Origin of the sequence: Streptomyces canarius, assembly GCF_014650735.1 — a bacterium.
GTDB classification, from domain to species: Bacteria; Actinomycetota; Actinomycetes; order Streptomycetales; family Streptomycetaceae; genus Streptomyces; species Streptomyces olivaceoviridis.
Map to the genome: position 1 here is coordinate 171749 of NZ_BMVN01000005.1, position 113283 is coordinate 285031.

Consider the following 113283-nt stretch of genomic DNA (forward strand, 5'->3'; position numbering starts at 1 on the left):
CGGCGGCGATCATGTCGAGGTCATAGGTGGTGCCGAGGACCTGGACCGCGTCCTTTCCGAGCAGGGAGGCGGCCCAGGCCTGCGGAAAGGTGAGCAGGTGGTCGCGCTGGACGTCGTCGAGCAGGGCGGCGACCACGGGGGAGCCGATGACCTGCGGCAGGGCGACGACGTCGGGAGAGATGTCGGCGTAGGCGGTGACGGCCTTCTGGACGTCGTAACCGTGGTCCTTGACGATGATCTCGACCTTGCGGCCGCAGATGCCGCCGGCCTCGTTGGTCTCGTCGGCCCACATCTGCTGGGCCTGGACGATGCTCTTGCCGAGGGTGGCGTAGGGGCCGGTCAGGTCGGTGAGGGCGCCCAGCCGGATGGTTCCGGCGGAGACTCCGGGGCCGGTGCGGACGCCGTCGGCGCCTTCGGTGCCGCTCTTGCCGCCCGCCTTGGCGCTGCATCCGGTGGCGGCGACCAGCAGGGCCAGGGCTCCGGCGAGGACGGCCGTGCTGACACGGTGTGCGGGGTGCGGGGTGTTCACGGGGTCTGCTCCTCGGGTCGTACAGGTGCGACGGGGTGCGCGGACGGATGGGCGGGCGGATGCCCGGACGGGCGGGTGCGCGGGCCGGTACGCCGGCCCGGCCGGACGCGGGCGCGCAGGCGGCGGGTGAGGCCGTGCAGGCCGTCGGGGGCGTGGAGCAGGACGACGACGATGGCGGCCCCGTAGAGGTAACGGGCCGCTTCCGTCGGGCCGACCGCGCCGTCGGCGGAGCCCGGGGCGGCCACCAGGGGCAACTGGTCGGCGTACCGGGTCAGCAGCAGGGGCAGCGCGGTGACGAAGACCGCGCCCACCGTGGCCCCGGCGACCGAACCGAGGCCACCGAGCACGATCATGGCGAGGTAGTCGATCGAGAGGGCGAGGGAGAAGTAGTCGGGGACCACGCGCCGGAAGGCCAGGGCCAGCAGGACGCCGGCCGTCCCGGCGTACATCGACGACACGACGAAGGCAGCCGCACGGTGGCGGGCCACGTCCACGCCCATCACGGAGGCCGCGATCTCGCTGTCCCGCAGCGCCGCGAGGGCCCGGCCAGGGCGGGAGCGCACCAGGCCCCGGCCGGTGAACCAGGTCAGCCCCAGCAGGGCCACGGCCAGGAACCACAGGCGTTCCTCCGCGCCGAACGGCACCCCCAGCACCGTCAGTTCGGGCTCGCCCGCCGTGAAGCCGAAACCGCCGAGGCGGAGCGGCGGAACGGAGCGGCCGTTGAAGCCGCCGGTGACGGAGTCCGCGGTGAGCAGCAGATGGTGACCGAGGAAGACCAGGGCGAGCGTGGCCACGCCCAGATAGATGCCGCGCACCCGGCCAGCGACGGGACTGAACAGACCGCCCGCGGCCCCGGCCAGCAGCACCGCGAGGACGGCGGCGACGGCCGTCGGCAGCCCCGGCCCCGGCTCGCCGGCCAGCCAGGTGTAGCCGTAGGCGCCGACCGCGAGGAAGAAGGCGTGGCCGAGGGAGAGCTGGCCGGCCGTGCCGCTGAGCAGTGACAGCCCGACGGCGCCGATGGCGGCGGCCACCGAGAACAGGCCGATGCGCAGCCAGAAGGCGTCCAGGTAGAAGGGAGGAACGCACAGGACGAGGGCGACCAGGAGCGTCCGGGCCGGCTTCGGCAGACGGCGGTCAGACACGGGCCGCTCCCTTCGTGCCGAACAGTCCGGTGGGCCTGACCAGCAGGACCAGGACCATCACGGCGTAGGGGGCGACATCGCCGAACCCCTCGCCCAGCAGGCGCAGTTCCGACTGGTGACCGGCGACCAGCGCCTCCGTCAGCCCGATCAGCAGGCTGCCGGCGAGCGCGCCGGCCGGCGAGGCCATGCCGCCGAGGATGGCGGCCGGGAACGCCTTCAGCGCGATCTGACCAGTGGTCCGCTCCAGTCCCGGGGCGGGGAACGCGGCGAGGAACACCGCCGCAAGCGCGGCCAGCGCGCCCGCCAGGCACCAGGCGAGCGTGCGCACCCGGGACAGGCGTACGCCCATGAGCGCGGCTGCCTCCAGGTCCTCCCCGGCGGCCCGCAGGGACAACCCCCAGCGGGTGTACCGGAACAGGCCGAAGACGACGGCGATGGCCCCCGCGGACACCGCGATCGCGGCGAGCCGGCTGTCGGCGACCGTCACCGGCCCGACCCGGGTCACCGCGTCGCCCCAGGGATCGCCCAGCACCAGCAGGTCGCCCCCGATGCGCCGGGACAGGTCGGTGAGCAGCACGATGTCGACACCGATCGTGACGATGGTCTGGACGTGCGCGGTGTGCTGCGGGTCCGGGTCTCCGCGTCGCAGCAGCAGCCGGTCGATGACGCCGGCGAGGAGGGCGGTGGCGAGGACGCCCACCGCGAGGGCCCCGGCGAAGCCGATGTCGTCGTGCAGGACGGCGGTGAGGTAGCCGCCGAGCAGGAGCAGGGAGCCGTGGGCGAAGTTCAGGACGCCCGACGCCTTGAAGATGACGACGAAGCCCAGTGCGACCAGGGCGTAGACCGCGCCGAGGGCGAGCCCGCCCAGCAGGTCGTCGAGAAGACCGGTCACGCGGCTCCCTCCTGTGGCGTGCCGAGGTAGGCGCGCAGCACCTCGGGATCGCGGCGGACCTCGTCCGGTGTGCCGTGGGCGATTCGACGGCCGAAGTCGAGGACCGTCACCTCGTCGGCGAGGCGCATCACCAGGCCCATGTCGTGCTCCACCAGCAGGACGGAGACGTCGAGTTCGGCGCGGATCCGCCCGATCACCTCGGCCGTGCGGGCGCGTTCCGCGGCGTTCATGCCGGCCACCGGCTCGTCCAGGAGCAGCACGCGCGGCTCCAGGCACAGGGCGCGGGCCAGCTCCACACGCTTGCGGTCGCCGTACGACAGCAGGCCCACCGGGCTGTCGAAGTACGCGCCCAGGCCGGTCAGTTCGGCGATCCGCCGGGCGTGGGAGAGGTGTGCGCGCTCCTCGCGCACCGCCCGCGGCAGCCGCAGGGCGCTCGCGAGGTAGCCGGCCCGCGCGTGGAGGTGCCGGCCGAGCATCAGGTTGTCGGCGACCGTGCCCGCGGTGGTGACGATGTTCTGGAACGTGCGGGCCACGCCGAGTGCGGCGATGCGGTGCGGGGCGAGCCGGGTCAGGTCCGTGCCGCCGAGCCGGACCATGCCGCTCGCTGGGCGGGCGAGACCGGACAGCACGTTGAAGCAGGTGGACTTGCCGGCGCCGTTGGGCCCGATGAGGGCGTGCACCGTGTGGGGCGCGACGGTGAAGGAGACGTCGTCCAGGGCGGTGAGACCGGCGAACCGGACGGTGACGTCCCGCACGCTCAGAACGGGAACGGTCATGCGGCCCCCTCCTCGCCCAGGTAGAGACGGCGCACCGCGTCCGTGCCGGCGAGAGCGGCGGCGGGGCCGGACAGCCGCAGTTCCCCGGTCTCCAGTACATGGGCGTGGTCGGCGAGGGACAGGGCCATCCCGGCGTTCTGCTCCACCAGCAGCACGGCGGTGCCCTGGGCGTGGATCTCGCGGACCACCTCGGCGATCCGGTCCACCATGAGCGGGGCGAGGCCGAGCGACGGCTCGTCCAGCAGCAGCAGACGCGGGGCGGCCATGAGGGCGCGGCCGATGGCCAGCATCTGCTGCTCACCGCCGGACAGCAGCCCAGCGGCCTGCCGGCGGCGTTCGGCCAGCCGCGGGAACAGCGTGAAGACGCGGTCGTGGGCCTCGGCGACCTGCGCGGAGCCGCGGCGACTGAGACCGAGGCCGCCGCTGCGCAGGTTCTCGTCGACGGTGAGGCCGGTGAAGACCCGCCGCCCCTCAGGCACCTGCACCACCCCGGCCCGTACGGCGGCGACGGGGTCGCGGCCGTCGAGGACGGTGCCGCCGTAGCGGACACGGCCGGCGCTGATCGCGCCCCGGTACAGGCGGAGCGTGCCCGACAGGGCGCGCAGCAGCGTGGTCTTCCCCGCGCCGTTGGCGCCGAGCAACGCGACCACACTGTCGTGCGGCACGGTCAGGGACACGTCGCGCAGAGCGGAGACGGCACGGCCGTACGTCACGTCCACGTGCTCGACGCGCAGGGCGGGCAGGTCGTCCGGTGGTGCTTCGGGCATCGCGGCTCCTTGGGGCCGGACCGGCGCACGGCCCGGTCCTGGTCCTTGGTGCTCGGGGCTGGGGAGGAAGCTCACGAGACCACGGGTGGCCGAAGCGGGGACAGGCACATGGGCACGGTCGGTGCGGCGGCCCAACGAGCACGCCGGGGGGCTGTGCGGGTGCCCAGCGGCCGGGGCGGTGGCGAACCGGTGCGGGGGCCTGCGGGCGGTGCTGAGCCGGCGGTGGCTGGGGGGCCGGTCCGGGCGGACTCGGCGGGCGGGGCAGGGGGTGGCTCGCCGGGCAGGGCGGCGGGCGCGGGGGTGGTGGTAGGGGCGTGCCAGTCGCGTGGGGGGCGGTGGACGGAGCCACGGCTGCACCGCGGCCGGCAGGGCCCGGCGGGCGGCCGGGGGGCGGCCGGGAGGCGACTGGTCCGAGCGGAGCACGCGGGGCGGGGGCGGCCCCTCCGGGCAGAGCTTCACATGAGCCGTGGGTCGGCTGCCGACGGCGGAGTCGCTGGGCGGTCAGGATGGTGGCCGCTGAGAGCCCAGTCGGCGGGCGGTCAGGAGGCTGGCCGCTGAGAGCCCAGTCCGCGGGCGGTCAGGGCCAGGGCGATCTCGACCAGGTCGGCGGGGCGGGACAGGGAACGGCCGGTCAGCTGCTCGTAGCGGCGCAGGCGGTTCAGAACCGTGTTGCGGTGGCAGTACAGCCCTCTGCTCGCCCGCTGGGCGGAACCGTCGCAGGCCAGCCAGGCCGCGAGCGTGTCGAGCAGCACGTCCGCGTCGGCCGGTTCCAGCCGTGCGAGCGGGCCGAACGCGCGCTCGGCGAGCAGGCCGGCGAGTTCCGGGCAGGACACGACGAGTGCCTCGGGAAGATGGTCGTCGAGCCGTACCGTGCCGCCCGCGTCGCCGCACAGCCGCAGGGCGGTGTCCGCCAGCCGGCGCGCCTCGCCGACGCCGGCCAGTCCGTCGAAGGGCAGCCCGATTCCGACACGCAGCCCGGGCGGCGGCTGGTCCGGCGCCGGCACGACGCCGTCCTCGACCAGGACGATGCCATGGTCCGTCTCCGGACCGGTGTGCCAGTGGGCCCGCATGCTCGGGGGCAGCAGGGCCCGTACGGCTTCGGCGGAGCGCCCGCCCGCGACCGCGACGACGACGTACCGCCCCTGCTCGGGCAGACCGAGGGCCTGCGCGGTCTCCGGCAGGTCGGCGATGCGGCCGGTGCCGTCCAGCAGCGCGGCGGCCAGCAGTCGCACCCGGTTCTCGCGCCGCCAGGCGAGGCGTCGTTCGGTCTGCCGGTAGGCATCCGCGACGAGCGTGCAGTGTTCGTCGACGAAGTCCCAGACGTCGCCGGCCACATGCACCAGCAGCCGTACGTCCTCCGGAGCGCTGCGGGAGGTGACGTCGACGAGTTCCTGCCACACCAGCGAGCCGCCCAGCCGGAAGGCGTGCAACAGGGCGTCCAGGGGCAGCCCTTGTTCGGCACGGCCGACCCCGATGCGCCAGGAGCAGCGGTGTGCGGAGTCACGGGTGCCGCGCGGGTCGAGCAGCGAGGAGACGCTGTGCCGCAACGAGCGGTGCGCCTCCTGCCAGACGCCCGGGTGGTCGTCGTCCAGCGCGGTCCGGTAGGCCGGTTCCCGTTCCCGCAGGGCGGAGACCAGCCGGTCGGTGAGAGCGGGCAGGTCGTCCAGCAGCGCCCGGGCGGCGCGGTGCAGCACCCGCAGGGCCTCGGCGTCGATCAGCGACCGGGGGTGTGGTGCGCGCGGCCGGGGTGCGGGCTGGGGTCCCGGGCGGAAGGCGGGTCGTGGCCGTACGGCAGGGCGCATGGAAGTCTCCCCCAGGGTCGGCTGACGCGTCGTGCTCCGAAGAATGACATACCGTCCGGTCGGTCCCTAGAGGTGTGCACCGGTCTTTTCCGCCTGCTCCACCAGGCGCGCCAGCTCCACCCGGGAGCGGACGCCGAGGGCGGCGAAGACATTGCGCAGGTGGTAGTCGACGGTGCGGGTGCTCACCGACAGGCTCAGGGCCACCTCCCGGTTGGTGAGGCCCTGGGCGACGCGGCGGGCGATGCGCAACTGCTGCGGGGTGAGCCGGTCCAGCCCGTCCGGCAAGGTCTCGCCCGAGGCCGAGGCGCCGCCCCCTCGCACCGCCGCGCCCGCTCCGGCCATCGCCGCCGCCCCGGCCGTCCTCGCCGTCCCGGCCACGCCGTTCGCCCGCAGTTCGGCCGCCGCCTGCTGGGCCCACGGGCGAGCGCCGCAGCGTTCGAAGCCGAGCAGGGCGGCCCGCAGCTGGCCGCGTGCCTCGCGCAGCCGACGGCGTCTGCGCAGCCACTTGCCGTACAGCAGCTCGGTGCGGGCGCGCTCGAAGTCACCGGCGGCCTCCCCGTGCCGCCGCAGGGCCTCCCGGTACAGCGCGTCGGCCGGTTCCGCAGGAGCCAGCAGGGCGCGACAGCGCAGCAGTTGGGCCGGGGCCTGGCGGTCGGCGTTACACGCCGCCCAGCGCGCGAAGTCCTCGACCGCCTCCCCGGCCTCGTCCGGCTGCCCGGCCAGCGCGCACGCCTCGACGTAACACGGCACGGCGAGCATCCAGACGGCGAAGTGCCCGCGCCCCGTGCCGGGCCGCACCAGCGGGCCGAGCCGCTCGGCGGCCTCACGTGGACGGCCGTGGCCCAGATCGGCGCGGGCGGCGGCCCACTGGGCCAGCGCGGCGGCCTGCGCCAGCCCGTGGCGTCGGGCGGTGGCCAGCGCGGCGGTCACATGTTCGGCGACGGCGTGCGCCTCGCCCTCGATCGACGCCGCCAGGGCCAGCACGGCGTGGTGATGGGCGGCCGTGTTGCGCTGCCCGGCGCGGTACGCGCTGCGCAGGCCCTCCTCGGCATGGGCCCGGGCCGACGCATGCCGTCCCGCCCGGAGTTCGCCGTAGGCCAGGAACTCCAGAGCCCGTGCCTCGTGCACGGCGGACCCGTCCGCACGAGCCACCGCGAGCGCCCGCGCACCGGCCCGCCGGGCGGCGGTGGTGTCACCGAGCAGCAGGGCCGCGGAGGCCGCCCGCAGGAGCGTGTCGGGGGCGTCCGGTGGGGGCGGGGGCTGTCGAAGGGCGCCTGTTGTGTGGGGGAACTGATCGGGGGCGCGTGTGGTGTGTGCTTGGCGAGGGTGGTCGGCCGTCGAGGGGGGAAGCTGTTCGGTTCCGGTTCCGGTTCCGGCTCCGGCATGCGTCTGCGTGGGGCCGTCGTCGGCCGTGTGCGGCTCTTCGCGGTGGTCGTCGGCTGTGTGCGCGAGCCGCTTGTCATGGTCGCCGACAGTGCGCGTAAGCCCGCCGTCATGGTCGCCGACAGTCCGCGCAAGCCCGCCGTCATGGTCGTCGGCTGTGTGCGCGAGCCGTTCACGTTCGGTCGTCGTCCACGCGCGGTCCATCACCCGCCGCAGGGGCGCGGCGGCCACGTCGAAGCGGCCTTGGAGGACGGCCCGCATGCCCGCCCGGTGGTCGCGCAGGGCCAGGGACGGTACGACGGTGCCGGCCGGCTCGCCCGCGAAGCGGGGACCGGCGAACGGGAAGGGGCCCCGGCCCCCGGGCGACTGCGCCCCGCCATCCGGGCCGCTCGCGTCTCCCGCGCTGTGCGTGCCGGACCACGAGCGGTCCCGAACCGTGCCCTCCGCCGCCAACGCGTGCAGGCACGCCGTCAGGTCGCCCGCCGACCAGGCGGCGTCCGCAGCGGCCAAGGCTGCCTCGGCGGACCGCTCAGGGTCATGCGGAGCGAACAACTCCGCGGCGAGCAGCAAGGTCTCCCGGGCGTCGTCGACCGGGCCGTCCCACCGCAGCACCGTTCCGCGCAGCAGCTCGGCACGCGCGCGTACCGTCGACGGCGCCGGGCGATCGCGGGCCGTGTCGAGCAGCCGCAGGGCCCGGTCGGACTGCCCGGCCAGCAGCGCCTGTTCGGCGGCGGCCGTGTACCACCGGACCTGCCGAGCGCCGTCCGCGGTGAGGTCGGCGGCGCGGGTGAGGGCCGTGCAGCGCAGTGCGGGCGGCACCGCCGGATCCGCCTGGGCCGTGGCGGCGGCGAGGTCGGACGCCAGCGACGGAGCCGGGCCCGCGACGGCCCACGAGCGGTGCAGCAGCGCCGAGAGGCCGCGCCCGTCGGGCAGTGCACGGGCCAGCGCGTCGTGGGCGGCACGGCGCCGCTCGGCCGACGCGTCGGCGTACACGGTGCGGCACAGCAACCTGCTGCGGAAACCGATCCGGCCGTCGCGAGCATGGAGCAACTCGGGCAGCGTGGCGACGTACGGTGAGAGCCGGCCGTCACCGCTGTCACCGCTGTCGTACGGAACTGGGTCGCGGTACGACTCCGGTCGGCCGCTGTCGGCGGCACGCGGCCCGCACAGTGGGACGTGCCGCGGATCACGCCGTCCCTCGGAGGCGTCGGACCGCCAGGACGGCGGGCCGGAGTTCGGCGCGGAACGGTTCTTGTCGGCAAGCGGCCGCGGCGGTGGCCCGAGGCAGGGGGCGCCCGCGGAGATCCACGCGGTCGCGCGCCGCGCGAGGTCGGCGTCGACGGTGGCCTCTTCCGCCACCTGTGCGGCAGCGGCGGTCACGAGCAGAAGGTCGCGTTGTCCGGGGAGCGCCCCGGTGAGGTGGCCGCCGACCAGCGCGGTCAGCGTCTCGGCATCGGCAACGGGCCGCGGCAGGGGCGCGAGCCCGCGCAGCTGGGCCGGGGTCAGGCGGTGGAGCACGCGCAGCAGGAGGGCCGGATTGCCCTCCGCCGCGGCTGTGATCTCGTCGCGCACCCCAGGGTCGAGCCCGTCCTGTGCGATGTCGTCCAGCAGGGCGGCGGCGTCCGGCGGGGACAGGGGAGCCAGGCGCAGCAGCGGCAGGCCGGCGAACTCCGGGTCCACGGGGCGGTGTCCGGCGACGGTGAGCAGGAGGGCGACACGGCCCCCGTCGGACAGGTGAGCGGCGAGTCGGCCGAGTGCGGATCGGGAGGCGGCGTCCCACAGGTGGGCGTCGTCGACGCACAGGAGAACGGTCCGGTGCGCGGCCGTGGACCGCAGGCCACCGACGAGTTCCCGCACCGGGTCGGCGGCGCCGACGGCGGTTGTCCCCGCCGCGTGGCACAACGAGCGGATCCCGGTCAGCGGCTCCCGGCACTCCCCGGCGCGGGCGCGCACGGTCACGACGGGCCCGGCGGTGAAGGAGCGGGCGACGTGGGCGAGGAGAGCCGAGCGGCCGCCCCCCGGCTCGCCGGTCACGGCACAGGCACCGCCGCCACGCAGCCGGTCCGACAACGCTGCGATCACGTGCCGTTGGGGACCCGGCCGGTACCGCGGTGAGGCGAGTCCCATGGGCGTCTGTCCGGTCATTCCCACGACCTTACTGACGCGTAAGTAAGCGTGGAAGCCCGGCGTCCGGGCCGCCTGCACAAAGTCTCAGGGACATCACCTGCGCGTTCCCGGCGAGTTGGCGGGGAGCGGTCTGTGCCGCGGCACACCGCGCGCGGCTCCGGACGGTGCTCCGGCACACCGCACGGGGATTCGAGCGGTGCTCCGGCACACCGCCGGCGGCGGTCGCCGTCACGGGCGACCGCCGCCGGGTCACGGACGGACGGTCATTCCACGGGTACGCGCACGCGTTCAGCCGGTGTGCGGGCAGTTGCCCCGGTACTCCTCGATGGTCAGGCTCGGCTTGGGCAGCGGGCACAGGAACTGCTCGTAGCGGGTGTCGTTGTCGATGAACCGCTTCAGCCACGACACGCTGTACTTCGCGATCGTGGTGTTCGAGGTGTTGGGCGTGAAGTGGGTGGCGCCGTTCAGCTCCAGGTACGCGCGGTCGAGGGAGCTGGAGAGAGTGCTGTAGAAGGGTTCGGCGTGGGTCGCGACGGGAGCGATCGTGTCACCGTCGGCACCGAAGATCAGAGTGGGTGTCTTGATCTCGGGCCAGGTCTTGTCGAGGTTCCACGGGGTCAGCGGGATCGCCGCCTGCAACGAGGGACGCGACTTCGCGGCCTCCAGACTGCCGCCACCGCCCATAGAGTGGCCCATCACGCCGAGGCGGGTGGAGTCGATACGACCGCGGACCGAGCTGCTCCCGGTCAGATAGTCGAGCGCGGCGAGCAGTTGGTTCCCCCGGGAGTCCGGTTGGTCCAGCGTGGTGAGCGTGTCGATGGTGAAGACCACGAACCCCTGTGACGCCAGGCGCGGGCCCAGCCAGGAGATGGAGGACTGGGTGCCGGTGTAGCCGGGTGAGACGGCCACGGCCCCGAAGGTGCCGTCGGCGGTGCTGGTCGGGTAGTAGATGGTGCCCCCACCGAATCCGCTGACGGCGAGCCGGGAGACGGTCGTCTCCGACACCGCGTACGGCCCGCGGAGCGCCTCGATGCTCGATTCGGTCGGCGCGGGACCACGCTCGAAGGGGTTGTCCGCGCCGTGGGCCGCCGGCCCGCCGAGTGCGGTCAGGCCGAAGACGGCGCTGACGGCGGCGGCGAGGGCCGCGAGCCGTCCGGTACGACGGCCGCGACGGCTGGTACGCGGGTCGGGGAGGGCCGGGTGCGGACGGTGGGCCGGTGACGTGGTGCCGGTGTGCGGGTGCTGCACGACGAGTCGTCCTCTCTGTCGCGGCGAGCTGCCCTTTCGGCATCGACGGCACGCGCGTGCGTCCGAGGGCCGAAGGGCACCGCCATTGGGCTGGCGGTGCCACTGTCGACGCCGGGCGGGCATGAGGGGACCGGCAATGTCACCGGTCTCGTCACTCACGCGCCCGGCGGGCCGCGCCCACTCCACCGGCTCCGCTGCCGATGGGCCCTCCCACTCCCCCGCCGCCATCCGCCGTTGATCACCTAACCGCGATCACCCCATGACCAGGCGAATCGCCGGCCGATGCTCCCGGGCGATGCAGGATCGAGAACAGGTACGTGAACAATGTCCTACGTGGTGAGGCGGAGGAAAGGCCGGCCGTCGTGGGACCGCATGCGGTGGAACGAACCGTCGGGGATCGGCGCCTGGCCGTCACCCCCATGCACGCTCGACCTACTGGACCAGCGCTGCCGCTTGAGGCGGAGAGGACGAAGAACGTGGTCGAGGTTGGTGAGGCCGTACGCGCCGGCCTCACCAACCTCGACCACGAGATCCTCCCTCAGTCAGCTCCGGGCGGTGGGCTTGTGGGCTTGTCGATCGCCTCTGCGGGCGTCTGGGGTGCCGGTGGTGGGGGCGGGAACGCCCCTCCGCGGCGCAGAACGGCGTAGCCGATGCCGATTCCGGCGGCGACGGGCCACTCAAGGGCGCCAGCCAGCGCGAGGGCGCCGAGCCCGGCGTAGAGGGGAAGTCCTCCCTTGGCCGGCAGGATGCGCTGGGCGGCGGTAACGGGAAGGGTGACCGCCTTTTGCGCGGCATGGGCGACGCTGTCGAGCGGGATGGTGATCGTATGCCGGTCGTGGTCGTGCCGCGTGTGACCGACGGTCGCGTCCGTGGGGGCCACTGTGGGGGGCTGAGCTGTCGTCTGGGTCATGTGATCACCCCATCACTCTTGCCGACTCTTCTACATTATGTCCGGTATATGCATATTTCAGGGTCTGTCCGTTTACGGATCACCGGCCAACCGTGCAGGAATCAGCGATCAGCGCCCGAGCGGCTCGCCACTCCCGTTCACCCTTTGTTGGCACAGTTGAGAGATTGAGGCCACTTACGCGCCCGGGAAGCGAATTTTCCTGAGGAAAACCGGCAAAACCAGCCGCCTTCGATGCGGCTTGATCGGCTCAAGGACACCGCAGTGCCCCTCACGCTCGTCATCACGCTCCCCCGCACCTCACTCGTTCCCCCGGTGCAGTCACTTGTCCGCACCCTCACTCCCCTTGCCGCGCCTCTCCTCGGCATGGCCATCGACGCCAGCGGCCTGGGACTGCCCGCACGTCTCCTGCTCCACGCCGCGCTGCACGCCAGCCAGCAGCTACGACACACAAACGGTGAGGAGAGCACGCCTGCGTCGCTCACGATCGCGGCGACTCCTCTCGCCGGCTCGGCCACGCGTACCGCCGCATAGTTCTCAGCGGCGGCGGGCGCGTCGCGGGAGAGTGCGGCGCAGGAGTCTGCGCATGCGGCGCAGTGCGGGCCGGTCCACACCGGGCCGCGTGGTACGCGCTCGGGCCAGGGGCACCTCGGGCATCGGCTGTCTGCACCCGGCGATCTCCAGCACACAGACGGCGGTGTGCCCGGTGGCATCGTCGGCATGGAGAGTGACGCCGAAGGGCTGGGGCGGGTCACCGGGAAGTTCGGCAGCGAGCGCGATGGGCCTGCGGTGTCCCGCCCGCGTGCACTGGTAGCCGACCACCTTGCCGTCCACCAGAAGCTCGGTCTCATGCGCGGCCATGCGTGTCTGCACCGTGACGGAGTGGCCTGCCACGTCGAGATGGAAGCGGTGACAGCGGGACACGGGCACACCTCCCAGGCTGCCGTGAGCGGCCCGTCCTCCCAGCGTAAACGGCGTCCACGGCAGCGGCCCGCCCACGGGGAAACCAAGTTTCTCCGTGGCACCTGGCCCCCGGAAAGTGTCCTGCGAGGGAGGTTCCGGTGCGGGGGCATGCCATGGCAGGGAAGGTCGAACGAGCACGGCGGATGCGACCACGGGACGAGGTCGTCACGCCCTGGATCAACCTGCGCGCCACCCGCGTTCCGAACCCGAGCGGCGGCACACTGCCTGGCTGTGGGCTGACCAGTTCGAGCCGGCCAATCCAAAAGGGCGCCACTGACGTATGAGAAGTGGGACCGCAGCCCGGGGGTGCTCTCGTGGCCGACTGGTTCCGGTGCCACTGAATCTCTGATGCGAGACGTGCATGCGTGGGCGACGCCTACGACGTGCCTCCGTCCCCGAGGCGAAAGCCATCCATCTCGTGCCGCTGGAAGGAGCGCGAGGTGAGGAAGGAAAGGACGTGTCCATCATGCGTGCACCATGCGCGAGACGTCTCGCCGCGGCGTCCGCCGCCGGCATTCTGATGGCAGGCGGCGCCGCGATCGGCACAGCAGGCACGGCCGCAGCAGCAGTCCCTGCCGTGCCCGCCCATCTGAACACCAACCGTTGCTTCCACCACGACGACTGGCGTTGTTTCGACCACGGCGGGTTCCGCTTCGACCATCGTGGTTTCTGCTTCAACCACCCACGAGCCTGCTTCGACCACCACTTCGGCAACCGAGTCGTGGTGATCGTCGTGACCCGGTAGCGGTGCGGCATCGGGGGCCGGGCCGTGGGCATGGTGCGCCACCACGGGCACGGGCGAACCGGCAGACGGGTGTGCCGTTCGTCCGGGCAAGGGCGCCCAGCAGCCGGCCCTCGACGCTCCGGGCGCTGAGCATACATCCGGACAGGCCACCGAACGCGGCTGCCAGGAGGACACCGCGTTCGGCGCGCTCCGGTTCGAACTTGGTGTGTCCTCGTCCAGCGCGCCGTCCCGCCCCCATACACGCGCAAGCACAGCCCCTGCGCGCGGCTGTCCGGGCCACGGTCGGTGGTGGCGCGCCACAAGCGGTGTCGCCACGGACAGCAGGCAGTGGGGTGCGGTCCTCGACGACGGGCTGTCCGTCGTCGTCGACGCACCTGGTGTACGCGAGCTACTGCGCGGGGGCCACGTGTCGGCGGGCGGAATCTCTGTGGCCGGCAGCATCTCCGACCTGTCCGCCGCTGACGGACCGGACGCATTCGTGCGGGACCTGGTCGATCAGCGCGGCGCGGTTCGCCGGCCTGGAGGAACGCACCACGGGCACGGCGCCGAGGGACCGGACCGACTGTGCCGGACCGGCAGCTGCGGTCGCCGGGCTTGGGGAATCGCCGTCGTCCCCCTCACCGGCCGGTCTTCTGGAGCAGCGCGAGCTGGTCCTTGACCCAGGGGTCGAACACCGCGAGCCGGTGCTTGGACGACGGGCAGAAGGTCGCCAGCTGGTCCTCGATCCACCGGTCCGTGGGCTGCCGGGCGGCGTGGGGGCGGTCGGAGGAGCGCTGAGCGCCACCCGGTACGCCGACGGCCGGGTGGTGTTCGGGCGCCTGGGTTGTGGCCGCCGTCGCGGGACCGCTGCCGATCGCCATGGCGCCTGCGGCGAGCACCGTGGAAGCGCCGACGATCGCGATCCGTCGAGTCATCTGCATGGTCTTCTCCTTCTTGCCGGGCCGCGTCGCCCTGTCAGTCTCGGCGGGACAACGCCTGACGCGTGTTCCGGCAGTGGTGCGGTCGCGGCCAGACAGCGCGCATACCCGTTCCTGATGCCTCGCACACACACGGGGATATTTCAGGTATCGGAGTTATTTCGTATTCCCTCACCAGGGGTACAGACTGCTCACGCTGTGCAAGGGTTCCGATTGTCGGCCAGCCTGGACACCGTACGCACACCAGGTCGACCACCGAGCGGATGACCTGGCTCTGCCCCTCGAACACCTCGACCCCGGCAAGCAGTCGGGTCATGTGCTCGGCGCCGGTGACGGCCCTGGCCGACTACGGCCCAGCCGCTTACCGTCCCCCGACCACGGACACGGCGGCGGGCGGGCAAACCCGCAGGCCGACGACGTCACCCCCCTCGCACGGGGCGTCCAGGAACAGGTCCCCTAACCATGGGCACCTCACCCCAGCGGCATACCGAAAGGATCAAGGCTACGGCGAGCTTGTGTACCGGCGGGGCGCCGAGGCCGCGCGGAGGATCGGTGTCAGGCGGCCAGAGTCTGCGGCACCTTGGTCGCCGCGGAGCGTTCCGCTCGTAGCCGTTCCAGGAGGGCGTCGGCGGCGATGAGGGCTTGGTCCACCGACTGGGTGCCGGTCATGACGCACAGCGTGTGGGAGGCGTCCTCCAGCTCTCGGCTGGAGTGACCGGTGGGGTGCAGGTCATGGCGAAAGCGGGCGTCGGCGAAGCGGGCCAGTACCCCGCGTAGTTCCTTCTCCGCAGGCAGCAACACAGCGACAACCTTCTCGAAAGGCGGGCCGTTCCACGGGGCCCGCGACGTCCGTGAGCGCGCACCCGCCGGGTGGCTGCACGGCTGGGAACGGTGGATGCGTGCTCAGGGAGTCGTCTGCCCCGACTTGATCACCGTATGCACTTTGCTGCCGCACTCCGCTGGGGACATCCCGGCACGGCGGAGACTCGGGTCCCGGCTCTGTCTGCGCCGCGCCGTCACTCGTCCGGGTTGAGCTCGTCGTACACCATCTCCACCAGTCTCTCGGCCTCGGGCGTACGAGGGTCGGCGGAGACCTCGTAGTAGCCGCCCAGGGTCGTGATCACATCCTTGTGGGAGTCGTCGTGCTCGTGCTGACCGTCTTCCTGTTCCTTGGAAGTCCGGGGGTCGGCGCTCTGCCACCACCAGATCCTGTTCCGGATCTCGTCCTTCGTCAGGGGGCCGTCCAAGGTGATGTCCCTGCCGTGGACCTTCGCGGTGATCCTCGCCGAGTCCGCGCCGGTAGCCATGCGCTCTCTCTCCTTCCCGTGAAACGGACGCCGTCAGTGCCTTGTGCCGATCACAGCAGCGGTTACCCCGCCGAACGCCATGTCTCACGGGGTGCTGGAGGAGTGCCCGCACCTTGCCGGCTGCCCAAGGGCCGACAATCTGCTCGTGCCGCCGACGGTCCGGCTGAACTCCTTCACCAGGCCGGCCCAGCCGTGGCGGCCCAATCCGGCCATCCGTCAGCGGGTGGTCGGACAGCTCGGCTTCGTCCCTTCGAGGGACTGGGCCCGCCTCGTAGGCACGGTGGCTGCGGCTGTCCGACACCGGCAGTCCGCCGCCCGGGTCGGCCCGGCTCGCCGTCTCCGCCCCATTCGAGTACAGGAGGACGCATCCGCCCTCCGACGGGCGGGCCGTCTGCCGGCTGAGCAACTTCGTGCGGTGTTCAACCTGTGGTCGGGGGAACACGTCAGGAGGCCCGGCTGATGCCGGGCCTCCTGTCTCTCGTAGCGGGTACAGGATGTGAACCTGCAACCTCTGGGTCATGAGCCCAGCGAGCTACCGAGCTGCTCCACGCCTCGTCGGTGGCGCCGCTCTATACATGCTCCGCAGGCCAGCGGGGATGTCAGCCGCGGACGATGTTCTCGGCCTGGGGCCCCTTCTGGCCCTGGGTGACGTCGAACGTGACCGTCTCGCCCTCGACCAGCTCGCGGTAGCCGTTGCCGGAGATGTTGGAGTAGTGGGCGAAGACGTCCGGTCCGCCGCCGTCCTGGGCGATGAAACCGAAGCCCTTCTCAGAGTTGAACCACTTCACGGTGCCGCTGGCCATACTGCGTCCTTCGATCTTGCCGGGGGTGCCGGCCGGGGTGAGTAGCGGCATCTCCCCCTACGGGAAGACGCCATCGTCCGTTCTACCCCGACCAGGGCTCTGTCATTCGATCATTCGTCCATGAGTCGGATGCGGTGTCGTCCGGTGGCCGACGCCTGCCCGCGCAGCGGCCGACCCGGACGACCGCTTCCGGACACGTCCCGCCATCTCCACGCGCGGGCGAACAGTGCTGAGTAGGCTGGTCCTGCCGTCCCGGTGGTCTCCCCCGTACCACCGGGACGCTGCATGCAACGGTCCCGGATCAGGTGAATGCCGGCGACCAGGTCGGAGTCGGTGCGGATTTGCTCGCGCTACTGCAATCGGGTTGTACAAGCCAGTGGCTGCCCACCCTTCCGACTCATCGAACACACTGTGTGATCGCTCGCGAAGCCTCACTGGGTAAGTGCCGCGCTTGGCTCAGCCCCAGGTCTTGCCGGCCGGTTCCTTGATGGTGCGGTTGATCCGGTTGAAGAAGTTCGTCAGCGCGATCTCCAGGTTGATCGCGCCGATCTGTTCCTCGGTGAAATGGGCGTCGACCTCTTCCCAGATCTCGTCGGTGACGTCCGGCGCACCGTCCTGTAGCCGGGTTACGGCCTCGGCCGGCGCGAGTGCCGCGCGTTCCGCATCGGTGCAGAACGGCGCCTCGCGCCACGCCGCCACGTTGTGCAGCCGCTCGCCGGTGTCACCGGCCCTCTTCTCGCCGACGACACTGGCGTAGACGCACGCCGAGCAGCTGTTGATCTGGCCGGCGCGCAGGCTTCCAGGGAGGTCACACCATGGCCGGCACCCAGCCCGCGGACACCCGATCGCCGATGCCTTCGCGTCCCACCGTGACCGGCGCCGCGCCGTCGCCTACCGCATGCTCGGATCACATGCCGATGCGGAAGACGTGGTGCAAGAGGCGTGGCTGCGTCTGTCCCGCCAGGACACCGACACCATCGACAACCTCGGCGGCCGGCTGACCACCGTGGTCGGCCGCATCAGCCTCGACGTCCTGCGGTCGGGCCGCACCCACCCGGACGTTTCCCTCGACGACCGGCTGCCAGACTTCACCGTGACGCTCGACGCCGCTCCTGCTCCGGAAGACCTCGTGGCACTCGGGGACTCCGTCGGCCTCGCGCTCCTCACGGTCCTCGACTCGCTGCGCCCTCACGAACGACTGGCGTTCGTACGGCACGACGTGTTCGCCGTGCCCCACGGGAGATCGGCACCATCGTCGGCAAATCCGCCGACGCGACCAGAATGCTCACCAACCGCGCCCGCAGGAAAGTACGGGCCGCCCGGCAGCCGGCAAGCGGCGGACGACAGCAACGCGAGGTGGTACAGGCCTTCCTGACCGCGGCCCGCGACGGCCGTTCGAGCAACTGCTGTTCTCCCACGAGGGCATGCGGCAACCGTCGACGGCCGCCCCGGCGTCATCTCCTGGAACGAGGACGGCACCCCACGCTCCCTCCTTGCCTTCACCGTCACCGAAGGCCTCATCACCGAGATCACCGCCGTGGTCGACCCGGCCGAACTCGCGCTCATGGACCTGCCGGACCCGGTCTGACTCCCTGCCGGCGACGGCCTGCGTACTCGAAGCGGTCCACGCTTGATACTGCATAGGTCTGGCGCAGTGCAGCGGCAAATGCCTCTGCGGTGACCGGGGTTACGGGCCGGCGAGGCCGGGCCGTCTGGTGGGTGGCGAGTTCGTGGACGGGGTTCGACGTCGACCGTTGAGCGCTGTATCAACCATCGCCGGGCGTCTCCGACAGCCGGGCAGTGCCGGCGCACGTCACGTCCGCCGGTGCCAAGATGGTCCTGTCGCGGCGGAAGGGGTGCATCGGTGGTCCGGCCGGCCGGCTCGACCCGCACCACCGGCACCGCACTCGCCGTATCGCTGCCCGCGCACCTTGAAACGGCCCGGCTCGCTGCCCACCCACCCAACCGGCCGACAGCACCGCTTCCCCTTGTCCAGTTGTCCAGTTGTCCAGTAAGGAATCACGGCATGACCATCCCGCGCGCCTTCCCCCTGGAGCCCACCTCGATCCGTGTGTCCGACGAGGCCCTCGATGACCTGCGCGCCCGTCTCACGCTGACCCGTGCGCCGCTGGACGAGGGGAATGAGGACTGGTCCTACGGCGTCCCGGACAGTTACCTCCGCGAGCTGGTGGCCTACTGGCGCGACGGCTACGACTGGCGCAAGGCGGAGGCCGCCATCAACGTCCACGAGCACTACGAGGTGAGCGTCGCCGGTGTCCCGGTGCACTTCATGCGCAAGCCCGGCCGCGGCCCCCGCCCCATCCCGTTGGTCCTCACCCACGGCTGGCCGTGGACGTTCTGGCACTGGTCGAAGGTGATCGACCCGCTCGCCGACCCGGCCGCGTTCGGCGGTGACCCCGCCGACGCGTTCGACGTCATCGTGCCGTCCCTGCCCGGCTTCGGTTTCCCCGGCCCGCTCACCGGCTTTCCGGACGTCAACTTCTGGAAGGTCTCCGACCTCTGGCACACCCTGATGACCGAGACCCTGGGTTACGAGAAGTACGCCGCCGGAGGCTGCGACATCGGCGGAATCGTCACCAGTCAGCTCGGCCACAAGTACGCCGACGAGCTCTACGGCATCCACATCGGCTCCGGGCTGCCGCTCGACTTCTTCACCGGTCCCCGAGCCTGGGACTTCGCCCGGAACCGTCCCCTCACCGACGACCAGCCCGCCGACGTCCGCGCCCGCGTCATCGAGCTGGACCACCACTTCGCGTCCCACCTCACCGTGCACATGCTCGACGGCGCCACCCTGGCCCACGGGTTGAGCGACTCACCCGCCGGACTGCTCGCCTGGCTGCTGGAGCGCTGGAACGCCTGGAGCGACAACGGCGGCGACCTCGAATCCGTCTTCACCAAGGACGACCTGCTCACCCACGCCACGATCTACTGGGTGAACAACTCCATCGCCACGTCGATGCGTTACTACGCCAACGCCAACCGCTATCCCTGGTCCCCCGCCCACGACCGCACCCCGGTCGTGCAGGCCCCGGTCGGCCTCACCTTCGTCACGTACGAGAACCCGCCCGGCATCCACACCGCCGACGAGCGCGTCCGGGCGTTCAAGAACGGCCCGCAGGCCGACTGGTTCAAACACGTCAACGTCAACGCCCACGACCACGGCGGCCACTTCATCCCCTGGGAGAACCCCGACGCTTGGGTGAACGACCTGCGCCGCACCTTCCACGGCCGCAGGCCCTGAACGACCCTGGGGCCCGTCCGGCAACCGGAGCCCGGAGCCCGTTCTCGTCTGCTTGCCGGGCCTGGCCGTTGCGGCTGGACGGGGTACGTGGCTCGTCGGGCGGGGTGTGGTGGAGTTGCACTACGCCGCGGTTCCCTGGCCGGCCTCGCCCGGATCCCCCAGCGGCCGGGTCAGTGCGTCATCCGCACTCGCCCGGCGCCCGGGCTCCGTCTCATCCAGTTCCCAGTAGGAGCGGCAGTCATCGCACCGGTACACCGGGATCCCCGCATCGATCGTCCGTACGGCCCCGTGCGGGCAGCCACTGTCGTCACCCCGGCCCACACACTCCAGCTCCCTGGTATCCCCCATGGGGTCGACCGTGCGCCGTGCCAGCGGGATTCGGGCAGAGTGCAGGCGGGGCGCACAGGCGCTCACGTCCGGCAACACACCTCAACACCCGTCGGCAGCCCCAAAAGGCTTCGTCCGCCCGAAGACTGGCCGGGCTGAACAAAGCGAAGAGGCCGGGACACGCCCCGGGCGGGTTGGCTCTCCTTGGCTGGTGTCATGGAGGGGGAGGCAGGGAGATCTGGGTTGAGGCGTGGTCCCGGTAGTCCCTCGGCGGTATGCCGTAGGCGTTGCGGAACACACGGCTGAAGTCGGCGGCTCGGGGGAAACCCCAGCGAGAGGCGATCACGTGGATGGGTGTGTCGCGCAATGTGGGGTCGGCCAAATCTCGGCGGGCGTTCGCCAGACGTTGCTCACGGATCCAGGACGAGACGGTGGTGCCCTCTCCCTGGAAGATGCGGTGCAGATAGCTGACGGATATGTGGTGCGCGGCGGCGATGGCCGGCGGGGTCAGTTGGGGATCTCGCAGATGCTGGCGGATGAACGCCTGGATTCGTAGGACCAGAGCGCGCCGGGCGCTGTCGGGTGCGCTGCTGTCGTCCGCGTCGAGGTGGTGGGCGAACAGCGCGGTCAGCAGTTCGAGGAGGGCCGCCTCCAGCCGCGGACCGTCTGACGAGCGGTAGGAGTGGGTGTCGTCGGTCAGTTGCATGAGGAATCCCGACAGCAACGCCCCGACGCCTTCCCGGCCTGGTAATCGTCGGGTGAGGAGCTGGTCCATCCATGGAGGGGGCAGCGGGAATCCGGCCTTGGGTACGTCGGCGCCGATCAGGTACACCGATGGGCCGCCGCGGAGACGAAGGTGAACGGGCTGGGACGAGTCCAGGACGTGCATGTCGAAGGGGCCGTGGACGGCTTCCCGGTCACCCTGGGCCACTTCGCTTTCGCCTCTGAGCGGCAGGATCAACGTGTAGACCCCGGGATCGGACTGCCGGACGAGTTCCGGTGTACGCCGGATGGTCGCGGGGTCCACGCTGGTGGACCACACGCGTGAGCCACCGAGCCTGAGCAGACGTGTCTCCGCCCGGAAACCGTTCCCCTCGTCACCGCCGGAGTCGAGAGGGGAGACGTGCCTGCCCAGCCGTTTCCGCCAGGCATCGAAGCGATCGGTCGAGGGAACGTCGTGACTCCGGAACGTCTTCTCGATCATCAAGAACCCCGTTTGGATGTGGCCGAGCAGGGACGAGGGACGCAGGTCAGACGTTCCACGTCACTGAATTTCTGGCAATAGTCGCAGGTCAAGCCCTGGGGTGGAGGCTAAATTCACTCAAACAACCGTGTCAACGGCCCCTGGCCCGCAGGCGTTGAATACGACCGGCCGTGGGGCGCCCGACGCCCGACGGCCGGCTGCCGGCGTCCGAAGAGGGCACCGCCATCGACCAGCGGCTGCGCTCCTCCGCCGTGGATCCGCGCGGCCACCCGCAACCAGCGCTGACTCTTCGACACGAGTAGACGCATCTCCAAGCCGACCGAAGACTCAGCGCTAACGACACCCCCGCGATTCGTCCGGCAGTCTGTAGGTGACTCCGACACGGATTGTTGAGAGCACCAGCGAGACTTTCGCCAGAAGGCGTGCATTCACGTCGGAACTACATCGACGCTGAAGCCACCTGCTGCGAGTGCCCTCCGTCCGCGCTCCAGGAAAGGGTGACCATGACACGCGCGAAGCAGCTCATTTACTCCATCGGTATCGCCATCGCCATCGCCATCGCCGGTGGCGGTATCGCACCATCTGCGGCAGCCGAAGGCCACGCTCCCGTCGCGGCACCACTGGACGAAGCCATGCCTGTAGCGGCCCCACTGGACGAGAGCCACATGCCGGTGGTGGCACCGCAGGATGCAGCCCGACAGTCCCTCCCTGCCGACGCTGTCTGCCGTTCCAGGATCAAAACCGCCATCGCTCTCAATGAGAAGGCCCTGGCAGCCGACGGTCATCGGCCTGACACGGACGCAGCCGCAAGGTACAACCGAAGGACGCTGGTCGACATCAGTTCGGCGCAAACGGACTGTCGTGGAACGAGCCACCGCCGGGAGATCAAGCGAGAGTTGGACTCGGCGAAGGATTCGGCGAAGGCAGCTGAACGCCACAACAAGGCCGGGGATGAAGTGCCTGCCGGGCACGCGGAGCGGGAGGTGAAGGCTCACCTCAGCAGGGCCAAAGGCATGGCGTGATCGCGAGGTGTCCGGCATGCCATTCGTCGGCGGTGTGAGCCGATGCAGGGTCGAGGATGCGCGCCACCCCGCCTGAGCCCCCTGTGCGGCCTCGGCGGATATGACGTGGTCGGCGACGGGCGCCAGGCGCTGCAAGAGATCGCGGACGCGGCCTTCTTCTCACGGGCCGCCACCAACGGCCGGCCACGCCGAGGCCGCCGACGCCGTGCCGAGAAGGACTCGCGACGAGGTGAGGAGGGGAATGCTGATCGAGAAGGCTTTCAGTACACAGCAGGTGCACGCGTCGGACCGGTTTGCCTGTTGGCGCTAGCACGTCCAGGCACTCGGGTCGGCCGGCAGGAGACGGCCCTGGGAGCAGGTGTTCTTCTGCCGCGGAAACTGCTGCCGCTGCCGGAAAACGCCATCGATGGACTGCTCATGCGCCGACTGTCGGGGCGGGAGGGTGCCGGGGCGCTACTCGCGCAGTTCCTCACTCAGGTGACCCGGGACTCCGGCTCCTACCGACCCGACGACGGACCCCTACTGGGAACCGTGGCGATCGGCCTCCTCTCCGCACTGTTCGCCCATGCCCTCGACACCGACGGCTCCCTCCGTGCGGAAACCCACCGGCAGGCCCTCGTTCTGCGCGTTCGAGCCTTCGTCCAACGGCATCTGCACGACCCGCACTTGACCCCGCGCACCATCGCAGTCGCGCACCACATCTCCACCGGCTACCTGCACCGCCTCTTCCAGCAGGAAGACCACACGCTTGCAGCCTGGATTCGCCACCAGCGCCTCGAACGGGCCCGCCGCGCGCTCGCCGACCCCACGATGCGGGCCACCCCCGTCCACGCCATCGGTGCCTACTGCGGCTTCCCACGCGCATCCGACTTCACCCGCGCGTTCCGCACGGCCTACGGCATCCCGCCCAAGGGCCAGCGATCGGGCCACTCGGGTTCTCGCTGCCGCGTGTCTGGGCATCACAGGCTTGGCGATGCCGGCAGCCCACGCCGACGTGCGCGCCACACTTCGTATTGATCCCGATGGAAAGAGGTGCCGATGGCGACCTGGGGGCTGATCCGCGAGGCAAGCGTCAAGCACTGGGACAGCTACATCACGGAGACACATGTGTTCGCATATGTGGAAGGTACGTACGAAGAAGCTCTGGCGGAGCTGGAACGGCATGCTCGGCACGCGATGGCTCATCACCCCAAGAAACGAAAGCGCCGTCGGCTCTTCCGTAACGGCGACGACTTCCTGATGGTCGTCGATGACGCTGCCTGGCGGTCCTCGGGCATCCGGTACACGGTCGCGGAGTTGCTGGAGGACACCGCCGCACCGGCGAAGCCAACGAATGCACGCGAGGCCACGATGGAGTCGACGGATACGCACGAGGCGGAGGCCACCAAACCTGAGCCTGAGCCAGAGCCTGTGGACACCATGCCGCCCGCCCCGCCGTCCGATGAGCGATACCCCGACGGCGTGCCAGTGCGGCCGAAGTGGCTGGGCCGCCCTGATCTGCCGTAAGGAGCCGGGAGAGAGGCGGTTGAAGTCGGTGGGGCAGCTGAGTGAGCCAAGAGCCGCTGGGTGGTTCGTTTGTGGGGTTTGCTCCGGCTGCGATGAGGAGTTCGGCGCTCCCAGGGTGCGGACCGTTGTTCGCCCGGTCCAGGGGTGACCAACCCGTTCCGTAGTCTTCACGTGGGTTCGGGTCGGCGCCGTGAGTCAACGGTTCGGCGTCCCTCGATGTCCAAGGGGGCGTTCACCTGTGTCACGGGGCGCCTCGGTGCTCCGGCCGGCCGTAATGACGGTGAGGAGGGGGAACGCGATGAGCAACGCCACCGCGACGAGGAGTCCGCTCGCCCAGAGCGGCCCGAGGGTCCCGGCTTCGGTGGTGAGGGCGGCGGCAGCGATGACCGGGCCGACTGCGGCGCCCACGTTGAGCGCCGCGGTCGCATACGAGCCGGCCATGGTGGGGGCTCCCGCGGCCTCGTAGAGGACCCGCGTCATCAGCGTGCTGCCGAGCGCGAACGACAGTGCGCCCTGCACGAACACGAGGACGAGCAGGGCGACCGGCTCGTTGGCCAGCACGGCGAGGGCCGGCCAGCCGATGAGCAGCAACGGACCGCCGAGTGCGATGACCAGATCGGGACGCCGGTCGGACAGTCGGCCGGCGACGGTGACGCCCACGAAGGAACCGGCGCCGAAGAGCACCAGCGCGACAGAGATCCACAACTGGCCCAGCCCGGCGCTGTCGGTCACCACGGGGGCGAGGAAGGTGAGACTTCCGAACGTTGCCGCGTTCACCAGCGCACCGAGCAGCATCACCAGGATCAACCGCGGCCTGGTGAGCTGGGCGAGTTCCGCTCGCAAGGCCGGCCTGTCAGTCGCCTCGTCCTCATCCCGTCCTGCCGGGATTCCCCTCAGGATGCCGAGAGTTGCAGGCAGACAGAGAGCGGCGACAGCCCAGAATGTGGCTCGCCAGCCGAGCAACGTGCCGAGCACCGACCCACCAGGGACACCGGCGATTGTGGCCACCGTCGTGCCCGACAGCAGCACGGCCAGCGCGCGTCCCTTCCTGTCGGGCGGGGCCAGCGTGGCGGCAGCCGTCAGAGCGACGGCAAGGAACCCCGCGTTCGCCAGCGCGGCGACGACTCGGGTAGCGAACAGGACGGGGAAGCTCGTGGTGAGGGCGCCCACGGCGTGAGCTGCCGCGAAAACGAGTACGAACCCGACAAGGCCGGCGCGCCTGGGCCAGTCACGGGCAAGCGCGGCCACGAGAGGGGCACCGACGATCATGCCGATCGCGAAGGCCGAGGTGAGGACGCCCGCTGTCCCGACTGTGACGTCAAGACCTGAGGCGATGTCCGGCAAGAGGCCGGCGAGCATGAACTCCGAGGTCCCCATGGCGAAGACCGCCATGGCAAGCAGATACAGCGGCAGAGGCATCGAGTGGCTCCGAGGTGAGAGAGGCACGAGAAGGTCATCTCGTCACCGCGGCCAGCCCCGACCCCGAGCGCACACTCGTCCCACCGCGGAAGCGGCGCGACGACAGGGCTACGAGCTCAGTGGTCAAGGGGGCTGACGGCGTGACCGAAAGCCCCCACCTTGTCTGACTCAGGACTCGACATGGTCCGCACGCTACCTGACCGATGCCGGTCGAAGCATCTCCAAGAGCCCCTCGACCTCCGACAAGCTTGCTCTCGCCTCGCTGCTACCCTTTGCGGGTTCGAAATGACTCAGGGGGAAGTCCGTGTTCACGTCGGTCACCACGGATTGGCCGTGGCTGTTGGCTGTCACTGCACTGGTGATCCACTGCTCCGCGATGGCGAAATGGATACCGATCCAGAGGTTCTGGACGGTTTATCCCTTCATCTGGGTGGTGTGCGGCACCGGAGCGGTGGTCCTCGGATCATGGCGCGGCTTCGCTCTGGCAGACATGCTCGTCCTGTGCTCGTTCGCGCTGATCGGGCTGACGATCGGCATGTATCCGACCCGCAAGCTGTTCACGGTGTGGGCGCACGAGATCAACCAGGGAGTGACCCGCGAGCGGTACGACTATCCCCGCTCACACCTCGCATTCTGTGGCGCCTCCGTGCTCGTCATGCTGGGCGCCGCGGTCCTGTTGGCCCACTGATACGCCGTTGACCGGCGGGACCGGCCGTCTCCGGCATGAGCTGAATTGCCGGCCGTCAGCGCCGACCTGATGGATCTTCAGGAGAAGAAGCGCGCCTCCGGGTAGCGGTCCGACGGCCCGTCGAACAGACCGTGGTCGTCCCGGCCGCGCAGCCAGCGGTCGAAGAAGGCCGCGAGGTAGGCCCGTTGGGCGCTGATCGCGCGCCTCGGTGCGATGGTTCCGATGTTCTCGACGACGGTCCTTCGGGGAAGCCCGAGCCGATGGGCGATGTGCGGGATGACCGCCTCCGCGTCGGTGTAGGTCGCGTGCTGCGCGCCACGCAGGGTCAGGCCCCGGTGCCAGCCGTGACTGTGCCGCCACAGGGAGTCCCAGGACGGCACGGTGCCGAGGTCGTTGCCCTCCTTGCCGATCAGCAGGAAAGGGCGGTCGAGGCCGTTGGCCGCGACGGTGGAAAGGTTGCCGGGGGTGCTGTCCTCCTGGACATATGCGAGAACGCCGTCGAGGCCGGCTGCTGCTGCGATGCGTGGGTCGTCGTACATCGCCTGCAAGGCGGTGAAACCTCCTGCCGACTGGCCGAACATGCCGACGCGGTCCAGGTCCAGCGTGCCGCGCAGCTCCCGGGGCAGCGCACCGGGCAGTGCGTCGAGGACGAAGCGGGTGTCGGCCACCCGTACGGCCAGCGCCTTCCGCAACAGCGCGGTGATGCGGTCCAGGTCCGGGTACGCCTTGGCGAACTCCGCGGGAAGAACCGTGCTTTCGACGCGACCGCCGGGGAACTGAACAGCCGTGGCGTCATAGGTGTGATCGAGTGTCACCACGACGTAGCCCCGGGAGGCAAGGTCGTCGCAGAGCGTGGTGCCCAGGGAACGCGGGTCCCCGGCACCGGGTGAGTAGCAGACGACCGGGTACGGGCCTGCGTTCCGGGCGACCGGGGCGCCTTCATGAGCGTGGGTGCGAGTGGCCGACCAGTCGACCTCATCGCTGGGCACATCGGAGAAGTTGTTCAAAGCGGCGAATCCGGCTGCCTCTCCGGGGAGCATCTGCGGTGCGGTCGGGTACGCGCCGGCGGCGCGGGCCGGATAGCGGATGCCGATCATGAGCTCCCTGTACGGTTGCGACGTCATCCAAGGATCGGGACGTGAGGCGTCGACGAGGCGCAGTGAGATCGTGCCCACGGGGTACGGCCCACTGGGTGCGGGCAACGTCAGCCGTACACGCCCGGCCTCGCGCGGCGCAGCGGAAGCGGTTCGTGCGGAGATGACGGACAGGGTGACGGCGGCAACAGCCGACAGCATGGCGGCGCGGCGAGTCTGCATGGCAAGCCTCCTCATCTCTACGTGTTCACAGCCCTTTCAACTTCGCGGACCGACTCGGTCACCACCATCCGGCAAGCCGGTCGACGCACACGGGGGCTACCTGTAGCCCGCCCGTGTCGAAGGGGCTGAGAGCTCGTCTCCATGGAGTCGCGGCGTCTGCGTTCCGGGCGCGGCACCGGGCCGGCGACGTGGGTTCCGAAGGAGCGTGGTCGGGGTCGTACAGCTGCCGGACGCGACCGGGATGCGGTCCCGTGGCGTCTCCTGTTCGCGGGACTCCGACGCGACTGTCGTCAGCCGGGAGGGAGGGGGTTCAGTGTTCCGTGCTCGTCTCCGGGGGCGTGCGGTCCACCTTGGCCCGGCGTTCTCGCGTTGTGGAGCTACCGTGTCTTTCCCGAGCAGCCGTCGACCGGGTTCAGCGCCGCCGTGCCGGCGCTCGGGCTGGGGACACTGACGGGGCCCGCCACGCTCGGAGCGGTGGCGGACCACTACGGCCTGCGAGCCGGTTTCCTCGTGGCGGGGCGGCCGTGGCACTGATCACCCTGGCCTTCCGGCCCCCCGCGCGGCGGTCGGGGGACGACGTGACGCGTGGGCAGGAGGCGGGAGTCGCTGCCCGCGAACGGTGAGGTCACCCCGGTCAGCCGAACGGGCAGGAAGACCCGGGAAGGGCATGTACGGCGTCACGCGGGGTTCGCCCACTCCTCACGAAGCATTCCGAAGAGCACGCGGTCATAGCGTTCCCCCTCCACCAGGACAGCCGACCGGCGGCGGCCTTCCTCGCGGAAGCCCAGCTTGGTGAAGGCGCGCACGGCGCGTTCGTTGCCGCTCCAGGTGTCCAGCTCCAGCCGGCTCAGACGGTACGCGCCGAACAGGTGGTCCACGAGCAGCCGCAACGCGTCCCTGCCGTGGCCGCGGCCCCAGAACTCCCGTTCGCCGATGGTGACTCCGAGCGTGGCCACTCCGACGTAGGGGTCCAGGTCCCGGTAGTCGGCCATGCCTATCACCTTGCCGTCTGCCAGGTCCTCGACCGTGAACACGGCCGACTCCCTGGGGTTCAGTCGCAGCATGGTGTCGAAGCCGAGCCGGATCGCCTCCGCGGTGACCGGGCCGAACAACGGGTCACCGCCCGCGGCCCAGCGCACCACCTCTGGGTCATTGCGCCACCGCACATGGTGCTCGGCGTCCTCGGAGCGCAGCGCGCGCAGTCTTACCAGCATTCCTTCGAACATGGTGCAAACCTACTCGGAGACACGTCACGGTCCGGACGGGCACCGACCTCCTGCCGAAGAAGGAATCGGGCCGCGTTGCCGTCGGTGCGGCACGGATAACCTGCGCGAATGAAGCGGATGCAGCGGGCCGCCGGCACGGTCGTCGGGTCAGCGGTGGGTGACGCCCTGGGCGGCCCCTTCGAGTTCGGTCCCCAGGGAGCGTTCTCCGCGCGGTTTCCCGCACCTGGTGCCGGTGGCGAGATGTGCGGAGGCGGTGGCTGGGACCCCGGCGAGGCAACTGACGACACACACATGGCCGTTCTGGTCGCGGAGTCCCTGCTGGAGCGGGGCGGGCTGGATCTGCCGGACATCTTCGCCCGCTTCCAGCGGTGGGCGGCATCAGAGCCGAAGGACATCGGCTTGCAGACCGAAGACGTCCTGACCAACGGCATGCCCTGGGACGTCGCCGCCGCGATCCATTTCCAGGTCAACCAGCGAGCAGCGGGAAACGGCTCCTTGATGCGGGCATCGACCTCCGCGCTCCGCTTCGCTGCCGCCGGCCAGAGGGCCACCATGGACGCGGCCCGCCGCATCGCTGCCCTCACCCACGGTGACCGCGCGGCCTGGGAAGGCACCGCGATCTTCCACGAACTCATCCGCGTCACGTTGGAGGACACCGACCCCCTCACCGCTCTCCCGGGCATCCTGCCCCTCGTCCGCCCCGACCACCGCGGTCGTTACGCCGCAGTCCTCGCGCCCGACTGGCACCCCGATCAGGCAACCGAGTTCAACGGCGCGGTCTGGCCGTGCCTCGGCTCCGCCGTCTGGGCCCTGCGTTCCACCACCGGTTTCGAAGACGCGATACGCGCGGCGATCGATCTTGGCGGTGACACGGACACCGTCGCCGCGGTGACCGGAGGCCTCGCGGGGGCGTACTACGGGCTGGACGCGATTCCCGCACGCTGGACCGAGCCGCTCCATGTCCCCCTCCCGGGATTCGACGGACGGGTGCTCCAGCTGGCAGATCTGCTCCACCTCGCACACCGCCTCGCAGGCTGAACCGGATCCTGCTGCCTTCTGGGAACCGGCGTACGGCCACGGCGGCAGCGGTCCGCCGTCACCTGCGGGCGGATTGCTTGCTCCTGGTACCGGCGTACGAGGAGGTGAACGGGCAGGGCGCCCTGGATCCCGAGCCGTGGATGCAGCGCGGGTCCGGACCCACCTCGTACCGGAGGAGCCGCCCCGTGCTCCTTACTGACGGAGGGCTTCTCGCATGGCCACCTCTCGGTGAAGCGCAGCCCGGCTGTCTCGGCCGCGAGTCGCTGACGGACGAGGACGGCCGGGACCTCGTCGTCATAGCGCGATGGATGTCGACCGTTGCGTGCCTGGGGTCGCTGTCACAGGGGCCGGGCTCCATGGATGCCGTCTTATGTGCTGGTCTTGTACAGCTCGCTGATGTTCGGGCGGGCTGCCGGGCGGTGATGGGCGGCGGGGCCCTGTGCGAAGGCTCGCAGGGCGTTCTCCGTGGTGCGGGTCACGAAGGTGCGGGTCCGGGCGTCCATCCCGTGGTCGCGCCCGCCGTCGGGGGTGCCGGCCATGAGGGCCTCCACCCAGCGCATGGTGCCGGTGGCGAAGACGCCCGCGCCGCCGGCAGCCGTGTAGTAGACCGAGTCGCTGTGGCTGCGGCGGCCACCGCACACCAGCGGAGAGTGCGCCGTGATCTCCAGCGGCTCGGGGACGGGGGCCGCGGGCGTGACCCGGTCGTATTCGACGCCGACCAGGTGGGCGAAGCCGTCGCCGGGCCGTACGCCCGTTCCTTCGTACAGCCAGTGGTCCGCCGCGTGGACGACGTATGGCGCGTCCGTCGGGTAGCCCTCGTAGAGCACCCCTGTGAGCGAGGACTCGGGGTCCGGCGCCGGGGCCTGGCGGAAGTCGGTGGTCACCAGGGCGGGCTTGGTGGTGTAGAAGGGGTCGGCCCCGGCGGAGGACTTGTAGCAGACCACCGTACGGTCCGGCTGTGTCTGCCCCTGCTCGATGCGGACCCGGCGGAAGCAGGTGTTGGCGCCGAGGAAGACCACGTTGGTGCCGGCGTCGCGAGCCTGGGTGACATGCCGGCGCTGCTCCGGGGTCCAGTACTCGTCGTGCCCCAGACAGACCACCGCGCTCGCCCCGCGCAGGACCTCCGGGTCGCGGTGCACGTCCATGCCGGTGGTGTAGGCGAGGGGTGTGCCGAGCCGTTCCGCCAGCACCACCGCCGCCCGTTCGTACACCATGAACTTCTCCGCGCCGTCGGCGTCGTAGGGGCGGTCGAAGCTGACGGCCAGGGAACGGGTGGCGTACGCGCCGGAGGCACCGGCGTAGAGGCTGTAGCCGCCCCACCGGTTGTAGGCCTGCCAGGTGGCCGGGGCGTGGATCAGGACCGTTCGGCCCGTGCCCTGCGCGGAGCGCACGATGAGCGGGATGTAGCGCTGGTGGCCGCTGTCCGCCTCCAGCCGCAGCAGATACGCGCCCTCCGGCCAGCCGGTCGTGCCGAAGGTGAGCGTGCGCGGCCAGTCCGCGCGCACGGTGCGGGTGTCCGGCAGGAAGCGGGGTTCCGGCTGGGCGCGGCCACGTACGGGCTTGGACGACCATACGAGCCGGGCCTGGGTGCCGCCGTACCAGCCGACGCGGAAGGCCGAGACCCGGAAGGACGACGCGGTCGTCGAGACGTACAGGCCGCACTCCTCGCCCGGTGTCATGCTCACCCGGTCGGCGTAGCCGGCGACGGCCGGGGCAGGACCCCGGGACGTGATACGCCAATCGGGTGTCCCGGACCGGTCCCGTTCCGCTTCGGGCCGGTGGGAGGACGCAGCCGCGGAGTGTTCGGGTGTGGGAGTGGACGCGTCGCAGGCCGCGGCCGTCACCGAGGCGAGCCCGAGGCCGGTGCACGCTCCGAGAAAACGCCTGCGTCCGGGCTGCCCCGCGTGTGCTGTCCCGTGGTCCGGACCCCCTCGCGTGGCAGGACCCATCTCCATGACGCCTCCCGTGGTCGCGGCTCGCGTGTCAGTCGTCTCTCCGGGCCAAGGTGGCACAGCCATACGGGCGGCGCGCCCCGCACACGGCCGCCGGACGTCACGGGGGGCGCGGACGGGACACGTCAGCCGGCGTCGCTGCCCACAACCGCACACCACCGCGCACCACCGTCAGCGGACGACCGGACCGACGGTCCACCGGCCAGCAGCGGTGTGCGGAGGTTCACCGGGACTTCCGGGACTTCCGGGACTTTGCCGCCGCACGTGCGGACCTCTGCCCGGCTGGCTTAGCGCAGGCCTGCCGCGCGAGCGACAGGGGCGCCTGACCGCCGGAGGTGGCTTGCGTGCCGCGGAGCGTCATGCGCCGGTGATGGCGGTCACGCAGGCGCTCCACTCCTGCTGGTGCCGTCCGCCTGCCGGGTCGGGGACGACGAGTGTGGCCCGGAAGGTCAGCCGCGTGCCGGGGTGGAGGGCGGTGCACGAGGCGAGCGGGGACGCCCTGGGGCCGCTCACCTTGTCGAGGGTGGCGTTGCAGGCTGCGGCCGGCTGCTCGCCGGGGACGTACGTGACGAACACGTTGTTCCAGGGCAGGAACTGGGAGTCGGTGGTGAGGCAGCCGCCGCGCTGCGGGCGGGCGTAGTCGTTCGTGATCAGCCGGGCCTCGTGCGGCCGGCCGCGCAGACGGTCCAGATCCTGGCGGTACAGCGGCGAGCCGAGCGCGCAGAGCTCCTCACCGCGCACGCAGTGCGGGGAGCGTGGCCCGTCGGGGAGCTTGAAGCGGGCGTCGAAGCACCCGGAAGGCGGGGGTGGTTCCGGTAGGGCCTGCGGCGGCGCCGAGTGGACCACTCCGGTGATCGAGGGGGCCGGGCCCGCGGCGGACGCGCCCGTGTGTGAGGGCTTGCGGGACGAGGGCCTGCGGCGGTCGGGCTGTCCGGTGGGCGGTGCAGGCCGAGGAAGCCCGCGGTCGCCGGCGCGGCGGCCGTCGTGCCGGCCGCCGCGGCCCACCACCACCGGCGCTGGTGCGAGCCGCCCTCGGCGGGCCAGGCGTCGCTGACCTTCCACCTCGGCCGCGTCCAGGCGCCAGCCACGGTGTTCTCCACGTACGCGCCCAGCACGTGTGCGGTCGCGCCCACTGAGGACGGCATCAGGGCGCAGCCCTCCTCGGCCAGGCCGCGCGCGGACGGACGGGTGGCTGGATCGGGATCGGCCGCCGCACGGACGAGAGCGGCGAGGCGGGGCGGCAGGACGGCGTCGTCCCGTCGTCCTGGAGTGGGTCTGCCAAGGCCGCGAAGGCACAACCCGGGTGGACGGCCGAGGCCGTGGCTTCCGTTCGATGAACCTCACGACGACCCGCGAGCGCTGGGTGTGCTGTCCGGCGGATCTTGCCTGATGGTCGCCCGCAGGTGTGTGACCAGGGGGTTGTGGTCGCTCTCACGCCAGGCGACGGCCACTCGTGTACGGGCGGTGTCGGGTTCGATCCTGCGGAAGGCGACGCCTTTGAGGCGGATGCGTCGGATGCTCGCCGGGGCCAGGGAGACGCCCAGGCCGGTTTCCACGAGGGCGCACACGGTTTGCCACTCCACCGCGTGCTGGGCGATCCGCGGTGTGAAGCCCGCCGCGGTGCACAGGCCGATGATCTGGTCGTGCAGTGTCGGGCCTACCGCGCGGGGCAGCAGCACGAAGGGCGAGTCCGCGAGCTGTGCGAGCTGTACGGTCCGGTGGGGGGCCAGAGGATGGGTGGACGGCAGCACGGCCACGAAGGGCTCGCTGAGTACGGTACTGAAGCCGAGCCCTGTCTCGTCGGTGGGGGGTTCGCGCAGTAGACCGATGTCGATGGTCCTGTCGTGCAGGGCGGCGATCTGCGGAGCGGTGGTCATCTCGTGGATGTCCAGGTGCACGGCGGGGAACCGCTGCCGGAAGGTGCGCAGCAGGCCGGGCAGGACGGTCAGGGCCAGGGAGGCGGCGAAGCCGATCCGTAGGCGGCCGGCCCGGCCGCTGCCGACGGCCCTGGCCGTGGCCAGGCCGTCCGCGAGGTCGGTGAGTGCCCGCCGGGCGGCGGGCAGCAGTTCGCGGCCGGCCGGGGTGAGCGTGACACGTCCCGGTTCGCGGGTGAACAGCGCGTGACCGACCTTGTCCTCCAGGCGGCGGATCTGCTGGCTCAGCGGCGGCTGGGCGATGCCCAGGCGGTCGGCCGCGCGGCCGAAGTGCAGTTCCTCGGCGAGCACGACGAAGGCGTGCAACTGCGGGAGGGGAAGTTCGGGGCGCTCCATACGCCTAGAGATATCAGGCCATGCCTTCAGCTGTATTAGACGTATTTGTACGAGGCACTTAGCGTTCGGCGCATGACAGAGCGACACGCGATCCTCAGCGGCTCGACCTTTGAGGAGCAGATCGGCTATGCCCGTGCCGTGGTCGACGGTGACTGGGTGCATGTGTCCGGGACGACCGGCTTCGACTACACCACCATGACGATCTCCGACGACGTGGTGGTGCAGGCCGAGCAGTGTCTGCGCACCATCGAGGCCGCGCTGGCCGAGGCGAAGTGCACCTTCGCCGACGTCGTGCGGGTGCGCTACTTGCTGCCCGACCGCGAGGACTTCGAGCCCTGCTGGCCGGTCCTGCGCCGCTGCTTCGGCGACGTCCAGCCGGCCGCCACGATGCTCGTGTGCGGTCTCGCCGACCCGCGGATGAAGATCGAAATAGAGGTGGACGCGCGGCGGCGCGTCCCGCCTCACGGTGGTGCCGTGAGCGATCACTCGGTAGCTCGTGTCGCGCCCGTCGAGGCCTACGAACCCCCTTACTACGTGGCTGTCTTCACTACGGTGCGGACCCCGGACCAGAGCGGCTACAGCGAGACCAACGCACGTATGGAAGACCTGGTGAAGGACGTCCCCGGGTTCCTGGGGATGGACCACGCGCAGACTCCTGGCGGGCTGGGCATCACTGTCGGGTACTTCCGTGACGCCGACGCCCTCACCCGGTGGCGGACCGACGTCGAGCACCGCGCGGCGCAACAGCGCGGGCGAGCCGAGTGGTACGAGAGCTACACCCTGCATGTGGCGAGAGTGGAGCGGAGCCACGGGTTCACGCGCGCCGAGACTCCGTAGTGCCCGACAGCAGGCTGGAGAGGCCCTCTTGTCGCAGTGGGTTGCCACGGCTCGAAAGCGAAGGCGAGTGGGCGACGCCCCCCTCACAGCGAGGCGGATCTTGCAGGTGAGCCCACTCCGTGAACGGCCCGGAGCCTCATCCGATCGGTGCCGAGCCGGTCTGCTGATGTGGAGTCCACGCCGACCGCGCTCCAGTCGATCCGGCCTTCGGCATCGGCGTCGGCCTGGATCACCCGCGTCGTCCGCGGTCCGCGGCCGGCCGGGCGGTCCCGGGGATCCAGTACACCGTCTCCAGCGTGTCCCTCCGCGCACCGTGGCGGGGCGGGGCGGGACATCGGCTGGCTGTTCCTCGCCGTCTGAGGGTAGTTGTGCCGTCGGCCGCGCTCGGCACACTGCCTGCCCTGATGGGGCCGGAGCTTGAGCAGCCCCGACTCGCCGAGGCAGAACGCCATCCCCGAACGGAGCGAGGTTCAGGCAAGGTGCTGCTCGAAGAAGGAGGCAGCCTCCCCACCCACCCGTACACGGACGGCGGGGTTGGCAGGTTCCGGCAGGAAGAAGTCTTCGTGGCGAACGTCGGGGCCGGCTGAGCAGCCCATTGCCGTGGGGATGTGATCCAGGTACGGCCGGGTGTCGACCTCGTAGGGGTTGACCGTGTCCGCTCCACCCCAGCGAATGCCTACCGGCACCCGCACCGTCGACAGGCTCTCTCGGGTCACGAGACCGCCAACTCCGGGAGCCACTTGGAAGACCGCCCGGACCCGGGGATCCGAGAGGTCGGCCCCGGCGCTGTTGAGCGCGTGCCGCAACGACTCGTCCAGCGGGTACTTCTTCCGCAGCGCCTCCAGTGCGCCGGGGAACTCGGGAATCTCCGGCAGGGGAACCGCCCCCGTCATCACCGCCCACAGAATCCGCGGATCGACACGAACACCGGCGAGTGCCACCGCCGTGTAGCCGCCCAGGGAGAAACCCGCCACACCAACCGGCCCGAGGGGCTGCTCGCGCGCGAGTACGTCGAGGACGAAGGAGACGTCGCGAGGCCGTTCCCACACATACAGGAAGCCTTCCGGCTCGTAGCCGTCGATGAAGTTGTTGCCGTGGTGGTCCAGGGCCACGACGCGGAAACCTGCCGCGTGCAACGGTCCTACCAGCCACTCCATACTGCTGCCGGAGCCTCCGGTGCCGTGCGAGACGACGACCAGTGAGGCGAGGGGGGCCAGCGGATGACTCGGCTCCCACAGGTAGATACGGACGGGTCGCGGACGAGCCGGATCCCGCAGGTCACTGCGGGACTCGTCGTACAGAACGCGTATCAGCGGCTGCTGCCCAGAGATCGTCATGGCGACATCGTAGGTTCGGCGCGAACGATGAGGATCAGGTCACTGCCAGGGGGACGAGGCACGGGGCGCGCTCACGCCGGACCGGGCACGGGCCTGGCGTGAGCGCCCAGGGGCCTACGAGCTGCCCCGACCGGCGGACGGTCGTACATTCGGATACGTGGAGGAGATGCCTCGGCGCATCGACCCTTCGACGGACCGGGCCGCAGCCGCCGTGCTGCTCGGATGCACTCCGAACCAGGTCGGCTACTGCGCGCGCTGCCAGGGGCTGACGCGCCGCTACGGGCCCACCGCGCAGGTCGTGTGTGCGGCCTGCCGCGCGGCCGAGGCCGCCCCGTCCGCCGACGGTTCCGCCGGCTGACGTCCGCCCACCCCCTGGGCCCTGGGCGCGGTCCACGTCGGCCCCCTGCGGCCAGGAGCGGGCTCACTGGAGCCGTCAAGGGCCGGTAGGACAGTGGTCCCGTGGTCCTCGGTCCCAGTGCTTTCTTCTCAGACACGTAGCGCCCAGAGACCGATCCGCTCCCGTCCGGGCCTCTCTAGGGTGGTCGGCATGGGGGACACAGCGCGCAAGACGCCCCACGACCGCGCGATGGACGTGGTCCGGGGCTCGTGGACCACGACGGCAGCGCGGTCCGAGAGGCGCTGGAGAGTCTGGACGCGGGCGGCGCGTTGCAGGTGTACGCCATCCTGAACGGCCTGGTGCGTTCCACCATCAGCATCATGGAGCTCACCGGCAGGCCGTAGAGGTTGGACGACCTGGTGCGGCAGGCCGACGAGGTCGCCGTAGTCGCCCCGCCCCACTACGAGTTCGCCGTGGCCGAGGCGGCGCGGGCGTGGGCCCGCGGGGACCGGGCGGCGATGCGCGCGGTGTCGTGCCGAGACCTCACCGGGGCCGTCCACATCACTGCTGTAGGTGTCACCGTTCTGGGGCTGACGCTGTGGGGCCGGACCGGATTCCTCGACGTTCTCGCGGAGTTCCAGGAGGCAGCCACCGCGCTCGCGGAAGCCTGACCGCTCGGAACCCGGTGCCCAGAGCCCCCGTACTCTCGTCGGCTTCGTCGTCGGTGCCCACCTGCCCGCGAAGCCGGCGAGAACCCCGCCCAGGCCTCCTCATGAACTTCGGGACCCCGTTGTCCGCCCTTGTCAGCGCTGCCTTCGATGAGGTGTACAGCGGCGCGATGACGTGCGACTCGGGCCGGTCGGGGTCGTGCGTGAGGGCAACGGCGGGCCGTGGGTGGGCCAGGCGGTTGAGCACCTAGGGTACGGGGAGGTTCCGGCGATCGGCTGCCCGTCGCTGCTCCCTGCCGGTGGTCGAATCCGGACGCGCGTGATCTGGTGAGCGCGGGATACCAGCAGGTCATGAGGTTGCTTGCCGCAGTGCGCGAAATGGACCGTCGTCTGACCAAGCGGATGGCTTCCTGGCGGGAACCCGGGCTCCACCGGACGCTGTCGGTGGTGGAGGAATCGGCGAAAGCCACCAAGTTGTGGTGCGGTGCTGCCGCGGTGATGGTCTGGGCCGGCGGGTGGAAGGGTCGTAAGGCGGCGGTGGCGGGTCTGGCGGCTCTCACCTTGGCGCAGTTGGTGTGCAACGGTGTGTGCAAGCAGGTGATCGACCGTCCGCGCCCACCCGAGGAGTGGATCCCTCACGATGAGGTGGAGGACCGGCCTGATTCCTCGTCGTTCGCCTCCGGGCACACCGCGGCGGCGCTGGCTTTCACCGCTGCGGTTGCCCCCTCGTGGCCGTCGGCCGGGGCGGTCTGCGCGGTGCCGGCCGCGCTGGTGGCCGTGGAACGGGTGCAGTCAGGTGCCCACTACCCCAGTGACGTCGTCGCCGGTGCCGCCATCGGGCTCGTCAGCGCCTGGCTGGTCAGGCACCTTCCCCGGCTGGGGCTGCGCGTGTGGCGGTGACAGGGCCCTCCGCTCGGGCAGCTACGTCGCCGACCACGTGCTCACCGAGGAGGACCCGGCGCTTGAACAGGGGTGTCGGCCACGTGGTGCTCGGGGTCTCGTCACCGTGGCAGTGACCTGTCGTCTGTCCGACCGTTCTACGGCGGGGCGGGTACGGTGCTCGCCGCCAGGCGCCGGCCCAGTGCGACCGGGTTCTCCGTCGGGCCGGCCCTGTTCATGATGCCGATCGCCGTCACCGAACCGCGGGCCTCGCCAGGACGGCCGGCCTGCTGGCCTCCCCGCTCAACACGGTGCGGTCTCTCCTTGAGTTGGCGGGCTCGGCGGCCGTAGTGGCCCCGATCGTGGCGGTCGTACGCCGTGACCGTCCGGCGCCGTCGGCCGCCCTCGAACTCGCCCCGCCGTCCACCGGGGCCGCCCCGGAGGCACAGCGGCCGACGCCGCCACGGCGACACCTGACCGCGGAGTCGGACGGCGGTGGCGGCCCGGCCACCTGCCCCGCCGCACGTGCGTCCGGTCCCCGGGGTGGGGCGTACGACGTGTGGCAGCACAGCCGCACCGAGGGCATGGCGGCGAGCGTCTTCCGGAACCTCCGAGGAGTCGACGTCCGGGTGGCCGGGCGGTCGGCCGTGTGTCGTCGCCCCGGTTGCCGTCGCTGCCCGGGCAGCCGTTCGCCGCCCCCTCGGGCGTCTCACCGGCCCCCGCGGGTCGGTACCGACGGTGACCGCCGTGTCATGCGGCTTCTCATGGCGGACGCGACCGGGGAATCGACCGGGGAATCAGGGTGCGCCGTCTTCCACTCCCCCTGCCGCGGTTTATAGTTCAACCACATTCGGTGCCACGAGGAGGTCGCACCATGGCGGAGCTCGGTCTGGCCGACACGGTCGGCATCCTGCGGCAACCCGGTGTGCGGACGCGGCACAGCAGCGCCGGGCTCGGGTGGGAGCGGCTGTTCCTCTCCACCCAGGAGGAGCAGCCCTACCGTGCCGCCTTCGACCCGGCACCCACGCATCTGCTGATCCTGCACCTGAGCGGCCCCGTCACCGTGCGGCGGGGGCGCGGGGCGGGCACCCGGTCGCGGACGATCCCGGCCGGTGGGCTCTTCCTGCAACCGGCCGGCCGTACTCTCGCCGTCGAACTCGGCGGCACGCTCGACACGGTCCACGCCTACCTCACCGACGACGCGCTCTGCGAGGCGAACGACGGACGGCCCGTGGAACTGTCCGAGCAACTCGGCACCACCGATCCCCTGGCCGAGCAGCTTGTGCTCGCGCTGGCCGGCGCGGTGCGCTCGTGGGAGCCGTCGGCCCGTACCTACACCGACCACCTGACCGGGATGCTCGCCGCACAGCTCGCCCGCCGGCACGGCGTCCGGGAGCCGGCGCCGGCGGAGAGCCGGTCCGGGCTGTCCGTGCGCCGGCTCGCCGCCGTCCGCGCGCTCATGGAGGAGCGGCTGGCCGAACCGCTGCCGATCGCGGACCTCGCCGACGCGGCCTCGCTGAGCCCCAGCCAGTTCACCCGGCAGTTCCGGAAGAGCACGGGACAGTCGCCGCACCAGTTCCTGCTCTCGCTGCGTCTGGAGCGGGCCTGCCGGCTGCTGCGCACCGGTACCGACCCGATCGCCGAGGTGGCCGTCGCCTGCGGGTTCTCCCACCAGGAGCACCTCACCCGGGTGATGCGCGCCCGGCTCGGCACCACCCCCGCCGCGCTGCGCCGCTCCGGCTGACCGGGGCGCCGAGGCTCTCAGCGCTCCAGCACCGGCACCAGCGCCTGGGGCGCGTGGGCCTCGTTGAGTTCGACGGTGTGCAGGTCGACGGGTCGAGGTCCGCCCTGGCGAGCACCTTGCGGATCGCGTCGACCGGCTTGATGCCCGTGATCGCCGCCGCCCGCACTCGCGTCGGCGGCTCGCCTCCGGTCACCGCGCTCCCTTCCTCGTCGACGAGCAGCAGCGCGCGACCCCGTCGTTGAGCGGCGAGGCGTTGCCGGCGGTGGTGGGTACCGTCCGCACGGAGCATCGGTTGACGGAGGAGCCCGTGACCCGGCCGATGCCTCCGCCGTCGGCGGGGCGCGGAGGTCCCGCCCGACGGCCCCGCGGTTGTGCGACACCACCGCGAGGCCCATCGCCCCTGTCGCGTTCAGGGCATCGCCGAGGACCTCCCCTCGCAACCTCCCCTAACGCGCCAGGACATGGCGGAGCGCGCCGAGGAGGTCTTCCTCTGCCGCCTCGGTGGTCTCGGTGGCGGTGGTCCGGCGCCAGGCGACGTGTCCGTCCGGGCGTACCAGCAGTACGCCGTCCTCGGCGATCTCGCTGAGGCGGCTCCATTCGCCGTAGGCGTCACGGTAGTTGTCGTCACCGACGCGGACCACGCGCAGCGGTACGCCGAGGGCGTCGCCGCAGGCGTGCGCGGCGGTCTCCCAGACACCGCCGGACAGACCGGTCAGCACGGTGAAGACACCGCGGCCGACGACGTCCAGCGTGGAGACGCGCTCGCCCTGGGCGTCGACCAGCCAGGCGTGCGGGAGTTTGGCGCCGGGCCGGGTCGTCGGCTGGTGCACCAACTCGCGGTCGCCCGCCCACACTTCGTCCGGGCTGTCGTCGGGGAGCACCGCGGTGGAGACGTACCGCTGGTTCATCTCCACGCCGTGCGCGTTGAACTCGTAGTTCTTCAGCTGGATCGCCTCTTCGAGCTGCCGCCTCTTCTTGGCGCCCTCGGGTGTGCGCTCCCGCATCGCCGCGATCCCTTCGGCGATGCCCTGCGCGTCGCTGCCGCCGCCGACGCCGAGCACGTCGAAGATCGGTCCGAACTGGTCGCGGCTGAGGTTGGCCCGCTCGACGATCTGCCGCCCCACGGGGGCGCGTTCGGCCGTGTAGCTGTCGAGCAGCGCGGGTCCCGCCTCGCCGCGGATCACCATCGCGAGCTTCCACGCGAGGTTGTACGCGTCCTGGACTGAGGTGTTGGAGCCCAGTCCGTTGGACGGCGGATGGCGGTGCACGGCGTCTCCTGCGCAGAAGACCCTGCCGCTCGCGTACTCCTCGGCGTAGGCGTGGTTGACGGTCCACAGCGAGGTCGACGTGATCTCCACCGGCAGGTCGGGATCGCCGACGAGGTCGCGGACGATCGTGCGCGCGGCCTCCTCGTCGACCCGCGGCGGCGGCTGCTCTATGTCGTAACCCCACACCAGCAGCCACTCGTTCCACGGGCGGACCATCCGGACCAGGCCCATGCCGATGCCCCCCGTGTCCGCGCCGGGCTGGAGGACCCAGTACAGGACGCTCGGACGGTGGGCGCAGTACTGGGCGAGGTCGGCCTTGAAGACGATGTTCATGCTGCCGGCCTTGGCCATGCGACCGGCGAAGGGCAGGCCGAGTTGCTCGGCGACCGCGCTGCGCCCGCCGTCGGCGCCGATCAGGTAGCGGGCGCGGACCGTGAACTCGTCGCCTCGGACCCGGTCGCGCAGCAGCGCGGTGACTCCGTCCTCGTCCTGTTCGAAGCTGATGAACTCGGTGTCGAAGCGGACCTTGGCGCCGCGGGCCGCCGCGTTGTCGACGAGGATCGGCTCCAGATAGGTCTGCGGCAGGTCGATCATCTCGCAGGGGCTCTTGGCGGAGTACTCGGTGGCCGTCGCGGGGCCGGTGCCCCAGCTGCGGATGCGGCCGATCTCGTCGCCCGTCAGGGCCGTGCACAGCACGGTGTCCCCCATCAGGTGCGAGGGGCTGCCGAGGGCCAGCGCCTCCGACTCGACGCCTAGGTCGCGCAGGACCTCCATGGTGCGCTGGTTGGTGATGTGCGCCCGCGGGGTGTTGGCGAGCCACCCGTACTTCGTCACCAGCAGGGTGCGGATGCCGTAGGTGGCCAGCAGCAGGGCGGCCGAGCCCCCTGCGGGGCCGCTGCCGACGACGAGGACGTCGGTGTCGTAGGCGTCGAGCGGGTCGGTGGTCGTCATGTGTGTGTGCGCTCCTCGGTCATCCGGCCTGGGGGGCGAGACGGAAGGTGTAGTCGAGCCGGCACCACTGGCCGTCGACCGGACGGCCGTCGGGGGTGGGGCCGGACCCCGGTGTGAAGTCGACGACGAGTTCGTCCTTGACTCCGAAGACGGTGTCGCTGTCCAGGTACGCTCCGCCGGCCACGAACAGCTGCGTGACGAGCCGGCGGTGGCCGGGCGCGTCGAACATGAAGTGGAGGTGGGGCGCCCGGTAGGGGTGGCGGCCGACCGCGTCGAGCATCTGCCCGACCGGTCCGTCGGCGGGAATCGGGTAGTGCGCGGGCAGGATGGACCAGAACGTGACCCGCCCCTCGCTGTCGCTGCGCAGCCGGGCCCGCAGCACCGGTCCGTCCAGATCGGGGAGCTGTACGTCGTAGAAGCCGTCCTCGTTGGACTGCCACACGTCCACCACCGCGTCCTTGACCGGCCGGCCCTCGCTGTCCGTGACGCGTACGTCCACCCACAGCGGGGTGCCGTGCAGGCCGCCGGAGATGTCGCTGCCGAGCGCGGTCTCGGGCGGGCCCTCCACGTAGAAGGGGCCGAGCACCGCGGACGGGGTGGTGTCGGGCGTGCGGGAGTTGGTGAGCAGGTCCACGGCGCTGGAGACGCCGAGCGTGTCGGACAGCAGCACGAACTCCTGGCGGGTCGGGCCGCAGAGCTGTCCGGTGCGGGTGAGGAAGTCGATGGCGTACTGCCATTCGGCGTCGGTGACGTCGTTGGCCGCGACGAAGGCGTGCAGGTGCCGGACGAGGTCGCTCATCAGCGTACGGACCCGGGGGTCGGGGGCGTGCGCGAAGCTGGCGACCACCTCCTCGGTGAGCCGGGCCAGCTTCGCCTCCGTCGAGGGCGGGCCCTGCGGGCGGCGTCCCTGCCAGGCGCCGGCCAGCAGCTCGCCGATGCCCTCGGCGGTCAGTTCACGCGGGTTGGGGTACGGCGTCGAGGTGGCCAGCTCGGCCGCACGTGCCAGGTCGGATTCCGCCATGCCGAGCTCGCGCAGCGAGGTGGGGCCGCCCAGGGAGACGATCAGGTCGTACACGCCGCTCGGTGCGTCGGGTACGCCCAGGGCGTCGGCGATGCGGCGCATGACCTCGGGGACGGCGGGTGCGTTGTAGGCCATGGCGTGCGCCAGCACGACGGTGTGGGTCTCGGCGTGCGGCAGGCCGAAGCTGCCGCCGAGGGTGTGGCACAGCTTGTGGTGCAGGCCCATGCCGACCGTGGCGAGGCAGGTCCCGGCGAGCCAGGCGGCGTGCAGCAGGTCGGCCCGGGCCTCCGGGTCGGCCGGGTCGGCGGCCAGCCGGGGCAGCGCCCTCGCGATGCCCGAGATGGCGTCGAGGGCCTGCCGGTCCGTCACCGGGTTGGCGTCGGCCGAGTAGAGGGCCTCGACGGCGTGCGCGAGGGCGTTGACGCCGCTGGTCACCGTCATGGGCAGCGGCAGCGTGAGGGTGAAGTCGACGTCGTAGACGACGGTCTCGGGCAGGATCGCCGGGGAGGACTGGGTGACCTTGCGCCCGTCCCGGGTCTCGCCGAGCACCGGGGTCACCTCGGAGCCGGCGTAGGTGGTCGGCAGGATCACCTGCGGGAGGTCCGTGCGCAGGGCCAGCGCCTTGGACAGGCCGGTCGTCGAGCCGCCGCCGACGGCCACGATCACGTCGGCCGAGGCGTGGGTGAGCACGTCGAGCGCCTGCTCGGTCACCTCGACCGGGGTGTGCATGGCGGCGCCGTCGAACTCCGCCACGACGAGGTCTCCGAGCGCCTCGCGGACCCGGGTGGCGGTCCGGGCCAGGGGCCGGCCGGACAGCAGCAGGACACGGGAGCGGCCGAGCCGCTCGACCTCCTCGCGGAGCCGGCTCACCGTGCCGGATCCGAAGACGACCCGCGAGGGACGGGATGTGTGGACGAACGTCCGCATTGAGTTCTGCCTCCGCCTGTCATCCGGTGTGCGTCGATGGCTTGGATCACCGAGTGTGCGGAGGAGGACGGCACGTCGTCCTGCACAATGCGCGCGCCGCGCTGCACGAAACGCGCGTGTGTTCCGGGGCCGGCGCACCGGGGGCTTGCCGCGCCGGTGCACCGCGTCAGTGCGATCTGGTGGAGCCGGTTCGGTCAGCAAGGAGCCGCGGGGGCATCGTGTCGGCGGTCCAGTCGACGCCGTCGCCGGCAAGTGGGCGGTCCTGAGCGTCGAGGCCCCGGGTGAGGGCACCCCGCGCTTCAGCGAGCTGCGCAACCGGGTCGAGGGCATCAGCCCCAAGCGGCCGACGTGCTCCCAGGTGGCCCGTCGCTCGGTGACAGGTCCCGGACATCGGCCCGGCACCGCTGGTCGTGCCTGCCGACAGGAGCCTCGACGGCTACGTCAGTCGTCGGAGACGACGGTTCACCCGCCCCCCGGCACACCCCGCTGCCCACGGTCCCGGGTCCCGCGCCAGGTCGGCGCGGGGCCGGGTCGGCGCGGGGCCGGGTCGGCGCGCCATCGGGCGGTGCCCCTCCGGTGTCCTCCGGCCCCGGCGCGTCACTGCGAGCAGCCGGGGCCTGGGTGGTCAGGACGCGGCGGGGACCACCGCGTCGAGGCCGTGCGAGGCGACGAGCTGTGCACTGCCGTCGGCCAGGCGGTAGCACAGGCCCACCACGGCGGCCTGACCGGCGGCGACCTTCTCGGCGAGCACCCGGGAGCGGTCCAGCAGCAGGTCGACGGTGTGCCTTATGTGCTCGGCGAGAATCTGGTCCGGCTCCACCCGCCCGGCGGCCCGCGCCGCCAGCACGCTGGGGGTCACCCGTTCGACGACGTCCCGGACGTACCCGGCCGGTGTCATGCCGTCCTCCAGCGCGGCGCACGCCGCGCCGACCGCGCCGCACGAGTCGTGCCCGAGGACCACGACCAGCGGGCAGCCCAGCACGTCCACGCCGTACTCGATGCTGCCCAGCACCTCCGAGCCCACCACGTGGCCCGCGGTGCGCACCACGAACAGGTCGCCCAGGCCGCGGTCGAAGATGATCTCGGCGGCCAGCCGGGAGTCCGAGCACCCGAACAGCACGGCGAAGGGCTGCTGGGACGGTGCGATCTCGGCGCGGCGGGTGGCGTCCTGATTCGGGTGCTCGGGGGTGCCGGCGACGAAGCGCTGGTTGCCGCTCAGCAGCAGCTCGAAGGCGTCGCGGGGCGTCGAGGTCTGGATCTCGGTCATGACCGCAGCTTAGAACCCGGCCCCGGTCGTCGCACCGCCTGGCCCCCTCGGTCATCGCCGGGTCGGGTGATGCCCACGGCTCGGGCGTCGTTCCCAGGCGCCGGCCCGGGGTGGCCGCCCCGCTGCGGAACCTCGGCGCGCGGCGCTGCCGCCCGGTCCCGTACGGCCGGCCCGCTGCCCGCGCCGGAAGCGCCTACCGGCCGTCACGGCTCGGAGCGGTCCTGTCATCCGCCGCGCCCGTACGCCGGGCGAGGCGCTGCCGGTGCTGTCGGCCGAACGGGGGGGGAGCCGCCACGCGGTTCTCCCTGGTGTGTGGCCGGGCGGGGGGGGTGAGGGGGAGGAGACGGCGGGCGCGGGCGGAGGACGGACCGTAAGTCGAGGGTGAGGGCTGTGGGGGCCGGAAGGGAGTGCCGCCGGTGGCATCGCGGGTTGATCACGCGGCACTGTTTCGCCGCCACACCGAGCCCGTACCCGGTACTCGGCCCGAACCTGATCATCGTCGATGGGAACCAGGCCCATCTGGAGGCCACCGAACGCACCCGCGAGGACCTGCTCGGCCTGCACACCTTCACCGCGTTCCCCGACAACCCCGCCGACCCGGAGGCCGACGGGGTCCGCAACCTCGACGCTTCCCTGCACCGGGTCCTGGCCACCAGCCGGCCCGGCACGATGGGCTTGCAGAAGTACGACATCCCCGTCATGGACCGGCCCGGTGTCTTCGAGGAACGGTGGTGGTCCCCGGTGAACACTCCCGTCCTGGGCCCGGACGGGCAGGTCGCCTACATCATCCACCGGGTCGAGGACGTCACCGCCTTCGTCAAGGCCCACCAGGCCGCGCAGCCCGCCGCCGTCCGGGTGGGCCAGTACCTGGAGGACACCCAGGCGCTGGAGGCCGAGCTGTACGCACGGGCGCGGGAACTGCAACGGCTGAACGAGGAACTGCGCCAGGCCCACACGCGGGAACGCGAGGTCGCCCTCGCCTTGCAGGAAGCCGTGCTCCATGCCCCTGACCTGGCCCAGCACCCCCCGATGTGACCGTGCGCTACCCGCCGCCACCGGCTCCCTCAACGTGTGCGGTGACCGGTACGACGTCGTCGACATCCCGCCCGACCGGCTCGCCTGGCCGTCGGCGACGTCATCGGCCACGGCCTTCAGGCCGCGGCCGTCATGGGCATGCTCCGCAGCGCCCTGTCCGCCGCCACCCGCGCCCTGGAACGCCCCGCCCAGACGCTGGAAGTCCCCGGCCCGTACGCCCGGTCCGTCGAGGACGCCCTGGGCACCACCGCCGTCCAGGTGCTCGCCGACACCCGAAGCCGCCTGATCACCTACAGCAACGCCGGCCACCCGCCGTGGATACTCCTCCACCCCGACGGCGACCGGGAGCTGCTCGACCAGGCCACCGACCCACCGCTCGGCGCCCGCCCCCAGCACGTCCCCCGCCCACAGGCGAGCCTGCCCTACAGACCCGGCGACACCCTCGTGCCGTACACCGACGGGCTGATCGAGCGCCGCGGCGAGGACATCGACGCCGGCCTGGGACGCCTGACCGACGCGCTCAGTGAATGCGGCCGGCTCGGCACCGAACGACTCGCCGACACCGTCCTGGCCCGCCCCGGCGTCTCAAGCGGCGGTCGCGACGACATCGCGCTGGTCGTCGCCCGGCTCTGACCAGCGACCAGCCTGCCCGCCGGCCCCTGTCGGCGGACGCCCGGCGACGAGGACCTGGCGCTCACCGTCGCCACGGCCACGCGGACCGAGGAACTCCCAGGGCCGGCTGGTCGCGGCTCCCCGTCCGGAGGCACGCGGATGGCGAGCGGGCCGATCACCACGGAGGATGAGTACGCGTCGCCGGTGGCAGATCTCCCGGTCCGCTGCGGGTCTGTGAAGGAGGCACACCGTGGACAGCGTGGACACGGGCCGGTTCGGAGCCGTGGGACTCTTACCGGCGGTGGTCTGGTGAAGATCTACGGCAACTCACCCGCCAGCTCGCACCAGAGGGCGCAACGGACGCTGGCGAAGGCAAAAGGCAGACCGTCGCGGATCTCCTTGGCGTTGATCGTGCTGGTTCTCCTCGCGACGACCGGGCTGCTGGGCTGGTTCGGTATCGACGACTTCGTCGGGGCGCTGACCTTCGCCGGGCGCATCACCGGTGCCGTACTCATCGCCGTCGCGTTCACCACGCTGCTGGGCACCGTCGCAGCCGCTGACCACTGGCTGTGGAAGAGCTTTCGCTACTCCGGACTGGTGACGCTGATCGGCTCGTTCGCGGCCTTGCTGACCAACTTCCTCGTGCTGGCGGAAATTCTCAAGGATGGCGATTCCGCGTTCTTCAAGGCGCTGTTCGGCGCGCTCACGGCGGGCTCGGCATACGCTGTCTGCGCGGTGTGCCGTACATCGGTCGACATCCCCGCTCCGAAGCGGGTGGCCGCGACACTGATCGTCACCACGGTCATCGCGGTGGCGAACTTCGGCTACCAGAACCTCTACCTGCCGTCCCAGCGCGAAGTACGTCCTGTCCTCAGGTTGTCCGTGGGAAAGCCGATCACGAATCCGGATCGCAAGGCGTTCTCCGTGCCGGTGGACATCACGATCGAGAACCGCAGCGATGCGGCCTTCTACGTCCTGGGCACCGAATTCCACGCCATGGCGGAGCGGGTGCCGCTGAGCTCGCAGGACCGGCTCCGTCAGCAGTGGCGAACCGATTCCGAGCAGTGGGCGAAGTTCGAGGAGGTCAATCCGGTCTCCCGCAGGGAGATGCACCAGCCCGGCGAGTTGGTGTCAGCGCAGCCATGGATGCCGTACGGAGGTTGGATCTACGCCAGCGACACGTTCTCCTCCCGAGTGGTCGTGCAACTTCCCATGAACACCCCGTACGACCAGCTGGCGTTCTATGCCAGCGCGCACCTCACACGCAAGGACCGATCCCGCCTGGAGAACCTCAGGTTCATCGGGTACAGCTGGCGTGGTGCCCAGATCCCCCAGTGGCTCAGGACGCGCAAGGATTTCGACTCCATCGTCTACGGAAGCCGTGTGCACGAGAACAACGCGATCGACGACAAGACGAGAAAGCCTCGGTACATGACCGTGTACTGGCGGTTCGGCACCCATGGCGTCAACTTGCTCGAAACCATCAGCACGGCGGACGGCAAGGACGAGTCCCAGGAAGCGGTGGAAGGCCGGTACGGCGTCCGTCAGGTCGAAACGGGCCCGGTCGAACGACCCCTGTCGGACATCAAGAACCCACCATGACCGGCACGGTCGCGCCGGGTGCCGCGGCACGCTCGTCCAGCAGTCCCTCAAGCCACACCACCAGAGCGAGCGAGCCGTTCATACGGTCCCAGGAGGCGGAGTCGCCCATGCCGAGCTGAGCCTCCCGCACCGCCTGGCAGAGTGTGTCGATGTCGAACATCTCCGCGATGAGCGGGTGCCGTGCGGAGCGGCAGAGGTCGACGAGGTCGTCGCCGTGTGCCCGCAGACCATGGACGTACGGCTCGTTGAAGGGGATCTTGTCCGTTCGGCCGCGTATCCGGGGCGGGAGCATGTCCGCCATGGCCTCGCGCAGAACCGCCTTCGGACAGCCGGGGCGGAACGTGGCTTCGGTGGGCAGGCGGCGCATCGTGGCGACGACCTCCGGGTCGAGGAAGGGGTGGGAGAGGAAGAAGCCGTTCCGCGGGGCGCAGCGCCAGGACAGCGGGTCGGGCGCGGCGAGGTAGTTGGCCGCCTCGTAGAGCGACTGCTCCGGCTCGCGCCCGAACAGGAACCGGCTCTCCGCGGCGCCGGCCGCGCGGTAGCCGTGCGCCCGCGCGAATCCGCGCCGCAGCCACGGCGGGCGGGTGAAGTGGCCGAGGCCCCCGAGGACCGTGCCGCGGTGGACCAGCCTGTTGATCCGTTCGCAGGTCAGCGGAAGCGCCGGCTGTACGACGTGGGTGCGGACGATGTCGCGCACTCCCTGTTCGCCCGCCGCGGCGCGGGCCCGCGCCTGACTCGTCATCTCCCGGAGCCGTCCGGAGCGGGCCAGCCGGTGCAGATGGAACGGGTTGGCGTCCACGATCGGATCGGCTCCGCATCCGGTCAGGAGGGTGTCACAGCCCAACTCGGCCGCGGCGGCGTGCAGCCTGCTCCAGAAGGGGGCGCGGAAGGCGTGGGCATGGGGCTCGTCGGCGTCCCCGGCATGGTGCGGGAAGTCGTCGAAGTCGGCGACGTCGTCGGCGTCGACGATCACCGGGCGGGCGCCGGGTGCCAGTGCGCGGACCGCCTCCACCGCCTCGTCCAGGTACGGCCGCTCCCCGGCCAGCTCTCCCCCGCCGAACCGCCCGGCGAGCAGGACCAGGTCCCCGGTACCGCCCTCTTGGCCCGCGGCGAGCAGACGGGCCGTGAGCAACGCGACGCTGGTGGAGTCGGTGCCGCCGGAGACATGGCAGGCGACCGTCCGGCCGAGGCGGCGCCCGACAGCGCGCTCCAGCGCGCGGCGCAGCTGCTGCCCGGGAGTGCATCCGTCCGTCACCGCCACCGGCGGGCCGACGGTGCTCCCGGCGGTGCGGCTCAGCCGCCGGCCGCGCATCCGCCCGGTGACGGAGAGCTCCACCACCTCGCCGCCGAGGATCCGGCGCACCCCGGTGAACGGGCTCAGCTCCGTGTGCGGTTGCGCCATGTTCCCGGTCAGGTACCGGCAGAAGTAGCGGCGTTCCAGCTCCGCTGCGCTGCCCAGGCCGCGCGCCGAGGTGCTCACCGCGCTCACCCGGCCACCGGACTGCCTGGCGAACAAGGGGATGCGCGCCTGCTCGTCCCGTATCAGCAGGACGCGGTCCCGGCACACCAGGACTGCCGCGAAGTCGCCGATGGGCAGTGCCGGTTCGGGCCCCGGCCGGGCGAAGGCGCCGAGGAGGGCGCGGGCGCCCGCCAGGCGGTCGTGGACCGAGCCGGCCCAGCCGACGACCGCGGCGGTGCCGGCCGGTGAGGACACCGTCGTCACCAGTCCCCGCCGCACCATGGCCTGGTCCGTCCGGAGCCGGGGTGCGTCCCCGGTGAACTCGACTCGGAGCGCTTCCACGCCGGCGCCCTCAGCAGCCGACCGAGAGGACCGGTGTGAAGGCGTGCCCTCGCGGATCGGCGTCCGGGATGCTCAGGCCGGCCGCGGACGTCCAGGCGTGCAGGGCGAACGGGTGCTCGCGCACGCCCACGTGCAGTACGGCCTGGAAGCCGCGCCGCCGCAACAGGACGAAGGCCGTGACGGCCTCGGTCTTGCAGTCGCCGTTGACCAACCAGCTTCTCCGACCGGCTGTTTGCACCGCTCGTTTCAAGCGCGCGACGTCCGCCGTGGACGGGGTGTCCGTTCGGGCGTACTGAGGGGCGACCAAGGGCAGGAGCCGCAGGACGCGTCCGAAGCCGAGCGTCCGGATCAGCAGGTGTCCGCTGCGCAGCCAGAGCCCCACCTCGGCGTCCGTATCCGCCTGCCGACGGGCCTTCGCGCATCCGGCTCGGACGAGACCGGTGACGAGTTCCGCGCGCTCCTCGGAGCTTTCGGCGGCGAACTTCTCGACGTCCGCCGCCGTCATGCCGAGAAATCGCGTGCGCTTCCAGTCGGCGATGAGCGCCCCTGAGGGCAGCCTGGTGACGCGGCAGTGCGGTGACAGGATCCGTGTCATGGCGTCCAGGGCGTCAGGGTCCTGTGTCACCGCACGACCTCCCTCGCCCCGGCGCACGGTGTCAGGACTGATATCCGTGACCGTCGTAGTCGCCGCCGCTGAAACCCCGGATCAGACGGCCGCCGCCGAGAAGGACAAGGCCACGCGGCATACGGCGCCGCAGGAATCGGATCAACATCGCCTACCTCCAGAACCGGGTGGCGTCGATCAACTCCAGGCTACTCCGGCCCGAATGCCTCGCAACCCAGGTGATGGCGCTCCGCCCCGATCCCCTCGCGGGAGCATCACCGCGACCGGCGCCAAGGCTGGAGCCGGTCGCGGTGATGGCTTGTCTCACACGCGCAGACAAACTCGCGTCGGACTGTCGCCCTCCGTGGTGACGGTGGCCTCGCCGGTCCTGTCGTCCGGTGTGCGGCACTGGAGGATGCAGGCGCCACCCCCGCACGGAGAGGGTGAAGCTGCCGTCCGCCCCGAGAGCGCGGCGATGCCGTAACGGCTGCCGTTGACGAGAGGGATGATGATCGCACCGCAGTCGTGGTTCTCGTCGCCCGACTCGGTCCATCACCGCACCGAACGGAAAGGGAGTGGACCGGCTTGACGGCACCGCAACTTGACATCCTCTTCGTCGCGATACGTCTGCCCGGGTGGTGCCGCACCAGCGGGCTTCAGGCGATGGCGTCCACGGTCGTCACCACCGTGTGAAGGGCGCAATCCGCTGGTCGGCATCAGGGGCGACGGGGTGGGCGGGGCCGGTCGCCGCGCCGGTGGAGTTCCACGGCCACGGGAGCGGCGGTGAAGACGGAGGAGTACGTGCCGACCGCGAGGCCGATGAGCAGGGCCAGGGCGAAGTCGGTGAGCGAGGACCCGCCGAGCACGGCGAGGGCGGTGAGGATGAAGGCGGCGCCCATGCCGGTGTTCACGGTGCGGGGCAGGGTCTGGAGGATCGCCTGGTTCGCGATGCCGGACAGCGGTCTTCCGGTGGCTTCGCGGGCGAGTTCCCTGACGCGGTCGAAGAGGACCACGGAGTCGTTCACCGAGTAGCCGATGACGGTGAGCAGGGCTGCCAGGAACACCCCGTCGACGGGCTTGCCGAGCCAGGCGAAGACACCGACGAGGATCACCACGTCGTGGGCGAGGGCCGCGACCGCGGCGGTGCCGAAGAGCAGGCGGAATCGCGCCGTCAGGTAGACGAGCTGTGCGCCGAGGGCGACGGCGAGCGCGATCAGGGCACCACGGCGCAGCTCCTCCCCGAGGCTGGGGCCGATCAGTTCGTCGCGGACCTTGTCCGCCCCGCCGGCGAGGTCGCGTACGGTGCCGGTCACCTCGGCCTCCTCGGCGTTGGTCAGCGGGTCGGTGCGCACGGTCAGGCCGCTGTCGCCGGAGGACTGCACGACGGCCCGGGGGAATCCGGCCTCCGCGAGCGCGGTGCGGGCCCGGTCGGCATCGACGGGGGCGCCGGTGGCGTACTCGATGAGGCGGCCACCGGTGAACTCCACTCCGAGGTCGAGGCCCCGCACCGCGATGCCCGACGCGGCCAGGACGAGCACGGCGGCGGACACGGCCAGCCAGCGGCGTGGGTGGCGCATGGGGTGGGGAGCGCGTCGGCTGAGCCGGTCGCGGACGGCGCCCGTGGTCGCGATGCCGGTGAGGTGGGGGCGGCGGCGCAGGCCGGGACGGCCGGCGGCGTACTCGGCGAGCACCCGGGTGATCACCAGGGCACTGAACATGGAGGCGAGCACGCCGATGCCGAGGGTGACACCGAAGCCCCGCACGGGCCCGGACGCGAGGAAGAACAGCAGAGCGGCGGCGATCAGGGTGGTGATGTTGGAGTCGGCGATCGCGCTGAGGGCGTTGCGGAACCCGGCTGCCAGCGCCGAGCGGGCACTGGGGCGGCGGGCCGCGTACTCCTCGCGGGCCCGTTCGAAGACCAGCACATTGGCGTCCACGGCCATGCCGATCGCCAGGACGAAGCCGGCCAGGCCCGGCAGGGTCAGGGTGGCGCCGAGCACGGCCAGAGCGGCGTAGGAGACCAGGCCGTAGCAGACCAGGGCGACGGCGGCCAGCGCCCCCATCAGCCGGTAGACGACGATGATGAACAGCGAGGTCAGCGCCGTACCGATGGCCGCCGCCCAGGCACTTGCCGTGATGGCCCGCGCGCCCAGGGTCGGGCCGACGGTGCGCTGTTCGACGGTCTCGACCGGCACGGGCAGAGCTCCGCCGTTGATGAGGAGGGACAGCTCGCGGGCTTCCTCGGCGCCGAAGGAGCCCGTGATCTGTGTGGCGCCGTCGCGGATGCCGGTCCCGCACGCCACGGACGGGTCGACCTGCGGTGAGGAGATGACCTTGCCGTCGAGGACGATGGCCACCCGCCGTTCCGGGGCACCAGGCGGGTGGCAGGCGGCCTCGCCGGTCAGCCGGGCCCAGCCGTCCCGGCCGGCGCCCGCGAACCCGACGGTGACGTGCCATCCGGCGCCGCCCTGCTGGTCGAAGCGGGCGGCGGCTTCCTTGACGTGCGCGCCGGTCAGGGCCGAGGCACCGAGGCGCAGCGGCGTGCCGGACTCATCGGGCAGGACGGATTCCCGGGGCCGCTCGGGCAGGGGCCGGGAGCCGTCGTCCACGCCGGCGGCGGTGCCGAGCACCGGGTGGAAGGTGAGCTGCGCGGTGCGGCCCAGGACGTCGGCGGCCTTCTTCGGGTCCTGCACGCCGGGCAGTTCGACGAGGATGCGGTCGTCGCCGGAGCGGACGAGGGTGGGTTCGGCGACGCCGAGCGCGTCGATGCGACCGCGCAGCACCTCCAGGGTGCGGTCGGTGACCGCGCGGTCGGCGTCGGTGGTGGCGGTGGACCGGGTCTGAAGCACGATCTGGGTGCCGCCGCGCAGGTCGAGTCCGAGGCGGACCGGCACGGTGACGGCGATGTACAGCGATACGGCGATCACGGCGAGGGCGAGCGACGCTCTCACCCGGGGAGAACGGGTCAACGGGGGCCTCCGGCGGGCACACCACGGCCACGGCGGCGGCCGGAGACAGGCCGCGGCCCGGGGGCGAGGTGCGCGGTGAACGAAAGAGGGGAAGGGTCAGGTGCCGGATGCCTGGGGCGGTGCCCGTCCACGGTCACGGGGTGCGTGAGGGTCCGAGGAGAGGATGCGCCCGGCCGATTCCATGAGCCGTGCCGGGCGGGGCGGGGTGACGGCCGTGCCCTGGGGACAGGCGCCGAGGTGGCAGCGCGGAGCCGGATGCTCGCGGTGCTGCTCGTGGCGCGGTGCCGCCCGGACGATGCAGAGGGCGTCACACCCGTCGTCGGCGCGTGGCGCGGCGTCCCAGTGGTGGCCCGCTACTGCCGCCGGGACGGCCACGGGGGCGCTCGGGGGCGCGGGGTCGCTCATGACCGCAGGTCCGCTCGTGCCCGCAGGTCCGCTCGTGCCCGCGGGGCCGCTCATGACCGCGGAGCCACTCACGGCCACAGGACCGCTCATAGCCGCAGGGCCGGTGAGGCCGACCGCGGTCAGCAACATCGCGGCGACGGTCGCCAGTACCGCGACGACGGAGAGCCGGGCACTTCGTCGGCAGGGGGCGGTGCGCGCGGGGTGCTGCATGCCCCTCCCCTCTCGTCGTGGTGTGCGGGTGCCGGCCGGGCGCAGGTGTCGGGTCCGGGAGCGGGCGACTGCCGGCGGGGACCGGACGGGGGATCAGGGTTCGATCAGGCCGACGCGGATGGCGTAGCGGGTGAGGTCCAGGCGGTCGCGCAGACCGAGCTTCTGGAGCAGATTGGCGCGGTGCCGCTGGACCGTCTTGACGCTGATGAACAGCAGCTCCGCGATCTCCTTCGACGAGTGCCCCTCGGCCACCAGCTTCAGGACCTCCTCCTCGCGGGGGGTGAGGACCTGATCGGGGGCTTCCTCACCGCGTCGGGCCCGGTCCAGGTAGTTGCGGATCAGGGCGGTGACCGCGCCGGGATACAGGAACGGTTCGTCCCGCATCGCGGCCCGGCACGCGGCGACCAGGTCCCGGTCGGCGACCGACTTCAGCACGTACCCGCTCGCGCCGGCCTTCAGAGCCTGGAAGAAGTACTGCTCGTTGTCGTGCATGGTGAGCATCAGGATCCGCAGACCCGGCTTGAGGACGGCCAGTTCCCGGGCGGCCTGCAAGCCGGTCATGCGCGGCATGGCGATGTCCAGGACGGCCAGGTCGACGTCACGGGTGCGGGCCAGTTCGACGGCCTCGGCGCCGTCACCGGCCTCGGCGACCACCTCCAGGTCCGGTTCCTGGTCGAGGATGAGCCGCACACCCCGGCGAACCAGCGCGTGGTCGTCGGCGAGCAGGATGCGGATCGTGCTCCGGGACGCCCTCCAGGGCGGTGTCCCGGTCGGGGAGGTCGTGGCGTCGGGCATGGTCAGGGCTGCTTCCTGGGAACGGACGCGGTGAGCTGGACGCGGGTGCCGGTACCGGCTGCCGGGGTGATCTCAAGGCTGCCCCCGATGAGCAGGGCCCGCTCGCGCATGCCGCGGATGCCGGCGCCTTCGCGGGGGGCCTTGATGCCGGAGCCGTCGTCGGTGACCGTCAGCACCACGCTGTCGTCGGCGTGGCGCAGGGCGACCGTGACCCGCTGGGCGTCCGCGTGCCGGGCGACGTTGGTCAGCGACTCCTGGGCGACGCGGTAGAGGACCAGTTCGGTCTCCGGCGCGAGGGCGGGCAGGTCGGCGTCGAAACGGCGGCTGACGCGCAGCCCGGTGTGCGTGGCGAAGTCCTCGGTGAGCGAGGTCAGCGCGCTGACCAGACCCAGGTCGTCCAGCACGCCGGGCCGCAGCCGGCGTACCAGGCGACGGACCTCGTCGAGGCTCTCCCGGGTGATCTCCTGCGCCTCGTGCAGCTCTTCCCGCAGTGCCGCCGGTGCGTCGTCCGCGGCCCGCTTGAGCCCCAGCAGGATCGCGGTCATGCTCTGGCCGACCTCGTCGTGCAACTCCTGGGCGATGCGGCGGCGTTCGGCCTCCTGGGCGAGCAGGGCCCGGGCGCTGCTGGTGGCCCTTTCGTGTTCCAGCCGCTCCAGCATGGCGTTGAACGTGCGGATCACCTCGGCGACCTCGCCGCCTCCGGAAGCGGGCAGACGCTGGCCGGGGCGCAGCAGGTCCACGGTGGTCATCAGCTTCGTGAGCCGGTCGAGCGGGGCCAGGCCGAACCGCAGCAGCGCGGCGTTGGCGACCAGCATCACGACCAGGCCGCCGACCAGGATGACGGCCTCGGTGAGCAGGACCGGCACGGAGACGGTCACCGGGGCCCACAGGAGCAGCGCGGTCGCCGTGCCCAGCACGACGGCGTTCAGGGCGAAGATCCGCCAGAACAAGGACACCGGCCCGACGCCTCCCCTTCTACAAGCTCGCTCCACCTCCACTGTCGCCATCGCGCAGCCCCACCGCGTCCACGGTACCGGGGCGCTCGGGTGCGCCTGCGGCCAGCGTCCCCCGTCGCGCGCGCCGCGTCGATGGGGCCTGGACCCCATTTCCCGGGGCGCGCACCACCCATGGCCCGTCCGTATGGGTCGCGTGACCCGGCGTAGATGGGGCCCGCGCCCGATAGGTGTCCGCCGCCGGCCCGGCCAGGGTGGGAGGCACACGATCACCGACCACGACAAGCGCCGGCTCGGCAACGCCGCCGCGCTGTGCGCCGCCGCGAAAGGGACCGACCATGTCACTCGACGTCACCCGGGCCGAACCCCATCCGGACGAGGCCCGACGGCACCTGGAACACGCCCGCGCCTCCCGGCTGGCCCAGCTCCAAGCCCTCGACGAGACCGGGCAGACCACGGACGCGTACCTGCTGTCCGAGCAGAAGAGCGCCATGAAGCGGGTCCTGAAGGAGATCGAGGAAGCCTTCGCCCGCATCGACGACGGCACCTACGGCACCTGCCAGGACTGCGCCAAGCCCATCCCCGCGGAACGGCTGGAGATCCTCCCCTACACCCGCTGCTGCGTCGCCTGCCGGCGCCGCGCCACCTGACCACCGCCCGCGCCGACCCCCAGCCCCCCTGCCCCCGAAGGGGTGAAGTGGTGAACCACCAGACCATCGGCCAGAGCACGACCCACCTGTCGGCCGAGGACCTCGCCGCACTGCGCCGGCACCTCCAGGACCAGCGCCTGTTCCGCCAGGAGCAACTGCTGCAACTCGCCGGACCGGTCACCTCACGCGCCGAGGACCGGCTGCAACGGCAGGCCGCCGCGCAGACAGAGGTCCGCGTCAAGCTCTCCGCGTCCGCCCGCATGGTTCTCGCCGACGTCGAGGCAGCCCTGGAACGCCTGGACGACGGCTCGTACGGCACCTGCCACCTGTGCCGGCGCCCCATCGACCGGGAACGGCTGATGATCGTGCCGCAGTGCCGCTACTGCGCCCGCTGCCAGCAGGTCAGGGAGGCCATCCCATGACCGGCATCGACCTTCCTCTCAGCACCGCTGCCGGGCACCGGCCGTGGCCGCTGTGCCGGCGCTGCTGTGGCATCGCCCTGGACATGGGGAGTGCCCGCACCCGGGCCTGGATCGCCGGAAAGGGCGTGGTCGTCGACGTACCCACCGTGACCTTCCCGGGCTCCGGCGCGGTCCACCCCATCCAGCGCGGCGCCATCATCGACACCCCGGGGTGCGCCCGCATGCTGCGACGCCTGCTCGCCCACCGCCTGCCGCGCTTCGTCCGCCCCCTGGTCATCGTCACCTCTCCCGTCCTGGACGGCGTCGCCTACCGCACCCAGGCCCGCACCGCGGTCGACGTGCTCCGGCCGCGCGGCGTGCTGACCGTGCCCAGCGCCCGGGCCATCGCCGTGGCGGCCGGCGCGGACATGTCCCGTCCGCTGATGGTGGTGGACATCGGCGCCCACCTCACCGAGGTGGTGCTGCTGGGCGACGGTGACATCACCGACGCGCGCCGCACCGCCCTGGGCACCAGCGATCTGGACGACACGACCACACCGGAGGAGATCGCCGGGGCGGTGGCCTCGATGCTGAGCGCGATGCTGCGGCAGGACCGCACCTCGCTCACCGCCGACGCGGTGCGCCGCGGCATCTTGCTGGCCGGTGGGGGTGCCTTGCGTGCCGAGATCACCCGCCACCTCACCGAGCAGCCGCACCTGCCGATGCGCGTGGTCCCGGCCCCGCACACCGCATCGGTCCGCGGCGCCGCCAGACTCCTGCAAGCCGCCCACACCCACCCCTCCGCCTCCGGCCCGCTGCCGTCGGCTGTCCGTCCCCACCAGGCCCCTGGATGATCCGCGAGACACAGCCTCGGGCCGCGCCCGCACCCCCGGGTTCCCCGGCTCGGCATCCGCCGCGTCCACCGCCGGGAGGAGGACACGTGCCCGGCCGCATACCGCCACCTCACGAGGAGTCGTCCGTGGTCATGCCCCGGCGCCTGAGACGCAATCCCTTGTGCCGCCGCACCGACCTGGTCCAGGCATGGATCGGTCTCGGCCTGCTGCTGGCCGCGCTGGCAGCCACCCCCGCCGCCATGGTCCTCGTCGGCGACGCCGCCCACCGCCACTACGCCCGCACCGCCCGGCACCAGGCCGCCACCCGCCACCACACCACCGCCATCCTCCTCCAGGACGCCCGGCGCCACCCCGAACCCGGTTCCGCCGAAGCCAGGAAGACCCGCTACCCGGCCGAGGTCCGCTTCACCGACGCCCATGGGCACACCCGCACCGCCACCGCCGAGGTCCGGCCCGCGCTGGCCAAGGGCAGCGCCGTCCGCGTCTGGGTCGGCACCGACGGAACGCTCACGGACCCACCGCTGAGCCCCAGTGAGATCCGCAGCCGCGCCATGGGATCGGCCCTCATCGCCACCCTTGGCGTCCACGTCACCGCGGCCGCCGCCTACGGCGCCGCCTGCCGCGTCATCCAGCGCCGCAACCTCGCCGCGTGGGACACCGCCTGGGCCCGGACGGCACCCCGTTGGACCACGTCGCCGTAGCTCCCGGCCGGCCAAGGGGGCTCGTTGGTCTCCCGTGCCGGCCACTGTCAGTGGGAGGCCGTCGGCCGCTCGCCGCCGAGGCACTCGACCGAGTGGTCGCCGAGACGCCCGAACTCACCGAACTCGCCGAACTCCGTGACGAGACACCGAGTCGTGGGAAGCGGCGGCGGAGCGTCGGTCGCCTTCGCGCCGTCCCGGCGGCCGAGTTCGGGACAACCCGGTGTCACTCATCACGGAACCCGGCTGCGTCGCACGGCGGCCTGGCGTACGTTCGAGGCCATGACACGCACCCGGGAATTCCGGCCGGTGAGCCGGTGAGCGGCTGGTGGGCCTGTCTGGAGGAACGGACTCGCCGGGAGGTCGACGCCGACGTGCTGCGGGACCGCCGCCTGCCGGCGGTCAGGTCCGTGTGGAACGCCCTGCGCCCGTCGGGGTTGGGCTTGGCCGACGCGGAGCGGGTGGTCCACGCGCGCTACGAGGTTCTCGCCGACCAGGTGCGGCGCACACCGCCCGATCCGCTCGACGTCCCCTCACTCGCCGCCCGTGCCGCGGCTCTCCCGGGCCGTGTGGCCGCGATCGAGGCTCTGTGGGACGGCGACACGGTGCACGACTGGTTCGTGCTGCTGATCGCGGTCCTGGAGGATCCGGACGGGGAAGGCCACTTGGCGACCGTCCACCACCGTCGTGACGCCCCGCCTCCGCGAACCGCCGCCGCCGGGGCCGGCCGGGCGCCGGCCGGCCACCTCGGCGTGCCGTTCCGCTTCCCCTCCCCGGACGTCTCCGACGACCAGGCCCCGCGTCGGCGGGCAGTGGCGCGGCCGGCGGAGTGAGCAACGGACTGCTCCCCTTCCTCGCGCTCCTGGACGCGGCGGCCGGCGAACCGGGACTTCGGCGGCTCTTCCCGTTCTTCACCGGGGCAGGAGAGTTCGGTGGGCTGATCTCGTACTCGCCCCGCATGAGTCGCGTCGACGCGGGAAGCCGGTGATCAAGTTTCGGTGACGCTGGAGGAGATTCTCCGTGGACAAGGGCAAGTGGATAACGGGCAGCGCGCGCAAGGAGTTGGCGGAAGCCTTCACCAGGGAGTACCGGGAGGGGCGGTCGATCCGCGCCATAGCCGAGGCTCATGGCCGGTCGTACGGCTTCGTGCATCGCGTGCTCACCGAAGCCGGCGCGCCCCTCAGGGCACGGGGAGGCGATGTCCGCTCCGGCAGCGCCCACTCGGCGCGATAGCGGCCACGTCGGGCATCGGCGTGGCGCGCGGCTGCTTCGCCTCGGCCCGGCAGCGGCTGGACCATCGGTTTCCGGGTAGCCGAACCTCGTGGGGCCCCCAACGAGAGCAGGGCACCCCTGGCGGAAGGAGTGTCATGTCTGGAGTTCTGCAACGACTCAAGCAGTTCGCGAACAGTCCGCAGGGTCGGCGCACGATCGAACAAGTACGCCGTACCGCGGCCGATCCGCGCCGTCGGGCCCAGGCCCAGCGACTCTTCGGCAAGCTGCGCGCCCGCCGGTCGGGGCCGGGGGTGTGACCCAACCCCGATGAGCGGCAGGCCGGTTCGGCGCCGGTACCCGCCATGAGCGAGTCGCGGCCCGGGTCCGTCACGGCCGGCAGGACGGCGGCCCGGACGTCGGTCAGAGACCGGCGCACTCGGACCGGGCGGTCTTCAGTTCCTTCCGCGCCTCGGGCTCGGAGAAGTCGGCGAAGCGGACCAGCCGGTTCTGCACCCGGCCCATGGCCTCGGCCAACGGCTTGAACTCGGGATCACCGGCCGCCGCCGCGGTGGACAGCACGCCGGCGGCGCCGAGGCGGTTGAAGGCGATGTCTCTCTTGGCCCCGTCGGCCGCGAGGTCCGACTCGTGAAAGCCCTGTAGAGCCTCGCACGATCGGCGGGCGTCTCCGGCCGCGCCGCTGTCGGCGGAGCCGTCCCCGCCGCTGAGCGCCCAGGCGGTGCCGACTCCGCCCGCGCCGAGCACGAGCCCCGCGACCAGGGCGACGGCCAAGGAGCGGTGCGACCGGCGGGCCGGGGCGGTGGGGACGGGGGTGCCGGAGGGGACGCCGTATGCGGGCGGTGTTGGCGATGACATGCCAGAAGCGTACCGAGCGCGGCCCGGCGCACGGACCTACCCGGTCCACCGGCGTGGAAGACGCGCAGGCTGTGCGTCCTGCGACGCCCCGGTCAGGCGGTCGTCCCCTCCCGGTCGGAGGAGGGCCACACGTAGGGCAGGTCGTCCGGGACGCCGGGGAACACGGGTGCGTAGGTGTCCCGGTCCTTGCGGACGAGCGCGGACTGGTGGCTGCGGTGGAAGGTCTCGTCACCGAGCCACGGCGGGAGTTCGCCCGCGGCGGCGAGAGCGGGCTGGTCGCGCACGTGTGCGCCCGGACGGCCTGCGGCGTATCCGGCGACCAGTGACGCGGCACAGCTGTCCTGGTGCCCCTGCTCGCGCCAGACCCGGCACACTTCGAGCCCGTAGCGGACGAGGGCCTCCTCGTAGCCGCTCCACATGCGTACGGCCGGGTGCCTGCGCCAGCCGTACCCGGGAACGGTCAGGCCGCGCAGCACCTGGAGTGCCTCGACCCGCTGCTTGCCCAGGCGGCGACGGTCCAGGATCAGGGCGGAGCGCCGGAAGTCGGCGTCGGGCAGGAACGTCTGCATGGTCCCCGTCCTGGAGCGAGTGCGGAGGGTTCGGATGGTGCGGGGTCGCTCGGCGGGTCGCGCCGCCTCGCCCGTGGCGGTCAGCCGTCCGCGGTTGGGGGACCCGCCGTGCGGCCGGGCCGCCCGAGGATGCGACGCCCCTCCCTCATCTCCGCCTCGTACAGGTGGTCCCGGCCCTGCGCGAGTGCGTTCACCACGCTGCGTTCCAGTTCCTGGAACGGCCGGTAGTAGGTGTCGTTGTATGCCTCGATGATCTGGAACGTCCAGTGACCGGGGATGACGTCGCGGCCCAGGATCTCGGCCTCCGCCTTCGCCGCCCACTCGGCGTGCCCGGCCGCGCGCAGCAGCCGTACCGCCCGTTCCAGTTCGAGGTCGGCCCCGCCGGTCAGCTGGTGGAAGCTGTACAGATGGCCGCGGGCGCGCTCGGTGGTCTCCAGTGCCTTCGACAGCGATCCGAGGGCTTCGACGGTCAGGTCGTCGACACCTTCCGGGCGGCGGTACCGGTGGTCGGGCCCGCCCTGGTACTCGTTCATGGCACTCCCTGGGTGCTGTGGCGCCTTCGGTCCCCGCATCCCTTCCCGTCGCGCCGGGTGACCGTGTGCGGCGTGGGCCGGACGGGTGACGGGGCGTCGCGTGGGGGTGGCCGTGCGCTCCCCCGGGCTCACCGCCCGCCGACGGGCGTTCACCGAGTGCCGGGGCCCCGGGCGGCGGCGCCGGCCAGGCGCCGCGGTACGGCGTTCCGGCCGTGCCGTGGGACCGTCCACAGGGTCACTCCCCGCACGCCCCACCGCTCCAGCAGGGCGCTGGCCGCGAGGAAGCCGGCCGTCGCGGCCCGTTCCATCAGGGCCACGGGCAGGCCGGTGCGGACCATGTCACCGGCCACCACGAGAGGGGGTCCGGGGTTGCGGACGGTGGGCCGGTCGCCGTAGCCGCCCACCGGGAACGGGGGGCAGTCGTCGCGCCATTCGTGGCGGGCGTCGACGATCGTGGCGTCGCGCGTCTCGGGGTAGACGCGGTGCATCTGTTCGATCAGACGCTTCTCCTCGACGTCCCGGGCGGCGTCGGCCGGTACCGCGCAGGCGTGCGGTTCCACCACGGACCCCCGGTGCGCGCGGCCCAGTAGGCGGCCTCGTCCTCCCAGCGCTCCAGGACACTGACGCTGTCCAGGGTTTCGAATCCGCCGGTACCCAGGAATCCCGGTCGTTCGGGGGCCACGGGGCGGTCCAGCCACAGCCTGGTCACCAGGAACGGCGGGGCGTTGCGCAACCGTGCGATCCGCTCGCGCCACCGGGCGTCGCCCAGCAGGTCCGAGCGGGCGACGAGGTGGCGCAGGCCCACGGTGTCCAGGGCGAGGACCACGCTGTCGTGGTGCCGCTCGTCCCGGTCCGAGGCGACCTGGTAACCGCCGGTGTGCCCCGGCGCGATGTGTTCGGCGGCCGTGGCGGTGCGCACCTCGGCGCCGTGCCGCCGCAGGTAGCCGGCCAGGGGCTCCCACAGGGCGGGCCGGGAAGGGCGCGCGGGGCACATCGAACAGCAGGCCCTCCGCCGAGCCGAGGAAGTGGATGTGGAACATGAGCGCCATCTCGGCCGCCGAGAGCTGCCGGGGTCGGCGAAGAGGCTGCGCGAGAACACCTCGGAGGCGAGGTGCCGGGCCTTCTCGGGGCAGCGGACGGCGTCGGGGAACGCATGGGCGCTGACGTGGTCGAGCCGGTCGTGGATGCCGGGGACGCGGACGTCGAGCAACGGCAGGGCCGCGACCGGGTCCATGCGGCACAGGTCCCGCACGGTGAAGGCGGGGCTGAGCGCGGCGAAGCCGAGCGCGCTCCACGGCGGCGTGCGCGGGACGTGGCGGAAGCTGTCGCGGATTGCGCCGGCGTGCAGCAGCGGGTGGTCGGGCAGACCGGTCTCTCGCCGCAGGCCGGGGTCGGTACGGCGGAGCAGCCCGCGCAGGTTGGAGTACTGGCGGAAGAAGGCGTGGAAGCCTCGGCTCATGGTCACCGGGGTGCCGCCCCGCAGGGTGGTCGGCCGGCCCCGGCGCGCCTGCCGAGGTACGGCTGCCGCTCGTACACCGTCACGGCCACCCCGCGTTCGGCGAGTGCCGTGGCGGCGGCGAGGCCGGCGAGGCCGCCGCCGACGACGGCGGCGGTGGGGCGGGCCCCGTCGACGCACCGCCCGCCGGGGGCGCCGGCAGTATCCGGGCCCGCCGGTCCCCGGCCCGGTCGGGTGCCGTCCAGCGGCTCGGCCGCGGTCATCAGCCGCTCTCCGCGCGCCGTGCGACAAAGGTGTGGGTGATGCCGGTCTGCCAGCCCGGCAGGGGCAGGGCCCGGACGCGTTCGAAGCCGGCCGCGCGGACGCGGGCGGCGAAGCGGTCGACGGTGTCGAACTCGACGACGCTGCGCCACAGATGGCGGTACAGCCCGCCGTCCCCGAGGGCGGACGCCGCGGGCTGCACGAGGCCCCGGCACACCACGGTCCACACCGCCCGGTCGACGCGTCGCCCGCTGAGGGTGTACTCGTGCACGCCGAGCCGGCCGCCGGGCACGAGCAGGTCCCGTACGGCGGTGAGGACGGCGTCGGGATCGGACACGTTGCGCAGCAGGTAGGCGGCGAAGACGGCGTCGAACGGTCCGGTCACGCCCGCATCGGCCAGGCGTTCCGCCGGTGCCCGGACGAAGGTCACCTCCCCCGCCCAGGGCTTGGTGGCGGCCCGCCGCAGCATGCCGTCGGAGGCGTCGACGGCGGTGATGCGCGCGGCCGGCAGGACGGCGCGGAGCGCGGCCGTCGAGGCGCCTGTGCCGCAGCCGAGGTCCAGCAGGCGCAGGCCCGCTCCGGCCCCGGGCAGGCCGAGACGGCGTACCGAGCGCCGGAGGTGGGCGTGGTAACCGGGGTTGGCGGCCACCAGCGCGTCGTAGCCGCGGGCGGCGTGGTCGAACGCGGCGGTGAGGTCCTCGTCGCGCAGCAGCGTCATGCGGTCTCCAGGTCGGTGCGATCGGGGTGATCGGTCGAAGGGGCGGCGAAGTGGGACGGGTGCGTCAGTCGAAGGGACGGCGGGGCAGGAGGGGCAGTTCGAGCGCCGAGCGGAGCATCGGGCCGACCGGGGTGCGCAGGCCGACGGCGAGGTCCTCGCGCAGGCGGGTGCGTCCGTCGAGGAAGCGCAGCAGCCGGGGGGCGGGTACGCGGGCGAACAGGCGGCAGAACAGCGCGGGACCGTCGACCCGGCCGGTGGCCAGGGCGCGCAGGAGTACGGCGTCCATGGCGCGGGACCGGGCGGAGTGGGCGGGAGGCGGCACCGGCCGCTGTCCCCGGCGCAGGGCGGCGGCGACGGACCGCGTCTGGCGTTGCAGACCGGCGAAGGTGTAGCCGGTGGACGGGCGGGTGGCGCCGCCGGCGGCGCCGATGCGGAAGACGGAGGCTCCGACCTGCCGGGGCATCGGCGCGTCCGTCATCGGGATGACGCCCGTCTCGGTGGAGAGGACCTGTGTGTCGCCGAGGCGCAGCACGTCGTCGACGTAGTGCCGCACCGCCGCCTCGTAACCGCCGGCGGTGAGGGCCCGGGGTGAGAACTCCGTGTACTCGACGAGGGCTTCGTGCGGTCCGACGGGCAGGACGTAGCCGAAGGAGAGGCCGTCGGCGGGCTGGGGGGTGCGGAAGTCCATGAGGTCGACGGTGCCGGGGTCGAAGACCGGTCGTGCGGTGCGGACGAACCACCCGTGGAAGTGCTGGAGCAGTGTGGTGCGGGCGGCGGGCAGGCTGCCGGGCGGCCGGGAGTCGAACACCCAGCGGGCGGTGAGCACACGGGTCGCGCCGTCGGCGCTCCGCACCCGGACGCGGGCTCCGCCCTCGACGTCCTCCACCGTCTCGACGGCGGCCTCCAGCCGCCGCACGTTCGGGCTGCGCGCCAGGTCCCGCCCGACCAGGCCCTCGAAGTCGTCGGACCGGATCATCTTGTACCGCAGCGGCGCGAGGTCCCCTTCGATCGGGCCGCCCGTGGGGGGCCGTACGCGCAGGTGCTCCCAGGAGGCCGTCAACGCGGCGTCGAAACGCCCGTGGCCCGGCTCCCAGAAGCACCAGGTGCGGCGCGGTGCGCGCAGGGGGCCCGGCGGCGCGTCGACCAGGACGACGGTCGGCGTCCGCAGCCCCCGCACGTGCCCGGCCAGACGGTGGGCCAGGGACAGGCCGGCGGCTCCGCCGCCCAGAACGGCCACCTCCGCCTCGAACACGACGGCTCCTTCCGTGCTGTACGTGCACGTGCCCTGCGACTCTTCCCGCCACCGTGCCCGAGCGGACGCGGGTCACCCGGATGCGGCACGCGGGGTCACGGCGGGCGGGCGACGTGGAAGGCATCGCCGCAGCGGGCCGGCCGCGTCGCGGCCGGTGCCGCGGGCCCGCCCGGCGAAGACGTGGTGACGGAGCCGCTTGTGACCACGACGAGAGGAACAGGATGCGCCCCACACAGGCGAAGGAACACCATGCGGTCGCGCCGCCCCCCGCCCCGCGCCCGGCGTTCTCGCCGGGATCCCCCGTCCGGGTGCGCCGGGACGGCGGAACCGGCGCGGGAGGGCGGCGGCGCCGGCTGCCCGCTCGCGCGGCCGGTGCGGCGGCGGCCGGTGACGGCAGGCACCCTCGCCCCGGGCCGGATCGGGGCCGAGGACAGGACCCGGCGTCTCCAGGGCCCCTGTCCCCGGCACGCTCCCGGGCGCAGGAGACCGGCCGGTGACGCGCACGCTACCCGGACGCACCGACCACGTCGTCGTCGTGGGGGCCGGCCTCGCCGGGCTGTCGGCCGCGCTGCACCTGCTGGGCGCCGGTCGACGCGTCACCGTCGTCGAGCGGGACGCCCTGCCCGGCGGCCGGGCCGGGCGCCTCGGTCTCGGGGGCTACCAGGTCGACACCGGTCCCACCGTGCTGACCATGCCCGAACTCGCCGACGAAGCCTTCGCGGCCGTCGGCGACAGCCTGCACCGCAGGGTGGAACTGCTTCCCCTGCACCCGGCCTACCGGGCCCGCTTCGCGGACGGCAGCACGCTCGACGTGCACACCGACGCCGACGCGATGGCGGCGGAGGTGGAGCGCTTCGCCGGTCCCGGTGAGGCGGCGGGGTACCGGCGGCTGCGCGACTGGCTGGGCGAGCTGCACCGGGTGCAGATGCGCCGATTCATCGACGTCAACTTCGACTCCCCGTGGAACCTGCTGAACGCCGACCTGGCCCGGCTGGCCGCGCTCGGCGGCTTCGGCCGGCTGGACGCCCGGATCGGGCGTTTCCTCACGGACGAACGGCTGCGCCGGGTCTTCTCCTTCCAGGCGCTGTACGCGGGTGTGCCGCCGGCCCGCGCGCTGGCCGCCTACGCGGTCATCGCCTACATGGACACCGTCGCGGGCGTGTACTTCCCCCGGGGCGGCATGCACGCCCTGCCGCGGGCCATGGCGGACGCCGCCGCCGAGGCCGGCGCCGACCTGCGGTACGGGCAGGAGGTGACCCGTCTGGAACGCTCGGGCGAGCGCGTCACCGCCGTCGTCACGGACCAGGACCGCATCCCCTGCGACGCCGTCGTGCTCACCCCGGACCTCCCGGTCGCCTACCGGCTCCTCGGCCGTTCCCCCCGGCGTCCGCTGCGCCTGCGGCACTCACCGTCCGCCGTGGTGCTGCACGCCGGAACGGACCGTACCTGGCCGCAGCTCGCGCACCACACGCTGTTCTTCGGCGCGGCCTGGCACACCACGTTCACCGAACTCACGCGCACCGGCCGGCTGATGAGCGACCCTTCCCTGCTCGTCACCCGGCCCACCGCCACCGATCCGCGGCTCGCACCGCCGGGCCGCCATCTGCACTACATCCTCGCGCCCTGCCCCAACACCGACATCGGGCCGGATGCCGCCGCGTGGCGCCAACTCGGCCCCCGCTACCGGCAGACGCTGCTGCGGGAGCTGGAGCGGCGTGGTCTGGACGGCATCGAGGCCGGCGTCGAGGAGGAGCGTCTCGTCACCCCGGCCGACTGGCGGGCCGCCGGCCATGCCGCGGGGACGCCCTTCTCGGCTGCCCACACCTTCGCCCAGACGGGGCCGTTCCGGCCGCGGAACCTGGTGCGGAGCACCGAGAACGCCGTCCTCGCCGGCTGCGGCACCACGCCGGGCGTCGGCGTGCCGACCGTGCTGCTGTCCGGGAAACTCGCCGCCGCGCGGATCACCGGTCTTCCGCGTCCCGCACTCTCCCGGCCCTCCGCCCCTCCCCCGCGCGTGAAGGAGACCACCACATGACGGACCGTGAACTGTGCGCGGCGGGGATCGGCGATCCGGCGCTGCGTGCGGCGTACCGGCACTGCCGCGCCCTGAACGCGCGGCACGGCAGGACGTACTTCCTCGCCACCCGGCTGCTGCCCGTCGACCGCAGGCCGGCCGTGCACGCCCTGTACGGCTTCGCCCGCTGGGCCGACGACATCGTCGACTCCCTCGGCACCGGCGCGGACACCGGGCGGCGCGCGGCGGCCCTGACGGAACTGCGGCGGAGCCTGGGGCACGGACTGCGCCATGGGCACAGTGGCGAGCCGGTGGTCCTGGCGCTCGCCGACACCGCGCACCGGTACGGCATCGAGCACGCGTTGTTCCATGACTTCATGTCCGCGATGAGCGCCGACCTCACGGTGACCGACTACGCCACCTATGCCGACCTGCGGGGCTACATGCACGGCTCGGCCGCGGTGATCGGGCTACAGATGCTGCCGGTGCTGGGCACCGTGGTGCCGCGCGAGGAGGCCGCGCCGTACGCGGCGGCGCTGGGCGTCGCCTTCCAGCTCAGCAACTTCCTCCGGGACGTGGGCGAGGATCTGGACCGCGGGCGGGTCTACCTGCCCGCCGATCTGCTCGCGGGCCACGGAGTGGACCGGGAACTGCTGCGGTGGAGCCGGGACACCGGCCGGCCCGAGCCTCGCATCACGGCCGCGCTACGCGAGTTCGAGGCGCTGACGCGCGGCGTCTACCGGGAGGCGCTCCCCGGCCTCGGCATGCTGGACCCGGTCTCCCGTCCCTGCATCCGCACCGCGTTCGTCCTGTACGGCGGCATCCTGGACGCGGTCGCCGGGGACGGTTACCCGGTGCTGCACCGCCGCGCGGTGGTCCCGCACCGGCGGCGCGTGGCGGTCGCCGCCGACGGCCTGGTGCGGGCGGTCGGCGCGCGGCTGCGTGCCGGGCGTCCGTTCCGGCGACCCGCGGCACCGCGCCCGATGCCCACCCCGGAGCTCGGCGGATCATGCCCTCCGGCGGCGGCGGAGGTCGTGTGAACCCCGTCCCGCCCGGCCGCCGCGGTCGTCTTCCGCTGTCGCTGCGCCGGCGGCCGGTGCCGTGGGAGCGTCAGCGGCCGACCTGGCGCGATGCCAGGCCGGGGGTGATCGCGGGGGCGTTGAAACGGGCGCGGGCCCGGCCGTCCGGCAACTGGTACGTCGTCGGTGCGTCGGGCGGCCTCCGCGGCGACCGTCCGCTCGCGGGGACCGTGGCGGGCCGGGAGGTGGTCGTGTGGCGCGGTCCCGACGGCCGTCCGGTGGGCGGCCCCGGTGCCTGCCCGCACCTCGGGGCGCCGTTGCGGGACAGTCCCGTGCGCTGCGGCACCCTGAGGTGCCACTGGCACGGGCTGGCCCTGGACGGCAGCCCGCACGCGGGCTGGGCTCCGCTGCCGGTGCACGACGACGGCCTGCTGCTGTGGGTCCGGCTGGACGAGGTGGGCGGTGAGGCCCCGTCGGACGCACCGGTCGTCGTGCGGCGGCCCGAGCGGGCCCGCGCGCTGACAGCCGTCTACACCGGCACGGGGGTCTGCGAGGCCGAGGACGTCGTGGCCAACCGCTTGGACCCGTGGCACGGCGCGTGGCTGCACCCGTACTCGTTCGTCGATCTCGCGGTGGCCGGATCACCCGACGGCTCCGGGAACGGCACCGAGGACGCCTTCACCGTCGACGTCTCCTTCAAGGTGGCGGGGCGCCTGGTCGTACCCGTCCGCGCCGTGTTCACCGCCCCGGAACCGCGCACGGTCGTCATGCGCATCACCGAGGGTGAGGGCACGGGTTCCGTCGTCGAGACCCATGCCACACCGCTCGGTCCCGACCAGCGGGGCCGGCCGCGGACCGCGGTGACCGAGGCGGTGGTGGCCACCTCCGACCGGCCGGGCTTCGCCGTCGTCCGCCGTGCGGCGCCACTGCTGCGACCGCTTGTGCGCGCGGCCTCGGGGCGCCTGTGGCGCGACGACCTCGCCTACGCCGAACGACGCTGGCAACTCCGCTCCGCGGGACGCCTCCCCGGCTGACCGCCGCCACCGGCGCGACGTGCGCTCACGGGGCGCCGGGCCGGGCGCACCGGCGGTGCCGTTCCCGGCGCGGCGGAGAACGACTGCGCTCCGCCGCGCTTCGTCACCCCGGCGGAGACGCCCCCGCACCGACGTCCCGCACCGACCGGGCCGGCTACGGCGGGCACGTCACCGCCTGGGCGCCCCGGCCGTACTCGACTCCCGTCGGCGGACGTCTGCCACGGGCCCCCAGTGCAGCCACCAGACCGCGCGCCCCACGCCCTTGAGTTGCCGTCGCAGTGCCCGTTCGGCAGCGATCGACGGCGTGCCGGAGCCGAGCCGTTCGGGATGGCCGGGGGCCGGCCCTTCGTCCGCCGTGCCCACAGGCACGGACACCCAGATGGATCCTGTGGCGGCAAGGCCGCGCATCACCAGGCCGGCCCAGCCCCGGATCCTGGTGCTCGTGCCCCACCGACCACATCGGCCTTCGGCACGCACCGCCGTCAGCCCCCTCGCTGGTCCGTTGTGAACGTCAGCACCGAGGCGCCCGTGGGGGTCGGTACGGCGGTGCGCAGGGTGATGCCGGCCGTGGCCGCGAGGGCGCGGAAATCGTCGAGGGAGCGTTCCCGGCCGCCCGCGGTCAGCAGCATGCGCAGATCCATCGCGGTCGCCCACGGCTGCTTCACGCCGTCCTCCTTCAGCCGTTCGATCACCACGACGTGGCCGTGCGGCGCGGCGGCCGTGGCACAGCGGTCGAGGATCTGCGCGGCCCGGCGGTCGTTCCAGTCGTGCAGGACGAAGGAGAGGACGTAGGCGTCGGCACCGGAGGGCAGGGGGTCGAAGAACGTGCCGGGGACCACCGCGCAGCGGTCGGTGAGGCCGGCCTCGGCCAGCCGGCGGCGGGCGTTCTCGGCGGTGCCGGGGAGTTCGACCAGGGTGCCGCGCAGGTCGCGGTGCGCGTCGAGGATGCGGGTGAGCAGCTTCCCCGTTCCCCCGCCCACGTCGACCACGTGGCCGACGCCGCTCCAGTCGTAGGCGTCCGCTGCCGCCTCCACGTTCGCCAGGTGCGTCTCCATGAGGGCGTCGAAGGACGCGGCTCGTGCGGGATCGGCGGCGAGGTCTTCCCAGAAGGACGCGCCGAACCGCTCCGGGTAGGCCGGTTCGCCGGTGCGGACCGTCGTGAGCAGGCCGCTGAGCGCCAGGTCGGAGCGGCCCATGCCGCCGTCGAGGTCCAGCCATGCACGGGTGCGCGCGGGATGGTCGTCCCTCAGGACGGACCCGAGGTCGGTGAGGGCGTAGTGGCCCGGCTCCGGCTCTTCGAGGAGACCGCTGGCCGCCAGGTGGTCCAGGAGCCTGCGCAGGGCGTCGGCGTCGCTCCGGGTGCGTTCGGCCAGGGCGTCGGCCGTGGTGACGCCCTCCGCGATGAGGTCGGCCACCCCGAGGGTGGCCGCGGCACGGATCGCGTACGGCGTGACCAGGTCGGTGAGTGCCGCGAGGCGTGCCACCGCGGGGTCGCCCGGGGTGGCGGAAGGAACCGGTGTCCGCGTCGTGCGCGCCGAGGTCGTCGTGCTCATGCGTTCGCTCCGTCGCTGGTGGTGGTCCGGGTCAGTACGCAGGCGTACGCGGGCAGGCTCATCGCGTCCGTCTGGAGGTGGAACGGCAGCAGGGGGCCGACCACGAAGCCGAAGCGGACGAACTCGTCGGCCAGACCCTGCGCGGTGAGCGGCTTGAACGGGAAGCTGTCCACACGGCTGCCCCTGAGGTAGAGGCAGCCGCCCGGACGCAGGACACGGGCGGTCTCGCCGGCGTACATCGCGCGGTCCTCCCCGCCGAGGTGGTGGAAGCAGCCGCGGTCCACGACGACGTCGAAGGTTCCGTCGGGGAACGGCAGGTCGCGCACGTCGGCCTGCCGGAAGGCGGGCGAGGCGCCCTCGGGGGCTTCCTCCGCGGCGCGGGCCCTGGCCAGGGTGAGGGCCTCCTCGCTGAGGTCGATGCCGGTGGCCCGGTATCCGGCGCCGGCCAGGGCGATGGCGTCCCAGCCGGTGCCACAGCCGATGTCGAGGGCGGTGCGTCCGGCGCCCGGCCCGCGGGCCGCCAGGAATCCGACGAGTTCGGCGGAGGGGTGGCTGAGTTCCCAGTAGGTGTGGTGGTCGCCGTTGCGGTAGCTGCGGTTCCAGTCGAGCGCGGTGGTGGGCGTCGTCATGGTGGCGCTCCGTCCGGGGTCGGGTACGGGAACAGTTCGTCGGCCCCGTCCCACCGCACCCGGAACCCGTGCGCGTCAGGGCCGGGCGGGTGCGGACGCGGTCAGGGTGATGTAGGTGTCGGTGATCACGGGTGTTTCCCCGGCCAGGGCCGGGCTGCACGCGTAGACGTGGTAGCGGGGCCAGGCGGGGACGAGCGAGGTCGGGTGCGGGCCGGCGGCCGGGGGCAGGGGTGCGGCCGGTGCGGGCCGCCCGTCCTGCCCGGCGGTGGGCCTGTGGTGGAGGAACGGTCCGTGGCCCATGACGGTTTCCATCCTGGCCCCGGGCACCTGCGCGAGGTCGTCGGCGGTCACCTCTGCCGCGAGCCTGGAGGACGGGATGGACAGGCAGGCGTCGAAGCGGCGCGACGTGCCCGCGTCGTAGTGGACCTCGATCGCCTTGGTCTCCCTGGTCGCGAGGCCGCAGGAGAAGACCAGAGCGGTCAGCCGGCGCCACGTGTCCCTCCACGTGTCCGCTCCCCCCGGGTTCCTGAGGCTGAGAACGAGCAGGGGCTGGGCCCGTACCACCGTCCAGTGAGGGACGTTGGAGGCACCTGGCTCCATGGGCCGGTCGTGGGAACGAAGGAGTGTCGCGTTCTGCACTGGAGGTCCCGTCGGTGTCGCTGCCGGCAGTTGTGGGCACGACCCTATGCGTCGGCCGTGAACTCCAGCAGGCAGTATCCGGACGGCGTGGGGTGGACGGTCCGCAGGGTGAGCCCGGCCGTGCGGCCCAGCGTGCGGAACTCGTCCTCCGTGCGCTCCTTCCCGCCCAGCAGGGCCATGTACAGGTCGAGGGAAGGCACCAGTCGCGGGGCTCCGCGCAGGAATTCGGCGACGACGACGCGGCCGGCCGGGCGGGCGGCATCGGCGCAGCGGCGCAGGATGTCCGCGGCACCTTCGTCTCCCCAGCCCATCACGGTCGACTTGACGAGGTAGAGGTCGGCACCGCGCGGCAGCGGTTCGAACATGGATCCGGCGACGGCCGTGGCCCGGTCGGTGACGCCCGCCTTGGTGAACCGCTCGGTGGCCGTGCTCACGGCGCGGGCGTCGTCGACGAGGGTTCCCCGCAGGCGCGGGTGCGCTTGCAGGAGGCCGGTCAGGAGCGCGCCGCTGCCGCCGGCGATGTCGGCGACGTGGCCGACCGTCGTCCAGTCGTAGGCCTGGAGGATCTCCGGCAGGGTCCAGGCGGTGAGTGTCGCCATCAGTTCGTCGTAGGCGGCGCCGCGGCGGGCGTCACTGTTGAGGTGTTCGAAGAAGGACCGGCCGAAGGTGGGTGTGTAGGCGTCCTGTCCGGTGCGGACCGCGGTCAGGAGCGCACTGAGACCGATGTCGTACTGGCCCATGCCGCCCTCGATGTCGAGCCAGGGGTGGACGGTCATGGGGTGGTCGCGGCGCAGCCGTTGGGAGAGTTCGGTGTTGCGGTACCGGCCGGGGCCGTCCTGTTCGAACACGCCGCGGGCCGCGAGGTGTTCGAGGAGGCGGCCCACGGTGTCGGGGTCGGCGTCGGTGTGCCGGGCGAGGTCCTCGACGGGCACGGTGGCGTCGCCGATGTGGTCGGCGAGCCGGAGGGTGGCCGCCACCCGCATGGCCCAGGGCGTCACCAGGTCCGTGAGGACGCCGAGTTGTTGTGCGACGTCTGTCGTCGTGGTGGTGGAACTCGCACTCACGTGTGCTCCTTTGCTCACGGTGATGTCGTCGTGCGTGGTCCGCGCGCCGCGGTTCACTGCCCGCCGCCCGCGGGTGTCAGCAGGTGCAGCAGCCGTGTCTCGTGGCCGATGATGTCGTGCACGGCGTCGTGCAGGGCGGTCGCCAGGTCCTGGCGCAGCTCCGGGACGGCGGCGACGGCCTCCTCGCGCAGGGCGGGCAGGCGCGCGGCGACGGCTGACGCCTCCACGTGGCGCTCGGGGGTGCCGGAGAGGATGTGTTCCTCGCGTGCGCGGTGCGCGTCGGCGAGATCGCCGAGTGCCGTGCCCGCGGGCAGCAGGGTCGCGATCAGGTGCTGCCAGGCGGCGGCGTCGGCCGCGGCGAGGGGGATCGCGTCGGTGAGCCGCGGATCGTCGAGGAGCGTGGCGGCCTCGTCGAGGAACGCGTGGAACATGCTCCGGAACCCGTCGCCTCCGGTTCCGGCGAGGTGGAGGTCGACGAAGGCCTGGACGAGTGTGTCGGTGACGGCCTCGGGCGTGGCCGAGTCGCGGACGGTGGCGACAAGGCGTTCGGCGAGCATGTGCAGGCCCTGGAGGCCGAGGGCGGCGTTGGCCGGCTCCAGGCCGGCGCGGGCGGCGGCGGCCAGGGCGGAGCGGATCCGGTCCTCGGTGGGCGGGACAGCCTGGTCCCACGGGGCGCGCAGCAGGGCGTGCCGGGGCGGGAAGGGCTGGTGCCGGGAGGCGCGGGCGGCGGCCAGTTCCTCCGGAGCGAGTGTGCACGGCCGGGCGGGGCGGTCGGAGATCCTGAGCCAGCCGCTCTCCTCGTCGGCGCCGAGGACCACGAGGCAGTGGCCGCCGAAGTGGTGTTCGGCGCTGAGGTACGACAGGTAGTGCATGTCGGCGTAGACGACCGCGAGGCCGTGTGCGTCCAGTTCCGCCGCGAGTTGGTCACTGGCCGCGTGCGGGTCGGTGGTGGTGGCGATGTCGAGTTCCAGGCCGACGCCGGTGGCCATGCGGCGGGTGAAGAGCGGGAAGGGGTCGTTGCGGGTGGCGAGGAACGGTGGCATGCCGGGGGCCTTGGGGACGTACATGAATCCGATGCCGCCGCCGAGGCCGAGCAGCATCTCCTCGCTGATGTCGAGGCCGTGGGCGTGCAGGGCCTTGCGGAACGCGGAGGTTTCGCAGTGGGCGCCGCCGAAGAGCGGCGGCCTGAGCTTCCTGCCCGGCGGGGCCTGTCGTTCCTTGCCGCCGGTGGCCGGGGCCGTCGCCATGCCGGCTCCTCTCCCCTGATCGGTGCGGGCGCTGGTGGGCTGCGTCACGGATCCGAGAGTTTTCCAGCGGTGGTGGCGGTCGCCCAGGGACGGCGGTCCGGTTCTGCGTGAGGGTCACCTGGAACCGCCCGGCGGTGTCCGGGAGTTGACCCGCTTGCTCATACGGCCGGGTGCGGGTGCCGCCGCGGGCGAGGTGGTTGCCGGTCCTGTCAGGCGACGGGGAGATGGATGTCGATGCGGGCGTCGTCGTCCGGGGCGGCGCCGAGGCCGGATCGGTAGATCTCGTAGAACGGCGGGTTCAGGCAGGGGGCGACGACGCCCTGCTGCTGGAAGGCGGTGGTGTCCAGGGCACGCCGATAGGTCTCGGACAGGGTGCCGAAGCGACCGCGGTGGGTGGTGCGCCAGCACCATACGGGGCCGAGGGTCTCGTAACGGACGGGCAGTTCGCTGTCGGCCGGCAGCGGGAGCCGGCGCAGTGCGGCTTCGGGAACGGCGACGCAGGCGTCGTAACGGAGGGATTCGGCCGGGACGTACGCGGGATCGTCGTAGACGACTCCGACGAGTTGTATGCCCTGGGTCAGGCCGCAGGAGTCCGTGTAGTCGATGAGATTGCGCCAAGTCCGCGCGAGTGTACGGAAGGTGCCCGAGTGACGGAGGGAAATGACCGGCAGCGGGCCGAACTCGACAAACGTGAAGATGCGCTGTCCGGACGTCAGCACGGTGTCGCGTGCGGGCGTCGCTCCTGTCTCGGTGACGTGTCTTCCGGCCATGTCCCCTGCCTTCGCGAGGTCGTCCGGGATACCGGAGCGGTATCCGTGCACTGCCTGACTGTATTCCCGCACTTGGCCTTGGAACGACTTTGACGCTATTCCGTCATGTGGCAGGATCCGCCCTCAAGTGACTGCGCGGGCCGCCCTCTCTTCGGGGTGGCGCCGCTCATTCCGGATACGGGGGCTCCGAGTGCCGGAATATCTCTCTGGCGTGGGCACGGGTCGTGGCGGCATGCGTGTGACGACGGTGGCGCTTCATGACAGCAGAGTGCTGTCCGCCATTCCGCACATCGTCGCCAGGCTGCGCGACGCCTCGTCCAACGTGGACATTGATGTCATCGCGAAACAGGTGCACACGGCTCCGCACTACTTCCGGAAGATCTTCCGGGACACCACCGGCGAGTCGGTGCAGCGGTACGTGCGCCGGTACCGTCTCGAACTGGCGGCCTACCGGCTGGTGTTCACGAGCTGGCCGGTGCACGAGGTGGCCGCCCGGTGCGGCTATTCGGCGCACGCGCCGTTCACGCGGGCGGTCCGTGAGGCCTTCGGGAGCACGCCGGCCGAACTGCGGCGCCGGGAGCCGAGCGCGCCCTGGCCGACGTCCGGGCCGGGCTGCTCCGGCCTGGTCGAGGTGGACAGCGGCAGTCGCGTGGTGGCCTTCCTGCGGCACTTCGGCAGTCATGCGTCACTGGCCGGCCGCTGGCGGCAGATGCGGGACTGGCTGGAGGTCCACGGGTACGAGCCGGATGCCCAGCAACCGGTGGAGATCACCCACGACGACCCGGAGCTCTACCAGGACGCGTCGATCCGCTTCGACGTGGGCACGGTGGTGCCGCTGGCCTTCGTGCCGTCGGACGGCATCGGGCTCCAGGTGGTTCCCGCGCAACGGCGGTTGCAGATCACGCATACGGGTCCCGTGCAGCTGATCCCCTACACGTTCATGCATCTGGCGGTCAGCGCGGTGATGCTGGGGCTGTACGACGGCGACCGGCCGCCGATGCCGTATCTGGTGGAGTACGAGCGGATTCCGTGGTGCCGGCCGGAGGTCAGGACGCTGGCGTGGGTGAGCCTGCCGCTGGGGCCCGCGCCGGCGGCGCCGGCGCGGGCCTGAGGGTGGCGCACGGCCCGAGTCAGCCGCCCGCTTCGGCGGCCATACGGCGCTTCACGGGGGGCATGCGGTCGATCATGCGGAAGGTGGCGCGGGTCAGCGCCCGGCTGACGGCGTTCTCGGCGAGGGAACGCTCCAGGTTCTTCTTCGACTTCAGGACCGCGTCCGAGGCGTAGGCGCGCATCGCCGACTCGTACTGCCCCACGGCCTGTTCGAGCCGCTCGTCGTCGTGGGCGGCGGCGGCCAGGTGCCGGGTGAGCAGTTCGGCGTCGCGCAGGGCCATGTTGCCGCCCATCCCGCCCAGCGGGGTCGCGCAGTGCGCGGCGTCGCCGAGGAGGGTGATCCGGGACGGCTGCCAGGCGGGCACGGACTCGGCGGTCCGCACCGACAGCGCGGTGAGGGTGTCCGGGTCGGCGTCGGCGACCACGCGGCGCAGCAACGGGTGCCAGTCGTCGACCAGGCTCCGCACTGCCGGGGCCAGTCGCTCGGGACCGGGCGAGGTCCGCGCGGGCAGGCCCAGGCGCTCGGGTGTGGCCGTGATCGCCCACATCAGGTAGTCGGTGTCGGTGTCGAAGAGCAGGTCGCCCCCGGCGGCGGGCAGGCCGAGTGCCTTGCTCGGCCTGGTGCGGTACTCGTGCGTGGCGGCGAACATCCGGGAGCCGTGGGGGCCCATCACGATGTGTGCGGACGCCAGCAGCGGCGGGTGGATCCAGCCGCGGAGCCGGTCGTCGAGGGGCAGCTTCCCGGCCACGCCCATCGCTCCGGTGTCCGACACGCGCACCTGGGGCAGCCGCTGGCTGCGCACCCGTGACCGGCAGCCGTCGGCGCCGACCAGGATGTCGCCTTCGGCCGTGGACCCGTCCGCGAAGTGGGCGGTGACGCGGCCGTCGCCGCGCTCCTCGTACCGCTCGTACCGGCGGCCGAAGCTGACCGCGTCCTCCAGGCCACGCAGCAGGAGGTGACGGAGCGTCACCCGGCACACGGACCGGTGGTTGCGCAGCGGGTGCTGGTCGCTGGGCCCCTCCAGGCTGAGCAAGGGGCTCAGGCGGTGGTCGGTGAAGCACAGGCCCCGGCCGCCGCTGCCGCTCGTCTCCAGGAACAACTCGAACAACTCGTCGCTCAGGCAGGCGCGTAGCGCGCGGGTCCCGAACGGGTTGACGTGGATGCGGAATCCCTGCGAGCGGTCGACGGGGGTGACGTCACGTTCGAACACCTCCACGTCGACGCCCTGTCCGCGCAGCCCCTGCGCGAGGGTCAGTCCGGCGAGACCCGCGCCGATCACCAGTACCTTGAACGCCTTCCGCGGCATCGGGTTCTCCTTCGGCTCGTGGGCTCCCGGCGTGGCCGGTCCGATCTGCGAAATGGTTCGTACGGTCTTGCACAAGATGTGGCCGTGCGGCACGTGGGCGGAAGCCGGGGCGGCGAGGATCTGCGCGACGGTCAACTACGGGTGGGCCCGCGGCGGCGAAGTTGACCAACCGCTCCTTCGCGGGGGTCCCGGCGGCACGTGCGGGCGTCCTGCGCTAGCGTCCGCCGTCATGACGATCGTTTCGCTCAAGGAATTACGGGCCGAGTTGCGGGATCTCGCGGAGCCGGCCGTGCGGGCGCAGCAGGAGCGGGTGCTCAGCCGTGCGGAGGACGACGAACTGCTCGGCGTGCGCGTGCCGGTGCTGCGCAAGCTGGCGCGCGCCTACCGCGGCCTCTCCCTCGACGACGTGGACGTACTGCTGCGCAGCCGTGTCCACGAGGAGCGCTTCGCCGGGCTGCTGGTCCTGGCCGAGCAGGTGCGCACGGCGCGCGGTGCGGACCGCAAGGCGCTGGTCGACTTCTATCTGGCGCGTACCGAGTGCGTGGACAACTGGGACCTGGTCGACGGTTCCGCGCACGTCGTGCTCGGGCCGTGGCTGCTGGAGGGGGACCTGCGGGTCCTGGACGAACTCGCCGCGTCCGCCTGGCTGTGGGACCGGCGGATCGCGGTGCTGGCCACGCTGGCGCTGATCCGCGAGGGACGGTTCGAACCGACGTTCCACCTGGTGCTGACGTTGCGCGAGGACCCGGAACCTCTGATCCACAAGGCGCTCGGCTGGATGCTGCGGGAGATCGGCCGCCGGGACGAACCGCTCATGGTGGCCTTCCTCGACCGGCACCTCGACGAACTGCCGCGCATCACCGTGCGCTATGCGACGGAGCGGCTGGCGCCGGCCGAGCGGGCCCGGTTCGTGAAGGCGCGATAGGGCGGGAACGGGCGATGGGCCGGAACGGGCGACGGGGCCCGGACAGCCCCCCGGCAGCGGCCCGGATCGTGCCCCCCGCGCCGGCCCTCGGGTGGGCCGACGCGGGGAGCGCCGCAGCGGGCCGGCGCCGGGTCAGTCGACGTCCGCCGTCCGTGGCTCGCCGGAGGACGGCTGTTCCGCCGGCGCCGCCGCGGGCGGGGCCGGTTTGATGGCGAGCGCACACAGGGCGCCCGCCGCGAGGACGGCCATCTGGATGAACATGCTGACGCGGATGGCTCCGGCCAGGGTCTCGTGGAAGGCGTCCAGGGCCGCCTGTGTCGGCCGGCCCGCGGCTTCCACGGGACGGCCGGTGGCGATGTTCTGGCCCTCGCCGAGGCGGACTTGCAGCACCACGCCGATGGCGGCGCTGGCGAGCAGGCCCCCGAGCTCCTGGACGGTGTTGACGGTTCCGGAGGCGACGCCGCTGAGCTGGGGCGGCACCTCGCGCATGCCGACGCTGAACATCGGCGCGAACGTGAAGCCGGTGCCGACGCCGGCGAGCACCAGTGGCCCCGCCAGCTGCCAGACCGAGGCGTGGGCGGTGGCCTGCGAGGCGATGAGTCCGAGGCCCGCGGAGAAGCACACCAGGCCGCCGAGCAGGACGCGTTTGGGACCGGCCGTCTCGATGACCCGGCCGCTGATGACGGCGGTGGCGACCGACGCCAGCGGCATCACGGCGATCACCAGTCCGGCCCTGGCCGCGGACAGGCCCTGCACGCTCTGCAAGTACAGCGTCAGCGGCAGGAACGCGCCGACGACACCGAAGCCGACGGTGACGGCGATCAGGTTCATCAGGGTGAAGCTGCGGGCACGGAACAGGACGAACGGCACCAGCGGAACACCGGACTGCCGCCTGCGCTGGTCGGCGAAGAAGGCGGCGAGCAGCGCCAGGCCCACCACGATGATCGCCCAGACCGTCGCCGCCCAGTGCAGCCGCTCACCCTCGACGAGGCCGAAGACCACGGCGCCGACGCCGGACAGGAGCAGCAGGACGGAGCCGATGCCCAGCGGTTGGCGCAGTCCCGGCCTCGGGTCGGGCAGGAAGCGCAGCACCAGGAAGAAGGTGAGCAGGCCGATGGGCAGGTTGACGTAGAAGATCCAGCGCCAGGAGGCGCCGGTGACCAGGAATCCGCCGACGAGCGGGCCGGCCAGCACGGCCAGTCCCGACAGCGCGCCGGTGAACCCGAAGGCGGCCCCCCACTTCTGCGGCGGGAACAGCGTGGTGATCATGGGCATGAGCTGGGGGACGAGGAGCGCTCCGCCGACGCCCTGGAGCACCCGTAACGGGATCAGCTGCCAGGGGGCCTGGGCGGCGCCGCACAGGAGCGACGCGGTGACGAAGACGGTGAGGCCGATCAGGTACATCCGCCGCGGGCCGTGGAGGTCGCCGAGTCGCCCGGCGAGGATCAGGGTGGTGGCGAAGGCCATGATGTACGCGCTGAAGACCCAGACCGCCTGGTCGATCGAGGCGTCGAACGTCTCGATGAGACTGGGCGTGGCCGAGCTGACGATCGTGACGTCGAGCAGGGTCATGAAGACGCCGAGGCAGAGCATCCCCAGCGCCGCCCACGGATTGGTACCCGTGGGCCTGGGGTCCGATGGTGAGGTCACGTGTCTTCTCCAGTCACTGTTTCTGTCATGAAGCCGAAGTGCAGCGGCTTCACCGGGCACCGCTCGATGCCCGGCCGGTCCCCCCGTTCCTCGGCCAGCTCCGCGGCCCGGGCGTACAGGGCGCCCGCCGCCGGTTCGCCGGATGCCTTCGCCGGTCCGTGCGGGTCGCTCCACGCGAGGTGTTCGGTCAGGAAGGGGCCGTGCAGGTTCTCGCCGGCGTACAGCGCGGGCGCGCCGGGGGCGAGCAGTCCGGCCCGGGCGAGGGCGTCCCAGTAGCTCGGCAGCAGCTCGGCCAGCCGCTCGGTACGGCCTTCTCGTACCTGGTAGGTCGTCAGCGTTTGCAGGGGTGTGTCGGCGGGAGTGTCGTGGGCGGCGCCCCCGGTGAGCCGGGTGACGGCCGGCCAGTCGACGGGCGGGCGGGCACCGCGGGCTTCGGTGAGGGCGAACATCTCCTGCCACAGGGAGTTGATCTCCGGGTCGAGGTACGCGCGGTCGACGGCGCCCGGCACGCCCCAGGTGACGAGTTCGACGATGAAGGGGCCGTCGCCGCCCTGTCCGTGGGCGATCCAGGAGGGTTCGCCGGTGACGAGGCCCTGGCGGCGCAGGAGCGGCCAGTGGCGGGCCAGGACCCCCAGGGCTGCCTCGTGCCGTCCGGGCTTGAGAAGGTATGTGGTGAGCATCTTCTGCTCGTGGGCCCGGTCCTGGTGGCCGGGGGCGCGGTGGTGAGCAGGCATGATCGTCCACCCTTCGCTTCGTTCCTCGGTGATCGGATGCCGGGCGGTCGCCCGGACGGCGGCCTCAGCGGGGGCGGTGTCCCCAGACGCTGAGCACGGAGCTGGACGGCTCGGCGAGGTCGTCGTCGCGGAGCCGGGACACGGCGGCCTCGAACTGGGCGGCGGTGAGGTGTCCGCGGCCGAGCAGCCGGGGCCTCAGTTGCTCCAGAGTCAGCCGTGAGAACTCCGACGCCGCGCTGCCCGGGCGGAAGGGGTAGACCCGCATCTGGGCGCCGCAGTCGGTCAGTCCGTGACGGACCAGCGGCTGGGGCGGGTCGACCATCAGGTCGCGCACCCACTGCGGGTCCGCGCCGGCATCCCGGCTCAGCACCCGGGACACGGCGTCCAGGGCGCCGCCGACCACCGTGGTGGGGTCGTACGGGGGGAATCCGGCGAGTTCCTCGACGACGATGCAGCCGCCGGGCGCGAGCCAGCCCGCGAGGCGTCCCAGGACCGCCTGGGGATCGTCGAGGAAGATCAGTACGGAGCGGCAGTGGATGAGGTCGACGCCCCGCACGGGGGCCGGGTCGACGGCCGCGTCGTGCCGCAGCGGGACCAGGTTGGGCAGACCGCCGCCGTCCAGGTGGCGCAGGTCGATGTCGGTCGCCCAGACCCGGGCGCCGGGGTGGCGGCGGGCCAGGTGGCGGGCCACGGTGCCCGCGCCGGCTCCGATCTCCACGATCTCGCGGGGGTGGTCGGGCGCGCAGGCGTCCAGGATCTCGACGGTCGCCGGGTCGGTCATGGCCGCCAGCATCTCCAGACGCAGGCGCTCGTGTTCCCAGGCCGGATCGAGCGCCAGCGAACCGTTGTTGTCGCGCGGGGCTGCCTCCACCGTGTCCCCTCTCGTCCGCGTGACGGTGACGGCACCGCGGCCGTCCGTGCGGCGGAGTCTTCCAGCGGTCGGGGGCGTCGGCCCGCGCCCGGCGCCAAGGCGTCCGCGAAGGTCACTTACTTCTCCGGGGGTCCCCCGGGAGTTGACCGGGATGGCGAATCGTCACGGACGCGGGGTGGAGCGGAAGACTCCGCAGGGTGGGCCGGGACAGACGCGCTCCGTCGCCTCAGGCGTCGGGCTCCGGGCGGACCGCGCACCGGATCCCCCGGAAGTTGGACGAGCCCATCTCCTCGTTCTCGTCGTCGTCGCCGGTGAGCCGGTTGAGGTTGCTCTCGCGCCAGCCGCCGTCCGCGCCGCGCTCGGGGTACCACCAGGTGGCCGCGGCCACGACGACGTCGGGGGCGATGGTGTCGGTGACGCGTGCGCGCATCCGGACCGTGCGACCGCGGGCGGAGACGAGCACCCAGGCGCCGTCCTGGACCCCTTCGCGGGCCGCGGCCTCGGGGTGGAGTTCGACGACGGGGTCGGGTTCCTTGGCGCGCAGCGGCCCGAGGTTGCGGAACTCGGAGTTGAAGAAGAACGGCGAGTGGGCGGAGGTGAGCAGGTACGGGCCGTCTTCGGGGCGTTCGGCGACGGGGCGGTGCACGGGCAGCGGTGCGTAGCCGAAGGCGCGGAGCGCGTCGCAGCGGATGTTGAAGCGGCCACTGCGGGTGGCGAAGCCCTGGGTGCGGTACTTCTCGTACGTCAGCGGTGTGGCGCGGTAGTGCTGGTCGGTCAGGGCTTTGAAGTCCATGCCGATGGGGGCCAGCCGGGCGTCGAGGGAGTCCGCGGTGGTGTCCCAGAAGGTGTCGCCGAGTCCGAGACGCGTCGCGAGCCCGCTCAGGATCTCCTCGTCCGAGCGGCACTCGCCGACCTGCGCGAACCTGCGGCGCGCCGCGACGTAGTGGGCGTGTTCGACGATCTGGTCCCTCTCCAGCCAGCCGCCGACCGGCAGCACGATGTCGGCCATGGCCGCCGTGGGGGTCAGGTACAGGTCGGCCACGGCGAGGAAGCCGAGGCTGTCGAGCGCGGCGTGGACGCGGTCGGAGTCCGCGTAGTTGACCAGCAGGTTGCTGCCGTGCACGAGCATGGTCGTGACCGGGTAGGGGCGGTGGTCCAGGATCGCGTCCCAGACGGCGCGGGGGTGTGCCCAGCCGGCCATCGACAGGATGCGGTGGCGGTCGGCACCGAGCCGTTTGGGGTGCTGCTCCGTCGGCAGCGCCTCGGTGAGGGGCAGGGTGCGGCGGCCGATGATGCCGGGGGGCTCGAAGATCACATCGCCGCCCCGCCGGTCGATGTTCCCGCAGATCGCGGAGAGGATGGCGAGGGCCCGGCTGACGTGGAAGGAGTTGCGGTTCTGCTGGGCGCCGGTGCCCAGTTCGATGGCGGCGGCGGGCGCCGAGGCGTAGGCGAGGGCGGCCTCGCGCACATCGGCGGCGCGGACTCCGGTGAGGTGCTCGGTCTTCTCGGGGGCGTAGGCGGCGACATGGTCGGCCAGGTCCTCGAACCCGACGGTGTGGTCCCGGACGAAGTCGTGGTCGTAGGCGTCCGCCTCGATGACCGTGTGGATCATGGCGAGGGCGAGCGCGGCGTCGCCTCCCGGACGTACCGGAAGGTGGTGCTGGGCCCGGTTGGCGAGGGCGGTGCGCCGGGGGTCGACGACGATCATGCGGGTGCCGCGGCGCACGGCGTCCAGGAGCCGGGTGCCGATCACGCCGTCGCCGTGGGTCATGGACTTGTTGCACCCCCACAGCAGGACGACGTCGGGCGAGCCCTCGTAGTCGCAGAAGGTGAAGGCGCCCATGGTGAGGATGCCCGCCATCACCCGTGGGTAGAAGCAGACGTGGGCCGGTCCGAGGACGTTGGGCGTGCCGTAGCTGTTGGCGAACCGGAACAGCCACTCCTGGTAGTTGCGGTCCGTGCCCTGGGCGACGACCAGCGACTCGGGGCCGTGTCGTGTCCGGGTGCGGTCGAGTGCGTCGGCGACGCGGTCGAGGGCCTCCTCCCAGCCGATGGGCCGGAAGCTCCCGCTGCCGCGCGGACCGGTGCGCAGCAGCGGCCGGGTCAGCCGGTCGGTGCCGTACAACTGGTCGAGGGACGCGCGGCCCTTGGCACACAGGAATCCGCGGTTGTTGGGGTTGTCCGGGTCGCCCTCGACGCGGGTGAGGCGTCCGCCCCGTACGTCCACCAGGGCGCCGCAGCCGCCGTGGCACATCCGGCAGACGGTGCGGTGGACGCCGTCCTCGACCAGGGTCGTCACTTCGGGGTCGGTCACTGGGGTGCCTCCGGGCGTCGGGTGGGCGCGTGGCGCCGGCCGCGGCGTGGATGCGCGGCGGCGTGCGCGGCGAGCAGGGGGGCGCGTGCGTCGTCGGGCAGCCGCTTGAGGGCCTCGCGCACCGTGAGCGAGGCGGCCCGGGACAGCCGCGGGGTGAGCCAGCCGGTGACCGCCGCGGCATGGTGTTTGGTGCCTTCGCGCAGGGTCCAGCCGATCGCCTTGCGGACGAAGAACCTGTCGTCGTCGAGGAGGGGATCGACGGCGGTGGTGAAGACGGGGAACCAGCGTGTGAAGGTGTCCTCGCCGCGCAGGGCGGGGAGGAAGCAGAGGATGCCGCCGCGCCGTACCCACTGTGCTTCGTCGGCGGTCCACCGGAGCACCGCGGGGGTGGTCTGGCGGGGGTGGCGCAGCAGGAGCCGCCCTGCCGCGAAGGGGGCGAGCAGGTCGGTGTGCGCCCAGGTGGCGCAGGTGCGCAGCAGGTCCTCCAGGAGCGCGGTGTCGTCGGGGCGCAGGAGGGGGGCGTAGGCGTCCAGGAGCAGCAGGGCGGTCGAGCGGTGCTCGTGGACGGGCTCTGCCCACAGGTCGGTGACCAGGTCGACGAGCTCGGCGTGCCCGAGCCCCTGCCCGCTGCGCCGGGTGAAGGAGCGGACCACGCCCCGCATCGCCGGCAGGGGTACGCCGATGTGGTGCAGGTCGCTGCGCAGGTACCGCTTCTCTCCGGCCGCCCGGCCGGGGACGGCGTTGTCCTCCAGGCGTGCCAGCAGTTCGGCGGCCAGGGCGGCGGGGGGCGGGGCATGCATGCGCGGTTCCTTCAGCCTCGGGCGAGCGGGATGCCGCCCGTGGTGGTCCGCAGGGCGCCGGCGGCGCGTGCGACGCTTCGGGCGAGATCGTCGATCCGGTCGTACAGGTCCGGGTCCACGGGGACACCGCCGTTCAGCGCGGTGCGCCCCTGGGGTACGGCGACCTGGCCGGGCACCATCCAGGCCCGCAGCCAGCGGGCCGTGATCCTGAGGTCGTTGAGGGCGTTGCTGTTGCTGCGACCGCCGAGGGCCACGATGGCACCGAACACCTTTCCCTCGGCGTGTTCGAAGTCCAGCAGGTCGATGGCGTTCTTCAGCGCGCCGTTGACGCCGCCGTGGTACTCGGCGCCGCTGAGGATGATCCCGTCGGCGGCGCGGACCGCTTCCCGGAGGACGGCCACGTCGGGGAAGTGCGGCCAGGGTTCGCGCTTGTCGCCGTTGCAGAAGGGGAGTTGCAGCTCGCGCAGGTCGAGCAGCCGTACCGGGTGGCCGTCCGCGGCGAGGGTGCGCAGCGCGCGGCGCAGCAGCGTCTGGCTGGTGGATCCGGGGCGCATGCTGCCGCCGATGCCCAGGACCGAGGCCGGGGCCGTGGGGGTCATTCGTCCTCGCAGATGGCGTCGGCGGGGCAGCAGTCCATCGCCTCGTACACGGCGTCCTCGTCGTCCTCGGTCTCGGGCTGGCGCAGCACGTAGGAGTAGCCGGCCTCGTCGTTGCGGGCGAAGAAGTCGGGAGCGACGCAGCGGCAGGTGTCGCAGTCGGTGCACTCCACGTTGACGTAGAACCGGCCGGTGGCGTTGTCCGGTACGCGAGCGGGGTCCTGGACGGTCATGCGGGTCCTCCCGGCTGCGCCCCGGCGTGCACGAGTTCGAGGACGCGGTCGGTGTCCTCGCGGACCAGGTGCCCGTAGGTGTGGCCGAGTTCGTCGGCGGGCGCGTAGGCGAGGAGGCGGATGCCGTCGAAGCTGGCCAGGAAGTCGAGCAGGGGCCGCACATGTCCGGGGGAGTCGATGCAGAGACCGAAGTGCGACATCAGGCTGGTCTTCTGCTCGGCCGGCCGTTCGGCCCATATGTCGCGCCGACGGCAGGTGAACAGTTCCACCTCGTTGCCGAGGTCGGTGCGGAGGTTGATCCAGTGGCCGGGTGTGCCGTACGCGCGGGGCGCGATGTGGGAGGGACCGGTGCTCACGTGGCCGACGCGCGGGCAGGCGCGGACCGTTTCCAGCCAGTCCTCGAAGTCCGCCTCGTGGCGGTAGTCACCGATGTAGAGCGCCACGTGGTGCAGCCCGGTGATGCGCAGGGTCCGCGCGTCGAGGGGCTGGCCGAAGAAGGCGCCCAGCACCTCGGGCACGGGGGTGTCGTGGGCCCCGTCGGCCCAGTCCAGGAACTTCTCCAGGACCGGCTCCCGGTCGGCCCCGGTGGGAATGGCCTCGCTGACAGGAAACAGCACGGTGTGGCTCACCTCCGGGTGAGGTAGTCGCTGAGCAGGGTTTCGAGGTCCTCGTGCCCGGCGTACGGCTGCTGGAGACCGCCGTAGAGTTCGGGGCGGCGGCCGTGCAGGCAGAAGTAGAGGCTGCGCCTGAACGACAGGTCGACCTCGCGCATGGTGCGCAGGTACTCCAGGTCGAGCCGGGCGGTCAGGACGGCCTCCTCCTCGTCGAGGCTCGCCAGGAGCTCCTCGGGAGCGGCCACCGTGCTGTGCCCGGCGACCTCGATGGAGACCTGGCGGCCGGCCCGTTCGCCCGTGACGCCGCCGACGGCGCTGGCGAGGAGGGTGTAGCAGACGTTGAAGGAGGAGTTGGCCTGGAGACAGGGCCGGGTGATCTGGATGTTGCCGCGCAGCGCGGCCCCCGGTACGGCGATGATCTCGGCGCCGCGCAGCGCGAGCATGCGGGGCACCTCGGGGATCCAGAAGTCGGAGCAGACGCAGACGCCGAGCCGCCCGAACGGGGTGTCGACGAGGGCGAACTCGTCGCTCGGGCTCACCGACACCATTTCGGCGGCGAAGCGGTGGGTCTTGCGGGCCTTGACGACGATCTCGCCGTGGTCGTCGAGGAGCACGGCGGTGTTGTAGTAGCGGTCCCCGTCGCGTTCGACCACGGTGCCGCACAGGATGTACGCGCCGATCCTGCGGGCCTGTGCGGCGAGCCGTTCGAAGACGGGGCCCGGCACGGTCTGGTCGATGACCCCCTTGAGGTGGGCACGGCCCGGGAAGTAGAAGGGCGGGCCGAGGAAGAACTCGGGCAGGACGACGAGTTCGGCCGCCTCGACGGTGTCGAGCAGGGCCATCGTCCGTTCGAGGTTGACGTCGGGGTCGAGGTCCCACAGCGTCTGGAGGAGGGCGACGCGGGGCCGCGTGGTGGGCTTCACCGGGGGTCTCCAAGGGGTAGGGCGCCGGGCCGCGCGGAGGCGGCGATCAGCGCCTGGCCGAGCGGCGAGCGGCGGAAGTCGGCGGGAAAGGGCGCCGCCGCCTGCATGCGGCGCAGTTCGTGCAGGTCCAGGTCGGCGCTGACCACGCACTCCTCGCGGTCGGCCTCGGCCAGGACCGGTTCCTGACGGCGGAAGTCACGGGAGTAGGCGCCGATCGCCATCGGGCTGCGGACGACGGCCGTGCGGCCCATGTAGGTGAGGCCGGCCAGGGTGTTCTCCCCGGTGGCCCCGGCGAACAGGACGTAGGCGCAGTTCTCGGCCGCGCGGGCGAGCAGCATCTGCCGTACCGGCTCGGCGAAGGGCCGCAGCAGGATCGACGGGCACACGACGATCTCGACGCCGTCGGCGAACAGACCGCGCAGCACTTCGGGGAACTGGATGTCGTAGCCGACGACGAGGCCGATGCGGCCCAGCGGTGTGTCCACGACCCGGGTGCCCACCTCCCCGGTGAGGAAGTGGGCCTCCAGGTCGTAGACGACGGTACGCCGGTAGACGTCGACGAGGCTGCCGTCGTCGGCGATGAGGACGGCCGAGCTGTGCACCTGCTCGCCGTTGCGTTCGAGGAGCCCCGCGGCGATCCAGACGCCGTGCCGACTGGCCCGTTCGGCGAGCCATTCGGTGACCGGGCCCGGTACGGGCTCGGCCACCTCGTGGCTCTTGGGCAGGTTGAGCGCGGTGGCGAACGCCTCCGGCAGGACGACCAGTTCACAGCCGTCGTCCACGGCCTCGTGCACCAGGGCCTCGGCGCGCCGGAGGTTGTCGGTGCGGCGGTTGGTGGCCACGGACAGCTGGACGAGGCCGACGCGCAGCCGTCTGCGAAGGGTCATGGGAGGCGCTCCTGGGTGGCGGACGTCCGGTGGCGGGGGGCGGAGGCCGACGGGGGTTCAGCCGGTGAACACCGCGTCGTAGATGCCTGGTTCGCCGACGCTGTAGCCGACGTGCAGCGGTCGCGAGGAGGTGATCAGGTTGATGTTCTCCTTGGCCACCGTCCACGAGCCCAGGCCCCGCTGGTCGAGCAGTTCGCGCATCTCGGGTTCGCTGTAGGAGGCGCGCAGCGACGTCATGAACGCCTCGGCGTCCCCGTCCGCGTACTGGAGCACGAAGGAGACCATGCCCTCGTCGGCGTCCCGCGCCAGGTCGTAGAGGACCACGATGCCGTCGGGCCGGCACACCCGGGCGCACTCGCTGACGATCCGGTCGGGCTTGTCCCAGCGGGCCACGGCGCAGAAGCTGAAGACGACGTCGAAGGAGTCGTCGTCGTACGGCAGCCGGGTCAGGCGGGCCCATTCGCAGGAGAAGTCGCCGCCGTAGCCGACCAGGTTCGAGAAGATCGTGTTCTCGCGGGCCACTTCGAGGAAGGCGTCGTTGCTGTCGACGCCGGTGAAGAGGGCGCCGGGGTGCTGGGCGGCGAGCCGCAGCGAGATCAGGCCGCTGGCGCAGCCGACTTCGAGGATCTCCTTGCCGTCGCCGCAGTGGGGGCCGATGAGCTTCATCATGTGCTGCATCGGGATGATCATCGAGGTGCGGATGTTGCGGTCGTAGGCCCGGCACTGGTCGACGTCGTCGAACGTGTCCTTCTGCGGGACCCGTTCGGCCAGGTCGAAGATGCGGCCGCGCGGCCGGCGCCGCAGTTTCGCGGGAGTGGTCTCAGAGCTGGACAACGGGGAGCCCCTTCCGTCCGTCGGCACGGTCGATCTGCCAGTTGAGGATCTCGGTGCTTGCCGACGTGGGCTGCGGCAGGCGGTAGTTGGCGTCGGAGTAGAACGTCTTGCAGATGTTGTCGATGTAGTACCAGCCCTTGGGGTACGTGACCTGGATGGCCTCGTCGGTGATCTCGATCAGGCCCTTGGCGGCCAGGTCGTCGCACTTGTCCTTGAAGTACTCGTAGGGGTCGACTCCGTGGCGCTCGCGGTAGACGGACCGCTTCATGCGCAGCAGCTTGAGCCCGAGGACGAGGCTGCGGCAGCGCTGTTCGTGCTCGTCGGTGTAGGCGCCCATCACGATGGGCAGCCGGCCCGCGTTGCAGGTCTCGATGTAGGCGTTGATGTCGGGCTCGGTGAGGTACATCCGGTTGTTGAGGTAGCCGTAGGCCCCGGAGCCCATGGCCACCATGTCGCCGCACCGGCCCCACACCTGGGAGAGGTGGTCGGTGAGGTAGAAGGTGTCGGTCTCCAGGCCCCGGTAGGGCTTGGAGCCGTCGGTGAGCACCGGGTAGGTCTTGACGCCCTTGGCCTCCCACTCGGGCCTCATGGGTTCGATGAAGTCGTTGTAGGTCAGGGCCAGGTACCCGGCGTCCATCAGCGTGGTGTGCAGGTACTGGTACATCTCGTCGGCTTCGTGCGTGCTGGGGCAGGGCGGGGTGGCCCCGGACTGGAGCGCGAAGAACACCTCGGAGCCCGGCAGGACCGCGTAGTTGTACACCGAGAACGACGTCACGGGCAGGTCCATCAGGGTCCTGATGTCCTGCGCCCACAGCTCGTGGGTCTGGCCCGGGATGCCGATCATGTAGTCGATGCAGAGGTTCTCCATGCCGCTGCGGTCGATCAGCTCGATCGTCCGGGTGGCGGACTCCCCGGTGTGCGCCCGGGCGCGGCCGAGGTAGCGCAACAGCGGGTCGTGGAAGGTCTGCACGCCCAGGCTCATGCGGTTGACCCCGTGCTTGAGCAGGACGTCGAGCTTGTGCTGGTCCACGTCGACGGGGGTGGACTCGATGGTCACGGAGCAGTCGTCGCTGAAGTTGAGGCGCTGCTTCATGAAGCCGAGCAGGTCGTCGAGCTCCTCGGCGCGCAGGGTGGTGGGGGTGCCGCCGCCGAAGTAGCCGGAGGTGAAGACCACGTCCTTGAGGTACGGCAGCCGGGAGTACATGTCGATCTCGGCCTTCAGCGCTTCGATGTAGCGCCTGACCAGGGTGTTGCGGGTGTTGAACTTGTTGTACGGGCACGAGGTGCACACCTGGTTGCAGAAGGGGATGTGCACGTAGAACGAGGTGGTCTTGGGGAACTTCTCCTGCTGCGCGTACATCGCGTCGGCGGTGAGGGGCCTGACGTCGCAGGGGTACCAGCGCACGAACTCGATGTCCCGTTCCGGGTATTCGCGCCAGAAACTGGGTGTGTCGAGGAAGTTCCTGGTGATGGTGGTGTCGGTCACGGGTTCCTCCCGTATCGGATGGCGAACGTCATGGGACCGTCCGCTTCGGCCCGCCAGTCGTTCAGGCCCGCGGCGGTGAGCAGGGCCCTGGCCTCGGTGAGGGTGTATGCGCCGCGCAACGAGGTGAGGAAGGTCCGCAGCCGGTAGCGGCCCGCCTCCGAGGTGTCGTCGGCCATCTCCCTGAGCGAGTATTCGAGGATGAACGGGTCGGGGTCGCGCCTCAGATCGCTGACGAGGACCTGGCCGCCCGGTAGGAGCAGTCGGGCCAGCCGGCGCAGTGCGGCGGCCGGGTCCGGCCAGGCGGCGAAGGCGTTGGCGCTGTAGACGGCGGCGAACCGCCGGGTGTTCCAGGGTGGTCGGGCGGGGTCCGGCACTCCCCCGGGCACGCTGTGGACGGTGGCCCGCAGGCCGGCCTCGGCGAGGCGGTGCTCGTACAGGGCGGCGGCGTGCTCCGACTCGCAGACCGCGTGCAGTTCGGTGCGGCCCAGGCGCAGCAGTTCCACGCCGAGCCCGCCGTAGCCCGATCCGGCTTCGAGCACCGGGCCGGTGCCGGCCGCGTCCATGACCTCGCGCAGGAACTCGCCCTTGTACCGGCCGCGTTCGGCCAGGTAGCGGTCGTAGTCCTGCCGCTCCTTGTCGCTGGAGCGCGGATGGCGTGCGGGGACGCGTACGGCGAGCGAGGGGGCCGTGGTCATCGTGCGGTCACACCTCCTTCAGTACGTCGAACAGGGTCTCCTCGGTCCTGACGACCCGCTGCGCGGCCGAGCGGAGCTGCCCGGAGAGCTGCTCGCGCAGCGGGTCGAGTCCTTCGGCGGCGGCGGTGCGCAGCTCGGGCAGCCGGGCTCCGAGGGCGGCTGCCGCGTCCTGGTCCTGCGTGCCGCCGCGCAGCAGTCGCTGGTCGCGCTCGTTCAGGGTGTCGCGCAGTTCGGTGAACGCGGGGGTCCAGGACGGCAGGAGCAGGGCGAGGAAGTCGTGCCAGGCGTCCACGGCACCGCGCGCGAGCGGCACCGCCCGTTCGAGCGCCTGGTCCGCCGTGCGGGTGGCCGCTTCGGCGAGGAAGTCGGCGAACATCGCCCGGAAGCCGCAGCCGCCGGTGCCGGCCAGCTCGAAGTCGACGTAGGCGCCGCTGAGGGCGGTGACGACGTCCTCGGCCGGGCTGCGCCGCACGAGGTGGTCCAGACCCGCGCCGTAGGCCGCCAGCCCGCGCAGTCCGAAGGTGGGCACCACCGGGTTCCGCATGGCGGCGCAGGACACGCGCACCCCGTGCCGGATGTCGTCCGCGGACGGTTCCCGGGCCGCCGCCCAGTCGGCGCGCAGCCAGGCGTGGCGGGGCGGGAACGGCGGGTGCTCGGAGCCGCGGGCGGCGGCCAGGTCGTCCAGGGAGAGGGTGCGCGGGGCGACGCACCGGTCGGAGACGGTGACGGTCCCGGCGTCGGGGTCGTGGTCCAGGACGACGAAGGCGTGCGCGCCGAAGTGCCGGGTGGCCTGGTAGTACGGCAGGTGGAACAGATCGCCGTAGACGATCACCGGGCTGCCGAGGGTGAGTTGGCCGCGTACCTGTTCCCACGCGGTCTCCGGGTCGGGGGGGAGCACCACCTCCAGGCGCAGGCCGACGCCGGCGGCCATGCGGCGGGTGAAGTCGGGGAAGGGGCCGTTGCGGCCTCCGACGAAGGCACGGCCCTCCGGGCCCTTGGGCATGTGCATGAAGCTGATGCCGCCCGCCACGCCGAACAGCAGCGGCTCGCTCACCTCCGTGCCGTGGTGGGCGAGCACCTTGTGCAGGGCGGCGGTCTCGCAGTGGGCGCCGCCGAAGCGGTTCAGGGTGGGGGCGGTCGGGCTCTCGCGGCCGACTGCGTGGGCGGTCATGCGCGCGTTCCCTTCGTTTCGGCGGCGGTCGCGGGGACGGTCCGCGACAGGGGCCGCGGGTGGGCCTGCTCGGCCGCGAGTTCCGCGAGCACCGAGCGGGTGTAGGAGTTGTCGGGTGCCGGCGGGTGGTCGAGGGCCGTGCCCGCGAGGACGTTGCGCACGGCGGCGCGGACGAGGAGGGGGTCCACGCCCCGGGCCGAGAGTTCGTCGGCGAGCCCGTCGCAGGCACGCAGCGCTGCCTTGGTGGCGGCCCGGTTGACGGGGCCGACGACGCTCTCGTCGCCGACCAGGAGGGTGCCCAGGCCGGAGGCGAGGTGACGCAGGTCGTCGAGGCGGCCGGTGTCCTGCGTGACCAGGACGGTGGGCACACCGCGGGCGAGGGCGGCGAACTGGCACACCGGTTTGAGACCGACGACGTCGATGCCGAGCAGGTCCGGGGACCGCGCCAGGAGGGAGCGCAGGCGGGCGGTGGGCACGCTCGTCGCCAGGCTGACGAACAGCGGCCGGCGGCCGGCGCGCGCGGCGCGGCGGGCCAGGCCCAGCAGCGCGTCGTCCGTCTTCTCGGGCGGCACGCACAGCAGCACCGCGTCGGCGGTGACCAGGGTCTCGGCGTCCGTCACGGGCAGGGCGGTCGTCGCGGCGGCGCGCCGGGCACAGGCGCGGTCCGTATCGTACAGAAGCACGGCGAACCGGTCCTTCAGACGGGCGGCGAGCACCGTGCCCAGGCGGCCCGTCCCGGCGATGCCGACGGTCCGCAGTGCGGTCGCGCCCGTCATGAGGCCGCCGCCGCGAGGTCTTCGAGGGTGAGGCTGCCCGGCTTGAGCATCCGGTCCATGGCGCGCCGGACCAGGGTGCGGTCGATCGGCTCGACGACGGGCGTGATGCCGATGGCCGCCGCGACCCGCTCCGCCACGTCGGAGCACAGCCGCGCGGGGTCGCCGGCGTCGGCCTCGACCCGGATCTCCAGGCCGGCGCCGGTCACCCCGGCCGCCCAGTACAGGCCGGAGCCGGGGGTGGACAGCACGATGTCCTCCAGCGCCAGCTTGTTGATCCGCCTGCCGTCGACCACGAGTTGCTCGCTGACCCGCCCGTGGTGGTCGAGGGTGCGGCGGGGACTGCCGCAGGCGCACGGCGCGGACCGTACGGTGACGAAGTCACCGGTGCGGTACCGCAGCAGCGGCATGGCCCGGCTGACCAGGCTGGTCAGCACGAGTTCGCCCGGGTGTCCGTCGGCGACGGGCTCGGTGGTCTCGGGGTCGATCACCTCGAACAGGTGCCGGTCCTCGGTGAGGTGGAGGCTGCCTTCGGCACAGGTGAGCCCGAGCGAGTTGGTCTCGGTCGAGCCGTAGGCGTTGGACAGGCGCACCCCCCACAGGTCCGCGATCTTGGAGAGCTTGGCCGGCGAGCAGGTCTCCCCCACGTACATGAAGGTGCGCAGGCCCACCTCAAGGGGGTCGCGTCCGCTGTCCTTGAGCAGGTCGTAGAGCCGCAACGCCCGGCTGGGGGTGCACACCAGGCCGGTCGGTTTGACGGTCCACATCATCTCGACCATGCGCTCGAAGGGGCAGACCCGGCTGAGCGTGCCGACCGCGACCACGCCGGCACCCGCCTGTTCCAGGGCCCGGTCGAGGTCGTAGGAGGCGAAGGCCAGTTCGTAGGGGATGGCGATGAAGACGAGGTCGCCGGGGCCGAAGACATGGCTGACGGAGCGCTCGACGGCGACGTTGCCGCGTATCCAGTCCTCGTAGGTGATGACGGCGGACGTGGGGCGGCCGGTGGTGCCGGTCGACTCGCCATAGCGGATGATCTCCCGCCGGTCGGCGGCGACCAGGCCGAACGGATAGGCGTCGCGCAGGTCGCCCTTGGTGGTGAACGGCAGCTTCCGGATGTCGTCGAGGGTGTCGAACCGCGTGCCGCTGTGCGCGGCCCAGTTCCGGCGGTAGTGGGGAGAGGCCGTGAGGGCGTGCGCCACCGACTCCCGCAGCCGGCCGAGCTGGAGCTCGGCCGCCCGGTCGGGGGTGAGCTTGTCGAACGCTTCCAGGTCGGCGCAGGCCGCGCGGCGGATCTCGTCGTAGCGCAGGTGGGGCGGGACGGTGGTCTCGGTCACTGGTCTTCCTCCCCGAAGACGATCTGGGTCTTGATCCGGGCCGCGGCCCGTCCGCCCGTCACGGGGGCGGCGAAGGCCTGCTCGGCGGCGTCGGCCGGAAATCGGTGGGTGACCAGCCGGGCGGCCTGGTCCCGGTGGGCGTCGAGGAACGCGTGGACGGCCGGGAAGCTGCCCGTGCCCCCGATCGACCCGATGAGCGTCAGCCCCTTGACCACGAGCAGGTCCGTACGTATCTCGGTGCTGCGGCGCAGGCCGAAGCAGAGGACGCGGCCCCCCGGCCGGGCGAGGGTCAGCGCGGTGTTCAGGCCGGCCTGGCTGCCGGAGCACTCGACGACGACCGGGTGGTCGGCGCCTTCGGCGAGCCCGGCGTAGCCCGTGGCCCGGTCGTCGGGCGGGGGCGGGGGCTCGACCAGGGCGGCGGGGAAGAGTTCCCGCACCCGCTGTGCCTTGGCGGGGTCCGCTTCCAGCAGCCGCACGGAGCGGACCCCGTAGTGGCCGGTCAGGATCAGGTAGGAGGCGAGGCCCAGTGCGCCCGCGCCGATGACGAGGACGTCGTCGTCGGCACCGGGGGCGAGGCGGCGCAGGCCGTGGTCGGCGACGGCGAAGAACTCGGTGAGGGCGAGCAGCCCGGCGCCGAGCGCGCAGGTGTCGGGGTAGAGGTAGCGCCGGTCGACGACTTTGCGGCGGCTGGAGAATCCGTCCACGGTGATCCCGAACTTCTCGATGTGCCGGCACAGGTTCCGGTCGCTGGAGCAGCCGGCGCAGTCGCCGCACCAGCGGGAGCAGTCGCCGGTGACCCACTGTCCGAGCAGCGCGGCGCCGTCGCGGCCGGTGTCCACCACGCGGCCCGACCACTCGTGGCCGAAGCGGATCGGGTAGGCGCGCGGGCCTCCGTAGGTGCCGTCGTAGAGGCGGTGGTCGCTGCCGCACAGGGTGATGCGGTCCACCTCGACGAGGACGTCGTCGGCGCCGAGCGCGGGCAGCGGCGGCACCCGGTGCGCGGTGTGGAGTTCGCCGGGTGCGGTCAGCACGAGGTCCTGGACGCGGCTCATCGGCCTTCCTCCCGACGGGTGGTCAGGGCGGCGGGCAGGGGGGTGGGGCGGCGCTCGGGCAGATGGGCGAGGAGCTCGGCCTCGATCCGCTCGCTCTCCTGGCGCGCCATGCGGATGCGCTCGCGCAGGCCGATGGTGCGCAGGCCCCACCACAGGTACCAGTTGTCGTTGGCCAGCACCCGCTCCTGGATCTCGTCGAGGAGGGCGCTGTCCTCGATGACGTCCCGGGACACGTAGTACTTGGGCACGATGAACCGCTCGTCGCCGGTGAGCAGGCCCTCCTCGACGGCGGTGGTGTGCAGTGCGGTCCCGCGGCAGACGCGCAGGCCGAGGGTCCAGTAGGCGTGGGCCTCGGGAGCGCCGGGCGGCACCAGGCCGGACATCACGTCGAAGGTCTCCCGCACCGAGTCCCGGTCGTCTCCCGGACTGCCGATGAACAGACAGTGCTCGACGCGGATCCCGGCCTGCTCGAACTGCCGGTGGGCGCTGATGATCTGCCGCTGGCGGAAGTTCTTCTTCAGCCGGCGCAGCACCCGGTCGTTGCAGGAGTCGGTGCCGAACTCGACGTAGTAGCAGCCCGTGCGGACCATGAGGTCGACGAGTTCGGGGGTGACGTTCCCCGGGTTGATCATGCAGGACCAGGGCATCTCGATGCCGCGCCGGACGAACTCCCGCAGCACCTCGACGGCGTAGTTCAGGGGCAGGTTGAAGACGCCGTCGACGATCTCCAGGACCTCCAGTCCCTCGTCCCGCAGCCGCTCCACCTCATCGGCCACCCGTTTGACGTCGTCGAACTTCACCCCGGTGCCGTCGACCAGGAAGTTGCTACAGAACACGCACTCCAGCACGCAGCCCTTCTTGGTCTGGATGGTGGCGGGCACCTTCTCACTGCGGTCGTGGGTCTCGTAGGAGTAGGTGAAGTAGCGCGGGTCGTACAGTTCGGGGTCGGGCCGGGCGGCCTTGCGGTAGTCGATCTCGAAGACCGGGTCCCTGCGGTGGTAGGAGCCGTCCGGCGCGCGGAAGATCACGCCGGGCACGTCCGCCGGTTCGGTGCCGCGGTGCAGGTGGGCGAGGAACGGCACCATGGACTCCTCGGCGAAGCCGGTGATGCCGTACTCGGCGCCCACGAAGTCCATCAGGTCGTCCGGCACCGTGGAGAAGCCGGGGCCGCCGAGGACGACGGTCACACCGGGCCGCTCGGCACGCGCCCAGTCGGCGACCTCCCGGGCGAGCGGTGTGTAGATGACCGGCTCCAGCATGTTCTGCGAGTCGACGTTGCGGATGGAGATCCCCACGACGTCGGGCCGGAAGGCGGCGACCGCCTCGCGCACCGCCTTCTCGTCCTCCTCCTCCCACATCAGGTCCAGGACGTGTACGTCGTGCCCCGCGGCCCGCACCTGGGTCGCCACGGTGACCATGCCGATGGGCAGCACCGGGCGGAAGGACTTGAGCTTGTTGACGGAGACGAACATGACCCTCATCCGGCGCCGCCCCCGATCTCACGGTCGGCGTCCGTCAGGGCGGCGACCAGCGCCCGCAGTTGCTCCTCGCTCTGGTGCCAGTGCACGACCAGGCGCAGGAGTCCGTAGCGGCGGGCGACGGAGGCGATGAACCCCCGCCGTTCCAGTGCGTCGACGAGCTGTCCGGGCGCCGGGTGGCGCACGGTGACGACGGTGAGGTCCGGCGCGGGGGCGACGGCGAACCCGGCCCCGCGGAGCAGGCCGAGCAGGAGCTCCCTGCGCTCGAAGACCGAAGCGACGAGCGTGCGGTAGCCGGCGCGGCCCATGGTGTGCAGCGCGGCCCAGGTGGCGAGCACGGCGGCGCCGGGGCGGGTGCCGAGCAGACCGTGGTGGTCGTGGGTGCCGCGGTAGTGGGAGGCGACGCGCAGCCGGTCCAGGTCCGCCGCGTCGCGCACCAGGAGCTGGCCGGCCGGGATGGGCGCGCCGCCGTACTTGTGCGGATCGAGGGTGACGGAGGTGACTCCCGGGACATCGAGGCCGACCGGCGGCAGTGGGTGGCCGAGGTCGCGGGCGAAGGGGACGAGGAAGCCGCCGGTCGCCGCGTCGACGTGCAACGGCACGCCCAGGGCCCGGGTGTGCTCCGCGATGGCGGGGACGTCGTCGACGGCTCCGGTCTCGGAGGTGCCGGCGGTCGCGACGACGAGCGCGGTGTCCTCGGTGACGAGGGACCGCAGTGTCTCGACGCAGACGTGCAGGTCGGGTGTGAGCGGGGCGTACACGGGCTCCACGCCCAGCATCGCGAGGATCTTGTCGAAGGAGAAGTGGGCGCTCTCCGGCAGCACGATCCGCGCGGGACGGCCCGTGCGGGCGCGCTGCCCGTCCCGGCGCAGCGCGGCCAGAACCGCCAGGAGGTTGGCCTCGGTTCCGCCGGAGGTCGCCACTCCCCCGGCCTCGGGAAGCCCGAGGAGGTCGCCGAGGAGCGCCGTCACCTCCGCCTCGGCGCGCCGCAGCGACGGGAAGATCCGGTTGTCGCCCATGTTGGTGTCAAGTGCCTGGGCGAAGACCTGCCGGGCCACCGGGAGCGGCGCGGAGCAGATGGAGTTGAACACCGTGCCGTCGGCGTAGTCGCGGTCGTCGCGGCGCAGTGCGTCCAGGCCGGCGAGGACGGCCGCCGTGTCCCGGCCGTGCTCGGGCAGGCCCGTGGGCCGGGCGGGTGCCGCCCGGTCAGCCGATCCGGTGCGGGATGTCGAAGAACCCAGCAGCGTTTCCATGAACGAGAGCCCTCACGGTCTGTTCCGGAACGCCTCCGAGGCGGAGGCGATGGACGGTCTTGCCGAGGCCGAGCGGGTCGGCGGAGCCGAAGTGGAAGCCGGTGTTGAGCATCAGGCGCTCCGGCCCCCGGCTGTCGAGGATGCGCATCACCTCACGGTGGGTGACCTTCTGGCGCACGGCGAACAGCGCGTCCGTGCGCGGCGAGACCGGCAGGCCGTAGCCACCGAGCCCGTCGAAGCCACCGTGGTCGTGGACCAGGCGCAGCTTGTGCTCGTCGAGGTCCATCACGGCGACACGCCCCGGATCGATGCCCGAGCGCTCGATGGCGCCGGCGAGCAGCGGCAGCATCGCCGTGAACGCCTCCAGCGGCGGCGGGGTCTCCACCATCACCGGTGTCCCCGTGTCGGCGGCAAGCCGCAACTGCCTCTCCAGCAGGGTGACTTCGTCACTGGTGTGGTGGCGGAGCGACACCTCGCCCAGGGCCTTCACCCGGGGGTGGCCGAGCCGCTTGTGGAGTTCGTCGACGCCCTCCAGAGCGCTGCGCAGATCGCTCATGTCGGCGGCGTGCACGGCCAGCCCCACGTACAGGTCGATGCCGTACACCGCCGCACGGGCGGTCTCGACCTCGATGAGCCGCTCGAACCGCGCGGCGAACGCGTCGCCCGACGAGCGGCGCTCGTGGGAGCTGGAGCAGGGGGCGAGCGCACTCGTCACACCGCTGACCGCCATGAGTTCGTAGTCGTCGGCGTTGCGCAGGTCGCTGTGGATGTGGTGGTCGAAGAGCGGGACGAGGCCGGGTCCGTGCGCGCCCCGGGGCGCCAGGAGCTGTGGCGCGGGGGTCGCACGGCCGGCGGCGGTGGCCGGCCGCACGGTGGTCAGTCTTCCGAGGAGGACTCGGCGGAGGCCGCGGCCGCGGTGAGCACCTCGTGGCTGCGGCGCAGGGCGTGCCGGTAGACGTCGCTGTGGTTGTACAGCTCCACGCTGACGTGCCCCTCGTAGCCGCCGCGGCGCAGGATGCGGAAGAACTCCACGAAGTCGATGTCCCCGTCGCCGGGGATCTCGTGGTAGTGGGTGCGGCCCTTGATGTCCTCGACCTGGAACACGGGGGTGATCGGCAGGTGGCGTTCGACGGAGGCGAGGTAGTCCTCCTCCACCACCCGGCAGTGCCCGAGGTCCTGGGCGAGGGCGAAGCGCGGGCTGTCCAGCTCCCGGGCGAGCTGGGCGACCGCGGCGTTGGTCTCCAGGAAGAACTCCGGTTCGGGTTCCATGGCGAGGGTGACGTCGCTGTCCGTGCTGTCGAGGATCTCGGTGATGCCCTCGACGAGCCAGCGTCGCGCGTCGGCGGGGTCCACCTCGGGCTTGCGCTTGCCGGTGGCGAAGTTGATCAGCGGGATGCCGAGCATGTCGGCGATGCGTATGGACCGTTTGACGAGGTCGACGCGGCGGGCGCGGCCGGCTGCGTCGGGGTGGACCAGCGACGGCTCGAACCTCTCCTCGCTCAGCAGGTTGTCGGCGCCCGCGGCCAGGCAGCAGGCCTCGATGCCGGTGCGCTCCAGCGCCTTGCGGATGACCGACGCCTCGTTGTCGGAGAAGGAGAACGGGTCGATGTGCGCGGGGTGCAGGGAGAGTTCGATGCCGTCGTATCCGGCCTCGGCGACTTCCTCGACGGCCCGCTCCACGGTGAGGTTACGCAGACCGTTGGCGTTGTAGCTCAAGCGGTGCACAGGGGCTCCTTCGCAGGGTGGGGCCGTCACCGGGTGGCGATGGCGTGGGTGTGGAAGTCGTGCCAGGTGCGCAGGTCGATCTGCTGGAAGCCGGCACCGCGCAGCATCTGCTCCAGCTCTTCGAGGGAGAAGCGCAGATGGCGCTCGTCGGGTCCCGCGCCGTCGGGCTGCCGCGCGTACCAGGCCTCGATCTCCCGGTTGCGCGCGACGTCCGGGGTCTTGCGGTAGTCCGCGATGGCGACGCGGCCACCGGGTTTGAGGACCCGGTGCATCTCGGCGACCGCCAGGGCCGCGTCCTCGGCCAGTTCGTGCAGAACGTAGGTGCACAGCACCAGGTCGACGCTGGAGGTGGGCACGTCCAGGGGGGCGAGGGCGCCGACCTGTGTGGTCACGCGTGCGGTGAGCCCTTCCTTCGCGGCGCGGCCTTCGAGCACCTTCAGGAGCGGGGCGCTGCCGTCGACGCCATGGACGCTGCCGTCGGGGCCGACCGCGCGGGCCGCGGGAATCGTGGCGTACCCGGTGCCCGCGCCCACGTCCAGGACCCGCTGCCCCGGCGCGGCCTGTGCCGTGCGCAACAGTCCCTGGACCTCGCCGAGGGCCCAGCGCAGCGGCCCGTCGAGACGGTAGATCGTCTCCTCCACCTCGGGTGTGTGGTGCACTGTGGTGTTCATGAGCCCATCCCTGTGGTGTCGGTGGATCAGGCCTCGGTCAGGACGCTCTTGAGCAGTGGTTCGGCGACGGGCGTCTCGTAGTCGCCGTCGACGCAGCGCACGGTGCCGACGCGGGGCACGAGCACGAAGCGGATCGCGGCTCCGGCGCGGCGTTTGTTGTCGCTGAGGATGACCTCGACGATCTGCTCGGCCGTCAGTTCCTCGGGCAGTGCCACGACGCTGCCCAGCCGGTGCTTGAGGATGTGTTCCTGTCGGTGCAGCACCTCGGGCTCGCACAGACCGAGGCGTACGCCCACCTTGGCCGCGGCGCACATGCCGATGCCGACCGCTTCGCCGTGCAGCAGTTTGCCGTTGCCGAGGAACTCCACGGCGTGTCCGACGGTGTGGCCGTATTCGAGCATGATGCCCGCGTGCCGCTCACCGGGGTCGAGGGCGAGGATCGACAGCTTGCTGCGCACCACGTCGTGGCAGAAGCCGAGCAGGTCGTCACGGACGGCGGCCAGGTCCGGCGTGAGCAGGTTCTCCAGCCGCTCGAACCAGGCCGCGTCGTTGACCAGGCCGTTCTTGATCGCCTCGGTGATGGCGCTGCGGTGCTGGCGGACCGGCTCCTCGCGGGTGTAGGCGACGTCCGCCCAGATGAACAGCGGCGCGTGGTACATCCCGAACTGGTTCTTGCCCAGGGAACCGTTGACGGCCTGCTTGTTGCTGAGCGAGCCGTCGGTGAGGTTCAGCATCGTCGTCGGGACCTCGACGTACCTGATGCCCCGGTAGGTGAGTCCCGCGGCGAGGCCGACGATGTTGCTGATCATGCCGCCGCCGAGCGCCATGACCAGGGAGTCCTTGGTGACGCCGGCCGCGACCAGACGCTCGCACAGGTCGGTGAGCTGCTGCCAGCCCTTGGCGGACTCCCCCTCGCGCACGGTCAGTACGTTGACGGCGATGTTCGCGTCACTCAGCGTCCGGGCCAGTTCCTTGCCGAACCGGGCGTGCAGCCGGTCGCTGGTGACGAGGTAGATCTCGTCGAAGGCATGCCGGTGCAGATACGCCGGCAGTTGGTCGGCGATGCCGTCCCCCAGGTAGTACGGACAGCTGGGGCTCACTCCGCTCGACAGCTCGATGATGGTTCCCCTGGCCACTTCGCTCCTTCATGGGATGGCGGACGATTGCGGTCCGCGCACGGGGGCGGATTCAGGCACCGTCACCGAGGTGCGCGGTGTAGCCCTCCAGGTCGAGGGCACCGTTGCCGCTCACGCAGGCGACGATGGTCTCGGCGCGGCCCGTACGACGGGCTTCGATCGCCCGGTCGACGGCGGCACGCACCGCGTGGCAGGACTCGGGGGCGATGAGGACGCCCTCGTGGCGCAGCATGAGCGAGCCGGTCTCGAACGCCTCCGCCTCCTCGTAGGCGACCGCGTCGATCAGGCCCTGGCTGCGCAGCACGCCGACCACCGCCGAGCCGCTGTGCTGGCGCAGGCCGCCGACATGGGTCTCGGGCAGCTCGTAGTCACGGCCGAGGGTGTAGGACTTGGTCAGCGGCGTGATGCCTTCCGGGTCGGCGTGGTCGTAGCGCCACTCGCCGCGCGTCAGCCGGGGTGCGCTGGCCGACTCGGCGCCGATCAGCGTCAGTCCGTCGCCGCGCTCGGCCTTGTCCGCCAGGTAAGGGCCCATCAGACCACCCAGGTTGCTGCCACCGCCGACACAGGCGATCAGGGTGTCCGGGGTCTCGCCGAGCGCCGCGAGCTGAGCCTTGACCTCCTGTCCGATGACGGACTGGTGCGCCAGCACATGGGGCAGGTTGCTGCCCGAGATGTACCGGGTCTCGGGATGGTCCTGCGCGTAGCTGATGGCTTCGCCGATGGCCGTGCCCAGGGAGCCCAGCAGATGACGGCCGTCGCGCAGCAGCGCCTTGCCGACCTGCGTCCGCTCGCTGGGCGACGGGTACACCTCGCCGCCGAGCAGCTTGATCACCGTGTGCCTGCCGGGCTTCTGCCGCGCCGACACGCCGGCCCAGAAGATCACCGCGTGCAGACCGAAGAGCCGCGCCGCCCAGGCCACCGCGTGGCCCCACTGCCCCGCTCCGGTCTCGGTCACCAGCGTCCGTACGCCCTGCTGTGCGGCGAAGTACGCCTGTGCGATGGCGGAGTTGAGCTTGAAGCTGCCGGTGGGCAGCACGTCCTCGCGCTTGAGGTAGATCCGGGCAGGCGTCTGAAGATGAGCCTCCAGGGCCCGTGCCCGCAGCAGCGGGGTGGGGCGGCCGATGGCCGCGAGTTCCTCGCGGACCCGCTGCGGGATGGGCAGGAAGGACTCCGTGGACGCGTCCTGTTCCTGCACCGCGGCGAGGCGGATCCGGCGCTGGAGCGCGAGCCGGGAGGGCTGGCCGTCGTCGCCGTCCCTGGCCGGCGGCAGGGGGACCGGCAGATTGGGTACGAGGTTGAACCAGGCTTCGGGCACATCGTCCGGGGCACCGCTCGGTATGACCGGGGTCGGGTTCCAGTCGGGGCCCGGGGTCCTGGCGCCCGGCGCGGGCCGCGGTCCGCCGCTCATGCCCCGCTCCGCATCCGCGGCGGGTGGAACGGCTCCTCAGTGGCGTGCATCCAGATCCCCTCTCTGCTCGTCCGGGACACGACGAGAAGCCTCATCGCTGGACGGCGGCAGGGGGAGGGTCGGCCCGGGACGTTGACCGTTCGAGTCAAAGGACACTCGTACCGGACTCGACCGCTTGACCTATATGACTGATTCGCTCACCCGTGCCCTGTGTGGCACTGGCGCGTTCTCACAGGAGGCGGGCTCCGCAGCGCCTCGAAGACGCGGGGCCGGCCCCATGACTCCCGGCAAAAGCCCGAACACGAGGAACCGCGCGCATGTCCCTGGGCAACACCACGCAGCACCATCCATATCACGGACTCTACGAAGCAACATCCGTACCAGCTCTGCTCGAAGTGCCTCCCCTGGAGTACCTCGCCGTCGACGGGGAGGGCGATCCCCAGGACTCCAAGCTGTTCGCCGCCGCGATCGAGACGCTCCACGCGGCGGCGACAGCGGTGGCGGCGGCATCCGGCGGGCCTCGGCCCGGCGACGCGGACCACGGGCCGAGCCCGCTGGAAGGTCTGTGGTGGAGCACCGATCCGGACCTGAACCTGCACAGCGGCGACCCGGCCTGCTGGCGCGACCGCACGAGCTGGCGCTGGACCCTCCTGCTCCGACAGCGTCACGCGGTGGACGCCGCCACGCTGGCGGCGGCCCGCGCGCAACTCACCGGGGACTGCCCCACTCCCGAAGCCGCCGCCGCGGTGTCCGCCCTGGGGGCGCGCACCCTGCGAGAGGGCCTGTGTGTCCAGGTGCTGCACGAGGGCCCGATCGAGAACGAGCCCGCGACGGTCGGCGCCCTCCACCGCCATCTCGACGCACAGGGTCTCGTCCCCGCGGGCAGGCACCACGAGATCTACCTCGTGCCGTCCCACACCGCTCCCCCGTCCCGGCTGCGCACCATCCTGCGCCAGCCGGTTCGCCGACGGGGCCGGTGACCCGGGCGCGGGTGCGTCTCCGCCCGGACACGGCACTGGCACCGGCACCGGCACCGGCACCGGCACCGGCACCGGGGGATCCTGAGTGCGCCGCGATGGTGCGAGTCGGCCGGGGTGAACCGGCCGCGGCACCGGCGGCGCGGTCAGGCCTCATGGTCTGAGCCGGCGCTCCTGGGGGTCGAAGCGGATGAGCCCCATGGACGAGGCGACGTGCGCGGTGCGGGCGGAGGCTTCCTCGGCCCTGCCGTAGCGCAACTCATGGGCGAAGGCGGGCACGTACCACTGACAACCGCCCCGGCCTCCTAGGGTCGGGTGCATGCTCTTGTGGATCAATGGCCCCTTCGGTGGCGGCAAGACGCAGACCGCCTACGAACTCCGACGTCGGCTCGCCGGCAGTGTCGTCTGCGATCCCGAACACGTCGGTTTCGGTCTGCACCGGATGATGCCCCCGTCCTTGCGCGGAGACTTCCAGGACCTCGCTGTCTGGCGGCAGGGGGTGTTCGAAGTACTGGATCACGTCCTGAGCGGGCACGAGGGGACGGTGATCGTGCCCATGACGATCGTGGAGCCGGCGTACTTCCGCGAGACCGTGGGCCGCCTGCGCGAACGCGGCCACGATGTTCGGCACTTCGCACTGCTGGCCGAGCGTGAGACCGTGCTGCGTCGGCTGCGCGAGCGCGGTTTCGGACACGTTGTCCAGTTCGTCGCGGGCAAGGACGCCCCCTTGCGGCGGGAGAGCTTCGCCGTGTCCAAGCTCGACCTCTGCCTGGAGCGCCTGCGTGCGGAGGAGTTCGGGGACCAGGTGTGGACCGACCACCTCACCGTGCCCGAGGTGGCCGAGCACATCGCCGCCGCCGTCGGCCTGGCGCTCGCGCCGAACAGGGACGGAGCGCTGCGAGGACGTGCGCGGCGGGCCTGGACAGGGATCAAGCACATTCGGTTCGACTGAGTGCCCGCCGGCCACCTCCACCCGCCCTCGGGTAGCCCCTGACGCAGCGATGTGTGCCGTGTCACGCACTTCAACCGTCGCCTAAGTTGTCTGCATCACAGCGGAAATGTCCATGTGGCGTTCATGCTCGAAACGGATGCCGACTCCCGAAGTGGTGCTTATCGGCGTCCCCTTGAGCGTGAAGTCGCACAGTGACTCATGCCACAACATCGGTGACATCCCACCCTTCTCCCTGTTCCTTCAGTTCCTCCAGTTCCTCCAGTTCCTCCTGTTCCGCTGGGAAGGTGCCCCATGGCCGCTTACCTCTGTCCTCCTGCCGTGATACACGGCGAGCACCCCGTGCAGACCAGCCAGATCGTGGCGGAGGTGCGCGACCGGCACCCGCACGCGACGTGGGCGCCGCGCATCGACGGCATCGCGGCCAGTACGGGCATCGAGACCCGCGGGTGGATGCTGCCGCTGGAGACCGCCATCGCGCCCGGCGACGGCGGCGGCCTGCGGGCCGTCGGTGTCGAGCCGGCCCAAGACGCACTGGCACGCGACGGGTTCACCCAGCAGGACGTGGACCGCGTGATCGCCGCACTTGAGGCGATACCCGCGCCGCAGACCGTCCAGGAGCGCACCGGACCGGCCTGGGAGGCCGTGCGGACCTACGGGGAGCGCGCGGCGCGCGGGGCCCTCCAGATCGCCGGGTTGGACGCCGCGGACGTCGACTGTCTGATCACCAGTCACTCCACCACCCCGGCGCTGCCGGGTCTGGACATAGCCCTGGCCAACAAGCTTGCGCTCCGCGACGACGTGATGCTGCTGCCGGCCACGCAGTGGGCCTGTGTCGCGGGGACCCGCTCCCTGGCGCTGGCCGCGGGCCTCGTGGCCGCGGACCCCGACCGAGTGGTCCTGGTCGTCGTCTCGGAGGCGCTGAGCACGACCTACCAGCCCGCCGACGACACCCTTGAGTCGCTGATCGTCCGGTTGCTGTTCGCGGACACCGCGGTCGCAGCGGTGGTCACGGGCCGCCCCAGGCACGAGTCGGTGCTGCGGCTGGACGCCGCCTGGCATCACACCCTGCCCGGCACCCAGGACCTGCACCGCCTGGAGACGCGGGCGGACGGCACCCACTTCGTGATGGACCGGCGCGGGCCGCGCGCCGTGCAGCAGACGGTCACCGCGATGTGGGAGTGGCTGCGCGTCCGTTACCAGGACCACCCCGACGCCTGGCACCCCGACGTGCTGCTCGCGCACCCCGGCGGGACCCGGGTGCTGGAGTACATGGAGCAGACGATGCCCGACGCCTGGCCGTCGGGGCTGCTGGACTACAGCCGGGACAGCTACACCACCGGCAACCGCGGAGGCGCCGCCGTGTTCGACATCCTGCGGCGGGCGCATGACGCCGGGCAGAAGCCGGGCAGTCGCGCCGTTCTCTACGCGGCGGCACCGGGCCTCACCGCCACCGCCCTGGAAGGGGAGTGGCTGTAGTACGGCGCCGCACCGCCCGTACCGGTATCAGGCCGTACCAGTACCTGGCGCCGCGCCGCCACCCGTACCAGTACCAGCCCGCACCACCCGTACAGGCGTAGCCGCGTCACGTCGCGACTCTCGCCCACACCACCTTGCCGGTGTCCGTCCACCGGACCCCCCAGCGGGTGGTGAGCCTGTGCGCGATGTGCAGGCCGCGACCGTCGTCGTCGAGCAGGCCGCCCCGCCTCAGACGTGGGCTGCCGCTGCCGGTGTCGCCCACCTCGCACAGCAGGCCGTGGCCGGACCTGATCAGCCGTACCGTGACGGGGCCGGTGGCGAAGCGCACGGCGTTCGTGACCAGCTCGCTGACCAGCAGCACCACGTTGTCCCGGGTGTCGTCCTTCGTGCGCCACTGCCGCAGCAGCACGGAGACCTGCGTGCGGGCACGGGCGGGGGCGTCGGCGCGGGCGGGCAGCCGCCAGGTCGCGGTGTCCCCCTTGCGGTAGCCGATCATCCGGGCGAGCAGCAGGGTCACATCGTCGCGCTGGCGCGCGGGTGCCAGCGCGGAGACGACGTGCCGTGCCGCCCGCTGGAGGGTGTCCCAGGGGTGCACCGTGGACACGGCGTCCGCCAGCCTGCCGATGCCCTCGTCGATCGGCACGGCCGGATCCTCCACCAGGCCGTCGGTGTACAGGGCGAGCAGGGAGCCCGGGGGCGCGGCGAAGGTGTGCACGTCGAACGGTTCCCGGAGCGCGAACTCGGCGCCGAGGCCGGGGTGGGGGCGGACCTCAAGCGGGCCCGCCCGCCCGTCCGGGGAGACCAGGACCGGGGGGAGGTGGCCGGCGCTGGACAGCGTCACGCGGTGGCTGACCGGGTCGTAGAGGGCGATGCAGCAGGTCGAGCCGAGGGCGCTGTAGCCGGCTGTCAGCCCGGTGTCGGCGTCGTCCAGCAGCGAGACGGTCTCGTCCAGGTGCTCCAGTACCTCGTCCGGCGCGAGCCCGGCGGACAGCAGCGCGCGGGCCTCCATGCTCAGCTGGCCCATGGTCGCCGCGGCTCCCAGACCGTGTCCGACGACGTCGCCGACCACCAGCGCGGTGCGGCCGTCCGGCAGTGGGAAGCTGTTCACCCAGTCACCGCCGACGCCCGCGCTGTCGGGGGTGGCGGGCTGGTAGACGCTGGCGATCTCGATGGTGTCGCCGCCGGTCCGGGGCAGGAGCCGGCGCTGCAAGGCCAGCACCTGCGTGTGCTCGCGCTGGTGCTGACGAGCCAGGTCGACGTGGTGGGCGGTCCTGGCCACCAGCTCCTGTAGGTCGAGCAGCTCGTTGTCGCGGAAGGGGAAGTCCGCCCGCCGCCAGACCTCCGCCACGCCCAGGACGACGGGCGGCGCGCCGTCCAGGACGAGCGGGATGCACGCCACGCCCGCCGACCGGTCACCGGGCACGAGGGCCCGCACGACCCGCGGACTGCCGAGCACCCGCTCGACCGCCTCCCGGTCGGGTATGACGATGGTCTGCGGGGCGTCGTCCCGCAGTACCGCCTGCGCCAGCAGGCGGCTCGCGTCGCCGGGGAGATCCTCGCCCGGAGTCACGTAGCCCTCGGGCCACGCCCGGTCCGGCACCAGGGCCGCCCGCCGTAGTCGGATACGTCCCTTCGCCCGGCCGGTGACTCCCTCGCCCGTCCACACGGCGAAGTCGAGGTCGACGGCGGCCACGTCTCCCCAGGCCAACAGGGACTCCGCCAGTGACTGCGCGGTCTCGCCGATGTCCAGCGAGGTGCCGATCGCGGTCTCGGCGGCGTACAGGTGCAGCCTCCTGGCCATCGCGATCAGGGAGACGGTCAGGCCCTCCTCGGGTGCCGCGGCGGGCAGGATGCTCATCGAGACGACCAGCTCCGACCCGTCGCCGCGCCGCAGGCGCTGGATCCGGGCCACGTGCGCCTCACCGGTCTCCACGACCTGACGCAACCGCCGGGTGACCGTCGGTACGTCCCCGTGGGGCAGGAGACCGACGAACGGCTTGCCGACCACGGCGTCGAGACCCGCGAACACCGGGGCGTCGAGATTGCAGCGGGTGATGATCAGATCCCTGTCCAGGTTCACCGCGCCGAGAATCTGCTCCTGACGCCCGGCCGACGGGTCCTCCGGGCCGCGCCGGCGCCTGGTGCGGTCGCCCTGCGCGTCGGCGGGACCGTCGTCCGGTGCCGCTCCGCCGCGCGGGATGTAGCGCCCCAAGGCCCTGCTGACCAGGTCGAACGCCGAAGAGGACGATGGGGAGGGTGTGGAGTCCATGCAGCTCTCTCAGCAATCCCCGGCGCAGCGCCGGGGCCGTACTCGGACCCGTGCGACGGGGGCCCCGAGATCCCTGACCGCACACCTCATTGAATAACAGCAGGGGTCGCTTCGCCCACACCAGCGCATCGCGGGCCGAACGCGGACCGTGAGGGAGGAGGAGCGGTCGGTAGGGCCGCGCCGACCACGCCTCAGGCCGTCGCCCGCCCGGGTAGGCCACGCGCCGGACCACTGGGCGCCGACGCCGTCGGTCCCCGCGCCACGGCACGGCTCCGCACGGGCCGGCCGGCCGTCAGCCGCTCGCTCGCCCGGCTGCGCACGCCTTTCGACGGCCCTGACTCCGTCCTGCGGATCGCCCCGCCCCCGCTGGTACACCCTGCCTGCGGGCAGAGAAGGGTGGTCGCATGCGAAAGTGCCCTGGCGGCCCGGGACTTGCGACAACACCGCACTGCCGGACGTTCGAAACCCCGCTGGAAATCCCCCGCTTCGCCTGCCAGCGGGCGTGCCACGTCAGGTGCACGAATGATCCGAGCCACGACCCATCTCCCGGACAATCGCGGTGAGTTACGGCTCCTGCATGGCGGCGCAGGGCCTGGTCGCCGGAGACCGCACGGGCAGGGCAGGGCAGGGTCTTCCGGTCCGCCCCGCACCGAATAGCGATCAGGGTGGCCGGATGGCAGTCTGAGAGGTGGATCCAAGTTTCGGGGAGCCCCGCGCGCCGATCGGCATTTCTGTTCATGATCGCGGGAGGTGGAACTTCCATGAGAAACCGGGCCTCACTTACCGGAACCGCAGTGGGTCTCGCGGTGGCCGGAGCCCTGTCGACGACACTCGTGCCGTTCACCGCGTCACCCGCCTGGGCCCAGGACTGCGTGGCCTCCGCTCGCGCTCCGAGCTTCAGCCATACCCACCTCGCCAACCGCCGCAACTTCCAGGTGAGGGAAGCGGTCGTGTGCCTCATCAACGCCCAGCGCACGCAGCGGGGTTTGCCGGCCCTGACCTACAACCAGAACCTGACGACAGCGGCTCAGGAGCACGCCTCGGCGTCCGTGGAGCAGAAGTGGTGGGGACCGGGCAAGGACCCGCACACCAACCCGCAGACGGGCTCGACACCGCAGAGCCGTATCCAGGGAGCGGGCTACTGCCCGAACCCCGTGTCCTGGCGGATCGCCGAGATCGCCTACAACGGTTGGGGAGGCGCGGGGACGCCGGACGCCGCCGTCAACTGGTGGATGAACTCACCGCCCCACCGGGCGAACATCCTCGATCCCGGACTGCGTGAGATCGGGCGCTGGGCTCAGGCCGGTGCCGCCGACCCGGCCGGCACAGACGCGAGCGGAGCCGGAACGTACGTCGTCACCTTCGGAAGCTGCCAGCAGTGACGCACCGGCTTCGGCTGGCTGAAGCCCCGTCCAGGCGGTCAACCGACCGGCGCCGCCGTCCTGCTCACCGTCGCTCCGATCGTCCGGGCCGTCGCCCGAGGGGCGCCGGCCGTTGTCCGAGGGAGCCCCGCGGGACGACCGGGTCCGCCGACCAGGCCGCCCTCGGTGCCTGGCCGGCGGGAACCGCGCCGGCATGAAGCCTCCCCGGCCGACCGCGGGGAGGCTTCGCCGCCTGCTCAGAGCGCGGTCCCCGTCTCCTGTGCCAGTGCCCGCAGCAGACGGTCCTGGAACGCCTCGTCGTGGACAGCGCGGTGCGGCTCCTGCCGCTCGCGGTGGTACCAGTACCCGCCGGTGGTGAGCGCCTCGGGGTCGTCGCCGGAGGCCAGCCACTCCTGCGTCCGATGGCCGAGTTCGAGGTCGTCCGGTGCGTTGGGCCCGCCCATCTTCGTCGGTACCCAGCCCGGGTCCACGGCGTTGCTCAGCACGTCGGGGCGGAGGCGGGCCACCGCGGTCGCGAGTGTCGTGACGAACAGCTTGCTGTCGGCGTACGACCCCGCGCTCCGTCCCCGCCAGTCGATACCGTCGAGCAGGGGCCGCCCGCCGAAGTGCGAGCCGCTGCTGAGGTACACCAGGCGCCGCGGGCCGCGGAGCAGGGCCGTCAGCAGGTACGGGGCGATGATGTTGACCGGCATGACGGCTGGCCCGCTCCAGACGCCGGCGTTGTGGATGACGGCGTCGAGCGGCTCCGCGCCGTTCAGTTCGGTGGCGATGCGCCGTACGGCGTCGCGGTCCGTGAAGTCGCCGACCACGAGGTGCGCCCCGCGATCGACCAGCGGGTCGAGGGCCGCCGCGCGCTCCTCGCTGCGGGCGTGCACCACGACCGCGTGTCCGGCGGACAGCAGCGAGTCGGCCGCGGCACGTCCCAGGCCGTCCGCGGAGCCGGTCACCAGGATCCGGCTCAAGGTCGCACCCCCTGTCGCCCGCGCGATGTCCGGGAAGACGCCACCGCCGGGAGTGTGAGGGCCGCTTCGGCATCGTGCCGGACTGTTCCTCGCATGGGAATGCCTCCTTCCGTCCGGGCCGGTCCCCTGAGCCGGCCCGGGTGCCGGGTCCGTGTGCGCATACGCTGCCGGGAGGGGAGGAGCCCGGCGGCCCCTCCCCGGTGTTCAGGCTGCGAAGACCTGCTTCGCGGTCGTGATCGCCGTCATGGCCTTGGGCCAGCCGGCGTAGAAGGCGAGGTGGGTGATCGCCTCGATGAGTTCGGTCTCGGTGACGCCGTTCTCCTTCGCGCGTCCGAGGTGGAAGCGGAGCTGGTCGGCGTCACCGCCGGCGACGAGCGCGGCGACGGTGATCAGGCTGCGGTCGCGGGCGGCGAGCTCGGGGCGGTTCCACACGTCCTCGAACAGGACGTCGTCGGTGAGCTCGGCGAGCTTCGGAGCGAAGTCACCGATGGTACGGCGTCCGCCGCCGATCTGCTGGGGCTGGTCGGTCATCGGAGGTCCTTGTCGGTTCGGCGCGGGTCAGCGGCTGTGCGGGCGGTTGTACTGCTCGTCGGTGACGGGTTCGTTCCAGGTGGTTTCCTCGCTGCCGTCGCCCTTGCCCTCCCACATCGCGATGTGTTCCATGAAACGGTCGGCCGTGGCGCCGTGCCAGTGTTCCTCGTTCGGGGGGCAGGTGACGGTCTCGCCGGGGTGCGCTTCGAACACGGTGCCGTCGCGGGTGCCGATCAGGGCGATGCCGGAGACGACGTGCAGGGTCTGGCCCAGGACGTGGGAGTGCCAGTGGGTACGGGCGCCCGGGGAGAAGCGGACCATGTTGGCGCGCATCCGGGAGGGCTCCTGGCCCGCGTAGAGCACGTCGAACCAGACGTCGCCGGTGAACCAGTGCGCGGGGGCCTTGACCGTGGCCTGCTGTTTGACGAATTCCATGGTGTGTCCCTCTCGGAAGGTGCGGGTTCGGGGATGGATCAGGCGGCGCCGGTGCCGGCCCCGGTGAGGCCCGGGCCCGGCTCGCGGGAGGCGTCGACCTGGACGGGGAGTTCCCTGGCCTGGGCCTCGACGGCGGCGAGGCAGTCGTCACCGGAGACCTCGCTCATGACGAGGGAGTACTCCATCGGTGACCAGGAGGCAGGACGCCTCGGGCTCGTCGGCGATCTTCCCGGGTGCAGCCGCCGTCATCGAGGAAACCGCAGGCCGGCGGGGTGGGGAAGGGCTTGCTGTTCCAGGTACTGGCAGGACCCCCCACACGTGCGGCATCCGGCATAGCCTGACCATCGTGAGACCCGAGAGCGATATCCGCGAGTTCCTGGCCTCCCGCCGCGCCAGGATCACCCCGCAGCAGGCGGGCCTGCCTGCGTACGGCGGCAACCGGCGCGTGCCGGGGCTGCGCCGGGAGGAAGTCGCCCTGCTCGCCGGTGTGAGCGTCGACTACTACGTCCGCCTGGAGCGCGGCCACCTCGCCGGCGCCTCGGAAGAAGTCCTCGGCGCCGTCGCGAACGCCCTCCAGCTCGACGAGGCCGAACGCGCCCACCTCCACGACCTGGCCCGCGCCGCCGCCAAGCGCCCCGTCCGCCGTACCAAACGCAGTGGCCCGCTGCCGGACAGCGTCCTGCGCGTCCTGGAGTCCATGACCGACTCCCCCGCCTTCCTGCGCAACGGCCGCCTGGACATCCTGGCCACCAATCGCCTCGGCCGCGCGCTGTACTCCCCTCTCTTCCCCGACAGCACCACCCGGTCGGTCAACATCGCCCGGTTCCAGTTCCTCCACCCACGAGGCCGGGACTTCTTCCCGGACTGGGAGGAGTCCGTGAACACCACCGTGTCCCTGTTGCGCACCGAGGCCGGACGCGCCCCGCACGACAGCGGCCTGACCGGGCTCATCGGCGAACTCGTCACCCGCAGCGAGGAATTCCGCACAGCCTGGGCCAAGCACAACGTGCGCCTGCACCACACCGGCCGCAAGTCCTTCCGGCACCCGGCCGTCGGTGCCCTCACCCTGGACTTCGACGCCATGGAACTACCGGCGCTGCCCGGCCTGACCCT

Annotated in this window: 105 protein-coding genes, 1 tRNA gene and 7 pseudogenes (2 of these 113 only partly in view); 36 read left to right on the forward strand and 77 right to left on the reverse strand. The window is 72.1% G+C overall.

What is annotated here, in order from left to right:
* From IE294_RS09740 to IE294_RS09780, 9 genes are all read right to left on the reverse strand, one after another.
* Positions 1-529: the 5' end (the start) of an ABC transporter substrate-binding protein gene (locus tag IE294_RS09740; RefSeq protein WP_189884340.1), read on the reverse strand. Its footprint begins 770 nt before the window's first position; only the first 529 of its 1299 coding nucleotides appear in the window; it begins with the start codon at positions 527-529; its stop codon lies beyond the left edge, outside the window.
* A complete protein-coding gene (locus tag IE294_RS09745) occupies positions 526-1671 on the reverse strand; it encodes a branched-chain amino acid ABC transporter permease (protein ID WP_189884343.1) in 1146 nt (381 codons plus the stop codon). Before IE294_RS09745 ends, IE294_RS09740 begins: the two co-directional genes overlap by 4 nt.
* Positions 1664-2563 carry a branched-chain amino acid ABC transporter permease gene (locus tag IE294_RS09750; RefSeq protein ID WP_189884344.1) on the reverse strand — a complete coding sequence of 300 codons (900 nt, stop codon included), beginning with the start codon at positions 2561-2563 and terminating at the stop codon, positions 1664-1666. Before IE294_RS09750 ends, IE294_RS09745 begins: the two co-directional genes overlap by 8 nt.
* On the reverse strand, positions 2560-3339 hold the full coding sequence (locus IE294_RS09755; protein ID WP_189884345.1) for an ABC transporter ATP-binding protein: 780 nt from the start codon (positions 3337-3339) through the stop codon (positions 2560-2562). Before IE294_RS09755 ends, IE294_RS09750 begins: the two co-directional genes overlap by 4 nt.
* Positions 3336-4106 carry an ABC transporter ATP-binding protein gene (locus IE294_RS09760; RefSeq protein WP_189884346.1) on the reverse strand — a complete coding sequence of 257 codons (771 nt, stop codon included), beginning with the start codon at positions 4104-4106 and terminating at the stop codon, positions 3336-3338. Before IE294_RS09760 ends, IE294_RS09755 begins: the two co-directional genes overlap by 4 nt.
* A 539-nt stretch (positions 4107-4645) precedes the next feature.
* A complete protein-coding gene (locus IE294_RS09765; RefSeq protein ID WP_189884347.1) occupies positions 4646-5908 on the reverse strand; it encodes an RsbRD N-terminal domain-containing protein in 1263 nt (420 codons plus the stop codon).
* Positions 5909-5974: 66 nt separating this feature from the next.
* Positions 5975-9373 (reverse strand): helix-turn-helix transcriptional regulator, encoded by a 3399-nt coding sequence (locus IE294_RS09770; protein WP_189884667.1) that lies wholly within the window; start codon positions 9371-9373, stop codon positions 5975-5977.
* A gap of 333 nt (positions 9374-9706) precedes the next feature.
* Positions 9707-10666 (reverse strand): bis(hydroxyethyl) terephthalate hydrolase, encoded by a 960-nt coding sequence (bdeA, locus tag IE294_RS09775; RefSeq protein WP_189884348.1) that lies wholly within the window; start codon positions 10664-10666, stop codon positions 9707-9709.
* 538 nt (positions 10667-11204) lie between these two features.
* Entirely contained in the window at positions 11205-11576 is a 372-nt protein-coding gene (locus IE294_RS09780; protein ID WP_189884723.1) for a hypothetical protein, read from the reverse strand.
* A gap of 261 nt (positions 11577-11837) precedes the next feature.
* On the opposite strand from IE294_RS09780, the gene IE294_RS09785 reads away from it, so the two are divergent.
* The gene (locus tag IE294_RS09785) at positions 11838-12107 is read left to right on the forward strand and encodes a hypothetical protein (protein ID WP_189884349.1); all 270 of its coding nucleotides are present in this window, start codon (positions 11838-11840) and stop codon (positions 12105-12107) included.
* Positions 12108-12110: 3 nt separating this feature from the next.
* Here IE294_RS09785 and IE294_RS09790 read toward each other — a convergent pair whose 3' ends face one another.
* Complete coding sequence (locus IE294_RS09790; protein ID WP_189884350.1) at positions 12111-12434, reverse strand: hypothetical protein; 324 nt, start codon at positions 12432-12434, stop codon at positions 12111-12113.
* Between the two features lie 568 nt (positions 12435-13002).
* Here IE294_RS09790 and IE294_RS09795 point away from each other — a divergent pair.
* A complete protein-coding gene (locus IE294_RS09795) occupies positions 13003-13281 on the forward strand; it encodes a hypothetical protein (RefSeq protein ID WP_189884669.1) in 279 nt (92 codons plus the stop codon).
* A 617-nt stretch (positions 13282-13898) separates the two neighbouring features.
* Here IE294_RS09795 and IE294_RS09800 read toward each other — a convergent pair.
* From IE294_RS09800 to IE294_RS09825, 6 genes and pseudogenes are all read right to left on the reverse strand, one after another.
* Complete coding sequence (locus IE294_RS09800; RefSeq protein ID WP_189884351.1) at positions 13899-14201, reverse strand: hypothetical protein; 303 nt, start codon at positions 14199-14201, stop codon at positions 13899-13901.
* A 552-nt stretch (positions 14202-14753) separates the two neighbouring features.
* Complete coding sequence (locus IE294_RS09805) at positions 14754-14999, reverse strand: DUF5133 domain-containing protein (RefSeq protein WP_189884353.1); 246 nt, start codon at positions 14997-14999, stop codon at positions 14754-14756.
* 215 nt (positions 15000-15214) lie between these two features.
* Complete coding sequence (locus IE294_RS09810; protein WP_189884355.1) at positions 15215-15505, reverse strand: hypothetical protein; 291 nt, start codon at positions 15503-15505, stop codon at positions 15215-15217.
* A 481-nt stretch (positions 15506-15986) separates the two neighbouring features.
* Positions 15987-16057: transfer RNA gene (locus IE294_RS09815), tRNA-Met, on the reverse strand.
* A 47-nt stretch (positions 16058-16104) separates the two neighbouring features.
* On the reverse strand, positions 16105-16308 hold the full coding sequence (locus IE294_RS09820; protein WP_014677112.1) for a cold-shock protein: 204 nt from the start codon (positions 16306-16308) through the stop codon (positions 16105-16107).
* A gap of 456 nt (positions 16309-16764) precedes the next feature.
* A pseudogene (locus IE294_RS09825) lies at positions 16765-17103 on the reverse strand (carboxymuconolactone decarboxylase family protein); the annotation flags it as partial.
* A gap of 20 nt (positions 17104-17123) precedes the next feature.
* On the opposite strand from IE294_RS09825, the pseudogene IE294_RS09830 reads away from it, so the two are divergent.
* A pseudogene (locus IE294_RS09830) lies at positions 17124-17896 on the forward strand (sigma factor).
* A 438-nt stretch (positions 17897-18334) separates the two neighbouring features.
* The gene (locus IE294_RS09835; RefSeq protein ID WP_189884358.1) at positions 18335-19570 is read left to right on the forward strand and encodes an epoxide hydrolase family protein; all 1236 of its coding nucleotides are present in this window, start codon (positions 18335-18337) and stop codon (positions 19568-19570) included.
* A gap of 541 nt (positions 19571-20111) precedes the next feature.
* On the opposite strand, the gene IE294_RS09840 is transcribed toward IE294_RS09835, so the two are convergent.
* Positions 20112-21104 carry a helix-turn-helix domain-containing protein gene (locus IE294_RS09840; RefSeq protein ID WP_189884360.1) on the reverse strand — a complete coding sequence of 331 codons (993 nt, stop codon included), beginning with the start codon at positions 21102-21104 and terminating at the stop codon, positions 20112-20114.
* 500 nt (positions 21105-21604) lie between these two features.
* Between IE294_RS09840 and IE294_RS09845 the strand changes: the two genes are divergently transcribed.
* From IE294_RS09845 to IE294_RS09855, 3 genes and pseudogenes are all read left to right on the forward strand, one after another.
* Positions 21605-22123, forward strand: a complete 519-nt coding sequence (locus IE294_RS09845; protein ID WP_189884362.1) for a hypothetical protein — start codon at positions 21605-21607, stop codon at positions 22121-22123.
* 342 nt (positions 22124-22465) lie between these two features.
* Positions 22466-23140: pseudogene (locus IE294_RS47420) on the forward strand (helix-turn-helix domain-containing protein); the annotation flags it as partial.
* Positions 23141-23161: 21 nt separating this feature from the next.
* Positions 23162-23629 (forward strand): hypothetical protein, encoded by a 468-nt coding sequence (locus IE294_RS09855; protein ID WP_189884366.1) that lies wholly within the window; start codon positions 23162-23164, stop codon positions 23627-23629.
* Positions 23630-23824: 195 nt separating this feature from the next.
* Here IE294_RS09855 and IE294_RS09860 read toward each other — a convergent pair whose 3' ends face one another.
* Entirely contained in the window at positions 23825-25048 is a 1224-nt protein-coding gene (locus IE294_RS09860) for a Cmx/CmrA family chloramphenicol efflux MFS transporter (protein ID WP_189884368.1), read from the reverse strand.
* Between the two features lie 304 nt (positions 25049-25352).
* Between IE294_RS09860 and IE294_RS47430 the strand changes: the two genes are divergently transcribed.
* Positions 25353-25736 carry a hypothetical protein gene (locus IE294_RS47430; RefSeq protein ID WP_229917087.1) on the forward strand — a complete coding sequence of 128 codons (384 nt, stop codon included), beginning with the start codon at positions 25353-25355 and terminating at the stop codon, positions 25734-25736.
* A gap of 77 nt (positions 25737-25813) precedes the next feature.
* On the opposite strand, the gene IE294_RS09870 is transcribed toward IE294_RS47430, so the two are convergent.
* Positions 25814-27052: an alpha/beta hydrolase family protein gene (locus IE294_RS09870; protein WP_189884370.1), complete on the reverse strand. Its 1239-nt coding sequence runs from the start codon at positions 27050-27052 to the stop codon at positions 25814-25816.
* A gap of 677 nt (positions 27053-27729) precedes the next feature.
* Positions 27730-28278, reverse strand: a complete 549-nt coding sequence (locus tag IE294_RS09875) for a GNAT family N-acetyltransferase (protein ID WP_189884372.1) — start codon at positions 28276-28278, stop codon at positions 27730-27732.
* 108 nt (positions 28279-28386) lie between these two features.
* Between IE294_RS09875 and IE294_RS09880 the strand changes: the two genes are divergently transcribed.
* Positions 28387-29316, forward strand: a complete 930-nt coding sequence (locus IE294_RS09880; protein WP_189884374.1) for an ADP-ribosylglycohydrolase family protein — start codon at positions 28387-28389, stop codon at positions 29314-29316.
* Positions 29317-29684: 368 nt separating this feature from the next.
* Here IE294_RS09880 and IE294_RS09885 read toward each other — a convergent pair whose 3' ends face one another.
* From IE294_RS09885 to IE294_RS09895, 3 genes are all read right to left on the reverse strand, one after another.
* Positions 29685-30995: a N,N-dimethylformamidase beta subunit family domain-containing protein gene (locus IE294_RS09885; RefSeq protein ID WP_189884675.1), complete on the reverse strand. Its 1311-nt coding sequence runs from the start codon at positions 30993-30995 to the stop codon at positions 29685-29687.
* Between the two features lie 630 nt (positions 30996-31625).
* A complete protein-coding gene (locus tag IE294_RS09890; protein WP_189884376.1) occupies positions 31626-32009 on the reverse strand; it encodes a hypothetical protein in 384 nt (127 codons plus the stop codon).
* Between the two features lie 599 nt (positions 32010-32608).
* A complete protein-coding gene (locus IE294_RS09895; RefSeq protein ID WP_189884378.1) occupies positions 32609-33538 on the reverse strand; it encodes a LysR family transcriptional regulator in 930 nt (309 codons plus the stop codon).
* 72 nt (positions 33539-33610) lie between these two features.
* Between IE294_RS09895 and IE294_RS49620 the strand changes: the two are divergent.
* Together IE294_RS49620 and IE294_RS49625 are read left to right on the forward strand one after the other, a co-directional pair.
* Positions 33611-33922: pseudogene (locus IE294_RS49620) on the forward strand (RidA family protein); the annotation flags it as partial.
* A gap of 90 nt (positions 33923-34012) precedes the next feature.
* Positions 34013-34375, forward strand: a complete 363-nt coding sequence (locus IE294_RS49625; RefSeq protein WP_229917115.1) for an antibiotic biosynthesis monooxygenase family protein — start codon at positions 34013-34015, stop codon at positions 34373-34375.
* 41 nt (positions 34376-34416) lie between these two features.
* Here the strand turns inward: IE294_RS49625 and IE294_RS09905 are convergent.
* Positions 34417-34632 (reverse strand): annotated as a pseudogene (locus IE294_RS09905) (IS5/IS1182 family transposase); the annotation flags it as partial.
* A gap of 213 nt (positions 34633-34845) precedes the next feature.
* The gene (locus IE294_RS09910; RefSeq protein ID WP_189884382.1) at positions 34846-35712 is read right to left on the reverse strand and encodes an alpha/beta hydrolase family protein; all 867 of its coding nucleotides are present in this window, start codon (positions 35710-35712) and stop codon (positions 34846-34848) included.
* Between the two features lie 166 nt (positions 35713-35878).
* Here IE294_RS09910 and IE294_RS09915 point away from each other — a divergent pair, with 166 nt between their 5' ends.
* From IE294_RS09915 to IE294_RS09930, 5 genes are all read left to right on the forward strand, one after another.
* A complete protein-coding gene (locus IE294_RS09915; protein ID WP_229917116.1) occupies positions 35879-36070 on the forward strand; it encodes a hypothetical protein in 192 nt (63 codons plus the stop codon).
* A gap of 248 nt (positions 36071-36318) precedes the next feature.
* Positions 36319-36453, forward strand: a complete 135-nt coding sequence (locus tag IE294_RS49010) for a hypothetical protein (protein ID WP_268252781.1) — start codon at positions 36319-36321, stop codon at positions 36451-36453.
* 3 nt (positions 36454-36456) lie between these two features.
* Positions 36457-36720 carry a hypothetical protein gene (locus IE294_RS47445; RefSeq protein WP_229917088.1) on the forward strand — a complete coding sequence of 88 codons (264 nt, stop codon included), beginning with the start codon at positions 36457-36459 and terminating at the stop codon, positions 36718-36720.
* A 324-nt stretch (positions 36721-37044) separates the two neighbouring features.
* A complete protein-coding gene (locus IE294_RS09925; protein ID WP_306433399.1) occupies positions 37045-37617 on the forward strand; it encodes a phosphatase PAP2 family protein in 573 nt (190 codons plus the stop codon).
* An 853-nt stretch (positions 37618-38470) separates the two neighbouring features.
* Entirely contained in the window at positions 38471-39340 is an 870-nt protein-coding gene (locus IE294_RS09930; protein WP_189884386.1) for a helix-turn-helix domain-containing protein, read from the forward strand.
* Positions 39341-39786: 446 nt separating this feature from the next.
* Here the strand turns inward: IE294_RS09930 and IE294_RS09935 are convergent, their stop codons facing one another.
* From IE294_RS09935 to IE294_RS09945, 3 genes are all read right to left on the reverse strand, one after another.
* Entirely contained in the window at positions 39787-41559 is a 1773-nt protein-coding gene (locus IE294_RS09935; RefSeq protein ID WP_189884388.1) for an FAD-dependent oxidoreductase, read from the reverse strand.
* 19 nt (positions 41560-41578) lie between these two features.
* Positions 41579-43507, reverse strand: a complete 1929-nt coding sequence (locus IE294_RS09940; RefSeq protein ID WP_189884390.1) for a maleylacetate reductase and hydroxyquinol 1,2-dioxygenase domain-containing protein — start codon at positions 43505-43507, stop codon at positions 41579-41581.
* Positions 43508-44132: 625 nt separating this feature from the next.
* Positions 44133-44774 carry a carbonic anhydrase gene (locus IE294_RS09945; RefSeq protein WP_189884392.1) on the reverse strand — a complete coding sequence of 214 codons (642 nt, stop codon included), beginning with the start codon at positions 44772-44774 and terminating at the stop codon, positions 44133-44135.
* A gap of 416 nt (positions 44775-45190) precedes the next feature.
* Between IE294_RS09945 and IE294_RS09950 the strand changes: the two are divergent.
* Positions 45191-46442: pseudogene (locus IE294_RS09950) on the forward strand (SpoIIE family protein phosphatase).
* 288 nt (positions 46443-46730) lie between these two features.
* A complete protein-coding gene (locus IE294_RS09955; RefSeq protein WP_229917089.1) occupies positions 46731-48023 on the forward strand; it encodes a hypothetical protein in 1293 nt (430 codons plus the stop codon).
* On the opposite strand, the gene IE294_RS09960 is transcribed toward IE294_RS09955, so the two are convergent.
* The 5 genes from IE294_RS09960 to IE294_RS09980 all read right to left on the reverse strand — a co-directional run bounded on the left by IE294_RS09960 (position 48007) and on the right by IE294_RS09980 (position 55763).
* Entirely contained in the window at positions 48007-49824 is a 1818-nt protein-coding gene (locus IE294_RS09960) for an asparagine synthase-related protein (RefSeq protein ID WP_229917090.1), read from the reverse strand. The genes IE294_RS09955 and IE294_RS09960 overlap by 17 nt on opposite strands.
* Before the next feature lie 10 nt (positions 49825-49834).
* The gene (locus tag IE294_RS09965; protein WP_229917091.1) at positions 49835-50449 is read right to left on the reverse strand and encodes a lasso peptide biosynthesis B2 protein; all 615 of its coding nucleotides are present in this window, start codon (positions 50447-50449) and stop codon (positions 49835-49837) included.
* A 695-nt stretch (positions 50450-51144) separates the two neighbouring features.
* Positions 51145-53397: a protein translocase subunit SecD gene (gene secD / locus IE294_RS09970; RefSeq protein ID WP_189884394.1), complete on the reverse strand. Its 2253-nt coding sequence runs from the start codon at positions 53395-53397 to the stop codon at positions 51145-51147.
* A gap of 708 nt (positions 53398-54105) precedes the next feature.
* A complete protein-coding gene (locus tag IE294_RS09975) occupies positions 54106-54807 on the reverse strand; it encodes a response regulator (protein WP_189884396.1) in 702 nt (233 codons plus the stop codon).
* Between the two features lie 2 nt (positions 54808-54809).
* Positions 54810-55763, reverse strand: a complete 954-nt coding sequence (locus tag IE294_RS09980; RefSeq protein WP_189884398.1) for a HAMP domain-containing sensor histidine kinase — start codon at positions 55761-55763, stop codon at positions 54810-54812.
* A 335-nt stretch (positions 55764-56098) separates the two neighbouring features.
* Between IE294_RS09980 and IE294_RS09985 the strand changes: the two genes are divergently transcribed.
* The 8 genes from IE294_RS09985 to IE294_RS10020 all read left to right on the forward strand — a co-directional run bounded on the left by IE294_RS09985 (position 56099) and on the right by IE294_RS10020 (position 59892).
* Positions 56099-56410, forward strand: coding sequence for a TraR/DksA C4-type zinc finger protein (locus IE294_RS09985; protein ID WP_189884401.1), 312 nt, complete (start codon positions 56099-56101; stop codon positions 56408-56410).
* A 47-nt stretch (positions 56411-56457) separates the two neighbouring features.
* Positions 56458-56832 (forward strand): TraR/DksA family transcriptional regulator, encoded by a 375-nt coding sequence (locus IE294_RS09990; RefSeq protein WP_189884403.1) that lies wholly within the window; start codon positions 56458-56460, stop codon positions 56830-56832.
* A complete protein-coding gene (locus IE294_RS09995; RefSeq protein ID WP_189884405.1) occupies positions 56829-57665 on the forward strand; it encodes a rod shape-determining protein in 837 nt (278 codons plus the stop codon). Before IE294_RS09990 ends, IE294_RS09995 begins: the two co-directional genes overlap by 4 nt.
* Before the next feature lie 125 nt (positions 57666-57790).
* On the forward strand, positions 57791-58366 hold the full coding sequence (locus IE294_RS10000) for an Rv1733c family protein (protein WP_189884685.1): 576 nt from the start codon (positions 57791-57793) through the stop codon (positions 58364-58366).
* Positions 58367-58680: 314 nt separating this feature from the next.
* A complete protein-coding gene (locus IE294_RS10005; protein WP_189884406.1) occupies positions 58681-59196 on the forward strand; it encodes a hypothetical protein in 516 nt (171 codons plus the stop codon).
* Complete coding sequence (locus IE294_RS10010; protein WP_189884408.1) at positions 59193-59351, forward strand: hypothetical protein; 159 nt, start codon at positions 59193-59195, stop codon at positions 59349-59351. The genes IE294_RS10005 and IE294_RS10010 overlap by 4 nt, the downstream gene beginning before the upstream one ends.
* 32 nt (positions 59352-59383) lie before the next feature.
* Complete coding sequence (locus IE294_RS10015) at positions 59384-59596, forward strand: helix-turn-helix domain-containing protein (protein ID WP_189884410.1); 213 nt, start codon at positions 59384-59386, stop codon at positions 59594-59596.
* Positions 59597-59730: 134 nt separating this feature from the next.
* Positions 59731-59892 carry a hypothetical protein gene (locus IE294_RS10020; protein ID WP_189884412.1) on the forward strand — a complete coding sequence of 54 codons (162 nt, stop codon included), beginning with the start codon at positions 59731-59733 and terminating at the stop codon, positions 59890-59892.
* Positions 59893-59995: 103 nt separating this feature from the next.
* On the opposite strand, the gene IE294_RS10025 is transcribed toward IE294_RS10020, so the two are convergent.
* The 6 genes and pseudogenes from IE294_RS10025 to IE294_RS10050 all read right to left on the reverse strand — a co-directional run bounded on the left by IE294_RS10025 (position 59996) and on the right by IE294_RS10050 (position 65237).
* A complete protein-coding gene (locus IE294_RS10025; RefSeq protein WP_229917093.1) occupies positions 59996-60448 on the reverse strand; it encodes a hypothetical protein in 453 nt (150 codons plus the stop codon).
* 92 nt (positions 60449-60540) lie between these two features.
* Complete coding sequence (locus IE294_RS10030; RefSeq protein WP_189884414.1) at positions 60541-61017, reverse strand: MSMEG_6728 family protein; 477 nt, start codon at positions 61015-61017, stop codon at positions 60541-60543.
* Positions 61018-61097: 80 nt separating this feature from the next.
* A complete protein-coding gene (locus tag IE294_RS10035) occupies positions 61098-61550 on the reverse strand; it encodes a hypothetical protein (protein ID WP_189884416.1) in 453 nt (150 codons plus the stop codon).
* 149 nt (positions 61551-61699) lie between these two features.
* A pseudogene (locus IE294_RS10040) lies at positions 61700-63211 on the reverse strand (FAD-dependent oxidoreductase).
* Positions 63212-63268: 57 nt separating this feature from the next.
* Positions 63269-63985, reverse strand: coding sequence for a class I SAM-dependent methyltransferase (locus tag IE294_RS10045; protein WP_189884418.1), 717 nt, complete (start codon positions 63983-63985; stop codon positions 63269-63271).
* Between the two features lie 64 nt (positions 63986-64049).
* The gene (locus IE294_RS10050; RefSeq protein WP_189884419.1) at positions 64050-65237 is read right to left on the reverse strand and encodes a lycopene cyclase family protein; all 1188 of its coding nucleotides are present in this window, start codon (positions 65235-65237) and stop codon (positions 64050-64052) included.
* Positions 65238-65730: 493 nt separating this feature from the next.
* On the opposite strand from IE294_RS10050, the gene crtI reads away from it, so the two are divergent.
* From crtI to IE294_RS10065, 3 genes are read left to right on the forward strand one after another with little or no spacing between them, the layout of a single operon-like run.
* Complete coding sequence (crtI, locus tag IE294_RS10055) at positions 65731-67272, forward strand: phytoene desaturase family protein (RefSeq protein WP_189884420.1); 1542 nt, start codon at positions 65731-65733, stop codon at positions 67270-67272.
* Entirely contained in the window at positions 67269-68291 is a 1023-nt protein-coding gene (locus IE294_RS10060) for a phytoene/squalene synthase family protein (RefSeq protein WP_189884421.1), read from the forward strand. Before crtI ends, IE294_RS10060 begins: the two co-directional genes overlap by 4 nt.
* Positions 68261-69304 (forward strand): DUF5914 domain-containing protein, encoded by a 1044-nt coding sequence (locus tag IE294_RS10065; protein WP_189884423.1) that lies wholly within the window; start codon positions 68261-68263, stop codon positions 69302-69304. Before IE294_RS10060 ends, IE294_RS10065 begins: the two co-directional genes overlap by 31 nt.
* 168 nt (positions 69305-69472) lie before the next feature.
* Here the strand turns inward: IE294_RS10065 and IE294_RS49630 are convergent, their stop codons facing one another.
* The 7 genes from IE294_RS49630 to IE294_RS10095 form a co-directional block, all read right to left on the reverse strand.
* Complete coding sequence (locus tag IE294_RS49630; RefSeq protein WP_359833393.1) at positions 69473-69712, reverse strand: DUF6059 family protein; 240 nt, start codon at positions 69710-69712, stop codon at positions 69473-69475.
* Between the two features lie 74 nt (positions 69713-69786).
* Positions 69787-70857, reverse strand: a complete 1071-nt coding sequence (locus IE294_RS10070; protein ID WP_229917094.1) for a methyltransferase — start codon at positions 70855-70857, stop codon at positions 69787-69789.
* Positions 70854-71486 (reverse strand): class I SAM-dependent methyltransferase, encoded by a 633-nt coding sequence (locus IE294_RS10075; RefSeq protein WP_189884425.1) that lies wholly within the window; start codon positions 71484-71486, stop codon positions 70854-70856. The genes IE294_RS10070 and IE294_RS10075 overlap by 4 nt, the downstream gene beginning before the upstream one ends.
* A gap of 75 nt (positions 71487-71561) precedes the next feature.
* Positions 71562-72086: a hypothetical protein gene (locus tag IE294_RS10080; protein WP_229917095.1), complete on the reverse strand. Its 525-nt coding sequence runs from the start codon at positions 72084-72086 to the stop codon at positions 71562-71564.
* Between the two features lie 83 nt (positions 72087-72169).
* Complete coding sequence (locus tag IE294_RS10085) at positions 72170-73189, reverse strand: methyltransferase (protein ID WP_229917096.1); 1020 nt, start codon at positions 73187-73189, stop codon at positions 72170-72172.
* 53 nt (positions 73190-73242) lie between these two features.
* Positions 73243-74436: a BtrH N-terminal domain-containing protein gene (locus IE294_RS10090; RefSeq protein ID WP_189884430.1), complete on the reverse strand. Its 1194-nt coding sequence runs from the start codon at positions 74434-74436 to the stop codon at positions 73243-73245.
* A 209-nt stretch (positions 74437-74645) separates the two neighbouring features.
* The gene (locus IE294_RS10095) at positions 74646-75257 is read right to left on the reverse strand and encodes an AraC family transcriptional regulator (protein ID WP_189884432.1); all 612 of its coding nucleotides are present in this window, start codon (positions 75255-75257) and stop codon (positions 74646-74648) included.
* 181 nt (positions 75258-75438) lie between these two features.
* Here IE294_RS10095 and IE294_RS10100 point away from each other — a divergent pair, with 181 nt between their 5' ends.
* Positions 75439-76317 carry an AraC family transcriptional regulator gene (locus tag IE294_RS10100; protein ID WP_229917097.1) on the forward strand — a complete coding sequence of 293 codons (879 nt, stop codon included), beginning with the start codon at positions 75439-75441 and terminating at the stop codon, positions 76315-76317.
* A 19-nt stretch (positions 76318-76336) separates the two neighbouring features.
* Here IE294_RS10100 and IE294_RS10105 read toward each other — a convergent pair whose 3' ends face one another.
* Complete coding sequence (locus IE294_RS10105; protein WP_229917098.1) at positions 76337-77623, reverse strand: FAD-dependent oxidoreductase; 1287 nt, start codon at positions 77621-77623, stop codon at positions 76337-76339.
* Between the two features lie 229 nt (positions 77624-77852).
* On the opposite strand from IE294_RS10105, the gene IE294_RS10110 reads away from it, so the two are divergent.
* Positions 77853-78548, forward strand: a complete 696-nt coding sequence (locus IE294_RS10110) for a DNA alkylation repair protein (protein WP_189884436.1) — start codon at positions 77853-77855, stop codon at positions 78546-78548.
* Positions 78549-78680: 132 nt separating this feature from the next.
* Here the strand turns inward: IE294_RS10110 and IE294_RS10115 are convergent, their stop codons facing one another.
* The 24 genes from IE294_RS10115 to IE294_RS10230 all read right to left on the reverse strand — a co-directional run bounded on the left by IE294_RS10115 (position 78681) and on the right by IE294_RS10230 (position 103186).
* The gene (locus IE294_RS10115) at positions 78681-80198 is read right to left on the reverse strand and encodes an MFS transporter (RefSeq protein ID WP_229917099.1); all 1518 of its coding nucleotides are present in this window, start codon (positions 80196-80198) and stop codon (positions 78681-78683) included.
* A complete protein-coding gene (locus IE294_RS10120) occupies positions 80195-80932 on the reverse strand; it encodes a hypothetical protein (protein ID WP_189884438.1) in 738 nt (245 codons plus the stop codon). The genes IE294_RS10115 and IE294_RS10120 overlap by 4 nt, the downstream gene beginning before the upstream one ends.
* A 64-nt stretch (positions 80933-80996) precedes the next feature.
* On the reverse strand, positions 80997-81803 hold the full coding sequence (locus IE294_RS10125) for a class I SAM-dependent methyltransferase (RefSeq protein ID WP_189884440.1): 807 nt from the start codon (positions 81801-81803) through the stop codon (positions 80997-80999).
* A gap of 226 nt (positions 81804-82029) precedes the next feature.
* On the reverse strand, positions 82030-84117 hold the full coding sequence (locus tag IE294_RS10130; RefSeq protein WP_189884442.1) for a molybdopterin-containing oxidoreductase family protein: 2088 nt from the start codon (positions 84115-84117) through the stop codon (positions 82030-82032).
* Complete coding sequence (locus tag IE294_RS10135) at positions 84114-84917, reverse strand: DNA alkylation repair protein (RefSeq protein ID WP_189884444.1); 804 nt, start codon at positions 84915-84917, stop codon at positions 84114-84116. The genes IE294_RS10130 and IE294_RS10135 overlap by 4 nt, the downstream gene beginning before the upstream one ends.
* Positions 84918-84928: 11 nt before the next feature.
* Positions 84929-85516, reverse strand: coding sequence for an NADPH-dependent FMN reductase (locus tag IE294_RS10140; protein WP_189884446.1), 588 nt, complete (start codon positions 85514-85516; stop codon positions 84929-84931).
* Complete coding sequence (locus IE294_RS10145; RefSeq protein WP_014677046.1) at positions 85513-85746, reverse strand: ferredoxin; 234 nt, start codon at positions 85744-85746, stop codon at positions 85513-85515. Before IE294_RS10145 ends, IE294_RS10140 begins: the two co-directional genes overlap by 4 nt.
* Positions 85743-86363 carry a hypothetical protein gene (locus IE294_RS10150; protein WP_189884448.1) on the reverse strand — a complete coding sequence of 207 codons (621 nt, stop codon included), beginning with the start codon at positions 86361-86363 and terminating at the stop codon, positions 85743-85745. The genes IE294_RS10145 and IE294_RS10150 overlap by 4 nt, the downstream gene beginning before the upstream one ends.
* Positions 86364-86371: 8 nt before the next feature.
* Positions 86372-87283, reverse strand: coding sequence for a carbon-nitrogen hydrolase family protein (locus tag IE294_RS10155; protein ID WP_189884450.1), 912 nt, complete (start codon positions 87281-87283; stop codon positions 86372-86374).
* On the reverse strand, positions 87280-88170 hold the full coding sequence (locus IE294_RS10160; RefSeq protein WP_189884451.1) for a carbon-nitrogen hydrolase family protein: 891 nt from the start codon (positions 88168-88170) through the stop codon (positions 87280-87282). Before IE294_RS10160 ends, IE294_RS10155 begins: the two co-directional genes overlap by 4 nt.
* A gap of 57 nt (positions 88171-88227) precedes the next feature.
* Positions 88228-89004 carry a class I SAM-dependent methyltransferase gene (locus IE294_RS10165; protein ID WP_189817093.1) on the reverse strand — a complete coding sequence of 259 codons (777 nt, stop codon included), beginning with the start codon at positions 89002-89004 and terminating at the stop codon, positions 88228-88230.
* A complete protein-coding gene (locus IE294_RS10170; RefSeq protein WP_189884453.1) occupies positions 88991-90490 on the reverse strand; it encodes a coproporphyrinogen-III oxidase family protein in 1500 nt (499 codons plus the stop codon). The genes IE294_RS10165 and IE294_RS10170 overlap by 14 nt, the downstream gene beginning before the upstream one ends.
* Positions 90487-91185, reverse strand: coding sequence for a class I SAM-dependent methyltransferase (locus IE294_RS10175; protein WP_189884455.1), 699 nt, complete (start codon positions 91183-91185; stop codon positions 90487-90489). Before IE294_RS10175 ends, IE294_RS10170 begins: the two co-directional genes overlap by 4 nt.
* A 7-nt stretch (positions 91186-91192) precedes the next feature.
* Entirely contained in the window at positions 91193-92356 is a 1164-nt protein-coding gene (locus IE294_RS10180; RefSeq protein WP_189884457.1) for a BtrH N-terminal domain-containing protein, read from the reverse strand.
* Positions 92353-93132, reverse strand: coding sequence for an NAD(P)-binding domain-containing protein (locus IE294_RS10185; RefSeq protein ID WP_189884459.1), 780 nt, complete (start codon positions 93130-93132; stop codon positions 92353-92355). The genes IE294_RS10180 and IE294_RS10185 overlap by 4 nt, the downstream gene beginning before the upstream one ends.
* Positions 93129-94463: a phenylacetate--CoA ligase family protein gene (locus IE294_RS10190; protein ID WP_189884461.1), complete on the reverse strand. Its 1335-nt coding sequence runs from the start codon at positions 94461-94463 to the stop codon at positions 93129-93131. The genes IE294_RS10185 and IE294_RS10190 overlap by 4 nt, the downstream gene beginning before the upstream one ends.
* Entirely contained in the window at positions 94460-95515 is a 1056-nt protein-coding gene (locus IE294_RS10195) for a zinc-dependent alcohol dehydrogenase (RefSeq protein ID WP_189884463.1), read from the reverse strand. The genes IE294_RS10190 and IE294_RS10195 overlap by 4 nt, the downstream gene beginning before the upstream one ends.
* Entirely contained in the window at positions 95512-96987 is a 1476-nt protein-coding gene (locus tag IE294_RS10200) for a B12-binding domain-containing radical SAM protein (protein WP_189884465.1), read from the reverse strand. Before IE294_RS10200 ends, IE294_RS10195 begins: the two co-directional genes overlap by 4 nt.
* Before the next feature lie 5 nt (positions 96988-96992).
* Positions 96993-98246, reverse strand: a complete 1254-nt coding sequence (mfnA, locus tag IE294_RS10205) for a tyrosine decarboxylase MfnA (RefSeq protein ID WP_189884467.1) — start codon at positions 98244-98246, stop codon at positions 96993-96995.
* Positions 98200-99117 carry a TatD family hydrolase gene (locus IE294_RS10210; protein ID WP_189884469.1) on the reverse strand — a complete coding sequence of 306 codons (918 nt, stop codon included), beginning with the start codon at positions 99115-99117 and terminating at the stop codon, positions 98200-98202. The genes mfnA and IE294_RS10210 overlap by 47 nt, the downstream gene beginning before the upstream one ends.
* Positions 99118-99122: 5 nt before the next feature.
* Positions 99123-99971, reverse strand: coding sequence for a sugar phosphate isomerase/epimerase family protein (locus IE294_RS10215; protein ID WP_189884471.1), 849 nt, complete (start codon positions 99969-99971; stop codon positions 99123-99125).
* A gap of 26 nt (positions 99972-99997) precedes the next feature.
* A complete protein-coding gene (locus tag IE294_RS10220; RefSeq protein ID WP_229917100.1) occupies positions 99998-100642 on the reverse strand; it encodes a class I SAM-dependent methyltransferase in 645 nt (214 codons plus the stop codon).
* 26 nt (positions 100643-100668) lie between these two features.
* A complete protein-coding gene (locus IE294_RS10225) occupies positions 100669-101778 on the reverse strand; it encodes a 2-deoxy-scyllo-inosose synthase (RefSeq protein WP_189884473.1) in 1110 nt (369 codons plus the stop codon).
* Positions 101779-101830: 52 nt separating this feature from the next.
* The gene (locus IE294_RS10230; RefSeq protein WP_189884475.1) at positions 101831-103186 is read right to left on the reverse strand and encodes a TrpB-like pyridoxal phosphate-dependent enzyme; all 1356 of its coding nucleotides are present in this window, start codon (positions 103184-103186) and stop codon (positions 101831-101833) included.
* A 317-nt stretch (positions 103187-103503) separates the two neighbouring features.
* Between IE294_RS10230 and IE294_RS10235 the strand changes: the two genes are divergently transcribed.
* Positions 103504-104166 (forward strand): GyrI-like domain-containing protein, encoded by a 663-nt coding sequence (locus IE294_RS10235; RefSeq protein WP_189884477.1) that lies wholly within the window; start codon positions 103504-103506, stop codon positions 104164-104166.
* Between the two features lie 150 nt (positions 104167-104316).
* On the opposite strand, the gene IE294_RS10240 is transcribed toward IE294_RS10235, so the two are convergent.
* Entirely contained in the window at positions 104317-104484 is a 168-nt protein-coding gene (locus IE294_RS10240; protein ID WP_189884479.1) for a hypothetical protein, read from the reverse strand.
* On the opposite strand from IE294_RS10240, the gene IE294_RS10245 reads away from it, so the two are divergent.
* Together IE294_RS10245 and IE294_RS10250 are read left to right on the forward strand one after the other, a co-directional pair.
* Positions 104483-105115 carry an AAA family ATPase gene (locus tag IE294_RS10245; protein WP_189884481.1) on the forward strand — a complete coding sequence of 211 codons (633 nt, stop codon included), beginning with the start codon at positions 104483-104485 and terminating at the stop codon, positions 105113-105115. The two genes, IE294_RS10240 and IE294_RS10245, sit on opposite strands and share 2 nt — an antisense overlap.
* A gap of 291 nt (positions 105116-105406) precedes the next feature.
* Positions 105407-106591 carry a beta-ketoacyl-[acyl-carrier-protein] synthase family protein gene (locus IE294_RS10250; protein ID WP_189884483.1) on the forward strand — a complete coding sequence of 395 codons (1185 nt, stop codon included), beginning with the start codon at positions 105407-105409 and terminating at the stop codon, positions 106589-106591.
* 106 nt (positions 106592-106697) lie between these two features.
* On the opposite strand, the gene IE294_RS10255 is transcribed toward IE294_RS10250, so the two are convergent.
* Positions 106698-108860: an ATP-binding SpoIIE family protein phosphatase gene (locus tag IE294_RS10255; RefSeq protein WP_189884485.1), complete on the reverse strand. Its 2163-nt coding sequence runs from the start codon at positions 108858-108860 to the stop codon at positions 106698-106700.
* Between the two features lie 761 nt (positions 108861-109621).
* Here IE294_RS10255 and IE294_RS10260 point away from each other — a divergent pair.
* A complete protein-coding gene (locus IE294_RS10260) occupies positions 109622-110242 on the forward strand; it encodes a CAP domain-containing protein (protein WP_229917101.1) in 621 nt (206 codons plus the stop codon).
* A gap of 236 nt (positions 110243-110478) precedes the next feature.
* On the opposite strand, the gene IE294_RS10265 is transcribed toward IE294_RS10260, so the two are convergent.
* From IE294_RS10265 to IE294_RS49015, 4 genes are all read right to left on the reverse strand, one after another.
* Complete coding sequence (locus tag IE294_RS10265; RefSeq protein ID WP_189884487.1) at positions 110479-111204, reverse strand: SDR family NAD(P)-dependent oxidoreductase; 726 nt, start codon at positions 111202-111204, stop codon at positions 110479-110481.
* Between the two features lie 204 nt (positions 111205-111408).
* Complete coding sequence (locus IE294_RS10270; protein WP_189817111.1) at positions 111409-111735, reverse strand: carboxymuconolactone decarboxylase family protein; 327 nt, start codon at positions 111733-111735, stop codon at positions 111409-111411.
* Positions 111736-111762: 27 nt separating this feature from the next.
* Complete coding sequence (locus IE294_RS10275; protein WP_189884489.1) at positions 111763-112170, reverse strand: (R)-mandelonitrile lyase; 408 nt, start codon at positions 112168-112170, stop codon at positions 111763-111765.
* Between the two features lie 38 nt (positions 112171-112208).
* A complete protein-coding gene (locus IE294_RS49015) occupies positions 112209-112337 on the reverse strand; it encodes a hypothetical protein (RefSeq protein WP_268252782.1) in 129 nt (42 codons plus the stop codon).
* Between the two features lie 179 nt (positions 112338-112516).
* Here IE294_RS49015 and IE294_RS10280 point away from each other — a divergent pair, with 179 nt between their 5' ends.
* Positions 112517-113283: the 5' portion of a helix-turn-helix domain-containing protein gene (locus IE294_RS10280; protein WP_189884491.1), read on the forward strand. Its footprint extends 121 nt past the window's final position; only the first 767 of its 888 coding nucleotides appear in the window; it begins with the start codon at positions 112517-112519; its stop codon lies beyond the right edge, outside the window.

Bases quoted from the DNA above. Each gene is read 5' to 3' on its own strand.
- IE294_RS09845 (WP_189884362.1), top strand. From the start codon at position 21,605: ATGACACGCGCGAAGCAGCTCATTTACTCCATCGGTATCGCCATCGCC.
- IE294_RS10260 (WP_229917101.1), top strand. From the start codon at position 109,622: ATGAGAAACCGGGCCTCACTTACCGGAACCGCAGTGGGTCTCGCGGTG.
- IE294_RS49015 (WP_268252782.1), bottom strand. From the start codon at position 112,337: ATGAGCGAGGTCTCCGGTGACGACTGCCTCGCCGCCGTCGAGGCCCAG.
- IE294_RS09910 (WP_189884382.1), bottom strand. From the start codon at position 35,712: ATGACGATCTCTGGGCAGCAGCCGCTGATACGCGTTCTGTACGACGAG.
- IE294_RS10145 (WP_014677046.1), bottom strand. From the start codon at position 85,746: ATGACCGTCCAGGACCCCGCTCGCGTACCGGACAACGCCACCGGCCGG.
- IE294_RS10135 (WP_189884444.1), bottom strand. From the start codon at position 84,917: ATGCATGCCCCGCCCCCCGCCGCCCTGGCCGCCGAACTGCTGGCACGC.
- IE294_RS10035 (WP_189884416.1), bottom strand. From the start codon at position 61,550: ATGAACGAGTACCAGGGCGGGCCCGACCACCGGTACCGCCGCCCGGAA.
- IE294_RS10240 (WP_189884479.1), bottom strand. From the start codon at position 104,484: ATGCACCCGACCCTAGGAGGCCGGGGCGGTTGTCAGTGGTACGTGCCC.
- IE294_RS10020 (WP_189884412.1), top strand. From the start codon at position 59,731: ATGTCTGGAGTTCTGCAACGACTCAAGCAGTTCGCGAACAGTCCGCAG.
- IE294_RS10030 (WP_189884414.1), bottom strand. From the start codon at position 61,017: ATGCAGACGTTCCTGCCCGACGCCGACTTCCGGCGCTCCGCCCTGATC.
- IE294_RS10235 (WP_189884477.1), top strand. From the start codon at position 103,504: ATGTCCCTGGGCAACACCACGCAGCACCATCCATATCACGGACTCTAC.
- IE294_RS09935 (WP_189884388.1), bottom strand. From the start codon at position 41,559: ATGACGACCACCGACCCGCTCGACGCCTACGACACCGACGTCCTCGTC.
- IE294_RS10100 (WP_229917097.1), top strand. From the start codon at position 75,439: ATGCGTGTGACGACGGTGGCGCTTCATGACAGCAGAGTGCTGTCCGCC.
- IE294_RS10220 (WP_229917100.1), bottom strand. From the start codon at position 100,642: ATGAACACCACAGTGCACCACACACCCGAGGTGGAGGAGACGATCTAC.
- IE294_RS09810 (WP_189884355.1), bottom strand. From the start codon at position 15,505: ATGGCTACCGGCGCGGACTCGGCGAGGATCACCGCGAAGGTCCACGGC.
- IE294_RS10110 (WP_189884436.1), top strand. From the start codon at position 77,853: ATGACGATCGTTTCGCTCAAGGAATTACGGGCCGAGTTGCGGGATCTC.
- IE294_RS10120 (WP_189884438.1), bottom strand. From the start codon at position 80,932: ATGCCTGCTCACCACCGCGCCCCCGGCCACCAGGACCGGGCCCACGAG.
- IE294_RS09780 (WP_189884723.1), bottom strand. From the start codon at position 11,576: ATGACCCAGACGACAGCTCAGCCCCCCACAGTGGCCCCCACGGACGCG.
- IE294_RS10185 (WP_189884459.1), bottom strand. From the start codon at position 93,132: ATGACGGGCGCGACCGCACTGCGGACCGTCGGCATCGCCGGGACGGGC.
- IE294_RS09860 (WP_189884368.1), bottom strand. From the start codon at position 25,048: ATGCCTCTGCCGCTGTATCTGCTTGCCATGGCGGTCTTCGCCATGGGG.
- IE294_RS09855 (WP_189884366.1), top strand. From the start codon at position 23,162: ATGGCGACCTGGGGGCTGATCCGCGAGGCAAGCGTCAAGCACTGGGAC.
- IE294_RS10180 (WP_189884457.1), bottom strand. From the start codon at position 92,356: ATGACCGCCCACGCAGTCGGCCGCGAGAGCCCGACCGCCCCCACCCTG.
- IE294_RS10075 (WP_189884425.1), bottom strand. From the start codon at position 71,486: ATGACGACGCCCACCACCGCGCTCGACTGGAACCGCAGCTACCGCAAC.
- IE294_RS10065 (WP_189884423.1), top strand. From the start codon at position 68,261: ATGCCCTCCGGCGGCGGCGGAGGTCGTGTGAACCCCGTCCCGCCCGGC.
- IE294_RS09895 (WP_189884378.1), bottom strand. From the start codon at position 33,538: ATGGAGCGCCCCGAACTTCCCCTCCCGCAGTTGCACGCCTTCGTCGTG.
- IE294_RS10245 (WP_189884481.1), top strand. From the start codon at position 104,483: ATGCTCTTGTGGATCAATGGCCCCTTCGGTGGCGGCAAGACGCAGACC.
- IE294_RS10200 (WP_189884465.1), bottom strand. From the start codon at position 96,987: ATGTTCGTCTCCGTCAACAAGCTCAAGTCCTTCCGCCCGGTGCTGCCC.
- IE294_RS09870 (WP_189884370.1), bottom strand. From the start codon at position 27,052: ATGCAGACTCGCCGCGCCGCCATGCTGTCGGCTGTTGCCGCCGTCACC.
- IE294_RS10080 (WP_229917095.1), bottom strand. From the start codon at position 72,086: ATGGAGCCAGGTGCCTCCAACGTCCCTCACTGGACGGTGGTACGGGCC.
- IE294_RS10270 (WP_189817111.1), bottom strand. From the start codon at position 111,735: ATGACCGACCAGCCCCAGCAGATCGGCGGCGGACGCCGTACCATCGGT.
- IE294_RS09945 (WP_189884392.1), bottom strand. From the start codon at position 44,774: ATGACCGAGATCCAGACCTCGACGCCCCGCGACGCCTTCGAGCTGCTG.
- IE294_RS09765 (WP_189884347.1), bottom strand. From the start codon at position 5,908: ATGCGCCCTGCCGTACGGCCACGACCCGCCTTCCGCCCGGGACCCCAG.
- IE294_RS49630 (WP_359833393.1), bottom strand. From the start codon at position 69,712: ATGCGCGGCCTTGCCGCCACAGGATCCATCTGGGTGTCCGTGCCTGTG.
- IE294_RS10175 (WP_189884455.1), bottom strand. From the start codon at position 91,185: ATGACCACGGCCCCCTCGCTCGCCGTACGCGTCCCCGCACGCCATCCG.
- IE294_RS10255 (WP_189884485.1), bottom strand. From the start codon at position 108,860: ATGGACTCCACACCCTCCCCATCGTCCTCTTCGGCGTTCGACCTGGTC.
- IE294_RS10105 (WP_229917098.1), bottom strand. From the start codon at position 77,623: ATGCCGCGGAAGGCGTTCAAGGTACTGGTGATCGGCGCGGGTCTCGCC.
- IE294_RS10275 (WP_189884489.1), bottom strand. From the start codon at position 112,170: ATGGAATTCGTCAAACAGCAGGCCACGGTCAAGGCCCCCGCGCACTGG.
- IE294_RS09930 (WP_189884386.1), top strand. From the start codon at position 38,471: ATGGCGGAGCTCGGTCTGGCCGACACGGTCGGCATCCTGCGGCAACCC.
- IE294_RS09820 (WP_014677112.1), bottom strand. From the start codon at position 16,308: ATGGCCAGCGGCACCGTGAAGTGGTTCAACTCTGAGAAGGGCTTCGGT.
- IE294_RS10070 (WP_229917094.1), bottom strand. From the start codon at position 70,857: ATGAGCACGACGACCTCGGCGCGCACGACGCGGACACCGGTTCCTTCC.
- IE294_RS09755 (WP_189884345.1), bottom strand. From the start codon at position 3,339: ATGACCGTTCCCGTTCTGAGCGTGCGGGACGTCACCGTCCGGTTCGCC.
- IE294_RS09885 (WP_189884675.1), bottom strand. From the start codon at position 30,995: ATGACACCGGGCGAGGAGTGCGGCCTGTACGTCTCGACGACCGCGTCG.
- IE294_RS09875 (WP_189884372.1), bottom strand. From the start codon at position 28,278: ATGTTCGAAGGAATGCTGGTAAGACTGCGCGCGCTGCGCTCCGAGGAC.
- IE294_RS09795 (WP_189884669.1), top strand. From the start codon at position 13,003: ATGCGTGCACCATGCGCGAGACGTCTCGCCGCGGCGTCCGCCGCCGGC.
- IE294_RS09800 (WP_189884351.1), bottom strand. From the start codon at position 14,201: ATGCAGATGACTCGACGGATCGCGATCGTCGGCGCTTCCACGGTGCTC.
- IE294_RS09835 (WP_189884358.1), top strand. From the start codon at position 18,335: ATGACCATCCCGCGCGCCTTCCCCCTGGAGCCCACCTCGATCCGTGTG.
- mfnA (WP_189884467.1), bottom strand. From the start codon at position 98,246: ATGGAAACGCTGCTGGGTTCTTCGACATCCCGCACCGGATCGGCTGAC.
- IE294_RS10230 (WP_189884475.1), bottom strand. From the start codon at position 103,186: ATGAGCGGCGGACCGCGGCCCGCGCCGGGCGCCAGGACCCCGGGCCCC.
- IE294_RS09975 (WP_189884396.1), bottom strand. From the start codon at position 54,807: ATGCCCGACGCCACGACCTCCCCGACCGGGACACCGCCCTGGAGGGCG.
- IE294_RS10025 (WP_229917093.1), bottom strand. From the start codon at position 60,448: ATGTCATCGCCAACACCGCCCGCATACGGCGTCCCCTCCGGCACCCCC.
- IE294_RS09940 (WP_189884390.1), bottom strand. From the start codon at position 43,507: ATGCGGACGTTCGTCCACACATCCCGTCCCTCGCGGGTCGTCTTCGGA.
- IE294_RS10045 (WP_189884418.1), bottom strand. From the start codon at position 63,985: ATGACGCTGCTGCGCGACGAGGACCTCACCGCCGCGTTCGACCACGCC.
- IE294_RS09880 (WP_189884374.1), top strand. From the start codon at position 28,387: ATGAAGCGGATGCAGCGGGCCGCCGGCACGGTCGTCGGGTCAGCGGTG.
- IE294_RS09995 (WP_189884405.1), top strand. From the start codon at position 56,829: ATGACCGGCATCGACCTTCCTCTCAGCACCGCTGCCGGGCACCGGCCG.
- IE294_RS10160 (WP_189884451.1), bottom strand. From the start codon at position 88,170: ATGACCCTTCGCAGACGGCTGCGCGTCGGCCTCGTCCAGCTGTCCGTG.
- IE294_RS10090 (WP_189884430.1), bottom strand. From the start codon at position 74,436: ATGGCGACGGCCCCGGCCACCGGCGGCAAGGAACGACAGGCCCCGCCG.
- IE294_RS10195 (WP_189884463.1), bottom strand. From the start codon at position 95,515: ATGAGCCGCGTCCAGGACCTCGTGCTGACCGCACCCGGCGAACTCCAC.
- IE294_RS10060 (WP_189884421.1), top strand. From the start codon at position 67,269: ATGACGGACCGTGAACTGTGCGCGGCGGGGATCGGCGATCCGGCGCTG.
- IE294_RS10250 (WP_189884483.1), top strand. From the start codon at position 105,407: ATGGCCGCTTACCTCTGTCCTCCTGCCGTGATACACGGCGAGCACCCC.
- IE294_RS09760 (WP_189884346.1), bottom strand. From the start codon at position 4,106: ATGCCCGAAGCACCACCGGACGACCTGCCCGCCCTGCGCGTCGAGCAC.
- IE294_RS09915 (WP_229917116.1), top strand. From the start codon at position 35,879: ATGCCTCGGCGCATCGACCCTTCGACGGACCGGGCCGCAGCCGCCGTG.
- IE294_RS09985 (WP_189884401.1), top strand. From the start codon at position 56,099: ATGTCACTCGACGTCACCCGGGCCGAACCCCATCCGGACGAGGCCCGA.
- IE294_RS10140 (WP_189884446.1), bottom strand. From the start codon at position 85,516: ATGACCCCCACGGCCCCGGCCTCGGTCCTGGGCATCGGCGGCAGCATG.
- IE294_RS09790 (WP_189884350.1), bottom strand. From the start codon at position 12,434: ATGGCCGCGCATGAGACCGAGCTTCTGGTGGACGGCAAGGTGGTCGGC.